Source organism: Mycoplana sp. MJR14, from assembly GCF_029210525.1.
In the GTDB taxonomy this organism is placed as follows: Bacteria; Pseudomonadota; Alphaproteobacteria; order Rhizobiales; family Rhizobiaceae; genus Mycoplana.
In genome coordinates, this window is record NZ_JARGEO010000008.1 from 1 (window position 1) to 114,837 (window position 114,837).

97 protein-coding genes (1 of these 97 only partly in view) are annotated in these 114,837 nt (G+C 67.3%); 44 read left to right on the forward strand and 53 right to left on the reverse strand.

The genetic code is table 11. The features are described from left to right. On the forward strand, positions 1-292 hold a 292-nt coding region (locus P0086_RS17910; protein ID WP_275788012.1), incomplete at its 5' end, for a M10 family metallopeptidase C-terminal domain-containing protein. Between the two features lie 843 nt (positions 293-1,135). Next, positions 1,136-3,025: a sugar phosphate isomerase/epimerase and 4-hydroxyphenylpyruvate domain-containing protein gene (locus P0086_RS17915; RefSeq protein ID WP_275788014.1), complete on the forward strand. Its 1,890-nt coding sequence runs from the start codon at positions 1,136-1,138 to the stop codon at positions 3,023-3,025. Between the two features lie 113 nt (positions 3,026-3,138). On the opposite strand, the gene P0086_RS17920 is transcribed toward P0086_RS17915, so the two are convergent. Further along, complete coding sequence (locus P0086_RS17920; protein ID WP_112609966.1) at positions 3,139-3,372, reverse strand: hypothetical protein; 234 nt, start codon at positions 3,370-3,372, stop codon at positions 3,139-3,141. Between the two features lie 370 nt (positions 3,373-3,742). Between P0086_RS17920 and P0086_RS17925 the strand changes: the two genes are divergently transcribed. Both P0086_RS17925 and P0086_RS17930 read left to right on the forward strand, forming a co-directional pair. Continuing rightward, positions 3,743-4,339 (forward strand): acyltransferase, encoded by a 597-nt coding sequence (locus P0086_RS17925; RefSeq protein ID WP_275788017.1) that lies wholly within the window; start codon positions 3,743-3,745, stop codon positions 4,337-4,339. A 61-nt stretch (positions 4,340-4,400) separates the two neighbouring features. Next, positions 4,401-5,120, forward strand: a complete 720-nt coding sequence (locus tag P0086_RS17930) for a membrane-anchored protein (RefSeq protein ID WP_275788019.1) — start codon at positions 4,401-4,403, stop codon at positions 5,118-5,120. Positions 5,121-5,126: 6 nt separating this feature from the next. Here the strand turns inward: P0086_RS17930 and P0086_RS17935 are convergent, their stop codons facing one another. Continuing rightward, complete coding sequence (locus P0086_RS17935) at positions 5,127-6,080, reverse strand: glycosyltransferase family 92 protein (protein WP_275788020.1); 954 nt, start codon at positions 6,078-6,080, stop codon at positions 5,127-5,129. 268 nt (positions 6,081-6,348) lie between these two features. On the opposite strand from P0086_RS17935, the gene P0086_RS17940 reads away from it, so the two are divergent. From P0086_RS17940 to P0086_RS17950, 3 genes are all read left to right on the forward strand, one after another. Further along, positions 6,349-7,038, forward strand: coding sequence for a glycosyltransferase (locus P0086_RS17940; RefSeq protein ID WP_112598433.1), 690 nt, complete (start codon positions 6,349-6,351; stop codon positions 7,036-7,038). Positions 7,039-7,079: 41 nt separating this feature from the next. Continuing rightward, on the forward strand, positions 7,080-7,907 hold the full coding sequence (locus P0086_RS17945; protein WP_275788293.1) for a 3-deoxy-manno-octulosonate cytidylyltransferase: 828 nt from the start codon (positions 7,080-7,082) through the stop codon (positions 7,905-7,907). A gap of 286 nt (positions 7,908-8,193) precedes the next feature. After that, positions 8,194-8,811: a hypothetical protein gene (locus P0086_RS17950; protein WP_275788024.1), complete on the forward strand. Its 618-nt coding sequence runs from the start codon at positions 8,194-8,196 to the stop codon at positions 8,809-8,811. An 11-nt stretch (positions 8,812-8,822) separates the two neighbouring features. On the opposite strand, the gene P0086_RS17955 is transcribed toward P0086_RS17950, so the two are convergent. Then, on the reverse strand, positions 8,823-9,461 hold the full coding sequence (locus tag P0086_RS17955) for an alpha/beta family hydrolase (RefSeq protein ID WP_275788027.1): 639 nt from the start codon (positions 9,459-9,461) through the stop codon (positions 8,823-8,825). 372 nt (positions 9,462-9,833) lie between these two features. Here P0086_RS17955 and P0086_RS17960 point away from each other — a divergent pair, with 372 nt between their 5' ends. The 3 genes from P0086_RS17960 to P0086_RS17970 all read left to right on the forward strand — a co-directional run bounded on the left by P0086_RS17960 (position 9,834) and on the right by P0086_RS17970 (position 12,098). Beyond that, a complete protein-coding gene (locus P0086_RS17960) occupies positions 9,834-10,388 on the forward strand; it encodes a threonine transporter (RefSeq protein ID WP_275788030.1) in 555 nt (184 codons plus the stop codon). A gap of 147 nt (positions 10,389-10,535) precedes the next feature. Further along, positions 10,536-11,504 (forward strand): formylglycine-generating enzyme family protein, encoded by a 969-nt coding sequence (locus P0086_RS17965; RefSeq protein WP_275788032.1) that lies wholly within the window; start codon positions 10,536-10,538, stop codon positions 11,502-11,504. A 93-nt stretch (positions 11,505-11,597) separates the two neighbouring features. Beyond that, on the forward strand, positions 11,598-12,098 hold the full coding sequence (locus P0086_RS17970) for a heme-degrading domain-containing protein (protein ID WP_112609982.1): 501 nt from the start codon (positions 11,598-11,600) through the stop codon (positions 12,096-12,098). Positions 12,099-12,123: 25 nt separating this feature from the next. Here the strand turns inward: P0086_RS17970 and P0086_RS17975 are convergent, their stop codons facing one another. Beyond that, the gene (locus tag P0086_RS17975; protein WP_275788034.1) at positions 12,124-13,176 is read right to left on the reverse strand and encodes a dipeptidase; all 1,053 of its coding nucleotides are present in this window, start codon (positions 13,174-13,176) and stop codon (positions 12,124-12,126) included. Positions 13,177-13,407: 231 nt separating this feature from the next. Here P0086_RS17975 and P0086_RS17980 point away from each other — a divergent pair, with 231 nt between their 5' ends. After that, positions 13,408-13,683 (forward strand): DUF3892 domain-containing protein, encoded by a 276-nt coding sequence (locus tag P0086_RS17980; RefSeq protein ID WP_112598444.1) that lies wholly within the window; start codon positions 13,408-13,410, stop codon positions 13,681-13,683. 9 nt (positions 13,684-13,692) lie between these two features. Here P0086_RS17980 and nagA read toward each other — a convergent pair whose 3' ends face one another. The 4 genes from nagA to P0086_RS18000 are packed head-to-tail and all read right to left on the reverse strand — an operon-like array spanning position 13,693 to position 17,550. Next, positions 13,693-14,853, reverse strand: a complete 1,161-nt coding sequence (gene nagA, locus P0086_RS17985; protein ID WP_275788037.1) for an N-acetylglucosamine-6-phosphate deacetylase — start codon at positions 14,851-14,853, stop codon at positions 13,693-13,695. After that, on the reverse strand, positions 14,850-15,872 hold the full coding sequence (locus tag P0086_RS17990) for an SIS domain-containing protein (RefSeq protein ID WP_148151922.1): 1,023 nt from the start codon (positions 15,870-15,872) through the stop codon (positions 14,850-14,852). The genes nagA and P0086_RS17990 overlap by 4 nt, the downstream gene beginning before the upstream one ends. A gap of 29 nt (positions 15,873-15,901) precedes the next feature. Then, entirely contained in the window at positions 15,902-16,666 is a 765-nt protein-coding gene (locus P0086_RS17995) for a GntR family transcriptional regulator (protein ID WP_112598449.1), read from the reverse strand. Further along, the gene (locus P0086_RS18000; RefSeq protein WP_112598450.1) at positions 16,663-17,550 is read right to left on the reverse strand and encodes an N-acetylglucosamine kinase; all 888 of its coding nucleotides are present in this window, start codon (positions 17,548-17,550) and stop codon (positions 16,663-16,665) included. Before P0086_RS18000 ends, P0086_RS17995 begins: the two co-directional genes overlap by 4 nt. 198 nt (positions 17,551-17,748) lie before the next feature. On the opposite strand from P0086_RS18000, the gene P0086_RS18005 reads away from it, so the two are divergent. The 9 genes from P0086_RS18005 (at position 17,749) to P0086_RS18045 (ending at position 29,421) form a co-directional block, all read left to right on the forward strand. Beyond that, the gene (locus P0086_RS18005; RefSeq protein ID WP_112609990.1) at positions 17,749-18,642 is read left to right on the forward strand and encodes an N-acetylmuramic acid 6-phosphate etherase; all 894 of its coding nucleotides are present in this window, start codon (positions 17,749-17,751) and stop codon (positions 18,640-18,642) included. A 41-nt stretch (positions 18,643-18,683) separates the two neighbouring features. After that, positions 18,684-19,943 carry an ABC transporter substrate-binding protein gene (locus P0086_RS18010; protein WP_275788043.1) on the forward strand — a complete coding sequence of 420 codons (1,260 nt, stop codon included), beginning with the start codon at positions 18,684-18,686 and terminating at the stop codon, positions 19,941-19,943. Between the two features lie 352 nt (positions 19,944-20,295). Continuing rightward, positions 20,296-21,246: a sugar ABC transporter permease gene (locus P0086_RS18015; protein WP_112609992.1), complete on the forward strand. Its 951-nt coding sequence runs from the start codon at positions 20,296-20,298 to the stop codon at positions 21,244-21,246. A 12-nt stretch (positions 21,247-21,258) separates the two neighbouring features. Beyond that, positions 21,259-22,098 (forward strand): carbohydrate ABC transporter permease, encoded by an 840-nt coding sequence (locus P0086_RS18020; RefSeq protein ID WP_112598457.1) that lies wholly within the window; start codon positions 21,259-21,261, stop codon positions 22,096-22,098. Further along, positions 22,095-23,159 (forward strand): Gfo/Idh/MocA family oxidoreductase, encoded by a 1,065-nt coding sequence (locus P0086_RS18025; protein WP_275788048.1) that lies wholly within the window; start codon positions 22,095-22,097, stop codon positions 23,157-23,159. Before P0086_RS18020 ends, P0086_RS18025 begins: the two co-directional genes overlap by 4 nt. A gap of 14 nt (positions 23,160-23,173) precedes the next feature. Then, positions 23,174-24,175 (forward strand): ABC transporter ATP-binding protein, encoded by a 1,002-nt coding sequence (locus tag P0086_RS18030; RefSeq protein ID WP_112609996.1) that lies wholly within the window; start codon positions 23,174-23,176, stop codon positions 24,173-24,175. Positions 24,176-24,366: 191 nt separating this feature from the next. Further along, positions 24,367-25,608 carry an efflux RND transporter periplasmic adaptor subunit gene (locus tag P0086_RS18035; RefSeq protein ID WP_112610010.1) on the forward strand — a complete coding sequence of 414 codons (1,242 nt, stop codon included), beginning with the start codon at positions 24,367-24,369 and terminating at the stop codon, positions 25,606-25,608. 11 nt (positions 25,609-25,619) lie between these two features. Beyond that, positions 25,620-28,757 carry an efflux RND transporter permease subunit gene (locus P0086_RS18040; RefSeq protein ID WP_148652219.1) on the forward strand — a complete coding sequence of 1,046 codons (3,138 nt, stop codon included), beginning with the start codon at positions 25,620-25,622 and terminating at the stop codon, positions 28,755-28,757. 52 nt (positions 28,758-28,809) lie between these two features. Beyond that, entirely contained in the window at positions 28,810-29,421 is a 612-nt protein-coding gene (locus P0086_RS18045; protein WP_112598464.1) for a TetR family transcriptional regulator, read from the forward strand. Between the two features lie 54 nt (positions 29,422-29,475). Here the strand turns inward: P0086_RS18045 and P0086_RS18050 are convergent, their stop codons facing one another. From P0086_RS18050 to P0086_RS18065, 4 genes are all read right to left on the reverse strand, one after another. Then, positions 29,476-29,715, reverse strand: coding sequence for a hypothetical protein (locus P0086_RS18050; protein ID WP_112598466.1), 240 nt, complete (start codon positions 29,713-29,715; stop codon positions 29,476-29,478). A 234-nt stretch (positions 29,716-29,949) separates the two neighbouring features. After that, positions 29,950-31,200, reverse strand: coding sequence for an aminomethyltransferase family protein (locus tag P0086_RS18055; protein WP_275788058.1), 1,251 nt, complete (start codon positions 31,198-31,200; stop codon positions 29,950-29,952). Next, on the reverse strand, positions 31,197-32,780 hold the full coding sequence (locus P0086_RS18060) for an NAD(P)/FAD-dependent oxidoreductase (RefSeq protein WP_275788061.1): 1,584 nt from the start codon (positions 32,778-32,780) through the stop codon (positions 31,197-31,199). Before P0086_RS18060 ends, P0086_RS18055 begins: the two co-directional genes overlap by 4 nt. Positions 32,781-32,787: 7 nt before the next feature. Further along, positions 32,788-34,407, reverse strand: coding sequence for an NAD(P)/FAD-dependent oxidoreductase (locus P0086_RS18065; protein ID WP_275788064.1), 1,620 nt, complete (start codon positions 34,405-34,407; stop codon positions 32,788-32,790). A gap of 154 nt (positions 34,408-34,561) precedes the next feature. Between P0086_RS18065 and P0086_RS18070 the strand changes: the two genes are divergently transcribed. From P0086_RS18070 to P0086_RS18085, 4 genes are read left to right on the forward strand one after another with little or no spacing between them, the layout of a single operon-like run. Then, a complete protein-coding gene (locus tag P0086_RS18070) occupies positions 34,562-35,371 on the forward strand; it encodes a methyltransferase domain-containing protein (protein WP_275788067.1) in 810 nt (269 codons plus the stop codon). A gap of 41 nt (positions 35,372-35,412) precedes the next feature. Then, positions 35,413-36,072: a TetR family transcriptional regulator C-terminal domain-containing protein gene (locus tag P0086_RS18075; protein ID WP_275788294.1), complete on the forward strand. Its 660-nt coding sequence runs from the start codon at positions 35,413-35,415 to the stop codon at positions 36,070-36,072. A 19-nt stretch (positions 36,073-36,091) separates the two neighbouring features. Beyond that, the gene (locus tag P0086_RS18080) at positions 36,092-37,177 is read left to right on the forward strand and encodes an extracellular solute-binding protein (RefSeq protein WP_275788070.1); all 1,086 of its coding nucleotides are present in this window, start codon (positions 36,092-36,094) and stop codon (positions 37,175-37,177) included. A gap of 12 nt (positions 37,178-37,189) precedes the next feature. Next, complete coding sequence (locus P0086_RS18085; RefSeq protein ID WP_275788073.1) at positions 37,190-38,473, forward strand: FAD-dependent oxidoreductase; 1,284 nt, start codon at positions 37,190-37,192, stop codon at positions 38,471-38,473. A gap of 65 nt (positions 38,474-38,538) precedes the next feature. On the opposite strand, the gene P0086_RS18090 is transcribed toward P0086_RS18085, so the two are convergent. From P0086_RS18090 to P0086_RS18100, 3 genes are read right to left on the reverse strand one after another with little or no spacing between them, the layout of a single operon-like run. Then, positions 38,539-39,627, reverse strand: a complete 1,089-nt coding sequence (locus tag P0086_RS18090) for an ABC transporter ATP-binding protein (RefSeq protein WP_275788296.1) — start codon at positions 39,625-39,627, stop codon at positions 38,539-38,541. Positions 39,628-39,653: 26 nt separating this feature from the next. Then, a complete protein-coding gene (locus P0086_RS18095) occupies positions 39,654-40,466 on the reverse strand; it encodes an ABC transporter permease (protein ID WP_275788075.1) in 813 nt (270 codons plus the stop codon). After that, positions 40,466-41,290: an ABC transporter permease gene (locus tag P0086_RS18100; RefSeq protein ID WP_275788298.1), complete on the reverse strand. Its 825-nt coding sequence runs from the start codon at positions 41,288-41,290 to the stop codon at positions 40,466-40,468. Before P0086_RS18100 ends, P0086_RS18095 begins: the two co-directional genes overlap by 1 nt. A gap of 431 nt (positions 41,291-41,721) precedes the next feature. On the opposite strand from P0086_RS18100, the gene P0086_RS18105 reads away from it, so the two are divergent. Further along, on the forward strand, positions 41,722-43,074 hold the full coding sequence (locus P0086_RS18105; protein WP_275788300.1) for an aminotransferase: 1,353 nt from the start codon (positions 41,722-41,724) through the stop codon (positions 43,072-43,074). A gap of 106 nt (positions 43,075-43,180) precedes the next feature. Here the strand turns inward: P0086_RS18105 and P0086_RS18110 are convergent, their stop codons facing one another. Together P0086_RS18110 and P0086_RS18115 are read right to left on the reverse strand one after the other, a co-directional pair. Then, positions 43,181-44,371: an aromatic ring-hydroxylating dioxygenase subunit alpha gene (locus P0086_RS18110; RefSeq protein ID WP_112599348.1), complete on the reverse strand. Its 1,191-nt coding sequence runs from the start codon at positions 44,369-44,371 to the stop codon at positions 43,181-43,183. A 187-nt stretch (positions 44,372-44,558) separates the two neighbouring features. Beyond that, positions 44,559-45,353: a DUF1194 domain-containing protein gene (locus P0086_RS18115; protein ID WP_112599367.1), complete on the reverse strand. Its 795-nt coding sequence runs from the start codon at positions 45,351-45,353 to the stop codon at positions 44,559-44,561. Between the two features lie 224 nt (positions 45,354-45,577). Between P0086_RS18115 and P0086_RS18120 the strand changes: the two genes are divergently transcribed. After that, positions 45,578-46,066, forward strand: coding sequence for an anthrone oxygenase family protein (locus P0086_RS18120; RefSeq protein WP_275788079.1), 489 nt, complete (start codon positions 45,578-45,580; stop codon positions 46,064-46,066). A 60-nt stretch (positions 46,067-46,126) separates the two neighbouring features. On the opposite strand, the gene P0086_RS18125 is transcribed toward P0086_RS18120, so the two are convergent. Together P0086_RS18125 and P0086_RS18130 are read right to left on the reverse strand one after the other, a co-directional pair. Then, positions 46,127-47,851 (reverse strand): glycoside hydrolase family 32 protein, encoded by a 1,725-nt coding sequence (locus P0086_RS18125; RefSeq protein ID WP_275788082.1) that lies wholly within the window; start codon positions 47,849-47,851, stop codon positions 46,127-46,129. Positions 47,852-48,008: 157 nt separating this feature from the next. Then, positions 48,009-49,010: an alpha/beta hydrolase gene (locus P0086_RS18130; RefSeq protein ID WP_148652207.1), complete on the reverse strand. Its 1,002-nt coding sequence runs from the start codon at positions 49,008-49,010 to the stop codon at positions 48,009-48,011. Positions 49,011-49,149: 139 nt separating this feature from the next. Here P0086_RS18130 and P0086_RS18135 point away from each other — a divergent pair, with 139 nt between their 5' ends. After that, positions 49,150-50,211: a helix-turn-helix domain-containing protein gene (locus tag P0086_RS18135; RefSeq protein WP_345799317.1), complete on the forward strand. Its 1,062-nt coding sequence runs from the start codon at positions 49,150-49,152 to the stop codon at positions 50,209-50,211. Here the strand turns inward: P0086_RS18135 and P0086_RS18140 are convergent. The 3 genes from P0086_RS18140 to P0086_RS18150 form a co-directional block, all read right to left on the reverse strand. Beyond that, positions 50,180-50,860 (reverse strand): redoxin family protein, encoded by a 681-nt coding sequence (locus P0086_RS18140; RefSeq protein ID WP_112599352.1) that lies wholly within the window; start codon positions 50,858-50,860, stop codon positions 50,180-50,182. The genes P0086_RS18135 and P0086_RS18140 overlap by 32 nt on opposite strands. Positions 50,861-50,876: 16 nt before the next feature. Further along, positions 50,877-54,149 carry an adenylate/guanylate cyclase domain-containing protein gene (locus tag P0086_RS18145; RefSeq protein WP_275788089.1) on the reverse strand — a complete coding sequence of 1,091 codons (3,273 nt, stop codon included), beginning with the start codon at positions 54,147-54,149 and terminating at the stop codon, positions 50,877-50,879. A 124-nt stretch (positions 54,150-54,273) separates the two neighbouring features. Further along, positions 54,274-55,122, reverse strand: coding sequence for a LysR family transcriptional regulator (locus P0086_RS18150; RefSeq protein WP_275788091.1), 849 nt, complete (start codon positions 55,120-55,122; stop codon positions 54,274-54,276). Positions 55,123-55,431: 309 nt separating this feature from the next. Here P0086_RS18150 and P0086_RS18155 point away from each other — a divergent pair, with 309 nt between their 5' ends. The 5 genes from P0086_RS18155 to P0086_RS18175 all read left to right on the forward strand — a co-directional run bounded on the left by P0086_RS18155 (position 55,432) and on the right by P0086_RS18175 (position 64,044). After that, the gene (locus P0086_RS18155; RefSeq protein WP_275788093.1) at positions 55,432-57,882 is read left to right on the forward strand and encodes an FAD-dependent oxidoreductase; all 2,451 of its coding nucleotides are present in this window, start codon (positions 55,432-55,434) and stop codon (positions 57,880-57,882) included. After that, positions 57,879-60,326 carry an FAD-dependent oxidoreductase gene (locus tag P0086_RS18160; protein ID WP_275788096.1) on the forward strand — a complete coding sequence of 816 codons (2,448 nt, stop codon included), beginning with the start codon at positions 57,879-57,881 and terminating at the stop codon, positions 60,324-60,326. Before P0086_RS18155 ends, P0086_RS18160 begins: the two co-directional genes overlap by 4 nt. A gap of 85 nt (positions 60,327-60,411) precedes the next feature. Then, a complete protein-coding gene (locus P0086_RS18165) occupies positions 60,412-60,888 on the forward strand; it encodes an HXXEE domain-containing protein (RefSeq protein ID WP_275788099.1) in 477 nt (158 codons plus the stop codon). 52 nt (positions 60,889-60,940) lie between these two features. Beyond that, positions 60,941-62,170: an aromatic ring-hydroxylating dioxygenase subunit alpha gene (locus P0086_RS18170; RefSeq protein WP_275788303.1), complete on the forward strand. Its 1,230-nt coding sequence runs from the start codon at positions 60,941-60,943 to the stop codon at positions 62,168-62,170. Positions 62,171-62,499: 329 nt separating this feature from the next. Continuing rightward, entirely contained in the window at positions 62,500-64,044 is a 1,545-nt protein-coding gene (locus P0086_RS18175; protein WP_275788101.1) for a trimethylamine methyltransferase family protein, read from the forward strand. A 37-nt stretch (positions 64,045-64,081) separates the two neighbouring features. Here P0086_RS18175 and P0086_RS18180 read toward each other — a convergent pair whose 3' ends face one another. The 14 genes from P0086_RS18180 to P0086_RS18245 form a co-directional block, all read right to left on the reverse strand. Beyond that, positions 64,082-64,603 carry a hypothetical protein gene (locus P0086_RS18180; protein WP_112599359.1) on the reverse strand — a complete coding sequence of 174 codons (522 nt, stop codon included), beginning with the start codon at positions 64,601-64,603 and terminating at the stop codon, positions 64,082-64,084. A gap of 282 nt (positions 64,604-64,885) precedes the next feature. Further along, positions 64,886-65,977 (reverse strand): ABC transporter substrate-binding protein, encoded by a 1,092-nt coding sequence (locus tag P0086_RS18185; RefSeq protein WP_275788308.1) that lies wholly within the window; start codon positions 65,975-65,977, stop codon positions 64,886-64,888. Positions 65,978-65,987: 10 nt separating this feature from the next. Further along, positions 65,988-66,689, reverse strand: coding sequence for a siderophore-iron reductase FhuF (gene fhuF, locus P0086_RS18190; protein WP_275788311.1), 702 nt, complete (start codon positions 66,687-66,689; stop codon positions 65,988-65,990). A gap of 101 nt (positions 66,690-66,790) precedes the next feature. Then, positions 66,791-68,977 (reverse strand): TonB-dependent siderophore receptor, encoded by a 2,187-nt coding sequence (locus P0086_RS18195; protein WP_148652199.1) that lies wholly within the window; start codon positions 68,975-68,977, stop codon positions 66,791-66,793. Positions 68,978-69,152: 175 nt separating this feature from the next. Next, the gene (locus tag P0086_RS18200) at positions 69,153-69,326 is read right to left on the reverse strand and encodes a DUF1328 domain-containing protein (protein ID WP_112604836.1); all 174 of its coding nucleotides are present in this window, start codon (positions 69,324-69,326) and stop codon (positions 69,153-69,155) included. A 131-nt stretch (positions 69,327-69,457) separates the two neighbouring features. Then, on the reverse strand, positions 69,458-70,885 hold the full coding sequence (locus P0086_RS18205; protein ID WP_112599363.1) for a gamma-aminobutyraldehyde dehydrogenase: 1,428 nt from the start codon (positions 70,883-70,885) through the stop codon (positions 69,458-69,460). Positions 70,886-70,915: 30 nt separating this feature from the next. Beyond that, positions 70,916-71,731: an ABC transporter permease gene (locus tag P0086_RS18210; protein WP_112604833.1), complete on the reverse strand. Its 816-nt coding sequence runs from the start codon at positions 71,729-71,731 to the stop codon at positions 70,916-70,918. Beyond that, positions 71,721-72,671 carry an ABC transporter permease gene (locus P0086_RS18215; protein WP_275788109.1) on the reverse strand — a complete coding sequence of 317 codons (951 nt, stop codon included), beginning with the start codon at positions 72,669-72,671 and terminating at the stop codon, positions 71,721-71,723. The genes P0086_RS18210 and P0086_RS18215 overlap by 11 nt, the downstream gene beginning before the upstream one ends. Next, a complete protein-coding gene (locus P0086_RS18220; RefSeq protein WP_112599366.1) occupies positions 72,668-73,672 on the reverse strand; it encodes an ABC transporter ATP-binding protein in 1,005 nt (334 codons plus the stop codon). The genes P0086_RS18215 and P0086_RS18220 overlap by 4 nt, the downstream gene beginning before the upstream one ends. Positions 73,673-73,782: 110 nt before the next feature. Further along, on the reverse strand, positions 73,783-74,943 hold the full coding sequence (locus tag P0086_RS18225; protein WP_112600604.1) for an ABC transporter substrate-binding protein: 1,161 nt from the start codon (positions 74,941-74,943) through the stop codon (positions 73,783-73,785). A gap of 195 nt (positions 74,944-75,138) precedes the next feature. Next, complete coding sequence (locus P0086_RS18230) at positions 75,139-75,771, reverse strand: pyridoxamine 5'-phosphate oxidase family protein (RefSeq protein WP_275788112.1); 633 nt, start codon at positions 75,769-75,771, stop codon at positions 75,139-75,141. A 93-nt stretch (positions 75,772-75,864) separates the two neighbouring features. Then, positions 75,865-76,839, reverse strand: coding sequence for an alpha/beta hydrolase (locus P0086_RS18235; RefSeq protein WP_275788114.1), 975 nt, complete (start codon positions 76,837-76,839; stop codon positions 75,865-75,867). Positions 76,840-77,019: 180 nt separating this feature from the next. Further along, on the reverse strand, positions 77,020-77,916 hold the full coding sequence (locus P0086_RS18240) for a LysR family transcriptional regulator (RefSeq protein ID WP_275788116.1): 897 nt from the start codon (positions 77,914-77,916) through the stop codon (positions 77,020-77,022). A gap of 129 nt (positions 77,917-78,045) precedes the next feature. Continuing rightward, the gene (locus tag P0086_RS18245; protein ID WP_112600345.1) at positions 78,046-78,954 is read right to left on the reverse strand and encodes a LysR family transcriptional regulator; all 909 of its coding nucleotides are present in this window, start codon (positions 78,952-78,954) and stop codon (positions 78,046-78,048) included. Positions 78,955-79,282: 328 nt separating this feature from the next. Here P0086_RS18245 and P0086_RS18250 point away from each other — a divergent pair, with 328 nt between their 5' ends. Together P0086_RS18250 and P0086_RS18255 are read left to right on the forward strand one after the other, a co-directional pair. After that, positions 79,283-80,218 (forward strand): alpha/beta hydrolase, encoded by a 936-nt coding sequence (locus tag P0086_RS18250; protein ID WP_275788118.1) that lies wholly within the window; start codon positions 79,283-79,285, stop codon positions 80,216-80,218. 19 nt (positions 80,219-80,237) lie between these two features. Next, the gene (locus tag P0086_RS18255; protein WP_275788120.1) at positions 80,238-80,648 is read left to right on the forward strand and encodes an ACT domain-containing protein; all 411 of its coding nucleotides are present in this window, start codon (positions 80,238-80,240) and stop codon (positions 80,646-80,648) included. Between the two features lie 16 nt (positions 80,649-80,664). Here the strand turns inward: P0086_RS18255 and P0086_RS18260 are convergent, their stop codons facing one another. Next, positions 80,665-81,132, reverse strand: coding sequence for an SRPBCC domain-containing protein (locus P0086_RS18260; RefSeq protein ID WP_162714550.1), 468 nt, complete (start codon positions 81,130-81,132; stop codon positions 80,665-80,667). A 506-nt stretch (positions 81,133-81,638) separates the two neighbouring features. Then, entirely contained in the window at positions 81,639-82,580 is a 942-nt protein-coding gene (locus tag P0086_RS18265; RefSeq protein ID WP_275788125.1) for an AraC family transcriptional regulator, read from the reverse strand. A gap of 169 nt (positions 82,581-82,749) precedes the next feature. Here P0086_RS18265 and P0086_RS18270 point away from each other — a divergent pair, with 169 nt between their 5' ends. Together P0086_RS18270 and P0086_RS18275 are read left to right on the forward strand one after the other, a co-directional pair. Then, positions 82,750-83,481, forward strand: a complete 732-nt coding sequence (locus P0086_RS18270) for an SDR family oxidoreductase (protein ID WP_148179396.1) — start codon at positions 82,750-82,752, stop codon at positions 83,479-83,481. Between the two features lie 126 nt (positions 83,482-83,607). Next, positions 83,608-83,913 (forward strand): Atu4866 domain-containing protein, encoded by a 306-nt coding sequence (locus tag P0086_RS18275; protein WP_148149795.1) that lies wholly within the window; start codon positions 83,608-83,610, stop codon positions 83,911-83,913. Positions 83,914-83,986: 73 nt separating this feature from the next. On the opposite strand, the gene P0086_RS18280 is transcribed toward P0086_RS18275, so the two are convergent. Together P0086_RS18280 and P0086_RS18285 are read right to left on the reverse strand one after the other, a co-directional pair. Further along, a complete protein-coding gene (locus P0086_RS18280; protein WP_275788314.1) occupies positions 83,987-85,987 on the reverse strand; it encodes a CocE/NonD family hydrolase in 2,001 nt (666 codons plus the stop codon). 27 nt (positions 85,988-86,014) lie between these two features. Beyond that, entirely contained in the window at positions 86,015-87,604 is a 1,590-nt protein-coding gene (locus tag P0086_RS18285) for an ABC transporter substrate-binding protein (protein WP_275788128.1), read from the reverse strand. A gap of 127 nt (positions 87,605-87,731) precedes the next feature. On the opposite strand from P0086_RS18285, the gene P0086_RS18290 reads away from it, so the two are divergent. After that, positions 87,732-88,526, forward strand: coding sequence for a helix-turn-helix transcriptional regulator (locus tag P0086_RS18290; protein ID WP_275788130.1), 795 nt, complete (start codon positions 87,732-87,734; stop codon positions 88,524-88,526). A 9-nt stretch (positions 88,527-88,535) separates the two neighbouring features. Here the strand turns inward: P0086_RS18290 and P0086_RS18295 are convergent, their stop codons facing one another. The 11 genes from P0086_RS18295 to P0086_RS18345 all read right to left on the reverse strand — a co-directional run bounded on the left by P0086_RS18295 (position 88,536) and on the right by P0086_RS18345 (position 102,685). After that, positions 88,536-88,919: a cupin domain-containing protein gene (locus P0086_RS18295; protein WP_275788133.1), complete on the reverse strand. Its 384-nt coding sequence runs from the start codon at positions 88,917-88,919 to the stop codon at positions 88,536-88,538. Between the two features lie 93 nt (positions 88,920-89,012). After that, a complete protein-coding gene (locus tag P0086_RS18300; protein WP_275788136.1) occupies positions 89,013-90,005 on the reverse strand; it encodes a threo-3-hydroxy-L-aspartate ammonia-lyase in 993 nt (330 codons plus the stop codon). 325 nt (positions 90,006-90,330) lie between these two features. Then, entirely contained in the window at positions 90,331-91,977 is a 1,647-nt protein-coding gene (locus P0086_RS18305) for an ABC transporter ATP-binding protein (protein WP_275788139.1), read from the reverse strand. Then, positions 91,970-92,797, reverse strand: coding sequence for an ABC transporter permease (locus tag P0086_RS18310; protein WP_112596418.1), 828 nt, complete (start codon positions 92,795-92,797; stop codon positions 91,970-91,972). Before P0086_RS18310 ends, P0086_RS18305 begins: the two co-directional genes overlap by 8 nt. Next, positions 92,794-93,888: an ABC transporter permease gene (locus P0086_RS18315; protein WP_112596416.1), complete on the reverse strand. Its 1,095-nt coding sequence runs from the start codon at positions 93,886-93,888 to the stop codon at positions 92,794-92,796. The genes P0086_RS18310 and P0086_RS18315 overlap by 4 nt, the downstream gene beginning before the upstream one ends. A gap of 32 nt (positions 93,889-93,920) precedes the next feature. Then, positions 93,921-95,510: an ABC transporter substrate-binding protein gene (locus P0086_RS18320; RefSeq protein ID WP_112596414.1), complete on the reverse strand. Its 1,590-nt coding sequence runs from the start codon at positions 95,508-95,510 to the stop codon at positions 93,921-93,923. A gap of 301 nt (positions 95,511-95,811) precedes the next feature. Beyond that, positions 95,812-96,594, reverse strand: coding sequence for a carnitinyl-CoA dehydratase (locus P0086_RS18325; RefSeq protein ID WP_148179402.1), 783 nt, complete (start codon positions 96,592-96,594; stop codon positions 95,812-95,814). Between the two features lie 4 nt (positions 96,595-96,598). Next, positions 96,599-98,653, reverse strand: a complete 2,055-nt coding sequence (locus P0086_RS18330; protein WP_275788144.1) for an acetate--CoA ligase family protein — start codon at positions 98,651-98,653, stop codon at positions 96,599-96,601. 7 nt (positions 98,654-98,660) lie between these two features. Continuing rightward, a complete protein-coding gene (locus P0086_RS18335) occupies positions 98,661-99,821 on the reverse strand; it encodes an acyl-CoA dehydrogenase family protein (protein ID WP_112596408.1) in 1,161 nt (386 codons plus the stop codon). 229 nt (positions 99,822-100,050) lie between these two features. After that, positions 100,051-101,541, reverse strand: a complete 1,491-nt coding sequence (locus P0086_RS18340) for a carnitine 3-dehydrogenase (RefSeq protein WP_275788147.1) — start codon at positions 101,539-101,541, stop codon at positions 100,051-100,053. Positions 101,542-101,782: 241 nt separating this feature from the next. After that, positions 101,783-102,685 carry a 3-keto-5-aminohexanoate cleavage protein gene (locus tag P0086_RS18345; protein ID WP_275788149.1) on the reverse strand — a complete coding sequence of 301 codons (903 nt, stop codon included), beginning with the start codon at positions 102,683-102,685 and terminating at the stop codon, positions 101,783-101,785. Between the two features lie 116 nt (positions 102,686-102,801). Between P0086_RS18345 and P0086_RS18350 the strand changes: the two genes are divergently transcribed. Beyond that, positions 102,802-103,782: a GlxA family transcriptional regulator gene (locus P0086_RS18350; protein WP_275788151.1), complete on the forward strand. Its 981-nt coding sequence runs from the start codon at positions 102,802-102,804 to the stop codon at positions 103,780-103,782. Between the two features lie 56 nt (positions 103,783-103,838). On the opposite strand, the gene P0086_RS18355 is transcribed toward P0086_RS18350, so the two are convergent. After that, on the reverse strand, positions 103,839-104,825 hold the full coding sequence (locus tag P0086_RS18355; protein ID WP_275788154.1) for an AraC family transcriptional regulator: 987 nt from the start codon (positions 104,823-104,825) through the stop codon (positions 103,839-103,841). An 80-nt stretch (positions 104,826-104,905) separates the two neighbouring features. Between P0086_RS18355 and P0086_RS18360 the strand changes: the two genes are divergently transcribed. After that, positions 104,906-106,108: an MFS transporter gene (locus tag P0086_RS18360; protein ID WP_275788157.1), complete on the forward strand. Its 1,203-nt coding sequence runs from the start codon at positions 104,906-104,908 to the stop codon at positions 106,106-106,108. Between the two features lie 22 nt (positions 106,109-106,130). On the opposite strand, the gene P0086_RS18365 is transcribed toward P0086_RS18360, so the two are convergent. Continuing rightward, positions 106,131-107,426 (reverse strand): LysR family transcriptional regulator, encoded by a 1,296-nt coding sequence (locus P0086_RS18365; protein WP_275788159.1) that lies wholly within the window; start codon positions 107,424-107,426, stop codon positions 106,131-106,133. Positions 107,427-107,542: 116 nt separating this feature from the next. Here P0086_RS18365 and P0086_RS18370 point away from each other — a divergent pair, with 116 nt between their 5' ends. The 5 genes from P0086_RS18370 to P0086_RS18390 form a co-directional block, all read left to right on the forward strand. Next, positions 107,543-109,078, forward strand: coding sequence for an aromatic amino acid lyase (locus tag P0086_RS18370; RefSeq protein ID WP_112612139.1), 1,536 nt, complete (start codon positions 107,543-107,545; stop codon positions 109,076-109,078). A 20-nt stretch (positions 109,079-109,098) separates the two neighbouring features. Then, on the forward strand, positions 109,099-110,481 hold the full coding sequence (locus P0086_RS18375) for a dihydroorotase family protein (RefSeq protein WP_275788162.1): 1,383 nt from the start codon (positions 109,099-109,101) through the stop codon (positions 110,479-110,481). Beyond that, positions 110,478-111,758, forward strand: coding sequence for a Zn-dependent hydrolase (locus P0086_RS18380; protein ID WP_275788164.1), 1,281 nt, complete (start codon positions 110,478-110,480; stop codon positions 111,756-111,758). Before P0086_RS18375 ends, P0086_RS18380 begins: the two co-directional genes overlap by 4 nt. After that, positions 111,758-112,861 (forward strand): DUF917 domain-containing protein, encoded by a 1,104-nt coding sequence (locus tag P0086_RS18385; protein ID WP_275788166.1) that lies wholly within the window; start codon positions 111,758-111,760, stop codon positions 112,859-112,861. Before P0086_RS18380 ends, P0086_RS18385 begins: the two co-directional genes overlap by 1 nt. 341 nt (positions 112,862-113,202) lie before the next feature. Further along, positions 113,203-114,837, forward strand: the 5' portion of a protein-coding gene (locus tag P0086_RS18390; protein ID WP_275788168.1) for a urocanate hydratase. Its footprint extends 27 nt past the window's final position; 1,635 of the gene's 1,662 nt are visible here — the first part of the coding sequence; its start codon is at positions 113,203-113,205; the stop codon falls past the right edge of the window.

Genomic DNA, 114,837 nt, shown 5'->3' on the forward strand with positions numbered 1-114,837 from the left:
ATTCAAGGCAGTGTCGGATTCGACTTCGTCTTCCCGCGACACGATCTTCGACTTCGGTTCCGGCGACATCATCGACCTGAAGGCGATCGACGCCAATGCGACGAAATCGGGCAACCAGACCTTCAGCTTCATCGGCACGGACGCCTTCAGCGACAAGGCGGGCGAGCTGCGCTACGCCAAGAGCGGTTCGAACACCTACGTCACCGGCGATACCGACGGCGACGGCAAGACCGACTTCGCCATCCACATCGACAAGGCCATCACCCTCGACAAGGGAGACTTCCTTCTGTGATGGAAAGGCGCGGGTGACGACCGCGCCGAATTCTCGAGACCACGAACCGCAGCCGCCCGAGGCTGCGGTTCGATCCACCGGAGCGCGAGGCCTATCGCCTCCCCCTGCGTCGGCGTGGCTTGCCGGCGGCGTGTGATAGACGACCCGTGCGCTGCTGGCCTCGCTCCAGCCGGCATCCGACGGTGCGCCATGTGCCACCAGGCGCACCGGTCCCGCTGCCCGGCGCGTGCCGCAACGCCCCGGGCGTCGCCGGCGAGCGCACCCCTGTCCTGGTTTCCGCCGGTCGCTTTGCCTCGCGGGGCGCCGCGTCCTTGTGCGCCGCCGTCGTCCACGAAGCGCGGGCTACACACACACTCTCTCTTTCTTCCTGTGATCCACCGTCGCCGGCTTCCGGCCGGCAGGGCAATCCCGGCGGGCTGTTCCGGTTATGGGTCGCATCAAAAATGCCATTTGCAGTTACGTACTGGTTAGTACATTATTGGTGAAACCGTTCGAAGAGGCCGGCGGGGCGCAGGCGGGCGCCCGCGCCGGGCAACGGATCCCGAGAGGGGGCCGCGCGGCCAGTGGATGCGCCGGATCGGCATCGGACCCGAGCCAGATCCGGGCCGGATCGGAGCCGGATCGGAGCCGGATCCCCGGCATCGGCGAGCGGGGGTCGGCGATCGATGGCCGTCATGCCCCCTGCGAACGGGACGGGCGGCTGCCGGAGGGCGCGGTCACGCGGGCTTCTGCGGGCCTGCCGGCGTGGCGAACGGCCGGGCGGGAGCTGGTCGCAGCGGCAGGAGGCAGCCCGACCGGTCCGATGCGGCGGCGCGGCTGAGGGAGAGAAGGAGGAGAACGCGGATGAAGACTTCGATCGCAACGGTCTCGATCAGCGGCGAACTGCCGGACAAGCTTGCGGCCATCGCGGCCGCCGGCTTCGACGGCGTCGAGATCTTCGAGAACGATTTCCTCGCCTTCGACGGCAGCCCCGCCGATGTCGGCAGGATGGTGCGCGATTTCGGCCTGGAGATCACGCTGTTCCAGCCGTTTCGCGACTTCGAGGGCATGCCGGAGCCGCATCGCAGCCGGACGTTCGACCGGGCGGAGCGCAAGTTCGACGTGATGCAGCAGCTCGGAACCGACCTCGTGCTCGTCTGCTCCAACGTCTCGCCGATCTCGCTCGGCGGCATCGACCGGGCGGCGGCGGACTTTCACGAACTCGGCGAGCGGGCGAAGAAGCGGGGGCTGAAGGTCGGCTACGAGGCGCTCGCCTGGGGGCGGCACATCTGGGACCACCGCGATGCCTGGGAGATTGTGCGCCGGGCCGACCACGACAATATCGGGCTGATCCTCGACAGTTTCCACACGCTGTCGCGCAAGATCGACATCAACTCCATCCGGTCCATCCCCAAGGAGAAGATCTTCATCGTCCAGCTGGCGGACGCGCCGCTGATCGACATGGACCTGCTCTACTGGAGCCGCCATTTCCGCAACATGCCGGGCGAGGGGGACCTGCCGGTCACCGAATTCACGCGGGCGATCGCGGAGACGGGCTATGACGGGTATTTCTCGCTGGAGATCTTCAACGACCAGTTCCGCGGCGGCGCGGCCAAGCCGATCGCGGCCGACGGCCATCGCTCGCTGATCTATCTCGGCGACCAGGTGCGCCGCCATCCCAATGCCGCCGCGCTGACCGTGACGCCGATGCCGGAGCGCGCCGAGGTCAAGGGGATCGGCTTCGTCGAATTCACCGCGGCCGAGGACGATGCGGGCGAACTGGTTGCGATCCTGAAGACGCTGGGATTCGAAAGGACCGGCCGCCATCGCTCGAAGAGGGTCGATCTCTATCGGCAGGGCGATGTCCGCATCCTGGTCAACAGGGATGAGGGCGGCTTTGCCGGCGCCTCCTATGCGGTGCATGGAAGCTCGGCCTATGCGATCGCGCTCGTGGTCGATGATGCCGCCAAGGCGATGGAGCGCGCGCTTGCGCTCGATGCCGAACCTTTCAGCCAGCCGGTCGCCGCCGGCGAAGTCGAGGTGCCAGCGATCCGCGGCGTCGGCGGCGGGCTCGTCTACCTGCTCGACGAGACGAGCGAGCTGGGGCGCATCTGGGAGATCGATTTCGAGCCCTGCGGTGATGACGCGACGATCGCGCCCGCGGGCCTGCGCTTCGTGGACCACGTCGCCCAGACGGTCGGCTACGAGGAGATGCTGACCTGGGTGCTGTTCTACACCTCGATCTTCGCGGCGGAAAAGACGCCGGTGGTCGACATCATCGATCCGGCCGGCGTCGTGCGCAGCCAGGTCGTGCAGAACGCCGCAGGCTCGCTGCGCATCACCCTGAACGGGGCGGAAAACCGCCGCACGCTGGCTGGCCATTTCATCGCCGAGACCTTCGGTTCCGGCGTCCAGCACCTCGCCTTCCATACCGACGACATCTTCTCGACCGCCGCCGCCCTGCGCAAGAACGGCTTCCGGCCGCTGTCGATCTCGCCCAACTACTATGACGACGCCGAGGCCCGCTTCGGCCTCCAGCCGGAACTGACCGAACGTTTGCGGGCCGAGAACATCCTCTACGACCGCGACGAGCGCGGGGAGTATTTCCAGCTCTACAGCCCGACCTATGGCGAGGGCTTCTTCTTCGAGATCGTGGAGCGCCGCGACTACGGCGGCTACGGGGCGGCGAATGCGATCTTCCGCATTGCCGCGCTCAAGAAACACCTGCGCCCGGAAGGGGTGCCGAAGCTGTAGGCCTCGCAGAGCGCGTCAAGCTCTTGCCGGGGTGAACAGGCCGCTGGCCGGGCGATCGTGACTGCCCGGTCGGCCCGGGGAACCTCCGGATGGCCGACACGCGGCGCATCGCTTCACTTCATCGCGTCGCAGGCCTTCAGCATCTCGTCCTTCTTCGCGCTGTCCGTTTCCATCTCGGCCTTCTGCAGGCAGTCGGCCTTCGTCGCGGCCGCGGGCGTCGCTTCGGAAGGCGTGGTGTAGGCCTCCAGGATGTCGGATTTCATCATGTCTTCCGCCTGTACAGGCGCTGCTGCGAACACGGCTGCAAGAACGGCGCCGGCCGCAATACCGGAGATCAATCTGCGCATCTGACGTTCTCCTCGACTGACCGGATGCGCCCGCCGGCACCTTGCCGAAGGCACATCCCTTCGCCGCCAGCTCCGTGTTGAGGCGTGTTCGCGACGGGCGTCTGGTTGAGAAGCCTACCACGCCTGGCGGAGAAATCACGCTTGTCGCGCCAGGCGTCTCCCGTCCTGCGTGCAATGCGCTCGAATTGTGAGCGGACGGACGTGAAATAGCCGTGGTCGGCGGCTCTGTTTCGCTGACGGGGCCTTGCGCTTGCGGGGATGTTGCTTATCTGGAGGCCATTGCCGGCGCCGATATGGAGCGCCGTGCCGTTGCGGGACGGCCAGGACCGGGCGCAAAGAACCGGGCGCAGAGAACCAAGGACGACGTGGAATGTGGAATTTCGGGCCCCTGGCAAAACTGAGGGCTTTCTTCTCGGGCGGCTCGCTGAAGATCGGAAAGCGCCCGAAGATGCCCTATCTGCCGCGCTTTCGCTATGGGAAGGGCAAGATCACGATCGGTGACCGGATCTCGACCCGCAGCGGGGTCGTCATCAACGCGCAGAGCGGCGCCATCCAGATCGGCGACAACGTCTCGCTCAACGACTACACGGTGCTTCTCGGTCATGGCGGCATCCGCATCGGCAACGACGTCCGGATCGCCGCGCATGTGGTGATGGCCTCATTCGAGCACGGCTATGACGACGTCGAGGTGCCGATCCGCCGGCAGGCCAACGTCAAGAAGCCGATCGTCGTCGAGGATGACGTGTGGATCGGCGCGGGGGCGAAGATCCTCGGCGGCGCGCACATCGCCAAGGGGTGCGTGATCGGGGCGAACTGCGTGGTCAAGGGGCAGACGGTGCCCTACGGCGTCTATGTCGGCGCGCCGGCGCGGCTCGTGAAGATGCGAGGCGGGTCGGCATCGGCGAAGGCGGCTGCACCCGCCGACATCCAGGCCCGGCGGACCGGCTACGGCGGCGCCGTGCATTGACAGCCGGCGGGGCTGCAGATTTCATCCGCGGCGAATCGCAACGAGTGACAGGCAGTCCCCAGTGTCCCTTTCCGAAGCAAAGACGCGCCTCTACCGGCGCATCAAGTACAATCTGACCCGGCCGCGGCCGCCCGCCTCGGTCGTGCCGCTGGACGGGCCGGTGCTGGTCGTGGGCTCCGCACCGGTCTCGCACCTGCCTTCCGGCTTCGACGGCAGCTATCGGGTGATCACCATCAACGGCGCGCAGACGGTGACGCAGCGCTGGGGGATCGAGGCACCCGACATCACCTTCATGATGTTCAACCAGATCCGCGGCACCAACACCAATGCGGTGGAGGTCCGGCGCGTGCTTTCCGGCCAGCGGACCGGCGCGCTCTACATGCTGCTCTGGCGCGACGGCATGTCCTCGCTCGTCGAGGGGCTGAAGGCGTTCGACTATCGCTACGACCGGCTCGAGATCGTCGACCGCTACCAGCGCATGGCGCTGCTGGACCGGGTCTGCGGCTTCAAGAGCGACGAGCTGGACGCGGAAAGCAAGTGCTCCAACGGCATCAATGCGGCGCTGTTCGCCCTCTACAACAGCGCGCCGGCGGTGATCCTGTCCGGCATCAATCCGCAATCGACCGGCCACGTCTACAACCAGGAAAACCTCGCCCGCTTCCATCGCGACATGGACCAGAAGGTGCTGCAGACGCTGCGCGACAAGGGCTTTCCGGTCTTCACCGCCGATCCCGGCGTGGCCGAGAGCAGCGGCCTGCCGTTGTGGACGGGCAAGGTCTGAGGCGGCTCAGCCGGCGGCGGCGCCGTCGCGAAGGCCGGCGCTTTCGTCCCCGCCCAGGCGGATGCGGTTCGCCGTGAGGAAATCGACCATGGCGCGATCCTCGACCTCGGCGCTCTGGATGTTGGAGAGCGTGATGCGCATCTTCTCCTCCAGCCGCTCGGCGGAGACGGCATAGTTGGAGCCGCGCGCCATCTTCGCCAGCATCTCCTCCTCGGATTTGCTGTAGTAGTGGTTCAGCTGCAGGAAGGCATTGGAATAGAATTGCCGCTGCTTGCGGCCGTCGCGGGTGGTGCGGTAGCCCGCATCGTTGACGGTCAGGTCGCCGTGGGCCCTCGTCCTGAACTGGTGGATCGTCACCTCCGTCACCTCGCAGGGGTCGACGATGCACTTGAAATTGGTGGAGTGCTCCTGCTTGCCCAGCGGGTCGGCGCCGCGCCGGGTGTAGGCCAGCGTCACCGGGCCGGCCGGCTTCTTCCGGTGGCCGCTCGTTCCGAACATGTGCCAGGGCAGCGACACGTTGGGGAAATCGCCGGTCGCCGCCAGCGCTTCCTCGATCGTCGTGCCCGTCTTCGGCAGCAGGAACTCGTCGGCGTCGATGAAGGCCATGCGGCGGAAGCGGCCGCCGAAATTGAGGATCGCATGGGCGAAGGCCAGCACCTGGCCATCGATCAGCTGGTCGGTCTTGCTGGAGGCGACCTTGCCGGCCCAGGGCATCAGCGTCAGCTCGGCGGGATCGAGCACGTCGCGGATCACCGCGCAGGTCGCATCCGTCGAGCCGTTGTCGTAGACGATGAAATGCCGGACGCCGACGGCCCGGTGGAAGCGCAGCCATTCCTCGATATAGTCCGCCTCGTTCCTGACGCAGAGGGCGATCGCGATGCCGCTGCGGTCCGTGGCCGGCTGCGGCGGGGTGATCGACAGGGCCTTTATTCCGCTCTTCTTGTTGCCAAACCAGCGCATTTCAACTCCGGACACGTCTTGGCCGGATCAGTCCTGCCCGGCCGGCCGCACTATAGGGACCATCGGTGACGCATTCCAGTGGCCCCGGACGTCCCCGAAAGGCTCCGGCAGGCGGGGGCTCTGCCGCATTGACATCGCTTCTGTCCTCATGCACACGATAGCCGAGGTCGCCGGCGCGCCCAATCGAGCGGCGTGGCGTCAAATCGAGATTTGCCAAAAGACAAGCTGAATCGCCCGCCCCGCGGGATGAAAAGCGGAAGGTATCGGTATGAGAGATGATGTTGCGCGTATATTTGTAGGTTTCGATTCCAAGGAAGTTGTCGCCTATCACGTCCTTTGCCAGAGCATTATTGAGCGCTCCTCCATCCCGGTGGTGTTTTCTCCAATCGTTCTAAACAACCTCGGCCCGATGTTCTATCGCGAGCGCAATCCGTTGCAGTCGACGGAGTTCTCGTTCTCCCGCTTCCTGGTGCCCTATCTCAGCAACTACGAGGGCTGGAGCATCTTCATGGACTGCGACATGCTGGCCCGCGCCGACATCGCCGAGTTGTGGGCGCTGCGTGACGACAAGTATGCGGCCATGTGCGTCAAGCACGACTACGTGCCGAAGATCGAGACGAAGTTCCTCGGCCAGACGCAGACCAAGTACGAGAAGAAGAACTGGTCGAGCATGATCATGTTCAACAACGCCAAGTGCACGGCGCTGAGCAAGGAATTCGTCAACACCGCCACCGGCCTGCAGCTGCACCAGTTCAAGTGGCTGGACAGCGACGACCAGATCGGCGAGGTGCCGGTCGTCTGGAACTATCTCGTCAACGAGTACGACCGCCGCGAGGACGCCAAGCTCGTCCACTTCACCGATGGCGGCCCGTATTTCGACGAATACAAGGACGACGACTACGCCGACGAATGGTTCGCCATGCGCGAGCGCGTGCTGTCGGTGCAGCAGAAGGCCTGATCCCCTTGGCGCACGGTCCGGAAACGCCCGCCGAAGGCGGCCTGCCTGCGCGGGCGGCTGCGGCAGGACTTGCGACGACCGACGACTGGCGGGCGCTGTTTGCCCGCTATTCCGAGATCGTCCTCGTCGCCAACTCGACGGCCTCGAACGTCGCCGAGCTTCGGGCGCACTATCCGGCGGATGCGCTGTTCGTCTTCTTCAACAAGGTCTTCAAGGTGCTCGACCAGCCCTTCGAGGGCCACGCCATCCTGATCACCCGCGGGCAGCCGCGGGGGGCGGGGATCGTCTATCGCGGCGAGGTGGACGAGGTGCTGTCCTTTTTCGACCGGGCGCATTTCCTCGGCATCATGAACATCCGGCTGGCGGACGACGAGAAGCCGAACACGTCCGCCGACTTCCACAATGCAGCGACGGGGCATCTCGACCTGCGCGGCCATTTCGACCCGCTCTACACCGAGGGCAAGGTGCCGACCAGCGGCTTTGCCATGGCGCTCTGGCTGAGCGAGCTCCGGCTGCCGGGCAGGATCACGCTCGCCGGCTTCTCGGCACGGCGCAGCGAGAAGTGGCGGGTGGTCTCCGTCCACGACTGGAGCTACGAGCAGGTGTTCCTGCGGCTGTTTGCGCGCCTGGGCAAGATCGCAATCCACGGCGGTGCCGGCAGCAATCCCTACCAGAAGCTTTCCGAACGTTTTCCCGAGATCCCGGCGGCGGAGATCGCGCTTGCCGCGGCCGAGGTCCTGTCGGAGCGGCTGTCCAATACCGACGCCGAGGTCGACAAGCTGATCTCGCTGACGAACATCATCCGCTCGGCCGACAATTTCCTGCGGCGGCTGAAGCCGTCATTGCTGAAGCGGCGCCGGCAGAGCTGAGAGACGGCGCGCCGGACCGGTGCGGTCGAGGCTTTGCCACGCATGCAGAGCGTGCCGCGCCCCTCATCCGCCTGCCGGCACCTTCTCCCCGCAGGCGGGGCGAAGGACGGTTGCCGCAGCGTTTCGCTTCCCTTTTGTCGCTTGCGGGGAGAGAGGGTAGAGTGAAGGGCGTTTTGCAGGCGGCGACTGTGCCGAGACGCGCCGCCCTGCTGCAAGCCTGCAGTTCAGCGAACCGGATGTTCCTTCGGCGGCCCGCGGGCGAAAAGGACGGGTCGGGAGGAAATTCATGCCGCTGCAGAACCGGGTCACGCCCTTCGGCGACATCGTTGCGGTCAGCGCGCGCGGGCTCTTCACCGGCAACCGCGGCATCATCCACGATCCCGCCACGCGCAGCCTGACGAAGCGGCGGTGGACGACGCGGGCGTGGATCATCTGCCGCTGCGACTACAAGGGCATCCGGCGGCCGGTGATGGCGCAGCGCAGCTGGACGGAGCTGTTCTTCCTCGACGAGGCGACGGCGCTCGCCGCCGGGCACCGGCCGTGCTTCCTCTGCCGGCGGGAGGAGGCGCGCGCGTTCCGGGAAAAGTGGAGCGCCGGCAACGGGGGAACGCTGCCGAAGGCGCAGGATATCGACTTGCGCCTGCACGCCGAGCGGCTGGAGCACAGCGGCAAGCGGCTGCATCCGCTGAAAGGGCCGCTCGCCGCGCTGCCCGACGGCACCATGGTCGCATCCGGCGCGGCGGCCTATCTCGTCAGGGGCGGCCGGACCCTGCTCTGGCAGCCGGACGGCTACCGGCGCGCGGACCCGCCCGGATCGATGGACGGCCTGCTGACGCCGCCCTCGACGCTCGCCGCCCTTGCCGCCGGCTACCGGCCAGTGCTGCATCCGACGGCGTTCGACTGAACGGCGATCGCTCAGCGGCCCAACTGCTCCGCCCATTGCTTCACCGTCGCAGCCATCGTGCGCAGGTGGTCGGCCGCGGAGAAGCCGGAAAGCTTCTTGCGCGGCTTCAGGTCGTGATCGCCGTCTTCCAGCCAGAGCAGCCTGATCCGCCCGGACAGCGAATAGGTCTCGACCTCCGCGCGCGTGCCGAATTCGTCGCGGGTGCCCTGGCAGATCAGCGCCGGCGTCTGCAGGCCGGCGAGGTGGGCGGTGCGCAGGCTCTCCGGCTTGTCGGGCGGGTGGAAGGGATAGCCGAGGCAGAGCAGGCCCGCGACCGCGCCGGCGGCATGCAACTCGTCGGCGATCATGCTTGCGACGCGGCCGCCCATCGACTTTCCGCCGATGACGAGCGGACCGCGCGCGCCGAGGGTCCGCACGGCGTCGACATATTCGGGCTTCAGGGTCTCGGCGCGGGGCGGCGGCTTGCGCTGGCCGTCGCGCCTTGCCGCCATGTAGGCGAACTCGAAGCGCGCCACGCGAAAGCCTTCGGCGGCGAGCGCCTGTGCTGCGGCCGTCATCGAGGCGGAATCCATCGGCGCGCCGGCGCCGTGGGCCAGCAGGATCGTGATCGGCGCATCGGCGGGGCCGTCGAACAGGAAGCGGTCGGTCATCGCATCTACCCTCTTGCAAGCGAACTGGACCATGCGGGCATTCGCCTTCGACGTAAAGGCTCGTCCGGGGGCAGGGGATTTGGCGCCCTTGAAATCCGCAGGCCCCGTCCACATATCTCCGGTCTGCCTGAAAAACGGACGGGAATGGTGTTGGCGTTGGCCGAGCCGTTCCGTGCCCGACAGGACAAGGGCGCTCCCCGAAAGGGTCGAGCGCCCTTTTTGCATCGGGGGCGCAGGGTGGGCCCGGCTGCGGCGGATGCGCACGGGCCGGGCGCGGGGCTTGCGCGGCTGCGCCTTATCGGCGAAAGCTTCGATGCAAGCCGACCGCCAGCCAGCCGTCAGACCGGAACCCGGGCCAGAACAGCATCCGCCATGATCACAGCTTTCGTCCTGACGTCCTCGGTCATCCTTCTGACACCCGGGCCGACAAACACGGTGCTGGCCGCCGCCGGCGCCACGTTCGGACTGCCGCGGGCCCGCCTGCTGCCGCTCGCCGAGGCGGCCGGCTACGCGCTGGCGATCTCCTTCTTCGTGGCCTTCGCAGCGTTGGTGAAGGATCTCTGGTGGGCGCTGCCGGCGCTGAAGATCGTCGCCGCCTGCTGGCTGGCCTACGCGGCCGCGCGGCTCTGGGCGATGTCGCCGGACATGACGGGTGCGGCGCGCCGGGGCGCGGTCGCCCGCGTCTTCCTGACGACGCTCGTTAATCCGAAGGCGATGATCGTCGGCACGATGATGATCCCGCAAGGGAGCCCGGATGACACCGCGTTGCGGATTGCCGTCTTCATCCTGCTGTCGTCGATCGCCGGGCTCGGCTGGGTCGCGCTCGGCGCGGCACTCCCCGGCGGCGTGCGCCGCCGTTCCTACAAGGGCGCCGCCGTCGTGCTCGGCGGCTTTTCCCTCTATGCGCTGTCGAGCGCGCTGGCCTGAACGGCCTGGCCCGAATACCCGGTCCCGACCGTCCATCGTTCAACCCGAGGCTTGATCTGCCCCGCAGATGGGTTCAACCTCTCGCTGTCGGGCGGGCGCCTGGAGGCGGGACGGGTCGTCTCGCCTGCGGGGAGGAAGGGCGGGGCCATGGACGAGCACATTCCACAGGCGGCCGAGGCAGGCGGCGATCCGGCCGCACCGTCGCGCCAGATCTGGATCGAGGGCGGCACCTTCACGATGGGCTCCGACGTCCACTATCCGGAGGAGGCGCCGGCGCATCCGGTGCGGGTCGACGGCTTCTGGATCGACGTCACGCCGGTGACGAACCGTCAGTTCATGGCCTTCGTGGAGGCCACCGGCTACGTCACCGTCGCCGAGCGGCGGGCGCGGGCGGAGGACTATCCCGGCGCCGATCCGCACATGCTTCGCCCCGGTTCGGTCATCTTCGATCCGCCGCGGCGGCTTTCCGGGCCCGACCCGTCGCAATGGTGGACGTACAAGTTCGGCGCCAATTGGCGAAGGCCCTATGGCGGGCAGAGCAACATCCGCGGCCGGTACGACCATCCGGTCGTGCAGGTCGCCTTCGAGGACGCCAAGGCCTATGCCGACTGGGCCGGGCGCGAGCTGCCGACCGAGGCGGAATGGGAATTCGCCGCCAAGGGCGGGCTGGAGGGGGCCGAGTTCGCCTGGGGCGACGAGCTGATCCCCGGCGGCCGCTTCATGGCGAATACCTGGCACGGGCAGTTTCCGACCGAGAACCTGAAGCCCGACGGCTATGAGCGCACCTCGCCGGTCGGATCGTTCCCGCCGAACGGCTACGGGCTGTTCGACATGATCGGCAATGTCTGGGAATGGACGAGCGACTACTGGTCCGCGCGCCATCCGGATCCGGCGGCCGGCCCATGCTGCGTGCCCGCCAATCCACGCGGCGGCGGCGCCGAGGCCAGTCGCGATCCGCGCATGCCCGACATCCTGATCGCCCGCCGCGTCGTCAAGGGCGGATCGCATCTGTGCGCCCCCAACTACTGCCGCCGCTACCGGCCCGCCGCCCGGCATGCGCAGGAGGAGAACGCGGCGACGACCCACATCGGCTTCCGCTGCATCCGCCGGCAATGACCGCTGCCGCCTCGTGGCGGGCGACGTCGCCCTTGTGCCGTCGCCTCGGGCGGGCTAGTCAGGCGGTAGCAATGTCGATGCGAGGAGGACACGATGACGGAAGACCTGAAGGGTGATATCGCCCGGCTCGAGCAGCAGGAGCAGATCCTGCGTTTCTCCCGTTTCGATCCGGACATGGCCTGGCAGCTCGGCGGCATCCTGCGTGAGATCGCGATCGACCGGCGCGCGCCCATCGCCATCGACATCTCGCTGCGGGACCGCATCCTCTTCCACACCGTGCTCGACGGGACCTCGACGGACAATGCCGAGTGGATCCGCCGCAAGCGCAACACCGTGCTGAGGCTCTGGAGTTCGTCCTATCTCGTCGGGCGCCGGCTGGCGCTCGCCCATCGCGGCCAGGAGGAGGCGCACAACCTGCCGCTGTCCGACTTCGCCACCCATGGCGGTGGCTTCCCGATCCTGGTGGACGGGCTCGGCTGCGTCGGTGCGGTCACCGTCTCCGGCGTGCCGCAGCGCATCGACCATGCGATCGTCGCGGACGGGCTGGCCCGGCTGCTCGGCGTGGAGCTCGGGGATGCGCGGCTGCCGGAATGACCGGCGGGTGCCGCCGAGGGACGGATCAGCGCTCGTGCCAGGCCTGGCCAAGCACGCGCAGCCAGTTCCTGCGGCAGATCTTCCTGAGGCTGTCGGCATCGTAGCCGGCGGCTGAGAGTGCCGTGACGAGTTTCTGGTTGCCGGCCGCGTCCGAAATCGTGGCGGGGATCATCGCGCCGTCGAAATCCGAGCCCAGCGCAACACAATCGATGCCCATGCGCTCGACCATGTAGTCGATGTGGCGGACCATGTCGAAGAGCGGCGTGCCGGCGCTCTCGCGGCCGTCGGGGCGCAGCATCGTGGTCGCATAGTTCAGCCCGACGACCCCGCGGCTCTCGCGGATCGCGTCCAGCTGCCGGTCAGTCAGATTGCGGGCCACCGGCGTCAGGGCATGGACGTTCGAATGGGTGGCGACCAGCGGCTGGTCCGTCGTCTCGGCGACGTCCCAGAACCCTTTTTCCGTGATGTGCGACAGGTCGATCATGATGCCGAGCCGGTTGCAGGCACGCACCAGGTCGAAGCCGGCCTCGGTGAGGCCGGGGCCGGTATCGGGCGACGAGGGGAAGGCGAAGGGGACGCCGTGGCCGAAGATGTTGTTGCGGCTCCAGACCGGCCCCAGCGACCGCAGGCCGGCGGCATGGAACACCTCGAGGGCGGCGAGGTCGCGGTCGATCGCCTCGCAGCCTTCCATGTGCAGGACGGCGGCGAAGATGCCCTCCTCGATGGCGTCGCGGATCTCCGCGGTCGAGCGGCACAGGCGCCAGGCGCCGGCGCGGTCGAGCTGGCAGGCGATCGCGGTCATGGCCAGGGCGATATCGAGCGACGACTGGCGTTCGAGCGGCGGCTCCATCGGGGTGATGTAGTGGCCGTTGTCGTCGGGACGGCGCAGCTCGAAATGGCCGGAGGAGATATAGATGGCGCACATACCGCCTGCGAGGCCGCCGGCGCGGGCGCGCGGGCCGTCGATGTGCCCCTGGTCGGTGCCGTCCCGGAACTCCGCGACCGGATCGCCGCCGCCCTGCTTGTTGACCAGCAGCCGCAGCAGCACATCGTTGTGTCCGTCGAAGATCAGTTCCATGCGGGGTTCCTGTCTGCCCCGCCTGGATGTTCGTTCGGACGAGGCGAATGCCGGCCCTTTCAGAGAGCGCCCGCCGGGGGCGACTCATGGCCGGCTTGCAACCTAGAGCCGGACACGAGGCGCCGCAAGGGAAGGACGGCGGCGCGATTTACATCGTCTTAACATGATATACAAAATCAATCTTTTGGTGTAAAAAACTTTAGTGCAACCAATTTTCTCCAGGTGAACGAGATGGCCGGACGATTCAGAATTCAATGCATCAACAAGGATCCGCGCAACGATCCCTACACCCGCATCACGCATATCGGTGGTCAGGGGAGGAAACTCGATGTGGCCACCGTGATACGAAATATTGAAGGCGGTCAGGAAGCCTACTACGTCGAACGACCGCGAGGCGATCAGGTTGATGTTGTCGTCGCCACAAGCCGGGCCGGTAACAAATACATCAAGACGACGGCTGATGGCGACGAACCGAACAATCTCCTGTCGCTTCCCGAGTGCCCCTAGAAACGACTGCTATACCCGATAGACCTGCACCCCGCCGATGAAGGTCGCGCGCACGGCGAGACCGTCGTCGAGCACGACGAAATCGGCGTCGTGGCCGTGCGTCAGACGGCCCTTGCGGCCGGTCATGCCGATGGCTTCGGCCGGGTAGAGCGAGGCCATGCGCAGCGCCTCCTCTAGCTCAAGGCCGGCCTGATCGTGCATGAAGCGGACGCAGGCGATCATGTCGATGTCGGCGCCGGCGAGCGTGCCGTCGGCGAGCGTCAGCCGGCCGTCCTTGCGGAAGATCTCCCGTCCGTTCAGGGTGAAGCCGGTCATGTCGGTGCCGATCGTCGACATGGCGTCGGTGACGAGGAAGATGCGGCCCGGGCCCTTCTTGGCGCGCAGGGCGACACCGATCGAGACGGGATCGACATGGAAGCCGTCGGCGATCAGGCCGGCATTGAGATGGCCGAGGTCAAGGGCGCCGCCGACCATGCCCGGCTCGCGGTGGCCGAGCGGGCTCATGGCGTTGAAGAGATGGGTCATCATGCTGGCGCCGGCTGCGACCGCAGCGGCAACCGTCGCATAGCCGCTGTCGGAGTGGCCGAGGCTGACGGCGACGCCGGCCCCGGCAAGGGCTGCGATCTGCTCGTTCGACACGCTCTCCGGCGCTACCGTCGTCAGCAGCGCGTCGAGCTTTCCGCGCGCTTCGACGATGCGCTGGAGGTCGTCCGCCTGCATCGGCCGGATCAGCTTCGGGTCGTGTGCGCCCTTGCGGGCGATCGACAGGTGCGGCCCCTCGAGGTGGAGGCCGAGGAAGCCCGGCACGTTCGCAGCTTTCGCCGCGATGCCGGCGGCGATCGTGCGGGCGGTGACCTCGGGCGTGTCGGTGATCAGCGTCGGCAGCAGCGCGGTCGTGCCGAAGCGGGCGTGGGCGGCGCAGATGGTGCGGATGCCGTCGACGTCCGGCTGCTCGTTCATGAGCACGCCGCCGCCGCCGTTGACCTGCAGGTCGACGAAGCCGGGGACGATGCGGGCGCCCTCGAGCGGGGCGCGGACGGCGCCGGCCGGAATGTCCCGGTCGGCGACGATCGCTGCGATCCGACCGGCCTCGACCAGCAGCGCTGCCCCCTGGTGCCAGAGGTCGCCGTCGAAGATCCGGGCGCCGGTGAATGCGGTGAGCGCGCTCATCTCGTCTCCGTCACTTTCTTGAGGTTGACGGGCTTGTCGGGGTCCAGGCCGCGGGCGCGCGACCAGGCCTCGACGAAGCCGTAGAAGGGCACGATCAGCGCCAGCGCATCGGTGATCGGATGGCCGGTCGCGACGAAGGGCAGGGTCTTCGCCGCCCTGGCGCCTTCGGAGGTGACGCAGGCATAGGCGCCTTTCTCCGCCAGTCCGTCGGCCATGCCGGTGACGGACTGCTCGGCGGCGTCGCGGGCGGCGAGCGCGATCACCGGGAAGGAGGGGCCGACGAGGGCGACGGGACCGTGCAGCACCTCGGCGGAGGAATAGGCCTCCGCATGCAGGCCGGAGGTCTCCTTGAACTTCAGCGCCGCTTCGCTCGCGATCGCAAGGCCCGGGCCGCGGCCGAGCACATAGAGGGACTGCGCGGCCGCAAGGTCGTCGATCAGGCCGCTCCAGTCGAGCGCGATCGCCTTTGCGAACTGGTCGGGCAGGGCGGCGACCGCCTTACCGAGCGCGGCGTCGCCGGTCCATTCGGCGAGGATGGCGAGGCCCGCCACGATCGAGTTGACGTAGGACTTGGTGGCGGCGACGCTGATCTCGGGGCCGGCGCAGATGTCGAGCGGGTGGCTGCAGGCGTCCGCCAGCGGCGAGGGGATGGTGTTGGTCAGCGCCATCGAGATCGCGCCGGCGTCGGTCGCAGCCTTGGCCATGGCGACGATGTCGGGACTCTTGCCCGACTGCGAGATCGCAATCGCCGCCGCACCGTCGAGCTTCAGCCTGGCGCCGTAGATCGAGGCGAGCGAGGGGCCGAGCGAGGCGACGGGCCGGCCGGCGGTCAGTTCGATCGCATATTTGAGGAAGAGGGCGGCATGGTCGGAGGAGCCGCGGGCGACGGTGACGAAGAAGCGCGGGTCGGCAGTCTTCAGGGCGCGGCCGGCGGCGGCGATCGCCGCCTTCTGCTCGGACAGCAGGCGGGCTGCGGCCTCCGGGATCTCGTTGACTTCGCGGCGCATATTGGTCTGCATGATCTTGTCTTTCGGTCTATGTGGCGCGCTCACGTATCCGAGAGCGTCAGCTCCGCCACGAAGTCATAGGCATCGCCCCGGTAGAGCGAGCGGGTGAATTCCACCACCCTGCCGGAGGCAAGGTAGGAGACGCGTTCGATCGAAAGCCCGGCGACGCCGGCGGTGACGCCGAGCAGGGCCGCGTCGGGCTCCTTGATATTATAGGCCGAGATGCGCTGGACGGCGCGCACCGGCCGGCAGCCGCGCTGGCCGAGCGCGGCATAGAGCGAGCCGGTCACCTGCGCGGGATCGGGCAGGAACTCCGACGAGATGCAGGCGCGTTCGATCGCCAGCGGCATGTCGTCGGCGATGCGCAGGCGGCCGAGCCTTGCCACCAGCGCGTCCGCCGGCAGGCCGAGGATCATCATCTCGTCGGGCGAGGGGTGGAACAGGCCGCGGTCCAGCCATTGCGCCCGCGTCGTCAGGCCGCGCCGGGCCATGTCCTCGGTGAACGAGGTCAGCCGCGACAGCGACTGCTCCACCTTGGAGACCGGCTTGACGACGAAGGTACCGGAGCCGTGGCGGCGCACCAGCAGCCCGTCCTTGACGAGGTCGTCGACCGCCTTCCTCACCGTCACCCGGCTGATGTTGGCGTAGTCCGCGAGATCGCGCTCGGGCGGCAGCGCATCGCCGTGGTTGAGCTTGCCGGACTGGATCGCCTCCTCCAGCGTCTGGCGCAGCTTCAGGTACAGCGGACCGGATCCGCCGGCCTGCAGGCGCTCGGGCGACAGGATGGCGGCGAGCAGCTCCGTCATGCGGCGCCTCCGCTTCTCTCCCGATAGCGCTTGGCGGCGAGTGCGACCGCACCCGTCAGGGCATCGGCCTGCGGCTCGATCAGGATCTTGCGGTGGCGGGGCTCCAGCCAGGCCGGATAGAGCGGCGCCAGGCCGCCGAGCAGGCAGAGCCGCTCGTGGCCGCCGATGCGGGTGATGGCGTCGAGCGCCTCGTTGACCGCGCGGGCGGCCGCACCCAGCAGCGCCAGCGCGCCTGGGTCCTCCTTGTCGGCATACTGGAAGACGAGGGGGGCATAGCGGCCGAAGTCGCCGGGCTTGGAATGGCGGGCGAACTCGACCATGGCGGTCGGATCGTGGCGGAATTCGTTGAGGACGGCGTCGGTGACGGCCGAGCCCGGATGGATGCCGTCATGGGCAAGCAGCGCTTCCTGCAGCAGCGCATGGCCGAGGCGCGCGCCGCCGCCGAGGTCGCCGATGGTGAAGCCCCAGCCGCCGATATAATGGACCTTGCCGGCCTTGCGGGCCATGAAGATGGTGCCGGTGCCGAGGATCGCGACGGAGCCGTCCGCATCGCCGATCGCGCCCTGCAGGGCGATCAGGCCGTCGGAATCGATGTCGGTGTGGCGGAAGGGCAGGCGCTCGCGCACATATTGCGTGAGGTTGCCGACATTGGTGCCGGCGAGGCCGAGGAAGGCGGTGGCGTTGCGGACCTCGTCCACGGGCAGCCGGGCGTCGCGGAAGGCGGCTTCGGCGGCCTCGGTGATGTTCTGGATGGCGGCGTTCGGATCGGTCAGGATATTGGAGGCGCCGCTCTTGCCGCGGCCGAGAATCGTCCCTCGCGGGTCCGCGATCGCCGCGCGGCAACTGGTGCCGCCGCCATCTATGCCGATGATGAAATCTGCCATGGGAACCTCCGACAGAAACAATACCAAAAAAATACCATTAACCAAGTGGAAAACTGTCGGCGCATGCGCTAATGAAAATAAATTATTGAAATATAAAGATAAAAATATCGATGTGAATTTTTCCGCTGACGGAAGTTAATTTCCTGTAGACAATTGGTATGTTTTTGGCATTAAATTCCCGCCAAGGGAGAACGACAGATGGCATCAGCCAGAACCGAAGCCAGGCACGAACAGGCGGAAGGTCTCGACGAACGCAGTCCCGCCGACGTGCTCAAGGTCCTGTCCCAGGCCCAGCAGCAGGCGGCAGCCGCGGTCGACGCGGCGATCGAGGACATTGCCGAGGCGGCGAAGCTCGCGGCCGATGCGCTTCGCTCGGGCGGGCGGCTCGTCTATGCCGGGGCGGGAAGCTCCGGGCTGATGGCGATGGCGGATGCGCTGGAACTGCCGGGTACCTACGGGATTGCGCGCGAGCGGATCGTCATCCTGCTTGCCGGCGGTTCGGCCAGCCTGGAGGATCTCGCCGGCGGCTACGAGGATGACGAGGCGCTTGCGGTTTCGGATGCGGAGCAGGCCGGCATCGGCAAGGGCGACTGCGTGATCTGCGTGACCGCCAGCGGCTCGACCCCCTATGCCATCGCGCTGGCCGACTATGCCCGGGAACACGACGCCACGGTGATCGCGCTCGCCAACAATCCGGGCGCGCCGCTCTTTGCCTATGCCGACATCTCGATCCTGCTGCAGACGCCGCCGGAGGTGGTCTCCGGCTCGACGCGCATGGGGGCGGGGACGGCGCAGAAGATCGCCTTCAACATGCTGTCGACGCTGGTCGGCATCCATCTCGGCCACGTGCACGACGGCTACATGGTCAACCTGAAGGCCGACAATATCAAACTGAGGGACCGCGCGGCCCGGATCGTTGCCGGCATTGCCGGCGTCGATCTGGACATGGCGGGGCGGCTGCTCGAGCAGTCCGAAGGATCCGTCAAGGCAGCGGTGCTGATCGCCGCCGGGGCAAAAGACAAGGCCGCGGCCGATGCCGCGCTCGAAAATTCCGGGCAAAGCCTGCGGCGTGCCCTGAAGACCGTCCGATAACGGGAACCGCGCCAAACGGGGCGCACAAAAGGGAGAATGTCATGACACGCAACCTTATCAAGGGACTGTTGCTCGCCACGACCGTGCTCGGCACCGCGGGGCTCGCACAGGCCCAGGACGCCACGCTGACGATCGAGAGCTGGCGCAACGACGACCTGTCGATCTGGCAGGAAAAGATCATCCCGGCCTTCGAGGCGAAGAACCCGGGCATCAAGGTCGTCTTCTCGCCGACCGCGCCGACCGAATACAACGCCGCCCTGAACGCCAAGCTGGATGCAGGCTCCGCCGGCGACCTGATCACCTGCCGGCCGTTCGACGCCTCGCTGGAGCTGTTCAACAAGGGCCATCTCGCCAGCCTGAACGATCTGTCGGGCATGGAGAACTTCTCCGACGTCGCCAAGTCCGCCTGGACGACCGACGACGGCGCCACCACCTTCTGCGTGCCGATGGCCTCGGTCATCCACGGCTTCATCTACAACAAGGACGCCTTCGACCAGCTCGGCATCGCCGTGCCGACGACCGAAGCCGAGTTCTTCGCCGCCCTCGACAAGATCAAGGCCGACGGCAACTACATCCCGATGGCGATGGGCACCAAGGACCTCTGGGAAGCCGCCACCATGGGCTACCAGAACATCGGTCCGACCTACTGGAAGGGCGAGGAAGGCCGCGCGGCGCTGATCAAGGGCGAGCAGAAGCTGACCGACGAGCCGTGGGTCGAGCCCTATCGCGTGCTCGCCAAGTGGAAGGACTATCTCGGCGACGGCTTCGAGGCGCAGACCTATCCGGACAGCCAGAACCTGTTCACGCTCGGCCGCGCCGCCATCTACCCGGCCGGCTCGTGGGAGATCGGCCTGTTCAACACCCAGGCGCAGTTCAAGATGGGCGCGTTCCCGCCGCCGGTGAAGGCTGCCGGCGACACCTGCTACATCTCCGACCACAACGACATCGGCATCGGCCTGAACGCCAAGAGCGCCAATTCCGAAGCTGCGAAGAAGTTCCTCTCCTTCGTCGCCTCGCCGGAGTTCGCCGACATCTACGCCAATTCGCTGCCGGGCTTCTTCAGCCTGAACTCGACCGCGGTGAAGATGGCCGATCCGCTCGCCCAGGAATTCGTCTCCTGGCGCGAGAAGTGCAAGCCGACGATCCGCTCGACCTACCAGATCCTATCGCGCGGCACGCCGAACCTCGAAAACGAGACCTGGACGGAATCGGCCAACGTCATCAACGGCACCGACACGCCGGAAGCAGCCGCCGAGAAGCTGCAGAAGGGTCTCGACAGCTGGTACAAGCCGGCGAAGTGAGCCTGTGACATCGGGTGAGGCAATTGCCCCTCACCCTGGCCCTCTCCCCGCACGCGGGGAGAGGGGACTTGCACAGCGATTGCCGATCCCTGCGTGACTTTCGCGGCAGGACGGTGCGGCAACCGTCCTTCTCCCCGCGCGCGGGGAGACGGTGCCGGCAGGCGGATGAGGGGCAAATCGCTCCCTGATGATTGCGGCCGACGTCGCACCATCCGCGCGAAAACGTGTAAGCTGAAGTTTCATCCGCCGGGGCGGCCCGGCACGGCATCATGCGGCAGGACCGGCCGTGTGAGGCCCGTCCGATGATCGCGGACATGCATCGAACCACCGGTCGGGACAGCGGGCAGGAACCATGACGGACGCCACAGTTTCAGAAGCCGAGATCGAGGTCGTACGGCGGCCGCGGCGCTGGCATATCGCGGTCTTCCTGCTGCCGGCGCTGATCGTCTACAGCGCGGTGATGATCCTGCCGCTGTTCGAGACGCTCAGGCTCTCCTTCTTCAACACCGTCGACGGCCAGTCCACCTTCGTGGGGCTTGCCAATTTCAGGACGCTGTTCGGCGATGCCCGCTGGGCGGCCGATTTCTGGAACGCGCTTTCCAACAACGTCATCTTCTTCGTCATCCACATGCTGGTGCAGAACCCGATCGGGATCGCGCTTGCCGCGCTGCTGTCGATCCCGAAGCTGCGCGGGGCCGCCTTCTACCGCACCGCCATCTTCCTGCCGACGCTGCTCTCCTTCGTCATCGTCGGCTTCATCTGGAAGCTGATCCTGTCGCCGATCTGGGGCGTGTCGCCCTATCTGATGGATCTCGTCGGGCTGAAATCCCTGTTCGCGCCCTGGCTCGGCAAGCCCGGCTCGGCGCTGATCGCCGTCTCGCTGATCTCGGTCTGGCAGTATGTCGGCATCCCGATGATGCTGATCTATGCGGCCCTGCTCAACATTCCCGAGGAGGTGATCGAGGCTGCCGAATGCGACGGCGTCACCGGCTGGGCGCAGTTCTTCAAGATCAAGCTGCCGCTGATCCTGCCGGCGATCGGCATCATCTCGATCCTGACCTTCGTCGGCAACTTCAACGCCTTCGACCTGGTCTACACGGTGCAGGGGGCGCTCGCCGGGCCGGACGGCTCGACCGACATCCTCGGCACGCTGCTCTACCGCACCTTCTTCGGTTTCCAGCTGCAGCTCGGCGACCGCTCGATGGGAGCGACGATCGCGACCGTGATGTTCCTGATCATCCTCGCCGGCGTCTCGCTCTACCTGTTCGTCATCCAGCGGCGCATCCGCCGCTACCAGTTCTAGGGGAGGCCGACCATGTCCAAGGCACGCACCTCGCTTTCGCGCACGGCCCTCGTCCATGCCGCCCTGATCGCCTATACGCTGATTGCGATCTTCCCGGTGTTCCTGACGATCATCAACTCGTTCAAGAGCCGCAACGCCATCTTCCGCAATCCGATGCAGCTGCCGACGCCGTCGACCTTCGACCTCGTGGGCTACCAGACGGTGCTGGGGCAAGGGGATTTCGCGCTCTACTTCCAGAACAGCCTGATCGTCACCGTCGTGTCGATCTTCCTGGTGCTGCTGTTCGGGGCGATGGCGGCGTTCGCGCTGTCGGAATACCGCTTCCGCGGCAACACGCTGATGGGGCTCTATCTCGCGCTCGGCATCATGATCCCGATCCGGCTCGGCACGGTGGCAATCCTGCAGGGGATGGTGGCGACCGGGCTCGTCAACACGCTGACGGCGCTGATCCTCGTCTACACCGCGCAGGGCCTGCCGCTCGCCGTCTTCATCCTGTCGGAGTTCATGCGCACCGTCTCCGACGACCTGAAGAACGCCGGGCGCATCGACGGCCTGTCGGAATATTCGATCTTCTTCCGCCTGGTCCTGCCGCTCGTGCGGCCGGCCATGGCGACGGTGGCCGTCTTCACCATGATCCCGATCTGGAACGACCTGTGGTTCCCGCTGATCCTGGCGCCGAGCGAGGCGACCAAGACCGTCACCCTCGGCTCGCAGATCTTCATCGGCCAGTTCGTCACCAACTGGAACGCGGTGCTCGCCGCCCTGTCGCTGGCGATCCTGCCCGTCCTCGTCCTCTATCTGGCCTTCTCGCGGCAGCTGATCCGCGGGATCACCTCGGGAGCCGTGAAATGACCCGTTCGCCCGCCCCCATCCGCGTCCTGTCCGCGGGCCTCGGCAACATGGGCCGCAGCCATGCGCTCGCCTATCACGAGAACCCGGGCTTTCAGATCGCCGGCCTCGTCAACCGCTCGAAGGTGGAGCTGCCGGAAGCCCTTGCCGGCTACGAGATCCTGCCGTCGTTTCCCGAGGCCCTGAGGGCGCTGAAGCCGGAGCTCTGCTCGATCAACACCTATTCCGACAGCCATGCCGACTATGCGGTGATGGCGATGGAGGCGGGCGCGCATGTGTTCGTGGAGAAGCCGCTGGCGACGACGGTCGCCGATGCCGAGCGGGTGGTCGCCTGCGCGCGCGCCAACGGCCGCAAGCTCGTGGTCGGCTACATCCTGCGTCATCATCCCTCCTGGATGCGGCTGATCGCCGAAGCCCGCAAGCTCGGCGGTCCCTACGTGTTCCGCATGAACCTGAACCAGCAGTCGAGCGGGCCGACCTGGGAGACGCACAAGGCGCTGATGCGGACGACCCCGCCGATCGTCGACTGCGGCGTGCACTATGTCGACATCATGTGCCAGATCACCGACGCAAGACCGGTCGAGGTGCGCGGCATGGGGCTTCGGCTGTCCGACGAGATCGCGCCGGACATGTACAACTACGGCCACCTGCAGGTGCTCTACGACGACGGCTCGCTCGGCTGGTACGAGGCCGGCTGGGGGCCGATGATCTCCGAGACGGCCTTCTTCGTGAAGGACGTGATGTCGCCGAACGGCTCCGTCTCGATCGTCATGGACCCGAATGCGAAGTCGGACGACATCGACACCCACACCAAGACGGCCGTGATCCGGCTGCACAACGCCGAAACCGGGCCGGACGGCCGTTTCCTGAGGGCCGACGAGGACCTGACGATGGCCGGCGAGCCGGGCCACCAGGAGCTCTGCGACCGCGAGCAGGCCTATGTGCTGAAGGCGATCCGCGAGGATCTCGACCTTTCGCGCCACATGGACGATGCCGTCCAGTCGCTCAGGATCTGCCTTGCCGCCGACGAGAGCGTGCGCACCGGCCGGCCGGTGAAACTCTAGAGAAGGAATAATCGATGGGCTCCCTGCAACTGAAATCCGTGCGCAAGTCCTTCGGGCCGGTCGACGTGCTGAAGGGCATCGACCTGGACGTGAAGGACGGCGAGTTCGTCATATTCGTCGGACCGTCGGGCTGCGGAAAATCGACGCTGCTGCGCATCATCGCGGGGCTGGAGGATGCGACCTCGGGCAACATCCTCATCGACGGCGCCGAGGTCAGCGCCGTGCCGCCGGCCAAGCGCGGCATCGCCATGGTGTTCCAGTCCTATGCGCTCTATCCGCACCTGAGCGTGAAGGACAACATGGGCCTCGGCCTCAAGCAGGCCGGCGCGCCGAAGGCGCAGATCGAGGAGCGGACGAAGAAGGCGTCCTCCATGCTGTCGCTGGAGAAGTATCTCGAGCGGCGGCCGGCGGAGCTTTCCGGCGGACAGCGCCAGCGCGTGGCGATCGGGCGGGCGATCGTGCGCGAACCGAAGCTGTTTCTGTTCGACGAGCCGCTGTCCAACCTCGACGCGGCGCTGCGCGTCAACACGCGGCTGGAGATCGCGCGGCTGCATCGCGAGCTGAAGGCGACGATGATCTACGTCACCCACGACCAGGTCGAGGCGATGACGCTGGCCGACAAGATCGTCGTGCTCGACGGCGGCGTGATCCAGCAGGTCGGCTCGCCGATGGAACTCTACAACAGGCCGGCCAACCTGTTCGTCGCCGGCTTCATCGGCTCGCCGGCGATGAACTTCATCGAGGCGGCGCGGCTCGGGCGAAGCGATGCGACGACGATCGGCATCCGTCCGGAACACATGACGCTGTCGCGCGAGAGCGGCGAGTGGAAGGGCCGGATCGTCCATGTCGAGCACCTCGGCGCCGACACGATCGTCTATCTCGACAGCGAGAAGGCCGGGCTCCTGACTGCGCGGCTGTTCGGCGAGCACCATTACGAGCCGGACGAGATCGTCCACGCGACGCCGAACGCTTCTCAACTCCACCGGTTCGGCGTTGACGGCAATGTGATACAATGAGGTCCCTCATCACGAAGGCGTGATCGGGGCGTTGTCCAGGGCCGTGGCCGATTGCGCTTCGGCAAGATTTAACATACAGAACTGTTTGTAAAACGGCGATGCGGGGGACTTTCGTTCTCCGCATCGAATCATTTCAAGGCCTTCCGGCCGAGATTCGCTCCTTTTTCGAGGCCGCCGGCCTCTCTTTGATCGTGGAACAACCGATGCGCATCATCAGACCGATTGCAATTGCGACAATGGGCAGCCTGCTGCTTCTGGCCGGATGCCAGAAGGAGGAGGACAAGCAGGCCGGGGCGCCGGCGATGCCGCCGATGCCGGTCGCGGTCATCACCACCAAGTCCGAGGAAGCGCCGATCATGAACGAGCTGCCGGGCCGCATCGCTGCGACCCGCATCGCCGAGGTCCGTCCGCGCGTCTCCGGCATCATCGTCGAGCGCGTGTTCGAGCAGGGCTCCATCGTCAAGGAAGGCGACGTGCTCTACCGGATCGACCCGGAGCCGTTCCGCGTGCAGGTCGAAAGCGCCGAGGGCACGCTCAGGCGCGCCAAGGCCGTGCAGCTGCAGGCCAAGCAGGCGGCCGACCGCCAGGAACAGCTGAAGAAGTCGAACGTCGCCTCCGAGCAGCAGTTCGACGACGCCGTGGCGCAGCTTGCGGCGGCGGACGCCGACGTGGCGATCGCCGAGGCCGGGCTTGCGACGGCAAAGCTCAACCTCCAGTATTCCGAAGTGAAGGCGCCGATCACCGGCCGCATCGGCCGGGCGCTGATCACCGAGGGCGCGCTGGTCAGCACCAGCGGCACCGAGGCGCTGGCGACGATCCAGCAGCTCGATCCCGTCTATGCCGACTTCACCCAGTCGGCGACCGACCTGATCCGCCTGCGCAAGGCGCTGCAGGACGGCGACCTGATGAACGACAACTCGGCGGACGTGACGCTGCTGTTCGACGACGGCACCGCCTACGGCCACACCGGCGAACTGCTGTTCTCGGAGGCCGCCGTCGACGAGACGACGGGCCAGGTGACCTTGCGCGGCGAATTCCCCAACCCCGACAACGATCTTCTGCCCGGAATGTATGTCCGCGTGCAGATCCAGCAGGGCATCCAGAAGAACGCGATCCTCGTGCCGCAGCAGGCCGTCCAGCGCGACACGGCCGGCCAGGCGCAGGTCTACGTCGTCAACGGCGAGAACAAGCTGGACGTCCGGCGGATCAACATCGGCCGCGCGGTCGACCAGCGCTACATCGTGACGAGCGGCCTGCAGCCGAACGAGAAGGTCGTCGTCGAAGGCTTCCAGAAGATCGGCCCCGGCGCCGCCGTGGTGCCTTCCGACTGGCAGCCGGCGGGTGCTACGACCCCTGCCGCCGCGAAGGAGGCAGCCGAGGCGCAGCCGGCCGCGGGCGAGGGGACGGCCGAGCCGGCCGCCAAGGCGAACTGAGGTCCTGAACAATGCCAAGATTTTTCATCGACAGGCCGATCTTCGCCTGGGTCGTCGCCATCTTCATCATGCTCGCGGGCGTGATCACGATTCCGATGCTGCCGGTCGCGCAGTATCCGAACGTGGCGCCGCCGCAGATTTCGATCTCCACCAACTATCCGGGCGCATCGCCCGAGGACATCTACCAGTCGGTGACGCGGCCGATCGAGGAGGAGCTGAACGGCGTGCCCGGGCTGCTCTACTTCGAATCCACCTCCGAATCCTCCGGCAGCATCTCCATCGACGTCACCTTTGCGCCCGGAACCAATATCGGCGAGGCGCAGGTGGAAGTGCAGAACCGCATCGCCCGCGTCGAGCCGCGCCTGCCGCAGGCCGTCACCCAGCAGGGCATGCGCGTCGAGCAGGCCAGCACCTCCTTCCTGATGGTGGTGGCGCTGTCTTCGACCGACGGCAACACGGACGCCATCGGCCTCGGCGACTATCTCAGCCGCAACGTGCTCGGCGAAATCCGGCGCGTGCCCGGCGTCGGTAGCGCGACGCTGTTTTCGACGCAGCGCTCGATGCGCGTCTGGGTCGATCCCGACAAGATGGTCGGCCTCAACCTGACGGTCGATGACGTCACCAATGCCATCTCGGCGCAGAACGCGCAGGTCTCGGCGGGCCAGATCGGCGCACAGCCCAATCCGATCGGCCAGCAGATCTCGGCGACCGTGCTCGTGCGCGGCCAGCTGACCTCGCCGGAGGAATTCGGCTCGATCGTGCTGCGCGCCAACCCGGACGGCTCGTCCGTGCGGCTTCGCGATGTCGCCACCATCGAGATCGGCGGCGAGAGCTACAACTTCTCGACGCGCCTCAGCGGCAATCCCACGGCCGCCATCGGCGTCCAGCTGTCGCCGACCGGCAATGCCATGTCGACGGCGGAAGGCGTGCGCACCAAGATGGAGGAACTGGCGAAGTTCTTCCCGGCGGGCGTCGAATACAGCATCCCCTACGACACGACCCCCTTCGTCGAGGTGTCGATCGAGAAGGTGATCCACACGCTGATCGAGGCGATCGGGCTCGTCTTCATCGTGATGTTCCTGTTCCTGCAGAACATCCGCTACACGATCATCCCGACGCTGGTGGTGCCGGTGGCGCTGCTCGGAACCTGTGCGGCGATGTTCGTCTCCGGCTTCTCGATCAACGTGCTCACCATGTTCGCGATGGTGCTGGCGATCGGCATCCTCGTCGACGACGCGATCGTCGTCGTCGAGAACGTCGAGCGCATCATGGCCGAAGAGGGCCTGTCGCCGAAGGAAGCCACGAAGAAGGCGATGAGCCAGATTTCCGGCGCGGTCATCGGCATCACGCTGGTGCTCTCGGCGGTGTTCATCCCGATGGCGTTCTTCCCGGGCGCGGTCGGCATCATCTATCAGCAGTTCAGCCTGACCATGGTGGTGTCGATCCTGTTCTCGGGCTTCCTGGCGCTGTCGCTGACGCCGGCGCTCTGCGCCACGTTCCTGAAGCCGATCCCGCAGGGCCATCACGAGAAGCGCGGCTTCTTCGGCTGGTTCAACCGCGGCTTCGACAGGACGGCGCACGGCTATTCCGGCGTGGTCGGCAAGGTCGTGCGGCGCTCCGGCCGGCTGATGGTCGTCTATCTCGCGCTGCTCGCCGGGCTTGCCTATGCCTATCTGCAGCTTCCGACGTCGTTCCTGCCGAACGAGGACCAGGGCTACCTGATCGTCGACATGCAGGCCCCGTCCGAAGCGAGCGGAACCCGTACGGCGGAGGTCATCCAGCAGGTGGAGAAGATCTTCCTCGGCGAGAAGGCCGTCGCTGACGTCGTGGCCATCTCCGGCTACAGCTTCTCCGGTACCGGCCAGAATGCCGGCCTCGCCTTCGTGCCCCTGAAGGACTGGTCCGAGCGCGGGCCGGAGGATTCGGCCGATGCGATCGCGGGCCGGGCCAACATGCAGCTGTTCGGCATCAAGGACGCGATGACGTTCTCGCTGTCGCCGCCGCCGATCCAGGGCCTCGGCAATTCGACCGGCTTCACCTTCCGCCTGCAGGACCGCGGCGGGCTGGGGCAGGCCGCGCTCTCGGCCGCCCGCGACCAGCTGATGGCCGCGGCGCAGAAGAGCCCGGTCGTGACCGGCCTGCGCATCGAGGGCATGCCGGACGCCGCACAGGTCAATCTGGTGATCGACCGCGAGAAGGCCAACACCTTCGGGGTGACCTTCGCCGACATCAACTCGACGATCTCGGCGAACCTCGGCTCGTCCTACGTCAACGACTTCCCGAACTCCGGGCGCATGCAGCGCGTGACGGTGCAGGCGGGGGCGGACAAGCGCATGCAGACCGCCGACCTCCTCAATCTCAACGTCCGCAATGCCAGCGGCGGCATGGTTCCGCTGTCGTCCTTTGCGACGGTGGAGTGGATCCGCGGGCCGCAGCAGATCGTCGGCTACAACGGCTATCCGGCGATCCGCATCGCCGGCCAGGCAGCACCCGGCTTCTCCTCCGGCGAGGCGATCGCCGAGATGGAGCGGCTCGCTGGCGAGCTGCCGAACGGCTTCGGCTACGAATGGACGGGCCAGTCGCTGCAGGAGATCCAGTCCGGATCGCAGGCGCCGGCGCTGATCGCGCTGTCGATCCTGTTCGTCTTCCTGCTGCTCTCGGCGCTCTACGAGAGCTGGTCGATCCCGCTGTCGGTCATGCTCGTCGTGCCGCTCGGCGTCATCGGCTCGGTGCTGGCGGTGACCTGGCGCGGCATGCCGAACGACGTCTACTTCCTCGTCGGCCTGATCACCATCATCGGCCTGTCGGCGAAGAACGCGATCCTGATCATCGAGTTCGCCAAGGACCTGCGCGCCGAGGGCAAGCCGTTGCTCGAGGCCACCATCGAGGCCTGCCGGCTGCGCTTCCGGCCGATCCTGATGACCTCGCTGGCCTTCACCCTCGGCGTGCTGCCGATGGCGATCGCCACGGGCGCCAGCGCCGCCAGCCAGAATGCGATCGGCACCGGCGTGATGGGCGGCATGATCTCGGCCACCATCCTCGCGATCTTCTTCGTACCGGTCTTCTTCGTGTTCGTCATGAAGCTCTTCGGCCGCAGCCCGAAGCAGGAAAAGCCGGCTGCGGAGCCGGCGCCGGCGCCCGGCGAGTGATCCCAGAATGCCCGCCGCACGGCGGGCATTTCCCCTTCTATCGGGAGGCAGCATGCGAAGGACAAAGGCGGACGCCGAAGCCACGCGCCAGCAGATCCTCGGCGCGGCCGAGCGCGTCTTCTTCGAAAAGGGCGTCTCCAACGCCTCGATGGAGGAGGTGGCGATCGCCGCCGGCGTCACCCGCGGCGCCATCTACTGGCATTTCGCCAACAAAACCGACCTCTTCATGGAGCTCTACAAGTCCGTGCCGCTGCCGCAGGAAGACATGATCGCCCGCGAGCTCGAGGTCGAGGGCGCCGACGTCTTTGCGGTGGTCGAGCGCATGGCCGCCGAGTGGCTGGATGTGCTGGCCCATGACGAGCAGCGCCAGCGGATCCTGTCGATCCTGCTCCGCTGCGACTATGGCGGCGAACTGGCGCCGGTGCTGGCGCAGCAGCAGCAGGTGTTCGACGAGCACGTGCGCATCCTCGAAATGGCCTTTGCGCGGACGGCCGAGAAGGGCCAGCTCCACAGCTGTTGGACGCCGCGCTCGCTCGCGACCGCCTTCTGCTGGATGATGAAGGGGCTGTGCGTCGAGTGGCTCCTGTTCGGGCGCCGCTTCGATATCGCCGTGGAAGGCCGCGAGGGCCTGGCCCGGTTCATGCGCGGGCTGAGGGCCGCCTGACCCTCCGTCGCGCCCGCCTGCGCCATTAGCGCGCCGGCACTGGCCTTGGTGATGTCAGGCGCTGTCTCCGGTCACCCTTGCGATCCATTCCTCGCCGATATTCCAACGCCTTAGCACGGAAAGCGGATCTTCCGAATCAAGCCTGGAGCAGATGCGGTAGACCTCCAGCACTTCGGCGCTCATCTCGCCCTTCTGGTAGAAATACATCGCCGCGGCATAGCGGGCGCGCCCCGACCACTCGACGCCTGTCGGGGTGCGGATCAGTTGCCAGTGGTGGCGCGTCTCTTCGTCCATTGCGGTCGTTTCTGTCCTTTTCTTCGCTCGAGGGCGGCGGTGTGTCGCCGGCATGGCCCTCATGTTTTGCCTAGGGGCCCCTCACGCTCGATTGCGAAGGCGCCCCTCACCCTAACCCTCTCCCCGCAGGCGGGGAGAGGGGACGGAGACGCTGCGGGAAGTGTCCTTCCCCCGCCTGCGGGGAGAAGGTGCCGGCAGGCGGATGAGGGGCGTTCCGCTTTCCGTCTTCCAATCCTACCGCAGCCCCGGCGGCGTTGCCGTCCGCCGCGCCAGCTTGACGAAGGGGCGGGGGACGATCTTCGCGCGCTTCATCATCTTCTGGTATTTCAGCTCCCGCATCGCATAGATCTCCACCCAGAGGTCGTCGGTGAACTTCGTGCCGTAGGGGCGCTCGAGGCTGGCGATCGCGATGTTGCGCTTGGCGGTCGGCGACCAGGTGGCGGCGGTGACGAGGCCGGCCTCGCGCTTGCCGCGATGATAGACGATCGCATGCTCGGCTGGAATATTCCCTTCGATTTCAAGGCCTACCAGGATGTGCTTCAGAGTTTGATTCCGGCGGGCGTCGAGGATGGCGCGGCGGCCGTTGAAATGCGGCTTGTCCGGATCGACCAGCCAGTCGAGGCCGATTTCGTCGGGCAGGCGGACGCGATCGGCGCGTAGCGCTGCCTCGGCGGTGACGAAGTCGGCATTGGCGACGATGAAGCCGGCCTCGATGCGCGTGCGGTTCAGTGCCGAATAGCCGATGGCGCGGATGCCATGCTCGCCGCCGGCGTCCCACAACCGGTCCCAGAGCGACAGGGCGGCGGCGCGGGGCACGAACAGCTCGTAGCCGAGGTCGCCGGTAAAGCCGGTGCGCGAGATCGTCACCGAGCTGCAGCCGGGGCCGCCGTCATGGGGAAAGTTCCCGATGTCGAAGGGCTTCAGCCGCTCTGCCCCGGCAAAGCCGGCCGCGACGAGGACTGCAAAGCTGGTCGGTCCCTGCAAGGCGAGGCCGGCGATCTCGTCGGTCTCCTCGCGGATGTCGACGGCAAGGCCGAAGCCGCTGTCGAGCAGCCAGGGCAGGTGGCGCTCCTGGCAGCAGAGGCGGAATTCCTGTTCGCCGAGCCGGAACAGCGTGCCATCGTCGAGCACGTGGCCGTGGTCGTCGCACCAGGCGGTGTAGTGGACGCGGCCGACGCCGAGCTTGCGCACGTCGCGCAGCGTCAGCCGGTTCAGATAGCGCTCGGCGTCGGGACCAGTGATCCGGTATTTCACCATCGGCGAGATGTCGAACAGCGCTGCCGTCGAGCGGATCGCGAAATATTCGAGCTCCTCGTCGAAGACCGCATGCGGCGCCTTGTAGCCGGCCCAGTTGTACCAGTCGTTGACCTGGTCGAGGGCGGCGAGCCGCGGGTGGAACGGCGTCTCCAGCCGGGGGGCGAGGATGTGATCGCGGGCGACGCGGCGGGCGTCCTGGGCATTTGCAGGCTTGGTCAGGGCGTTCATCGGCGGTCTCCGGCGAGGATGTGGCGGGCGGCGTTCCAGCCGGCGAGACCGGAGATGCCGCCGCCGGGATGGGCGCCGGCGCTGGCGAGATAGAGCCCCTCGATCGGCGTCGCATAGCCGGACGCCGCCCCCGTCGGCCGGTTGATCAGCAACTGGTCGGCCTGCAGCTCGCCATGATGCCAGTGGCCGCCGGGCAGGTTGTATTCGGTCTCGATATCGGCGGGCGTGGCGAGGTCGGCGGCGAGAATCGTGTCGCCGATGCCCGGCGCGTGGCGTTCGAGGATGTCGAGGACGATCCTCAGGAAGGCCGGCTTGCCGCTCTCCCAGCCTGCCTTGAGCCGGTAGGGCGCATATTGGATCAGCGCCGACAGGGTGCAGGCGCCGTCCGGCGCGAGCGTGGCGTCGGCCAGGCTCGGCAGCACGATCTCCATCACCGGATCCGGCGAGAACTCGCCATACTTGGCCGGGTTGAAGGCGTCCTCCACATGGGTCATCGAGCGGGCGATGACGATGCGGCCGGCATGGTCGCGGCCCGAAAGGCCGTCGAAGTTCGGCATGCGTGACAGGGCGAGGTCGAGCTTGGCGACGTTGCCGGCGGAGCGGACGTGGCGGATCGAACGCAGGAAGCCGGTGCCGGTCTCGACGGGATCGACGAGATACAGGAAGGTCGCCTGCGGATGGATCGCCGAGACCACGACGGGCGCGGTGAGTTCGGAGCCGTCGGCGAGCACGACGCCGCGGGTGCTGCCGCGATCGGCGAGGATGCGGCCGACGCGGGCGCCGCAGCGGATGGTGACGCCGGCGCTCTCGGCGGCTCTGACGAAGGCCGGTGCCACGGCCGCCATGCCGCCTTCGGGAATGAACTGGCCGCCGGCCTTGCCGGCCACTTCGCCGGTCAGGCGGTAGTAGAGCCCGAGCAGCGAGGTCGGCGAGCGGGGCCCTAGGTGGATGCCGAGCGTGGCGTCGAAGGCGAGCAATCCCTTCAACCGGTCGTCGTCCAGATATTCGTCGGCGACGTCGGCGACGTTCATCAGGAGCATGCGCAGGAAGTCGCGGCCCTCGGCGCGCCCCTTGCGGATCAGGCCGAGGCCGGCGGCGGCGAGCGTCGAGATGTCGCCGATGCCGATCGCGCCGAGCTGCGGCGGCGGGCGACGGAGGAAGCGCTTGAGGATGCCGGCCTGGAAGACGAGCTTGTCGCGCAGGCGGGAAAAGGCGGCGGCCTCTTCGGCGGCAACGCCGTCGATCGCCTCGCCATAGGCGCCGCGCAGCACGGCCGGCTCTCGTTCTCCGTCGAGGACGGCGGTCGGCATGGCCGGGCCGGGCCTGGCTGCAAGCGACAGGCCGAGGTCGCGGGCGACTTCCGGGTCGAGCCGGTTGACGAGGTGGGCGAGGCCGGCGGAGCGGAAGCCGGGCGCGAATTCGCGGCCGCGGGCCGCACCGCCCGGCGCGTTCGCCGCCTCCAGCACCAGCACCCTGCGGCCGCTGCGGCCGAGCTTGGCGGCGGCGGCAAGGCCGTTGTGGCCGGCGCCGATGACGATGGCGTCATAGGCGTGCGGGGCGGTTGCCGATGGAGCTTTCACGGGCGCATCAGATGACGTCATGGGCGTTGCTCATCTTCTCGGGGCTGCGCTTCAGGTCGCGGAGGATTTCCATGGCGGCGTTGCGTCCGGGCGCGCCCATGACGCCGCCGCCGGGATGGGTGGAGGAGCCGCAGATGTAGAGGCCGGCGATCGGGCTGCGGTACTGCGCGTAGCCGGGCACGGGGCGATTGAACAGGAGCTGGTCGAAGGTCAACTCGCCCTGGAAGATGTTGCCCTCGGTCAGGCCGACCTCGGCTTCCAGTTCGCGCGGGGTGCGCACCTCCATGTGGACGATGCGGTCGCGGAAACCCGGCGAATAGTCGGCGATCTGGCCGACGACGGTTTCGGCGAAGGCCGTGCGGTCGGCGTCCGTCCAGTCGCGGCCCTCGACCTTCGGCGGGCAGTACTGCACGAAGCAGCTCATGAAGTGCTTGCCGGGCGAGGTCATGGTCGGGTCCAGCGTGGTCGGGATCATCGCATCCAGCATCGGGTCGGCCGACCAGCGGCCGGCCTTCCAGTCGTCATAGGCGCGCTCCATGCGTTCGATCGTATCGGTGAAGTGCAGGTCGCCGCGGATGCAGGACGAGCCCTTCGGCAGGGCCGGAAACTCCGGCAGGCTGTCGAGTGCGATGTTCACCTTGCCGGACGAGCCGCGCATCTTGAAGTGCTTCACCCGGTGGACGAAGTCTTCCGGCAGGTCGGCCTCGTCGACGAGCTTCAGGAAGGTGCGCTTCACGTCGGCATTGGAGACGACGAGGCTGGCGCGGATCTCCTCGCCGCTTTCCAGCACGACGCCGGTGGTGCGGCCGCCGCGGGAGAAGATCTTTGCGACCGGCGCGTCGGTGCGGATCGTGCCGCCGGAGGCGATGAACGAACTCGCGAGCGCCTGGGTGACCGCGCCCATGCCGCCGCGGGCATAGCCCCAGGCACCAACCGAGCCGTCGACCTCGCCCATGTAGTGGTGCAGGAGCACATAGGCCGTGCCCGGCGACATCGGACCGAGCGCGGTGCCGATGATGCCGGAGATCGCCAGATAGGCCTTGATGACGTCGGTCTCGAAATATTCGTCGAGGAAGTCGGAGATCGACATGGTCCAGAATCGCAGCGTCTCGGCCATCTCACTGGCGCTGAATTCGCCGAACTTCTTCGCCAGGTAGACGAACTCGGCGATGTCGCGCGGGCGGAAGCCGAAGGGGTCGGGGGCGGTGCGCATCAGCAGCGGCTGGATGAAGCGGCACTGGCGGGTGACGTCGCGGGCGTAGCGCTCATAGGCCTCGGCGTCGCGCTTCGAATAGCGCGCGAACTCGCGGCGGTGGCTGTCGTGGTCGCGGTAGGAGGCGAGGTAGTCGCCGTCGCGGGTCAGAACCGCGCCGCCCTCGTAGGCGACCACCTGCAGGCCGTGCCTCGACAGTTCGAGGTCGCGCATGATCTCCGGGCGGAACAGCGAGCAGACATAGGAACAGTTGGAATAGAGAAAGCCGGGGGTCAGTTCGCGGCTGGTGGCGGCACCGCCGACCCAGCCGTTCTTCTCCAGCACCGCCACCTTCAGGCCGGCCCGCTGCAGGTAGCAGGCGGTCACAAGGCCGTTGTGGCCGCCGCCCACCACGAGGACGTCATATCGCTGCATGCTCGTTCTCCCTCATTGCCCAAAAGGCTGCATCAAACGCAAAAACTTGTCCAGATATTTTGAATGAATATTCAGCAAGTATGTTGCAATCGTCTGATAATGCGCTAGAATTTCGTGTTGAGATTGGTGCGGATGCGAAGGTGGGGACGTAGCTATGACCGAGCCGTCCGGGCAGGAGCACGAGCCGGAATACGACGACGATGCGATCCGCTTCCTCGCGGTCGTGTGGGGCGAGGGCTATCTCTCGCCCGGCGGTTCGCAGGAGGTGGACCGCGTCCTCGAAGGCATCGATCTGGCGGGGCGGTCGGTGCTCGATTTCGGCTGCGGCGCGGGCGGCGTGACGCTGCACATCGCCAAGGTGCACGGGCCGGCGGAGATCGTCGGCTACGACGTCGAGCAGCCGGTGGTCGACCGGGCGCGGGCGGCTGCGGTGCGCGAGGGGCTGACGGCGCAGGTCCGCTTCATTGCCACGCCGCCCGGCCGGCTGCCCTTCGACGACGGTGAGTTCGACGTCGTCTTCTCCAAGGATGCGATGGTCCATGTGCCCGACAAGGAGGCGCTGTTTGCCGAGCTTTACCGGGTGCTGAGGCCGGGCGGGCGGCTGGCCGCCTCCGACTGGCTGATTTCGCACGACGGCGAGCCGTCGACGGCGATGAAGGACTATGTCGCCGCCGAGGGGCTGATGTTCGGCATGGCCTCGCCGGCGCGCTATCTGGATGCGATGCGGGCCGCCGGCTTCGTCGAGGTCGCGGCCGTCGATCGCAACGGCTGGTACCGCGAGGTGGCGCGCACCGAGCTCGAGCGGCTGAAGGGTCCGCTGTGGGCGACGGCCGTGGCCGCCGTCGGCGAGGCCTATGTCGCCAAGAACATCCGCACCTGGGAAGCCATGCAGAAGGTGCTTGACACCGGCGAGCATTGCCCCACTCATCTTTTCGGCAGCAAGCCGGCCGGAGGCCATCCGTGAACGAGGCGCTGCGAAATCCCAAAATGAGAATGGCGGTGAAGATGCGGGCAAACGCGGCGCAGAAGGAAGCGACTGACATCGAGAAGAAGGGGCGCAAGGCCTCCAAGGAAACACGCAGGTTGCAGCTGATCGAGGCGACGATCGATTCGCTGGCGAAACGCGGCTATGCCGAGACGACGCTGGCCGACGTCGCCGACGGGGCGGGGCTGTCGCGCGGCATCGTCAACTTCCATTTCGAGAGCAAGGAGAAGCTGCTCGTCGCGACGCTGCAGGCGATGGCGGACGAATATGCCAACCATTGGTACACGGCGCTGGAGAAGGCGGGGCCGCGCCCGGCCGACCAGCTCTGGGCGCTGGTCGCCGCCGATTTCGACCGGCGGATCTGCACCAAGCGCAAGCTCGCCGCCTGGTGCGCCTTCTGGGGCGAGGCGAAGTCGCGGCCGACCTACCAGGCGCTCTGCGGCGCGCGCGACGTCAAGTACCAGGAGATGGTGATCACGCTCTGTGCCGCGCTCAAGGCGGAGGGCGGTTACGACTATACCGCCGAAACGATGGCGCTCTCGCTCTCCAGCATGCTGGAGGGGCTGTGGCTGCGGCTGATGATGGGCGACGGCCTCACCCGCGAGAAGGCGCACGAGGCGGCGATAGAGGCGATCGTCGCGATGTTTCCGAAGCATATCGCCCGCAACGGACCGAAATAGCCAACCAGAAAAAAGGGGAATGAGCATGAGCATCTCGCACAGGGCCGGAACGTTTTTCACGGTCGCCATGGCCGCCGCGCTGTCCGTCTCCACCGCGCTGCCTGCCAGAGCCGACGGGCTGACGGTGTTCGACTGGTCGGGCTACGAGGACCCGGCCTTCTTCCCCATCTACATCGAAAAGCATGGCGGCCCGCCGGACTTCGCCTTCTTCGGCGACGAGGAGGAGGCCTTCCAGAAGCTGCGCGCCGGCTTCAAGGCTGATGTCGCCCACCCTTGTGCGCAGAGCCTGCCGAAGTGGCGCGACGCGGGGATGATCGAGCCGCTCGACACCACCAGGCTCACGCACTGGAATGACGTGCTGCCCGGGCTGAAGTCGATGAAGGACCTGATGACCTCGGCGGACGGGACCGCCTGGCTCATTCCCTACGAGTGGGGCAATACCGTGCTGACCTACCGGACGGACCTGGTCAAGCCGGAGGAGGTCGCCTCTCTGAAGGCCTTCGCCGATCCGAAGTTCAAGGACCGGGTGTCGATTGGCGACAATGTCGACGACGTCTATGCGCTGGCGGCACTGGCGATCGGGGTGAAGGACTGGACGCAGATGACCGACGAGCAGTTCAAGGAGGCGTCGGAGTTCCTGCGTGAGGTGCACAAGAACGTCCGGCTCTACTGGACCGACAACACCGAACTCAGCCAGGCGATGGGGAGTGGGGAGATCGACCTGGCCTGGGCCTGGAACGAGACGGCGGTGACGCTTGCGGCCGAGGGCGTGCCGGTCGCGATGAAGCGGGACACCGCCGAGGGGCTGTCCACCTGGGTCTGCGGCTATGTCCGGCTGAAGGGCGGCGAAGGCAACGTCGACCAGCTCTACGACTATCTGAACGCCGTGACCGATCCCGCCGTCTCGAAATACATGGTGGAAAGCTGGGGCTACGGCCACTCCAACGCCAAGGGCATGGCTGCCGTCGATGCCGCCGTGCTGAAGGAGAAGGGCTATGGCGACGTGGAGACCTTCACGGAGGGCACGCTGTTCCAGTCCCCCTTGCCGAACGAGCTGCGGCAGAAGATGATCGCCGAATTCGAGAAGATCAAATCGGGATACTAGCGCCTGTCCCCAATGCCGCACATCCATGACGTGATCGTCGTCGGGGCCGGGTTCACCGGCCTCTCGGCCGCCCTTGCGCTTACCGGGCGGGACGTGCTGGTGCTGGAGGCGGCGGACCGCGTCGGCGGGCGGGTTGAATCGGCCCGCTTCGCCGACGGCACGCGGGTGGACACCGGCGCCCAGTTCGTCTGCGACGACATGGAAAACGTCATGGCGCTGCTCCGGCGCTATGGCAAGACGCTGGTGCACACGCCGATGGACGGCACGTCGCTGGTCCAGCCGCCCGGGCCGGATGACGACGACGCCTATCTGCAGTCGCGCGCCTTGCGGCTGCAGTTGCGTCGGCTCGACCCGGCCGATCCCGCGATTGCCGGGCTGACGGTCGCCGACTGGCTGGCGCGGCAGCGGGTCAGCACCGGCGCAGCACGCGCCTTCCGGTCGACCGTGGAGGGGCTGTGGTGCCGGCCGATCGGCGAACTGCCGATGTGGTATCTCGTCTCCAACGACCGGCGCATCACCAACAAGCAGACCGAGATCCAATATTTCGTCGGAGAGACCATCCATTCGCTGGCCGACGACATGGCCGCCGACCTCGGCGACCGCCTGCTGACCGGCCGTCCGGTCCGGCAGATCACGGTTACGGGGGAGGGGGTGGCGGTGGCTGCCGCGGGACGGATGTTCCTCGCCCGGCAGGCGATCGTTGCCGTGCCGCCGGTGATGGCCTCCCGGATCGCCTACGAGCCCGGCCTGCCGCCGCCGCTTGCGGCCGCGCTCGGCGCCTGGCGGAGCGGGACGGTGATCAAGGTGCAGGTCCGCTACCGCCGGCCGTTCTGGCGTGACGACGGGCTCAGCGGGCTGGTGGCGTGGCGCGATCCGCTCGGGCTGTTCTCCTGCGACGTCAGCCGCGAGGGCGCGGGCGCGACCCTCGTCGTCTTCATCGCCGGACCGCTGGCGCTCTCCTGGCGGCAGATGCCGGAGCCGGCCTTGCGGCAGGCGATCCTCGACAGGCTCGCCGGCGCGCTCGGCGCGGGAGCCCGGGAGGCCGAGGCGATCGTGCTGCGCGACTGGACCGACGACCGCTGGTGCGGCGGCGGCTATGGCGACACGATCTTCGACATGCAGGCACAGGATGCCGAGGACATCTTGCGCGCCGGCGCCGGCCCGATCCACTTCGCCAGTTCGGAACTCTCGCCGTCGTATCCGTGCTACGTGGAGGGGGCGATCGTGGCGGGGCGGGCGGTCGCGGCGGCGGTAGGCGTGGCGAATAGCGGGCAGTGGGTGGCGAATAGCGAGTGACTGGTTGTCCGCGCAGTTGGCGATTGCGCCGGACGGCGGGAACCTGCAAGCCTCCTCGCTCCTCGCTATCGGCCCACCCCATCCTCCGCCAGTAGCACGAACGCCTCCGGATCATAAGCGAGGCGGATCTCGGCGCCGAGCGGCAGGTCGTCGGCGCCGTAGTCGTTGGTCTCGATCATCGACAGCGGCTTCTCCAGCCCGTCAACGCCGATCGTCAGATGGGTGACCTCGCCAAAATAGGCGCGGTTTTCGACGCGGCCGACCAGTTCGTGCGGGGCGCGCTCGTCATCCCAGAGAAGCCGCAGGCGTTCCGGGCGGATGCCGACGGTGACCCGGCCGTCGGGGGCGGCAAAGCCCTTGGGGCGCTCCAGGCGGATCGTGCCGAAGCGGGCGGTTTCGACGGCGACGTCGCTTCCGCGCTCCGCAACGAGCCTGGCGCCGAGGAAGTTCATGCCGCCGAGGAAGTCCGCCACCTTGCGGGTGCGCGGGTGCTGATAGATCTCCTTCGGGGTCGCGACCTGGGCGATCCGGCCGCCGAACATCACCGCGATGCGGTCGGAGAGCGCCAGCGCCTCGTACTGGTCGTGGGTGACGAGGATGAAGGTGATGCCGACGGCCTTCTGCAGGCTGCGCAGTTCCACCTGCATCTCCTCGCGCAGCTTCTTGTCGAGCGCCGACAGCGGCTCGTCGAGGAGCAGCACCTTCGGCCGCATGACCAGCGCACGCGCGAGCGCCACGCGCTGACGCTGGCCGCCGGAGAGCTCGGTGGCCTTGCGCCGGTCGAGGCCGGTGAGCCGCACCTGGTCGAGCGCGTCGGAGACCCGGCGGCGCTCCTCGGCTGCGTCCAGCTTCAGCCGCTTCAGCCCGTAGGCGACGTTCTCGCCGACGTCGAGATGCGGGAAGATCGCGTAGTTCTGGAAGACCATGTTGGTCGGGCGGCGGTTGGCCGGCAGCAGCGTGCTCGTCACTCCGTCGATGCGGACCTCGCCGCTGGTCGGCACGTCGAAGCCGGCGATCAGCCGCAGGAGCGTGGTCTTGCCGCAGCCGGACGGGCCGAGCAGCGAGAAGAACTCGCCGGCGCCGATCTCCAGCGAGACGTCGTCGAGCGCCCGGTAGCTGGCGTAGAACCTGGAGACGTTTTCGATCGCGATCATCGGACGGTCCGGCATGGTGGCTCCTGTCAGGGTGCGAGCGTGGCGCGCGTGCGCCGCTCCGCCCGGCGCCGGAGGACCTCGGCGACGGTGAGGAGGACGACGGAGGCGAGGATCATCAGGCTGCCGAGCGCCAGCACGCCCGGCAGCTTGGCGGCGAAGCGCAGCTGGCCCCAGATATAGACCGGCAGCGTCGGCTCGGTGCCGGAGAGGAAGAAGGCCAGGATGAACTCGTCGAGCGAGATGGTGAAGGTGACGAGCAGGCTGGAGACGATCGCCGGCGCCACCACCGGCAGGGTGACGCGCCGGAAGGTGCCGAGCGCGGTCTCGCCGAGATCGTAGGAGGCCTCCTCCAGGCTGCGGTCGAAGCCCTCGAAGCCGGAGACGAGCACCGACATGGCGTATGGAATGCAGAAGACGACCTGGCCGAGGATGACCGTCACCAGCGACAGTTCCAGCCCCATCTGCAGCACGATCATCAGCAGCGAGACGGCGACGATGATCTCCGGCAGGAACAAGGGCGCCATGATCAGGCCGGTCGCCGGCTTCTGGCCGCGGAAGCGGTAGCGGGTGATGGCGCGGGCGGCGCAGATGCCGAGGATGGTGCTGAGCAGCGAGACGAAGACGCCGACGACTAGACTGTTGCGCGCCGCCTGCAAGAGCACCGTGTTGCCCCAGAGCGAGGCGTACCACTTGGTGGTGAAGCCGGCGAGCGGCAGCGTCGTGGTCGCCGCGTCGTTGAAGGAGAAGACCGGCAGGAGCAGGATCGGCAGGTAGAGGAACAGGAAATAGACCGCCACATAGAAGGGCAGGAAGGGGAGGAAGCGCAGCCTCTGCAGCATCAGCGGATCCTCCGGACGGCGACGCGCAGCGACAAGACGACCGCTGCGGCGACCAGCGAGACGAGCACCATGGTCGTGACCGAAAGTGCGGCGCCGAGCGGCCAGTTGGCGCCCTTGCCGAACTGCGCCTGGATGGCGGTGGCGATCATCACCCCGTCCTTGCCGCCGACGAGCTTCGGGGTGACGTAGTCGCCGACCGTCGGGATCATCACGATCAGGAAGGCGGAAATGACGCCCGGCATCGACAGCGGCAGGGTGACGCGCAGGAAGGCGCGCAGCGGGCCGTCGCCGAGGTCGCGCGCCGCCTCGATCAGCGTGCGGTCGATCTTCTGCAGCGAGACGTAGATCGGCAGGATGGCGAAGGCGGCCCAGCTGTGCACGAGGGTGATGACGACGGCGTTGGCATTGTAGAGCAGCGAGGTGATCGGCTGGTCGATCAGGCCGACCGACATCAGCCCGGTGTTGAGCACGCCGCCATAGCCGAGGATCACCTTCCAGGACATCACCCGCAAGAGATAGCTGGTCCAGCAGGGGATGGTGACGAGGAACAGCCAGAGGTTCCGGTGCGCGCCGCCGTGGAAGGAAATGAACCAGGCGATCGGATAGGAGAAGCCGACGGTGATCGCGCTGGTGAGAAGCGATATCCACAGCGAGCGGACGAACAGGTCGCGGTAGATCGGCTCGGTCAGCGCCTGGCGATAGTTCTCCAGGGTGAAGCTGCGGTCGATCTCGAGATAGTTCTGGGTCCAGAAACTGTAGGCGATGACGAGCAGGACCGGGACGAGAAGGAGGGCCAGCGCGTAGAGCAGCGTCGGCGAGATCATCGCCAGGCCGCGGGCCTCCTCACTGTGCCGCCAGCGCCCGCCTGTGGCGGGCTTCGGCGCGTCGGGCGCGGAGGTGATCGCCGCCGAGCTCATCGCGGCCTTCTCTTTGCGCTGCGGGGCCGTCCCTGCACGCGAATGCCTGCGGGACAGAGCCCGCTCTCCTCAGTTTGCGATGCCATCGCGACCGCCTTTTCGGCTTGTTGCTGTTCCCGGATTGAAGATGAGCGCAAACCACCATTGAAATCAAGCGGTATTTCTGAGATATTGATTGAACGCCCATTCAATATGAAATGAGAATATCCGTATTTTCAGCATGTTGGATCGCGAATTGACTATTTTCAAATGATCGGGAGTGGGGAATGGCTGCGATACCGAAGACGACCCGTGAGGCCGGATCCGCGGACGATGGCGTCAAGGACGAACTGAGCCTGATGGCCGAGGATCACCTGGTGCAGCCGTGGCCGGTGTCGGGATCGATCGGGGCGGAGGCGCGCGGGCGGCTGACGGCGGGCGAGGGCATCTATGTCACCGACGCCGCCGGCCGCCGGCTGATCGACGGGCCCGCCGGAATGTGGTGCGTCAATGCCGGTCACCGCCGCCGGGAGCTTGCCGAGGTGATGGCGGCGCAGGCGATGGAACTCTCCTACAATTCGCCGTGGTACACGACGAACGCGCCGTCGGCGATCCTGTCCAAGCGGCTCGCCGGCCATGCGCCGGAGGGGCTCGACCACGTGTTCTACACGACCGGCGGCTCCTCGGCGGTGGAGACGGCGCTGCGCTTCATGCAGTTTGCCAACAATGTGAAGGGGCGGGGCGAGAAGAAGCTGATCGTCTCCCGCCAGGGCGGCTATCACGGCTCGACCTACCTGTCGGCCTCGCTGAACGGGCGGCCGCGCGACCAGGACTGGATGGACAGCGCGAGCGAACTGGTGATCAAGCTCACCTGCCCGAACCCGTTCCGCCGGCCGGATGGCGTCGGTGCTGCCGAATTCTGCGACTATCTCGTATCTGAATTCCGCGACGTGATCGAGACGGTCGGCGCCGAGCGCATCGGCGCCTTCGTTGCCGAGCCGATCATGGCCTCGGGCGGCGTCATCGTGCCGCCGGACGGCTATCTGTCCCGGATGCGCGCGCTCTGCCGGGACAACGACATCCTGTTCATCGCCGACGAGGTGGTGACCGCCTTCGGACGGCTCGGGCAGGTGTTCGCCTCGCAGGACGTGTTCGGGCTCGACCCGGACATGATCACCTTTGCCAAGGGGGTGACGTCCGGCTACTTCCCGCTCGGCGGCGTGATGATCGCAGGCCGGCTGCTCGAGGACCTGCGCCGTTCCAACCATTCCGAGGCGATGTTCGCGCACGGGCTGACCTATTCGAGCCACCCGGTCGGCTGCGCGGTGGCGCTGAAGAACCTCGACATTCTCGAGGACGGCCTGCTGGAGCATGCCCGCGCCGTCTCCTCGCACTTCCAGTCGCGCCTGAAAGCGCTGGAAGCGCTTCCGCTGGTCGGCGAGGTGCGCGGCATGGGGCTGATGGCCTGCATCGAATGCGTGGCCGACCGGACGAGCAACAACCCGCTGACGCTGGACCTGGAGGTGGGCAAGCGGATCGACGGCCATTGCCAGGAACTAGGGCTGCTGGTGCGGCCGCTGATCAACATGTGCGTGATGTCGCCGCCGCTCACGATCACCACCGCCCAGATCGACGAGATGGCCGACATCCTGCGCCGCGGCATCGAGCTGACGATGGACGACCTGGTGCGGGAAGGGCTGTGGCACGGGTGAGGCCGAGGGGGAGGCGACCGTTCCCGGCTCTGACGCGACGGGGCCCGCGAAAGCGGGCCCCGTTCCTGTTTCGGCGCGGATCGGTAGTGGATCGGCGGCGAAGCGGTCAGCGCATACCCGCATTGAGCGCTGCCATGTCGCGCTCCTCAGGCGCTGCCGCAAGCGTCATCACCGGCAGCACCTTGCGCAGGTGGTCGTGGTGGGTGCGCACGCCGTATTCGAGGTCGGAGAGATAGAAGCCGGGGAAGGCGGCGGACGTCATCGCCTCGTTCGACCAGATCGTCAGTTGCACGTCCTCGGACTGGGTGTCGCGGTCGATGCGGGCGGCGAGGTAGCGGGCGGCGGCCTGTTCGCGCGTCTCGTCGCGGTAGCGGTAGACGGCACTGCGCAGCATCGTCCGGCCGACGGTGATCGGGAACTCCTGGTAGAACTGGAGGCTTTCCGGCGTCACCGCGATCACCGCATTCGGGAAGATGCCGAAGTAGATCCACGCCTTGCGCAGATATTCGGGCAGGGCGGTGTTCTCGGGGGCGATCTTGACGTAGCGGCCGACGCTCCAGCGGCGGCCGGCATGCGGGTTGAAGGTCGCAAAGGAGCGGCACAGTCCATCGACGAAGGGCTCGTCGTAGTAGGTCGAGCCGTAGAGATCCTGCAGCGCCGGATGGGCCATCGCCACGTGGTAGCCTTCGTTGTCGACGTCGCGCACCGACTTCCAGTTGACCGGCGTCTCCTGCGTATGGATTTCCCCGACCGGCACCATTTCCGCCGGGCGGTAATGGGACAGCTCGGCCTCGAACGGGCGCATCATCTCGGCGACGGAGGGTTGCGGCCCCGGCGCGAAGCGGATGAAGACGAAGCCCATCCAGACTTCGCACTCGATCGTCCTCAGCGCGAACTCGTTCTTGTCCATCGGCGGGAAGGAGCGGGGGCGGGCGGCGCCCCTGAGCGTTCCGTCGAGATTGTAGACCCAGCCGTGGAAGGGACAGACGAGCGCGTTGCGGCAGGTGCCGCTCTCGTCGGCGACCAGCCGTGAGCCGCGGTGGCGGCAGATATTGTGGAACGCCTTCACCGTCCCGCCCTGGTCGCGCAGGATCAGCGCCCGCTCGCCGACGATGTCGAGGGTGATGTAGTTGCCCGCCTCGGGAATGTCGGAGACGTGGCAGGCGATCTGCCAGTGCTCCCGGAAGACGTGCTGCTTTTCGAGCTCCAGCAGGGCGGGGCTGTGATAGCACCATCCGGGCAATCCGCTGCGGTCCCAGTCGTTCGGAATGGAGATGTCACGGATCATCTCGTTCATTTTCGTTCCTCTATTTTGCTGAACGTTCATTCAATTAAAGCACATTTCCATAAACAGAGGAATAGGTTGGGAGCAATCGGGCGGATTTTTCAAGACGCACAATCGTTTGCCGCCAATCCGCAGCGGCGGCCCGGCGTGCACGATGTCGCTCGTCGCCTCGGACGCTGGCCGAAGCGGAGGAGGGGCGCTAGCGGTCGAGCTCGGGATAGTAGCGGTCGAGACCGGGCCGGAGCTTCTCGCCGATCATGCAATCGGAATCGCCGGCCACCGGGATGATGGTGGCGGGGGGCTGGGTGCCGCTGACCTCGAGGATCAGCTTGCGGCGGATCGCGATGGCGAAGTCCTCCGGCTCCTGGACCGAGACGACGAAGGCGCCGGGCCCGCCGATGACGCAGTCGGCATAGTAGCGGTCGAGCGGGCCGTAGGCCGCCGACGGGCGGATCATGATCGCAAGCCCGTTGACGACGATGCCGAGCGAGGTTGCCGCATCGCGGGCCGGCGTCACGGGGGCGCCGTAGTTGTTGGGGCCGTCGCCGGAGATGTCGATCACCCGGCGCACGCCGGCATAGCCGTTGCCGTCGAAGAGTTTCGAACCATAGGCGATCGCCGCCGAGAGCGAGGTGCCGCGCAGCGAGGCGAAGGGGCGTTCCTTGATCAGCTTGGCAAAGCGCGCGGCGTCGTCCGAGGTCTCGATCAGCGCCCACGGCATCTGGGAGTTCTTGCCGATCGTCCCGCCCCATTCGAAATAGCTGATGGCGATGCGGCCCTGGAAGCCCTCGCGGATGGCGGACAGAAAGTCGGGATGGGTGAGGGCAGCGACGTAGCCGGCGCGCTGGACCTGCGCCTCCTCCAGGTCCATCGAGCCGGAGATGTCGACGGCAAGCACCAGTTCGAGGTCGACGTCGGTACCGGCCTCGGCAGCGGCGCTGGTCGGGCCGCCATAGGCTGAGAGGCTCAGGAGCGTGGCGAGTGCGGCAACCAGCATGCAGCATTCCCTCCTTCTGACGGGTTCGCAGACGCCCGGCGGGGCGAAAGCGAAACACACGGAACGATGCGCTCCGTGCCAGCCATATATCCCCAGACTCTAGCACAGCCCGTCGTTCCGGCAGAAACGCAATTGCGTTCAACTCTCGGTGATGCGATCTCTGTTCGCCGCCGCCGACGGTTCGCTTCAAGGAGCCTTTGGCCCGAAACGAGGAGATGCGCATGGCGCCCACACAGGTCTATCTCGTCCTCATCGCCGCAGTCGGCACCGGGCTGAATGCCGGCCTCTTCTTCATCTTCTCCGCCTGCATCATGGCCGCGCTCGGCCGCCTGCCTTCGCAGGGCGGGATCGCGGCGATGAACGCGATCAACGACGTGATCCAGAACCCGCTGTTCTTCCTCGTCTTTCTCGGCACCGCGGTCGTTGCGGCAGCCGTCCTCGTGGTCGCCTTCATGCATGCCCTGCCGGGCAGCGCCCTTGCCATTGCGGCTTCGCTCGTCTTTCTCGTCGGCACGATCGGGGTCACGATCGTCGTCAACGTGCCGATGAACAATGCGCTGGCGGCCGTGGCCCCGACCGACCCGCAGGCCGCGACGCTCTGGAGCGACTACCTTTCAAACTGGACGACTTGGAACCACGTCCGCTCGGTCGCTTCCTTTGCGAGCCTTGTTCTGTTCGTGCTCGCCTACGGACGGATGGCCGGCGCCTGAGGCTGGCAGCTGACGCCGGCAGGGACAGGCCCCTGCTCGCCGAAAGCCCTCGGGCGTCGATCAGAGCTTGAGCGCCCAGACCGTCGCCTGCGTGACAGCGCCGGCTGCCGCCTTCATCCGCGCCGAGCGGACCGGCTCGAAGCCGTCGATGCGCTTGGTGCCGGTCCAGCGGCCGCGGTCGGCGAAAACCTCGATCGAGCCGTAGTCCAGGAAGATGCGCACGCGGCGCGGATTGGCGCCGGGGGCGACGTAGTGCGGCTGCTCGGTCTGCCCCGGCCGCTCGTAGCGGATGCCGAGGCCGTGCTGGTCGCGGAAGACGGCGATGGCGGCCTCCGGGTGATCGAGTTCCAGATCGAAGGCCGTTCCCGGCTCGGCGAGGTCGAACACGATCTCGACGGCGCCGCCGTCGAAGGCCACCGTTTCCCCGGCCGACAGCCGCGTCCGGTCGAGGATGCGGGCGCGCAGGCTTTCGGCCGCCCCGATCGGCGGCGTCAGCAGCATGCCGTCGGACAGCTGCAGGGCCCGCGGCAGGGTCATGGCGGTCGGAAAATCGATCTCCGGATGGGCGTCGGCCCAGTTGGCGAGCCAGCCGATGCCCACCACGCGGTCGCCGTCGAGGAAGGCCTGGAAGGCGTAGTTGTCGGTGCCGAAGTCGAGCACCTGGCCGAATTCCTTGGCGAAGCTGCGGCCGTCGAACCAGCCGATGTCGGCCATCGTCAGGTTCTGCCGGCCGGTCGCCTCGTCCTTGCTGTTCATCAGCCCGTAGATCAGCACCCAGTGCGTGGAAGGACTGGCCGCCGGTCCATCCAGCGGCAGCAGGCAGGGGCACTCGATCGCGGTCGTGCGGTAGCGTGTCTCCACGAGGAGCTTGCCGACATAGGTCCAGCCGGTGGCCGCCGTATGGTCCTGGGTCTCGTAGAGCAGGATCACGCCGCCGTCGTCGCTCTGGCTGCCGAGCAGCATCTTCCAGAGCCCGTCCGGGCCGCGGAAAACGTAGGGATCGCGGAAATCGAGCGTCAGGCCCTCGCCGGTCGGCCGGCTCGCCAGGATCACCTCGGCCTGTCCGGCGGTGATCAGGTCGGAGGAGGTGGCGGTCAGCTGGATCTGCTGCTCGGGCTTGCGGTCGGCGACCTGCTCGGTGAAGAAGACGCGGATGCCGTGGCCGTCGACGAGCGGGATGGTGGTTCCCGAATAGGCGCCGCCGCGCTTGTCGGGCCGGGCCGTCAGGTCCTCGGAGGGAAAGAGGAAGATCGGCAGGTGGCGCCAGCGCAGGTAGTCGGAGGAGACGGCATGGCCCCAGTGCATCGTGTTCCACCGCAGCCCGTGCGAATAGTGCTGGTAGAACAGGTGCGGCCGGCCGTCGAAACGGCCGAAGCCGTTCGGATCGTTCATCCAGCCGAAGGGGGGGCGGAAATGGTAGCTGCCCGGCAGGTCCGGCGGCGCATTGGCCTTGCTGGTGTGGACGACGGTGATGCCGGTATCCAGCACGTCGGCGGCGGTGAACCAGTAGATCACGGAGACGGCCGTGGTCGCCGTGTCGTAGCTCAGTTCGACCGGGCCGCCGCCGAAGACCTGGTACAGCCTGAGGCCGTACTCCTCGGCATTGGCGCTGGAGACCTCGCCGAATTTGCCGCGCGCATTGGAGAAAGAGACCGAGCCCATGCCGGCGTGCCCGGCCGCCTTGAGCCAGATGTGGAAGGTGGTATTGACCGGCAGGTCGACCGCAAGGGTGCGGATGGTGTCGGCGGGGATGGTGTCGGCTTCGGCGGGGGCCTGGTCGCTCATGGCATTCTCTTTCGTCTCGTCCATCGGACATGACATAGAAGCGCAAGGCGAAACGGAAACCCCGAAAAGCGATCGGGCTCGGTGCAGCCCACATGGAGACGCCGCCCGGTGAGGGGCGGCGTCGGTTCTGGAGGTCGATGTCCGTCGGGACGCTCCGTCAGGATCTTGCGAATTCCAGCAGGTCGGCGTTCAGCTGGTCCTTGTGGGTATCGGTGATGCCGTGCGGGGCACCGGGATAGACCTTCAGGATCGCATTCGGCACCAGCTTCTTCGAGGCGCGGCCGGCGGCGTCGATCGGCACGATCTGGTCGTCCTCGCCGTGGATGATGATGGTCGGCACGTCGAACTTCTTCAGGTCCTCGGTGAAGTCGGTCTGCGAGAAGGCGACGATGCTGTCATAGGTGTTCTTGTGGCCGGCGGTCATGCCCTGCAGCCAGAAGCTGTCGATCATGCCCTGCGAGGGCACGGCGCCCGGCCGGTTGAAGCCGAAGAAGGGGCCGGAGGCGATGTCCTTGTAGAGCTGCGAGCGGTCCTTGAGGCTGGCCGCCTGCAGGCCGTCGAACACCTCCTTCGGCAGGCCGCCGGGATTCTTGTCGGTCTTGACCATCAGCGGCGGCACCGCGGAGATCAGGCCGGCCTTCTTGACCCGGCCGGTACCATGGCGGCCGATGTAGCGGGTGATCTCGCCGCCGCCGGTGGAGAAGCCGGCCAGGAAGATGTCGTTCAGGTCGAGCTGTTCGATCACCTCGGCGAGGTCGTCGGCATAGTGGTCCATGTCGTTGCCGTCCCAGGGCTGGCTGGAGCGGCCATGGCCGCGACGGTCATGGGTGATGACGCGAAAGCCGTTGCTGGCGAGATGGAAGGCCTGGGCCTCCCAGCTGTCGGACGACAGCGGCCAGCCATGGGCGAGGACGACGACGGGGCCGTCCTTCGGACCCCAGTCCTTGTAGTAGATCTCGACGCCGTCGCGGGTGGTGATCCGGCTGCCCGTGGTCCGTGCTCCCTCCGGCCCGGTTCCGGTCGCGGCAACGTCGGCCGCCCTGGCGGGGGACTGGACTGCGCTGACGGCGGCGGCGGTCGCGGCTGCCCCGAAAGCGCCGGCAAGAATGTTGCGGCGGGAGACCGTGGCGGCTGCAGTGGTTTCGGTTGCCTTTGACATGACTGCTTTCCTTTCGTGCAGGTCGTTGTTTTGCTTCAATTCTTGGCTTCCGTTCCGAAGCTGTGATTGAATAGATACACCCCCCTGCCGGACCTCTCGACCGGCAAAGCTGACAACGATGGAGGCAGAATTGACAAAGGTGACGGCCATGGAGCCGGCCGAGATCGGCATCGTCGTGCACGAGGAGGCGCTGATGTCGGCCGTCTACGGCCTGACCGACATGTTCAACGTCGCCAACCTGAAGAGCCGGGAGCAGCACGAGACGAATGCACCGCAGATCCGCGCCAGCCATTGGAAATTCGGCCTGGACGGCTCGGTGACGCGGGGCTTCGACAGCCACCCGGAACTGCCGGCGGGCCCGCTTTCAGCGCTGATCCTGCCGCCGACGCTGCATGTCGAACTGAAGATGAAGCGCGACCTCTCGGACCTGTCGCAGTGGCTGCGGCAGCGGCATGCCGAGGGCACGGTCGTCAGCTCGGTCTGCGGCGGGGCCTACCTGCTCGCCGAATCGGGCCTCGTCGAGGGACGGGCGCTGACCACCCACTGGTCGCATGCCGAGCAGATCGCCCGCAAGTTCCCGCACGTCAACGTCGATACCGACAAGCTGATGATCGACGAGGGCGACATCATCACCACCGGCGGCATGATGGCCTGGATCAATCTCGGGCTGAAGCTGGTGGACCGTTTCATGGGCTCGACGGTGATGCTGGAGACGGCGCGCTTCATGGTGGTCGATCCGGGTGCGCGCGAGCAGAGCTACTACAGCGTCTTCGCCCCGCGCATGGACCATGGCGACGCAGTGATCCTGAAGATCCAGCACTGGCTGCACGGCACGAATACCAAGGGCGTGACGCTGCAGATGATGGCCGATCGTGCCGGGCTCGGCGAGCGCACCTTCCTGCGGCGCTTCCACAAGGCGACCGGGATCAACCCGACCGAATATTCGCAGCGGCTGCGGATCGCGAAATCGCGCGAGCTCCTGGAGCGCTCGTACCTCTCGATCGAGCAGGTGGCCTGGCAGAGCGGCTACGACGACAGCAACGCCTACCGCAAGATCTTCCGCAAGATCCTCGGGATCTCGCCGAGCGAATATCGAACGCGGTTCTCGATCGCCGGCGGACAGCGTCCGCCGGGCCTTGCCGATGCGTTCCTGCCGGAAGACGGTGAGATCAGTGGGGCAGCCGCGACGCGGCCGACATGAGGTCCTCGGCCGGCGGGATTGCGAACATGTTGGCCCCATCGCCTTCGACTTCGGTGAACGACCAGCGGACGATGCCGTCGCGGTCCAGCAGGAATTCACCGACCAGCTGGCCGCCCGACCGCTCGTCGGTCCGCTCGTCCTCCGGCGTCATCTCGTAACCGTCCTTGCGGTTGAGGAAGGCGGCGGCATCGAACGGGTTCATCGGTTCGGGCAATTCGCCGGGCATCTCCGTCCGCATCGACAGCACTGTCGGGATCGAGATCCGGTAGGGCCATTCGTCCTCGTTCTGGGTGAACTGCATGTTCGGCAGGCCGAAGGCGCGATGGGCAATGCTGTCGGGGTCGGAGGCGGCGATCACGCCGGGCAGGGGATGGTAGCGGAAATAGAGCCGCGCACGGTCGATCGGCGTGTTGACGACCGTCAGGCTGTCGATGCCCTTTTCGTGCAATGAGGAGGCGAGCTCCGCAGTGGCGGCGATGTGGCGCCGACAGAAGGGGCACTGAAGGCCGCGAAACAGGCCCACCAGCACCGCCGAATGGCCGCGGAAATCCTCGAGCGACACCTTGCCGCCGTGGTTGATCGCATCGAGGACGATGTTGGGGGCGCGGTCGCCCGGGCGAAGGGGGCGTTCGTTTGCATGCTCTGCCATTGGTATGCTCCTCCGGCTAGTCGAGGAACGGCAGGACCATGAGCGCGTCAGGGTCGAGACCGTGCTGGGCGCAGACCTGCTGCGCCAACTCGAAATACCGCTCGGCCTCGCTCAGTTCGTTCGTTTCGAGGCAAAGCGTCGCAAGCCCATCATAGCATGGAAACAGAAGCTGCGCCTCAGCGCTGTCGCGCACGAGCGCGAGCGCTTCGAGGTAATGTTCGCGGGCGGCGGCGATCGCCCCATGGCACTGGCGGATCTGGCCGAGCACCAGAAGCGGTACCGGCAGGTGGTCGCGCAGGCCGAGCGCGCGGTCGATCGACAGTGCCTCCTCGACGGCAGGCAGCCCCTCGCTCAGGCAGCGGTCGGTGAACGTGCAGTAGGCGGCGGCGAGGTTGGTGAGCAGCCGGGCCTGATGGCCGAGGTCGCCGATCTGCCGGGCCATCTCGTAGCCGCGCTGGCAGACGTCGATCGCCCGCGCCGGATCGATCGTCGTGTAGAGCGATCCGAGGTTCGTGTAGCCGCGGCAGGCGGTGTTGAGGTGGTTCGCGTCGAGCGCGATCTTGACGCTGCGCTCCACCATCTCCACGGCATCGCGGGTCTTGCCGAGGCGGGCGAGCGCCACGCCCTTGGTGTTGAAGGCGCGGGCGATGGCGAGCGCGATCTCCGCCTTCTCCGCGGCGCCCGGGTGCGAGGTGAGGTGATTGGCGCATTCCAGCGCCCGGTCGGCGAACAGCATGGCCCGCCTGTAGTCGCCGGCGCGAAAGGCGAGATGGCCCTGGCGCTGCATCAGGTGGGCGAGCTCGATCGGCGCGTCAACGCCTTCGAGAAGGTGCGCCGCCTCGGCGAAGCAGGCGGTGGCGCGCTCGCGGTCGCCGGTGTCGAAGGCGAGCTGGCCGAGCTTGCGCAGGATGCGCGCTTCCGCCGCCACGTCGGCCTTGGCCTTGGCCTCGGCCAGCAGGTCGTCATAGAGGTGCCGGGCCTCCTCGCTGCGCCCGGTCGGGTGGCACAGGTCGGCATAGCGCTCGCCCGGCTCCCGCCATGCGTCGCCGCCGGCCGCCTCGGCGGCCGAAAGCGCCCGGGCATAGAGGCGCAGGGCATCGGCATTGGCGTTGGCCATGCGGGCGAGGTCGCCGGCGGCCGTCAGGTAGCGCACGCCCTTTTCCTTCTCGGAGGAGGCGGCGAAGTGGTAGCCGAGCTCGATCAGCTGGTTCATGTGCTGCGGGGCCGTGCCGAAGCGGCGTTCGAGCAGGGTGCCGATCGCCCCGTGCAGCTCGGTGCGGCGTCGCAGGAGGAGGTTGTCGTAGAAGACCTCCTGCAACAGCTTCTGGCGGAAGGCGTAGCGCGGGGCCGCGTGGGAGGGGATGTCGACCAGCTCCTCGACGATATCCGCCTCGCCGAGCTGCTGCAGGCTGGCTGCGATGTCGCCGACGCCGCAGGGCAGCGCCTTCAGGAGCTCGACGTCGAAGCTGTGGCCGATGACGGCGGCGACCTGGGCGAGGCGCCGCGCATCGCCGGGAAGGCGGTCGATGCGGGCCAGCATCATCGCCTGGATGCCGAGCGGCGTCCCGGTCTCGGCGGCGGTGGCCTCCACCTCCCAGCCCGCCGCCTCGCGGTGGAGCACGCCGGTCTCGATCAGCGTGCGCAGGATCTCCTCGATGAAGAAGGGATTGCCTTCGGCGCGCTCGACGATGCGGTCGCGCAGGGCATGCGGCAGGACGTCGCCGCCCAGCGCCTGCTCGAGCAGGGCCTCGGCCTCGGGGATCGCCAGCGGGCTGAGGCGGAGCGTCGTCTGGCTGGCGCGGGCGGAATTCAGCATTTCCGTCTCGAAGCCGGGGCGGTGGGTGACGAGCAGCATCAGCCGCCGGCCGACCATGCGGTCCATGATGAAACGCAGCGCGTCGATCGACACACTGTCGGCCCAATGAAGATCCTCGATCACCACCAGCATCGGCGCCTGCTCCATGCGCCGCTCGAAGAGGATGCGCATGGCATGGAAGATCTGCCGGCGCAGCTGATCCGGCTCCAGGTGCCTCAGCGTGTCGTCGGGATCGCCGAAGCCGAGGACGAACAGGAACAGCGGTTCCAGCCTCCGGATCTCGTCGGCCGGCAGGCCGAGGTCCTTCAGTCCGGCGACGAGCAGCGGGCGGGTATGATCGAGGCTGGCGGCCGGGTCGATCTGGTAGGCGCGGCGCAGCGCTGCCGCCAGCGTGCCGTAGGACGCCTCGCCCAGCGAGGAGCAGGCGGTCTGGCGGATGGTGATGTCGGGCTGTTCGGCGCGGACGCGGTCGAGGAAGGTCTCGACGAGGCGGGTCTTGCCGACGCCGGCGTCGCCGACGATGCGGACGAGCTGGGTCGCGCCGGCCCGGACGAATTCGAGGCAGCGAAGCAGCGCTGCGAGTTCGGGATCGCGGCCGATCATGGCGGTGTCGATGCCGAAACTGGCAAGCCCGCGCGCCGTCGGGGGCGCGTCCAGCACGGCCTCCAGCCGGAACACCGGCGTCTCGCCGGCCTTGCCCCGCAGGGTGGTGGTGCCGAGCGTGGCAAAGGCGAAGGCGTGCTCCGTCAGCCGGCGGGTGACGGCGCCGACGAGGATTTCGCCGAATCCCGCCATGGCCTGCAGGCGCTGGGCCGTGTTCACCGTGTCGCCGGTGACGGAGTAGGACTTGCTGCCGCCCGCACCCACGGCGCCGGCGACGACCGGGCCGGTGTTGACGCCGATGTGCAGGGCGAGCGGTTCGCCGAGGCGCGCCCGCCAGCGATCCTCGATCCGCGCCATCCGCGTGCGCATGTCGAGTGCGGCGCGGAGCGCCCGTTCCGGGTCGCGCTCATGGGCGACCGGCGCGCCGAACAGGGCCAGCAACGCGTCGCCGACGAACTTGTCGACATAGCCGCCTTCGGCCGTCACGGCGGCGCTCAGTTCCTCGAAGATCTCGTTCTGGAGAGCCTGCAGCACCTCCGGGTCGATCTTCTCGCTCAGTGTCGTATAGCCGCAGAGATCGGCGAAGAGGGCGGTGACGATGCGCCGGTCGGCCTCCGCCTCCTCGGCCCGGGGCGGCGGCCGTTCCGGCACGGCCTGGCGGCGGGACGGCTTGCCGCCCGATCGGCGGACGGCGGAGCGGCCTGCCTGCCTCGCCGCCGGAGCGAGGCTCGTTCCGCACTTCGGGCAGAAGGCGTAGTCGGGCGGGGAGACCTGGCCGCAGGAAGGGCATTGCTTCTGCTGCGGCGCTCCGCATTTCGGGCAGAAGGCAAAGCCGTCCTCGACCGTGAAACCGCAAGCCGCGCATTTCATCGCACGCGCCCCGTCGAACCCCGGGATCAACGAGCCCGGTCGCCGGGATCATGCGCCTGCGGGCGCGGCGTTGCAATTGCCCGTGGCCCGTGGCCGGGTTCGCCGCTCTTGCCGGCTGCCGGCCTCAACCGTCAAGCAGCGCCTGCAGCAGGGCGATGATGCGGCGATGCTGGTGGGCGTGGCGGGTGCGGACGTTGACGGCGGCATAGACGGTCTGCGGGATCGGCTCGGCACCCTGGACGCGGCTGACGGCGCCGGTGCGCGTCAGCCGGCGGGCGTCCGGCGCCATGACGAAGGCCGAGCCGCCGAGCTTGGTCAGGAGCGCGATGATCGCCGTCGTCTCGCCGCTGGCGATCGGGGCGGTCGAGAGATGCGGCAGCGCCTCGCGGTGCAGGCGGTCGAAGGCCGGCGAATAGACCGCCTGGATATAGTCTTCCGGGCGGACGTCTGCGAGCGTCGTCACCTTGTTGGAGACGAGCTCGTACGTCACCTCGCCGATGCGCTCGTAGTGCAGGTCCGGCAGGTGGTGCGGGGTATAGAGGATCGCGAGGTCGAGGTCGCCGGCGGCGAGGTCGCCGTTCATCTGCTTGGAATAGTCGATCTCGACATAGATCGAGGTGCCGGGCAGCTCCTTGCGCACCGCCGCCAGCCAGTCGCCGGCATAGTGGGCGGCGAGGTCGTGCTGCAGGCCGATGCGCATCGAGCGCTCGTAGGCGCCGGCCGTCTCGACCGCACGCGCCGCCTCGTGCCACTGGTGCTGGATCGCCTTGGCGTGGTCGTGGAAGCGCAGGCCCGCCGCCGTCGGCTGGGTGCCGCCCTTGTTGCGGGAAAACAGCGGCCGCCCCAGCACCGCCTCCAGCGCCTTCATCCGGTGCGAGACGGTCGACTGCGTCAGGTTCAGCCGCTCGGCGGTGCGGTTGAAGCTGCGGGTCTCCATCAGGTCGAGATAGGTCTCGATGAGTTCGATCTGCATGTGGTTACGTCCTGATCCCCAAATTGCCCCTCATCCACCTGCCGGCACCTTCTCCCCGCAGGCGGGGAGAAGGACACGCGCTGCCACGCCTTGCCCAATCTGCCGGATGGGCTGGGCGGTGCGGCATGTCCCTTCTCCCCGCTTGCGGGGAGAAGGTCGCGGCAGCGGGATGAGGGGCAGCCACCTCAGATACGAATGAATTCCGACACCGCGAAACTAATCGAAATCTTCGATCAATAAAGCGGAATCTGGCCGCTTGTCGGCCGTCAATTTGGTTGCCACAAATTCCGGGCAATCAAGGGGAAGAGAATGTCGAACCTGCCGTCACATGCACGCGTCGTCATCATCGGGGGAGGGGCGGTCGGCGCGTCCGCGCTCTATCATCTGGCGAAGGCCGGGTGGACCGACTGCGTGCTTCTGGAAAAGAACGAGCTGACCGCCGGCTCGACCTGGCATGCGGCCGGCAACGTGCCGACGTTCTCGTCCTCCTGGTCGATCATGAACATGCAGCGCTATTCCGCCTCGCTCTACCGCGAGCTCGGCGCGCTCGTGGACTATCCGATGAACTACCACGTCACCGGCTCGATCCGCCTCGGCCATTCCAAGGAGCGGCTGCAGGAGTTCAAGCGCGTCGTCGGCATGGGGCGCTATCAGGGCATGGACCTCGACATCCTCTCGCCCGACGAGATGCGCGGCCAATATCCTTTCCTCGAGACGCACGAGCTGACCGGCGCGCTCTACGATCCCTATGACGGCGACATCGACCCGGCGCAGCTGACGCAGGCGCTCGCGAAGGGCGCGCGCGACATGGGGGCGAAGATCTTCCGCTTCTGTCCGGCGACCGGCGCGCGGCGCGAGAACGACGAATGGGTGATCTCGACGGCGCAGGGCGAGATCCGCTGCGAATACGTCGTCAACGCCGCCGGCTACTATGCCCGCGAGGTCGGCAAGTGGTTCGGCCGCGACGTGCCGATGATGGTGATGAGCCACCAGTACATCCTGTTCGAGGAGATCCCGGAGCTCGCCGCCTGGTCGAAGGAGGTCGGGCACAAGCTGCCGCTGCTGCGCGACGTCGACAGCTCCTACTACCTGCGCCAGGAAAAGAACGGCATGAACCTCGGGCCGTACGAGAAGAACTGCAAGGCGCACTGGACGACGCCCGACGATCCGATGCCGGACGACTTCTCGTTCCAGCTGTTCCCGGACGATCTCGACCGGCTGGAATGGTACCTGAACGATGCCTGCGAGCGCGTGCCGATCCTCGGCACCGCCGGGCTGTCGCGTATGATCAACGGGCCGATCCCCTATGCGCCGGACGGCAACCCGCTGATCGGGCCGATGCCGGGCGTGCCGAACGCGTTCGAAGCCTGCGTCTTCACCTTCGGCATCTGCCAGGCGGGCGGGGCGGGCAAGGTGCTCGCCGAATGGATCACCGAGGGCGAGACGGAATGGGACATGTGGTCCTGCGACCCGCGCCGCTACACGAGCTTTGCGTCCGACAAGGACTACTGCATCGCGAAAGGCATGGAGGTCTACGGCCACGAATATGCGATGCATTTTCCGAAGCACGCCTGGCCGGCCGGCCGCAACCGCAAGCTCTCGCCGATCCACGACCGGATCGCCGCCCTCGGCGCCCAGTTCAAGCCCTATAACGGCTGGGAGCGGGCCAACTGGTATGCCGCGCCCGGCGACGACACCTCGGAAGAAGCGACGCAGACCTGGAACCGCGAAGGCCCGTGGCGGCCGCGGATCGAGGCGGAATGCCGCGCCGTTGCCGAGGCCGCCGGCATCCTCGACCTGCCCGGCTTCTCGCGCTACCGGGTGAAGGGCGCGGGGGCAACGGCATGGCTTTCGTCCCTCATCACCGGTCGTGTGCCGAAACCCGGCCGCATCGGCCTTGCCTATTTCGCCGACGACAAGGGGCGGATCGTCACCGAGATGTCGGTGATGATGCTGGACGAGGACTTCTTCTTCCTGATCACGGCGGCCACCGCCCAGTGGCACGACCTCGAATGGCTGAAGAAGCACCTGCCGAAGGATGCGGCGTTCACGCTCGACGACGTGACGGAGAAATTCACCTGCCAGATCCTGTCCGGCCCGAATTCGCGGGCGATCCTCGCGGCGGTGACGGACGCCGACCTTTCCAGGGGCTGGCTGACGCACCAGAGCTGCCAGATCGCCGGCCGCTGGTGCCAGCTGGTGCGCGTGTCCTTCGCCGGCGAGCTCGGCTGGGAGATCCACACCAAGGTCGAGGACACGGCCGCGATCTTCGACGCCGTCTGGGCGGCGGGGCAGGGCCACGGGCTGAAGCCGTTCGGCATGGAGGCGCTTGACAGCCTGCGCATCGAGAAGGGCTACCGCGCCTGGAAGGGCGACCTTTCGACCGACTACACCATCTTGCAAGGCGGGCTGGAACGCTTCGTCGACTGGTCCAAGCCGGACTTCAAGGGCAAGGCGGCGCTGGAGCGGGAGAAGCAGCAGGGTGTTTCCAAGCGCTTCGTGCTTTTGACCGTCGAGGCCGGTGACTGCGACGCGCCCTACATGTCGACGCTCTGGCACGGCGGCCAGGTGGTCGGCGAGACGACGTCGGGCAACTGGGGCTACCGCACCGGCCGGTCGATTGCGCTCGGCATGCTGCGCGCCGATCTCGCTGAACCCGGCACCGAGGTCGAGGTCGAGATTTACGGCGACCGCTTCAAGGCCACCGTCCAACCGGACGGGCCGCTCTTCGATCCCAACAACGAAAGACTGCGCGCATGACGAAGCCCATTCCTTCCATGGCCCGCGCGGTCATCATCGGCGGCGGCGTCTCCGGCTGCTCGGTCGCCTATCATCTCGCCAAGCTCGGCTGGACCGACGTCGTGCTATTGGAGCGCAAGCAGCTGACCTGCGGCACCACCTGGCATGCGGCGGGGCTGATCGGCCAGCTGCGCGCCTCGCAGAACATGACGCGGCTCGCGAAATATTCCGCCGACCTCTATGTCAAGCTGGAGGCCGAGACCGGCATCGGCACCGGCATGCGCCAGAACGGCTCGATGACGGTGGCGCTGACCGACGAGCGCAAGGAGGAAATCTATCGCCAGGCCTCGCTGGCGCGGGCCTTCGACGTCGACGTGCGCGAGATCTCGGTCGACGAGGTCAAGGCGATGTATCCGCACCTCAACACCGCCGACATCAAGGCCGCGGTGCACCTTCCCTTGGACGGCCAGTGCGACCCGGCCAACATCGCCATGGCGCTGGCCAAGGGCGCACGCCAGAACGGGGCCACCGTGATCGAGGGCGTGAAGGTTACCTCGGTGGTAACGAAGGACGGCCGGGTGACGGGCGTCACCTGCGAGCGCGACGGCGAGAGTTTCACGATCGAGACGGAGAACGTCGTCAATGCGGCGGGGATGTGGGGGCGGACGCTCGCCGACATGTCGGGCGTGTCGCTGCCGCTGCATGCCTGCGAGCACTTCTACATCGTCACCGAGCCGATCGAGGGGCTGAAGCAGCTTCCCGTCCTGCGCGTGCCTGACGAATGCACCTACTACAAGGAGGATGCCGGCAAGATGCTGATCGGCGCCTTCGAGCTGAAGGCCAAGCCCTGGGGCATGGACGGCATCCGCGAGGATTTCTGCTTCGACCAGTTGCCGGAGGATTTCGACCATTTCCAGCCGATCCTGGAGATGGCGGTGAACCGCATGCCGATGCTGCAGACGGCCGGCATCCACACTTTCTTCAACGGGCCGGAGAGCTTCACGCCCGACGACCGCTACTACCTCGGCGAGGCGCCGCAGCTGAAGGGCTACTGGGTCGCCGCCGGCTACAATTCGATCGGCATCGTCTCTTCCGGCGGCGCCGGCATGGCGCTGGCGCAGTGGATGAACGACGGCGAGCCGCCGTTCGATCTCTGGGAGGTCGACATCCGCCGGGCGCAGCCGTTCCAGAGGAACCGCGCCTATCTGAAGGACCGGGTGTCGGAGACGCTCGGCCTGCTCTATGCCGACCACTTCCCCTATCGCCAGATGGCGACCGCGCGTGGCGTGCGCCGCTCGCCGATCCACGAGCACCTCAAGGCCCGGGGTGCGGTGTTCGGCGAGGTCGCCGGCTGGGAGCGCGCCAACTGGTTTGCGAGAAAAGGCCAGGAGCGGGAATATAAGTACAGCTGGAAGCGGCAGAACTGGTTCGAAAACCAGCGCGAGGAACACATGGCCGTGCGCGAAGGCGTCGGCCTGTTCGACATGACCTCCTTCGGCAAGATCCGGGTGGAGGGGCGCGACGCGCTCGCCTTCCTGCAGAGGCTCTGCGCCAACCAGATGGATGTCGCCTCCGGAAAGATCGTCTACACCCAGATGCTGAACGCCCGCGGCGGCATCGAGAGCGACCTGACGGTGACGCGGCTGTCGGAGACCGCGTTCCTGCTGGTCGTGCCCGGCGCGACGCTGCAGCGCGACCTCGCCTGGCTGCGCAAGCATCTCAAGGACGAGTTCGTCGTCATCACCGATGTGACGGCTTCCGAGAGCGTGCTCTGCGTGATGGGCCCGAAGGCGCGCGCGCTGATGCAGAAGGTCAGTCCGAACGATTTTTCCAACGAAGCGCATCCCTTCGCCACCGCGCGCGAGATCGAGATCGGCATGGGGCTCGCCCGCGCCCACCGCGTGACCTATGTCGGCGAGCTCGGCTGGGAGCTCTACGTCTCGACCGACCAGACGGCGCATGTGTTCGAGGCGCTGGAGGCGGCCGGCGCCGATGTCGGGCTGAAGCTCTGCGGCCTGCATACGCTGGACAGCTGCCGGATCGAGAAGGCCTTCCGTCACTTCGGCCACGACATCACCGACGAGGACCACGTGCTGGAGGCCGGCCTCGGCTTTGCGGTGCGCACGGGCAAGGGCGAGTTCATCGGCCGCGAGGCGGTGCTGCGCCGGCAGGACAAGGGGCTGACGCGGCGGATGGTGCAGTTCAGGCTCACCGATCCGGAGCCGCTGCTGTTCCACAACGAGGCGCTGGTGCGCGACGGCAGGATCGTCTCGACGATCACGTCCGGCAATTACGGCCACTTCCTCGGCGGCGCGATCGGCATGGGCTACGTGCCCTGCGAGGGCGAGAGCGAGGAGCAGGTGCTGGCGTCCGGCTACGAGATCGAGATCGCCGGCGTGCGGGTGAAGGCGGAAGCCTCGCTCGTGCCGATGTACGACCCGAAGGCGACGCGGGTGCGCATGTAGGCAGGACAGGACGGAAGGCGAAAGCAGCGAACAGACATTCCCCGAGGATGGTTGCCGCCCGCACGCGGCCTGGCTGGAGGTTTCGATGAGCTTGCAGGATCTCGCATGGCTGGCGATGGCGGCCTATGCCGTCCATATCCTGGAGGAGCATACGTTCGACTGGCGCAACTGGGCGCGGGGCGTCATCGGGCTGCCGGTCGAATGGACGGATTTCTACGTCACCAACGCGGTGGTCATCGCGGTCGGCATCGCCCAGGCGCAACTGGCGCCGACCGTGCCGCTGATCGCGCTGATCTTCGCGGCACTGATGCTGATCAACGCGGTGTTCTTCCACATCCTGCCGGTGATCCGGACGAAGGGGCGCTTTTCGCCCGGGCTCGCGACCGCGGTGGTGCTGTTCCTGCCGCTCGGGGCGGCGATCTTCCTGAGGGCGGCGGAGGAGGGGCACCTCGACGTCGCGACCGGTCTCTCGGCCTTCCTCGGCGGGGCGCTGCTGATGGCCTATCCGGTGGTGATGCTGCACCTGAAGGCGAGACCCTATTTCCGGCAGGCCGAAAAATGACTGTGACTTCCTCCCTCTCGTCTTATCTCTTGTTCCATGGAGCTTTCAGGTGATCGTTTCCGATCTCAAGGACCTCAATACGCCCTCCGGCGACCGGATCGATCGCCTCGTGGCGGCGCACCGGCCGGGTCATGGGCTGGCGCGTCCGTTCTACCACGACCAGGATATCTACGAGCGCGACCTGGAGCGGGTCTTCCGCCGGCACTGGCACTGCATCGCCCATGAGAGCGTCATTCCGAACGCCAACGATTTCGAGGTGTTCCGCATGGCCGACGAGCAGGTGATCCTGACGCGCCATGCCGACGGCTCGATCCATGCGCTGCTCAACGTCTGCCGCCATCGCGGGGCGGAGGTGTGCACGAAGGACAAGGGCAATGCGCGGGTCTTCGTCTGCCCCTACCATGCCTGGACCTATTCCAACGACGGCGCCTTGCGCGCCGCCCGGCTGATGCCGAAGGAGTTCAGGCGCGAGGACCACGGGCTGAAGAAGCTGCACGTGCGGGTGGTCGAGGGGCTGGTGTTCGTCTCGTTCGCGAAGGTGCCGCTCGACTTTGCCGAGGTCGAGCACCTGCTGCATGCGACCTGTGGCCAATACGGCTGGGGAAACGCGAAGGTCGCGCACCGGGAGAGCTACGCGGTCAGCGCCAACTGGAAGCTCGCGGTCGAGAACTATGTCGAGTGCTACCACTGCGGCCCGGCGCACCCGGAATATTCGCAGACGCATGCGCTGGAGCAGCCGCTGCACATGATCGAGGCGATGAACGAGGCGATGGAAGAGCGCACCTGCGCGCTCGGCATCGAGGTTGGCTCCGGCAATCACTGGCAGACCTCCGAGGGCGGCAAGGAGGCGATCCACGCCTTCCGCTACGCGCTCTACGACGGGGTCAAGAGCGGCAGCGAGGACGGGGCGGCGGTGGCGCCGCTGATGGGCCGTTTCACCGATTTTGACGGCGGCGTCACCTCGATCCACCTCGGCGGCACGACCTTCCTCGTCTGCTATCCCGACCACGGCATGATCTACCGCTTCATCCCGAAGACAGCCGAGACCTGCGAGATGGAGCTGATCTGGCTGGTGGACGGCAATGCCGAGGCGGGGCGCGACTACGATCTCGACCGGCTGACCTGGCTGTGGAAGGTCACCACCGACGAGGACAAGGCGATCATCGAACACACCGCGCGCGGCGTGCGCTCGCACTATTTCGAGCCCGGCCCGATCGCGCCGATGGAGCACAACGAGCTGCGCTACATCGACTGGTATCTGGACGAGATCAGCCGGGCGTGAGGGGGGGGTGGGTGATGAGGAACTCCTGGATTTGACCGCGGGCAGCCTCCTCAGCCACCGTCATGCCGGACTTGATCCGGCATCCAGCGCGCGCAAGTCGTTGCGCGCTGGAAGTGCACTCCCTCACGCCGCAGACGCGGCGTGGCTGGACCCCGGATCAAGTCCGGGGTGACGGAGGGGGACGGCAGGTGCCGGACTATGGTGCGGCAGCAGTGCGTCATGCGTTCAAGGAAATGGAATCGAATCAACGGACTACGCAGAGAGATTGAATTTCTGAATCCGCTTTCGCGCCGGTCGGTCGCGCAAAGCCGCAGCATGTGGAGGGCGCAATGAGCATAGCCGAAGCAACCCAGACGTCGAGGCGCGCCGGCGGGCGGGCGGCCCGCGTCGCCATGCGGGCAGCACCGCTGGCGGAGAACGTCCGTCCGGTTCGCCCGGGGCTTTCGGGCGGGCAGTACAAACCGCTGACGGAGGCCGGCGTGCGCCGCATCCACGAGGCGGCGCTCGATGCACTGGAGAACATCGGCCTTGCCAATGCGCCGAAGTCCGGCATCGAGATCATGACGGGGGCCGGCGCGATCCTGGGCGAGGACGGGCGCATCCGCTTTCCCCGCGCGCTGGTCGAGGACATGCTGGCGGTCGCCGCGCGCGACATCACGCTCTATGGCCGCGATCCGAAATACGATCTCGAACTGACCGGCACACGGGTCTACTACGGCACCGCGGGTGCTGCCGTGCACATCGTCGACGTGGAGAAGCGGGAGTACCGCGAATCCACGGCGAAGGACCTCTTCAACGCGGCGCAGCTCGTCCATCATCTCGACAACGTACACTTCTTCCAGCGGGCGATGGTCTGCCGCGACGTGGCCGACAACTTCCTGATGGACATCAACACGCTCTACGGCTGCTGCGCCGGCACCTCCAAGCATGTCGGCACGAGTTTCTCCGATCCCTCCCATGTCGCCGGCTGCTTCGACCTGATCCACATGTTGGCGGGCGGGGAGGACCGGTGGCGGGCGCGGCCGTTCGTGTCGAACTCCAACTGCTTCGTCGTGCCGCCGATGAAGTTCGCCGAGGAGAGCTGCATCACCATGGAGGCCTGCATCCGCGCCGGCATGCCGATCCTGCTTCTGTCTGCCGGTCAAGCCGGTGCGACAGCGCCGGCGCCGCTGGCGACTGCGATCGTGCAGGCCGTGGCGGAGTGCCTGGCGGGCGTCGTCTACGTCAACGCCATGGCGCCCGGCCATCCGGCGATCTTCGGCACCTGGCCGTTCGTCTCGGACCTGCGCACCGGTGCGATGTCCGGTGGCTCGGGAGAGCAGGCGCTGCTGACGGCCGGCTGCGCGCAGATGCACCAGTTCTACCGCCTGCCGGGCGGGGCGGCGGCGGGGATCGCCGATTCCAAGCTGCCCGACATGCAGGCCGGCTGGGAGCAGGCGATCTCCAACGTCATGGCGGGGCTGTCCGGCCTCAACATGGTCTACGAGGCGGTCGGCATGCATGCCTCGCTGCTCGGCTTCTGCCTGGAGAGCCTGGTGCTGGGCGACGACCTGCTCGGCCAGGTGCAGCGCTGCGTGCGCGGCATCGACGTCACCGAGGATTCGGTCTCGCTGGAGACGATGCGATCGGTGTGCATCGACGGGCCGGGGCACTATCTCGGTGATCCGCAGACGCTGTCGCTGATGCAGACCGAATACGTCTATCCGGCCGTGGCCGACCGCACGAGCCCGAAGGAATGGGCGGAGATCGGCAGGCCGGACCTCGTCGCCAAGGCGATCGAGCGGAAGAACCGGATCCTCGCCGAAGCCGGCGGGCCGTTGTTCGACCCCGAGATCGACCGGGTGGTGCGGGAGAAGTTCAGGATCTATTTCTGAGCGGGACGCCGGGATCGATCGCGCCTTCGCGCCGATCTCATTGCGGCGGCAGCGATCGGGCGAGCGCGCGCACGTCGCTGACCGTCCAGGTCCATTGCGGCTCGGTGATCTGCAGCAGGTCGCTGCCGGTGAAGACGACGAAGGTGGTGAAGGGCTGGCTTTCGCCGGGAAGCACGCGGGCGACGATCAGGGCGGTATCGGTGCCGACCGGTGTGCAGGTGCCCGCCGGGCAGTTGGCAAGCGTGATGCTGAGGCGCATCGACTGCAGCGTGGCGGCGCTGTTGTTGGTGATCGTGCCGGTGACGCGGTAGCTCGTCACCGGCTGGCCGACGGTGAACTGCATCTGCGAGAGCACGATCTCTTCCGGCGCGATGACGTTGCGCGGGGCGACCGGCTCCGGCACGACGGTGCGGCTGTCGGCGAGCCAGATCACGGCCGCTGCGGCGAGGCCGATCGCGACGGTGATCGTCAGCACCGGCTCGACCCAGCTCTGGAAGCGCTTGTAGCGCAAGGCGAGATAGAGCGTGGCGACTGCGACGACAGCGAATGCCCAGACCATCAAGATCCTCCTCGCCATCCATATAGCGTGGCGGGCGCGAAGCCAAAAGGCCTGCGCAACCATTCACTTGGGGATGGGGCGCGCGCGGTGGGCCTTGCCGAGGGTTCCGGTCCGCCGTCGGCCTTTCCGCAAACCTGTGATCGGCTTGCGGCACCGGCGGCGAGGATCCGTCCGCACCGATCTGACCCCGGCGAGTGGGCGTCTGTGGTCGGTGTCAGCCGCCCCCTCATCCGGTCCTTCGCGCCACTTTCTTCTCGAGGGGCGGAGAAGAGGGGACCGCCGTTACTTCAGGCTGATCCAGTAGGCGCCTTCGAAGGGGACGGCGGCGAAGCGGGTGTTGATCTCGTCCAGCGTCTTTTCCGGGTCGACGTCGGCAAAGACGTCCGGCCGCAGCCAGTGGGCGAAGGCCTCGGCGGCAAGGATGTTCAGCGGCACGGCGTTGAAGAAGTTCCACAGGCCGTAGACGCGGCCGTTCCTGATGGCGGCGAGATCGGCCAGGATCGGCCGCTCGGTCGCCTTCTGCAGCGTCTGCCGTGCCTCCTCGGCGGGAACGCCGGGGCCGATGGAGAAGGCGCTGTAGGTGCCGCCCGGCGAGGCGGTGGCGATATAGGCTTCCGGGTTGGCGGCGATCAGGTATTCGATGCTGACGATGCCGCCCTGGCGGGGCAGGTCGGAGGCGATGTTGCGGCTGCCGGTCAGCCCGATGAATTCGCCCAGTCCACCGACCCCGTAGGCGTAGCAGCAGCCCTGGTCGTTCGGAAAGGCGTCCATGAGCACGGTCGGTCCGGGCTCCGGCGTCGCCGCCACGCGCTCGCGGATCACCTTCAGGTGCTCTTCGTAGAAGCTCGCGAAGGCTTCCGCTTGCTCGTCGCGCTCCAGCACGCGGCCGAGCAGGCGCATGTTGTCCGGCGTGTTCTTCAGGGGATCGCTGTTGAAATCGACGACGATGACCGGCACGTCGATCTGTTCGAGGTAGGCGATCGCCTGCTTGCCGAGGTCGGTATCGGCCTGCCAGTTGGCGAGGATGGCGAGATCGGCCCTCAGGGACAGGATCGTCTCGAAGGAAAAGCCGTTGCCGGTGCCGTCGCCGATCAGCGGCACGTCGGCGATCTTCGGGAATTTTTCGCGGAAGGCCTCGTAGATCGCCGGGTTGTCGCCCTTCATGTCGCCGGCCCAGCCGGCCAGCAGGCTGACGGGATCCGGATGGATGAGCGACAGCGCCACGAGATTGAAGCCGCTGCCGAGCAGGATCGCTTCCGGCTTTCTTTCGATCGTGACCTCGCGGCCGAGGGCGTCGGTGACCGTCAGGGGGAAACGCCCGTCGGCCAGGCCGGCGCCGGCCGACAGCAGGAGGCCGGTGAGAAAAACGAGAATGCGCAACACGTCAATGCTTCCTCTGGTCGGGCAGGGCGCACAGCTCGCCGCAGCTCGGAATGCCCGGCAGGAGGTAGCGCAGGCAGCAGACCTTCCGGCGGCACTGGACCTGCCCCTCCGCCAGTTCATGGCGCAGCGAGCCGTGGAAGGGATTGGGCGAACCGTCGGCGAAGGTCTTTTCCTCGAACAGCGCGCGCGCCGTCCACTCGTCCGGTGCGCGCTGCGCGTCGCCTCCGGCTTCACCGGTCGCCGGCGAGGCGGTGCGTGACACAGGCTCCGTCGCGTTGATCGCATAGTCGATGTAGACCGCAGCGTTGTTCCAGCCGAGCTTGGGGGCCATGCCGCCGAACCGCTTCAGATGAGCGACGACCTCGCCGAGGTGCGCCGACACCAGCGGCCTGACCAGCTCGAGGGGCGTATCGTCCTCGCACCAGTCGCCGGTGCGGGGCAGGCCGAAGGCCCGCGGCAGGCCGTCGTCGGCAAGCGCGATCGTCATGTCGTCGACGGCGATCGGAAGGGCGAGGTCCGCCCGGCGCGCCACGATGTAGGGGATCGAAAGCGCGGAGAAATAGTAGAGAGACCAGTAGGACGCCACCGCCCGGCGGTCGACGCCGTGGGTCTGGGCATAGGTATCGAGGCCGGTCGCAAAGGTGCCGCTCTCGAAGAAGTCGCGGATGGGCATGGCATTGTCGAGGTCCGACGAGAGCATCATCTTCTCGCCGCACCAGGCATGCTCGCCCGAAAAGACCGCCCTCAGGCCTTGCGGCCCGAAGACGGTCTCGTCAGCCCTGGGAGGGGTTGCGTCCAACGGTGTCACCACGTGTATTTGAGCGAGCCGATGATCGTCCGGCCCTGGTCCTTGTAGCAGAAGCCGGCCGAGCAGACCGGGTCGCGGCGATCGAAGATGTTGGTGGCGTTCACCTGCAGGGCCAGCCCCTCCATCTTCTTGTCGATCGCGGCGAAGTCGTAGCGGAGGGCCGCGTCGAACAGGACGCGCGAGCCGTTCTCCATGGTGTTCTCGTCATTGCCGTAGCTGGCGCCGATGAAGCGCGCGCCGCCGCCGAGGCCGAGGCCGTCCAGGGCGGTGTCCTCGGGCATCGTGTAGAAGGCCCAGAGGGCTGCCTGATGGCGCGGCACCGAGGAAACGTCGTTGTCGACCGTGCCGGCCGGACCCTCGATGATCTTCATCTGGGTGTAGGAGTAGGAGGCGGTGAGCGACAGGCCGTTGTCGAGGCTGGTGTTGGCCTCGAACTCGAAGCCGCGTGAGCGCAGCTTGCCGCGCTGGACCTGGATGTTGGCCGGGCCGGTCGGCAGGTCGACGACTTCGTAGTAGAGGCCGTTCTCCTGGTCGATGTTGAACATCGCGGCCGTCAGCATGGTGTTGCTGTTGGGCAGCAGATACTTGACGCCGATTTCCTCCTGCTCGCTCTCGGTCGGCTTGAAGGGGGCGTCGGTCTCCTGGTTGAAGCCGGCATTCGGCGAGAACGCGGTCGAATAGCTGGCATAGGGGGCGAGGCCGAAGTCGAACTCGTAGGTGAGGCCGACGCGCTTGGAGAAGGCGCGGTCGCTCTGGTCGAGCTCGGTGACCGTGCCGCCGACGAGATCGGTGCTGTCGGTGTCGGTGGAGACCCAGTCGTAGCGGCCGCCGAGTGTCAGGGTCCAGGCGTCGTAGCGGATCTGGTCCTGGATGTAGGTGCCGACCTGCCACTGGTCCTGGTCGACGCGCTCGGTATAGGGAATGCGATCCATCGGCTCGCCGCGGTCGGGATCGTTGGTGTCGAGCGGCGGCGAGACGCCATAGCCGTTGAGCGACTTGTAGCGCAGCTTCATCAGGTCGAGGCCGGTCAGCAGCGTATGGCTGAAGGCGCCGGTGTCGAACTCGGAGACGAGCTGGTTGTCGATGACGATGGCGGAAAGCCGCTCCTCGAAGGAGCCGGCGCTCCGGTCGATCAGCGTCGGATCATCGGCGTTCGGGGCATAGGCGAAGGCCCAGTCCGCATTGGTGTCGAGCGTCGAGGCGCGCACGTTCTGACGGAAGGTGAAGGTCTCGTTGAAGCGGTGCTCGAATTCGTAGCCGATGCGGCCCTGGTTCTGGACCGAATCGTTGAAGGCCGGGTTGCCGGCGAAGAAGTCCGTCACCTCGCCAGTGGTGGTGTCGTAGTAGTAGGCCGCGGTGCCGCCGGTCTTGATGCGCGCGTATTCGCCGAGCACGGTCAGGCGGGTGTCCTCGTCCGGCTTCCAGGTCAGCGCCGGGGCGATGTAGATGCGGTCGTCGGGCACGCCCGGCTGTTCGGTATCGGCGGTGCGGGCCAGGCCCGTCAGGCGATAGTAGACCGGGTCGGTGTCGTTGATCGGGCCGGACAGGTCGAACTGGCCCTGGTAGCGGTTGTGGGTGCCGTACTGGACCTCGACCTCGTGCTGCGCCTCTTCGGTCGGACGCTTGGTGACGAGGTTGTAGAGACCGCCGGCACCGGAGGCGCCGTAGAGGGCGGAGGAGGGGCCGCGCAGGATGGAGACGCCCTCAAGGCCGTAGGGCTCGGTCTTGTAGAGCGAGGAGCCGGCGCCCGGCTGGCGGAGGTTGTCGCGGAACACGCCGTTATAGGTCACGTCGAAGCCGCGCACGGTGAAGGAATCGAAGCGCGGGTCGAAACCGTAGGCGGTCGTGCGGGTGCTGGGGGTATAGGCCAGGACTTCCAGCAGCGTCTGCGGGTTGCGGTCCTTCATCTGCGCCTCGGTGACCGTGGAGACCGATTGCGGCGTCTGCAGGAACGGAGTGTCGACCTTGGCGCCGGTGGCGCTGCTCTTGCCGACATAGCCGTCGGCGGTGATGACGCCGCCGCTGCCGCCGTCGACGATGATCTCCTCCAGCGTCGTCGTGCCCTCCGTGGACGTCGCCGCCGCCTGGTCCTGGGCGCGGGCGGCGATGGACAGGGTCAGGAGCGAGGTGCCGGCAAGGGCGAGGACGAGCGTACGGCGGAGCGGGGAAGAGGTCAGGGGCATCGAAGGTCTCGTGATGTTACTAGGTCGATAACCGGACTGTTCTCATCATGTTTTTGCGATGCGCAAGAAATATATGATAAATTATGTCATGTTTCGGACATTGTTGCCCTCATGCAACGGAAATGACCGCCATGGTGGTGGCGATGCTCAACGCTCTACGATGGCGCGTGCCCGGTCAGACGACGGCGCTGCCGGCCATGAAGGCGAGGATGAGGAAAATCAGGAACAGAATCAGGGCTATGCCGAACAGGACCTTGGCGACGGTCGCAGCCGCCGAGGACACGCCGCGAAAGCCGAGAAAACCGGCGACAAGCGAGATCACGAGAAATATCAGGGCCCATTTCAGCATCGGCAACGTCCTTTCCTGAACCGGAGAGAAGACGCGCGAGGCGGAAATTTGTTCCCGTCATGGCCGATCCGAGGCGGGAAGGGACCCGGCGGAGCCTTCCCGCCGGGTCAAAGACGAGGCAGAAGGCCCGTTCAGCCGTGATTGATCATGACGTGGCGGACGGCGGTGTAGTCCTCCAGCGCATAGACCGACATGTCCTTGCCGTAGCCGGACTGCTTGACGCCGCCATGCGGCATCTCGTTGGTCAGCATGAAGTGGGTGTTGATCCAGGTGCAGCCGTATTGCAGCCGGGCGGCCGCGCGCATCGCCTTGGAGATGTCCTTGGTCCAGACGGAGGAGGCGAGGCCATAGTCGCTGTCGTTGGCCCAGGCGATCGCCTGGTCCTCGCCCGTGAAGCGGGTGACGGAGACGACCGGGCCGAAGACCTCGCGGCGGACGATCTCGTCGTCCTGGGTGGCGCCGGCGACGACGGTCGGCTGGAAGAAGAAGCCCTTGTCGCTGCCGGGCGCGCCGCCGGTGACGATCTCGATGTGCTTCACGTCCGCCGCGCGCTCGACGAAGCTTGCGACGCGGTCGCGCTGGCGCTTGGAGATCAGCGGGCCGATCTCGTTTTCCGTATCGTCGGCAAGGTTGTAGCGGATGGTCGAGACCGCCGAAGAGAGCTCGGCGACGAACTTGTCGTAGATGCCCTTCTCGGCATAGATCCGGCAGGCGGCGGTGCAGTCTTGGCCGGCATTGTAATAGCCGAAGGCGCGGATACCGTTGACCACCGCTTCCAGGTCGGCGTCGTCATAGACGATCACCGGCGCCTTGCCGCCGAGTTCCAGATGGGTGCGCTTGACCGATTTCGCCGCCGCCGCCAGCACCTTCTTGCCGGTGGCGACGTCGCCGGTGATCGAGACCATGTTGATCTTCGGATGGTTGATCAGCGCGTTGCCGACGGTCTCGCCGCGGCCGAGCACGACGTTGACGACGCCCTCGGGCAGGATGTCGGCCAGCACCTTCGCCATCTTCAGCGCCGTCAGCGGCGTCTGCTCGGACGGCTTGAAGACGACGGTGTTGCCGCCGGCGATCGCCGGCGCCAGCTTCCAGGCCATCATCATCAGCGGATAGTTCCAGGGGGCGATGGAACCGACGATGCCGATCGCGTCGCGGCGGATCATCGAGGTGTGGCCCGGCAGGTATTCGCCCGCGACCGTCGCCGTCATCGAGCGCACGGCGCCGGCGAAGAAGCGCCAGCAGTCGACGATCGCCGGGATCTCGTCGTTGCGGACGGCGTTGATCGGCTTGCCGCAGTTGAGCGCCTCCAGTGCGGCAAAGCCGTCGGCGTCGCGTTCGATCGCGTCGGCGATCTTCAGGAGGTAGGCGGAACGCTCGGCCGGCGTCGTCGCCGCCCAGGTGGAGAAGGCCTTCTCGGCGGCGTCGACGGCGGCGTCGATCTGCGCGTGCGAGGCCTCGGGCAGGTCCGCCACCGTCTCGCCCGTCTTCGGGTTGAGGATGTGCTCCTCGCTCTCCGTGCCGGCCTCGAAGCGTGCGCCGATCAGCATCTGGGTTTCCATCGGTAACTCCCTTGGTCTCAAGTCGTTGTTCTATTTGCCGCCGCCGGCGACCTGGTCGCCGTCGCGGGTGAGGTAGTAGGCGAGAAGGATCGGCAGCAGCGTCACCAGCACCACCAGCATGGCGACGACGTTCGTGACCGGGCGCTGGCGCGGCCGCACCAGTTCCTCCAGCATCCAGATCGGCAGCGTCTGCTGCTGGCCTGCGGTGAAGGTGGTGACGATCACCTCGTCGAAGGACAGCGCGAAGGCGAGCATGCCGCCGGCGAGAAGCGCGGTGCCGATATTGGGCAGGACGACATAGCGGAAGGTCTGGAAGCCGTCGGCGCCGAGGTCCATCGAGGCCTCGATCAGCGAGCCCGAGACGCGGCGGAAGCGGGCCACCGCGTTGTTGTAGACGACGACGACGCAGAAGGTGGCGTGGCCGAGCACGATCGTCCAGAACGAGAACGGGATCTCGGCAAAGGAAAAGGCCGAGCGCAGCGCGATGCCGGTGATGATGCCGGGCAGGGCGATCGGCAGGATGACGAGCAGCGAGATCGTCTCGCGGCCGAAGAACTTCGTCTGGCTGACGGCGGCGGCGCAGAGCGTGCCGAGCACCAGTGCGATTGCGGTGGCGATCGCGGCGACGCGGACCGACAGCCCGAGTGCTGCCCATACGTCGGGCCGGTTCCAGGCGACGGCGAGCCACTGCAGCGTATAGCCCGGCGGCGGGAACTGGTAGCTCTTCTCCTCCGTCGTGAACGCATAGAGGAAGATCAGCAGGATCGGCAGGTGCAGGAAGAGCAGGCCGCCGGCTGCGGCGATCTTCAGGCCGAGCGGGGCGGAGGTGGAGCGGTCAGAGCGCATCGAAGGCCCCCTGTTTCTTCGCCATCCAGAGGTAGAAGCCCATGATGACGATCGGGACGACGGTGAAGGCGGCGGCGAGCGGAATGTTGCCGGCCGTGCCCTGCTGGGCATAGACCGCCTGGCCGATGAAGAGCCGCGACGAGCCGATGATCTGCGGGATGATGTAGTCGCCGAGCGTCAGCGAGAAGGTGAAGATCGAGCCGGCGATGATGCCGGGCAGCGCCAGGGGAAACAGCACGTGCCGGAAGGTCTGGGCCGGGTGGGCGCCGAGATCGGCGGACGCCTCGACCAGGTTGCCGGGCACCCGCTCGAGGGCCGCCTGGATCGGCAGGATCATGAAGGGCAGCCAGACATAGACGAAGACGATGAAGGTGCCGGTGTAGCTGATCGACAGCGAGTTGCCGCCGACGACCGGCAGCGCCAGCCAGCCGTCGAGCAGCCAGGTCAGGTGCAGCCTGGAAAAGACCCAGGTGAGGATGCCCTCCTTGGCCAGGATCAGCTTCCAGGCATAGACCTTGACGAGGTAGCTGGACCAGAGCGGCAGCATGACGCCGAGATAGAACAGCACCTTCCATTTTCCCTTCGCATAGCGGGCGGCATAGTAGGCGATCGGGAAGGCGATGACGGCAGACGCCAGCGTCACCAGCGCCGCCATGACGACGGTGCGCAAAATGATGTCGAAGTTCGACGGGATCAGCAGTTGCCGGTAGGTGGCGAGCGTGAACTCGTAGTTCACCAGGCCCGAGAATTCGTCGATCGAGAAGAAGCTCTGCAGCAAAAGCGCAAACAGCGAGCCGAGATAGATGATGCCGAGCCAGAGCAGCGGCGGGGCGAGCATCAGGAACAACAGGATCTTCGGGTTGCGCCAGAAGAAATCCGACATTTTCCCGAAGGTGCCGCTGCGGCCGGCGAGGATGCTGGTTTCGGCGATCGCGCTCATGCCGCTTCGTCCATCAGGTGCAGGTCCTCGGGCGCGAAGGACAGGGTGACGCCGCTGCCCTGTTCGGGGATCAGCTCCGACGCGGGGACCATGGCGGCGATGCGCGTCGCGCTGCCGGTCTCGATGGTCACGCGGTTGGCTGCGCCGAGGAAGCTGGTGGCGACCACGGTGCCGGTGACGCGCTTGCGTTCGCCGGTGCCGTCGCCGAGCGACAGCGCCTCGGGACGCAGGCTCGCATAGCGGGCCGGGTAGCCGAGGCTCTGGACGAAGGCGGGCGCCAGCACATTGGAGGAGCCGACGAAATCGGCGACGAAGCGGGTCTGCGGCCGCTTGTAGACCTCCTCCGGCGTGCCGAGTTGCTGGATGCGGCCCTCATTGAACACGGCGACGCGGTCGGCCATCGACAGCGCCTCGCCCTGGTCATGGGTGACGAAGACGAAGGTGATGCCGAGCGATTTCTGCAGGGCCTTCAGCTCCTCCTGCATCTGCTCGCGCAGCTTCAGGTCGAGGGCGCCGAGCGGCTCGTCGAGCAGCAGCACGCGCGGCCGGTTGACGAGTGCGCGGGCGAGCGCGACGCGCTGGCGCTGGCCGCCGGAGAGCTGGCCGGGGCGGCGGCTGCCGTAGCCGGGGAGCTTGACCATGGCGAGCGCACTTTCCGCCGCCTTCAGCCGCTCCTCCCGGCTCACGCCCTTGACCATCAGCCCGTAGGCGACGTTTTCCAGGATCGAGAGATGCGGGAACAGCGCATAGTCCTGAAACACGGTGTTGACGTTGCGCCGGTAGGGCGGCACGCCTTCCGCCGTCTCGCCGAAGATCTCGATATGGCCGTCGGTCGGCTGCTCGAAGCCGGCCATCAGCCGCAGGCAGGTGGTCTTGCCGGACCCGGAGGGCCCGAGCATCGCGAAGAACTCGCCCTCGGCGACGGCGAGGTCGACGTGGTCCACGGCGCGGACCTGGCCGAAATGGCGGGATACCTTGTCGAACAGGACGGCGGTGGTCATGGGGTACTCCAGTTGTCATGTGGGACGGGGAGGCGAAGGTGAGGGCGTGCCATGTCGCCCCCCTCTGCCCGGCAGGGCAGAGGGGGGTATCTCCCGCTCCGGAACGTGCCTCAACGTCCGCCGATCACGCCGATGTAGTCCGAGACCCAGCGGTGATAGGGCACGCATTCACCCTGGCTTTCGCACTTCGACACCGGCGTCTTCCAGAAGCGGATCTTGTCGAAATGGTCGAAGCCGTTCGTGGCGCAGCCTTCGTCGGTCAGCAGCTCGTTGCCCTTGCAGGCGGCCGGCACCGACGGCACGGCGCCGAACCAGGCGGCGGCGTCGCCCTGCACCTTCGGCGACAGCGAATGCTCCATCCACATGTAGGCGCAGTTCGGATGCTCGCTGTCGGCGTGCAGCATGGTGGTGTCCGACCATCCGGTGACGCCTTCCTCGGGGAAGGTCGAGGCGATCGGCTGCTTCTCGGCCTGCATCAGGTTGACCTGGAAGGGCCAGGAGCCGGAGGCGACCACGCCCTCGTTCTTGAAGTCGTCGATCTGGATCATCGCGTCGTGCCAGTAGCGGCCGACGAGGGTGCGCTGGACGCGCAGGAGGTCGAGGGCGGCCTTGTACTGCTCCTCGTTCAGCTCGTAGGGATCCTTGATGCCGAGTTCGGGCTTGTGCGCCATCAGGTAGAGGGCGGCGTCGGCGACGTGGATCGGGCCGTCATAGGCCTGCACGCGGCCCTTGTTGGACTTGCCGTCCGGCAGCGTCATCTCCTCGAAGACGACATTCCAGCTCTTCGGCGCCTCGCCCTTGAAGGCGTCGGTGTTGTACATCAGCACGTTCGGGCCCCAGAGATAGGGGGTGCCGTAGTGGACGCCGTCGACCGTGTTCCAGGCGGCGCTCTGCAGGCGCTCGTCGACGGTCTTCCAGCTCGGGATCAGGTCGGTGTTGATCGGCTGGACGCGCTTGCCGGCGATCAGGCGGCGCGAGGCGTCGCCGGAGGCGGTGACGAGGTCGAAGCCGCCCTCGTTCATCAGCGCCACCATTTCATCCGAGGTCGCCGCCGTCTTCACCGAGACCTTGCAGCCGGTCTTTTTCTCGAATTCGGTGACCCAGTCGTAGGCCTTGTCGGTCTCGCCGCGCTCGATATAGCCGGCCCAGGCGACGATCGAGACCTCGCCTTCGCCGGCGCCGAGCGCCTTCAGCGGCTCCTGGGCGAGGGCTGTGGCCGTAAACGCAAAGGAAAGGGTGAGCGCGGTGCAGGAATGCAGAAGTCGCTTCATGATGATCTCCCGGTTTGTCCGCTTTAGCGCGGTATTCGTTCCCGGAAGAAAGCGTGCCCCCTTTTCGCCGCTTTCGCAAATTCATTAATCAGAATGTCGATATCGGAATTTCCGAAAGATGCAGCGTTTCCCCTTGCGCCGCCGTCCCGAGCCACCGGCTCTCGCCGGTGACCTCGCGTTCCCATTGAATATGCGTCACTTCCCCGTCAGCCGCGCGATCTCCCGCTCCAGCTCTTCGATCTTCCGGTCCCGCTCGGCCAGTGCGGCCTGGACGGCCGATGCCTCGAAGAGCTGCGGGATGTGCTGCGGGCAGTTGGCGTCCCAGGCCGAGACGGTGAACAGGATCGCCTGCTCGACGCGGGCGCGATAGCCTTCCGGGTGAAGGCGCGCGAGCAGTTCGGCGTCGTCTTCGACGACCTTCGCCTCGCCCCAGATCTTGACGCGCTGCCGGTGGGCGTAGTCCATCAGGAAGAGATGGGCCTTCGGGTTCTCCGACAGGTTGCCTTGCGTGATGTACTGCCGGTTGCCTGCAAAGTCGGCGAAGCCGATCGTCTTGCGGTCGATGACCTTGAGGAACCCCGCGGGACCGCCGCGATGCTGGATGTAGGGCTGGCCGGCGGCACTTGCCGTTGCCAGGAACACGCTCGTGCGGCTCTCGATGAAGCCGGCGAGGTCGGCGGAGATCTCCGTCTGCCAGGACCCGCCCGTCTCCATCCGCGCGTAGCCGTGTCTCGAGCCCTTGCGCTCCTGGATCGCCTTGACCGACGGCGTGAAGGCGACATCGCTGGAGAACGCGGTGACGGGAGCATGAAGTTCAGAGCCGGACATGAGTTCCATCCTGCTGGGGTCTCGATCGGTCGCGGGCGCACGATGCCGCGCACCCCATCGGATGCGCGGCGGCCGGGCCATCGACCGATGCGATCAGTTTACGGTCGCGACCTTCCGATCGAGGAAGTCGCGGATGAGTGGCGCCATCTCGTCGAGCTTGTCTTCGAGGGCGAAATGGCCGGTGTCGAGAATGTGAAGCTCGGCCTGCGGCAGGTCGCGCAGATAGGGATGCGCGCCTTCCTCGGGGAAGATCTTGTCGTTCTTGCCCCAGACGATCAGCGTTGGCGGCTGCTGCTTGCGGAAGAACGCCTGGAACTCGGGGTAGAGCGGCACATTCGTGCGGTAGTCGTAGAAGAGGTCGAGCTGGATGTCCTTGTTGCCCGGGCGATCGAGCAGGGCCTGGTCGTGGATCCAGTTGTCGGGACTGATGCGCGTCAGATCCTTGACGCCATCGGTATACTGGAACTTGGTGATGTCGAGCGTCACGAGGCTGGCGAGCGCCTCCCGCCGTTCGGCCGTGCCCTCGGTCCAGTAGGCCTTGATCGGATCCCAGAACGCGCCAAGGCCCTCGTCATAGGCGTTGCCGTTCTGGATGATCAGGCCGCTCACCTGTTCCGGGTTCATCAGTGCGAGGCGGTAGCCGACGGGTGCGCCATAGTCCATGACATACATGGCATAGCGCGCGACGCTCTTCTGCTTCAGGAGAGCATCGATCATCTCGGCATAGCGGGCGAAGGTATAGGCGAAGGTCGCGCGCTCCGGGGAACCGCTCTGCCCGAACCCCGGATAGTCCGGGGCAATCACGTGATAGCGGTCGGCGAGCAGCGGGATCAGGTTGCGGAACATGTGCGACGACGTCGGGAAGCCGTGCAGCAGAAGCACCACCGGGCCATCGGCGGGACCGGCCTCGCGGTAGAAGAGATCGACGCCGTCGATATCCGCGGAGCGGTAGTGAACGGTCGCAACCGCCGGAACGGCCGTCCGTGTCCCGGTCGCGGCAGCAAGGGCTTCGCCGGCAGGTGCTCCGGCCAGACCTGCGAGCAGCGCGCAAATGAGCAGTCCCTTCATCGCAATCTCCATTCTTTCAAGTTCGTGAATGAGCTGTGCCGGCGTCGGGACGGAATATAATTCTCTTGGCTGTGATCGTTAATCGGCGAAAGATGAAAGGGACTATTGCGCGTAGCGGAACAATCGCCGGGTCCCGAGGTGCGGCCGCGGGCCTCGCCGAGCCGGCGTGGCTGCGCTGCCTCAGTCGAGGGACCGGTTGGCGCGCAGGTGGTCAACCGCGAGATCGACGAACGCTCGCACCTTCGCCGAGGCACGCCGGCCCTCGGCATGCACGACGTGGACCGGCATCGCGTGCTCCTCGTATTCGGACAGAACCGCCTGAAGGCGCCCGTCGCGAAGGGCCGGCGCGACCTGATAGGAGAGGACGCGGGTGAGGCCAAAGCCTTGCTCCGCGGCGGCGATCGCAGCGTCATTGGTGTTGCACAACAGGCGCGGGTGAACCGTGACGCTGGTCTTCTTGTCCTGTCCGAACTGCCATTCGTGCGATGCCCAGGCCGCGGTCGGCGCGATGATCCGGTGCTGGGCGAGATCGGACGGGCTCTGCGGAACGCCGTGCGCTGCAAGGTATGAGGGCGCGCCGCAGACGACGCGCCGGATCGTGCCGACCTTCACGGCGCTCAGGCCCGAGGCCGGCAGGTGCCCGATCCGGATCGCGACGTCCATGCCCTCGTCGATGATGTTGACGATGCGGTCCACGAACACGCTGTGCACGGTGACCGAGGGATACTGGTCGAGATAGGCGAGCAGGATCGGCACGACATGCATCTGGCCGAACATGGCCGGGCCCGTCACCCTGAGGTCTCCCGAGGGATCGGCGTGAAGGCCGGCGGCCGAGGCCTCGGCGTCGGCGATGTCGGTGAGGATCCGCCGGCAATCGTCGAGGTAGCGGCTGCCCGCCTCCGTCAGCTTGACCGCGCGCGTCGTCCTGGTGAGAAGCCGGACACCGATCGTCTCCTCCAGCGCGGATATCGTCCGCGTGACCGCGGGCGGGCTCATGTTCAACGGACGCGCCGCCGCTGCAAAGCCGCCCGCCTCGGCCACCTTGACGAACACTTTCATGGCCTGCCAGCGATCCATTTCAGTTCCCCTGTCGAGACTTGGTCATGCCATCCGTTCGATCATGCTGCCGTTGCTTGAAAATTGCTTGGCGGCCTGCCGCGGGCCCGGGCGTCGCCACGGCGGCCGGACGGCAACCGGGGCGCCGCGTCACCGTCCCCGCCCGCTCCGGAGCGCCTCCGCCACGCCGACGAAGTCCCGCGCCGATTGCGGCAGGGACGAGCCCTTGCGCCAGACCATGCCGACCTGGACGACGGGCAGGGCGCCGGAGACGTCGCGGCTTTCGATGCGGTCGCCTTCCAGCGACCAGGGGCGGTAGACGAGATCGGGGAGCAGGGCGATGCCGGCGCCGGTGGCGACCAGGCTGCGCACAGCCTCGACGGAGCGGGTGCGGAAGGCGACGTGCGGGCGGGCGCCGAGCGCGGAGAGCAGCTTGCCGGTGTTCTCCTCGATCTCGTCGACCGTCAGCATGATCAGGGGCTCCTTCGCGATGTCGCCGACCGAGATGATCTCGGCTGCGACCAGCGGGTGGCCGAGCGGCAGCCAGAGGCGGTAGGGCGAGGTCTCGATGATCTCGGCCTGCAGCGCCATGCGGTCGCGCAGGTTGGAGATGACCATGACGGCGACGTCGAGCTCGCCGCCGATCAGGAGGTGTTCGAGGTAGGAGCCGTTGTCCTCGATCGCGCTGACCTCGACGCCGGGAAAGGCGCGGCGGTAGCGCGCGAGCAGGTCGGAGAGCACGTATCCGGCGACCAGCGAGGTGACGCCAAGATTGAGCTGGCCCTTTCCCGTCGTGCGGTCGTCGGCAAAGGAACGGCGGGCGTCGGAGACGCTGGCGAGGATCTTGGTCGCATGGCGCAGGAACTGGTGGCCGTTGTGGGTCGTCGTCAGGCCGCGCGGATGGCGCTCGAACAGTTCGACGCCGAGGTCGCTTTCCAGCTCCTTCACGGCCTCGGTGATCGAGGACTGGGAGATCGACAGGATCTGGGCGGCGCGGGTGACCGATCCCTGTTCGGCGACGGCGACGAAATATTGCAGCTGACGGAGCGTGAAGGCCATGGCGGCAGTTAATATAGGGCCTTGACGGCAGGCAAGGGGTCGCCGCATTGGTTCAGAGGGGGATCTGCGGGGTAGCGAATAGCGAATAGCGGATGGCGGATAGTGGATTGTGCGGGATGGGGCGGCAGGTCGGGCGGCAGGCCATTGGCCGCCGGGAATGGCAAGTAGGCTCAGGTCCTCGCCAATGAAGGGGCCTGTGTGGAGCCGGTGAGTCCGCAGGCTTGACGGACTTGGTGCGGCTCGCTCCTCCGCTACTCGCTACTCGCTACTCGCTACTCGCCACTCGCCACGCACTGCGCTGGGTTCTCCCGACCGGACAACATGTGAAATGAAAAGAGAGACCATGACCACCTCCGCCAAGCCCGCCCCGACCGAAGCCGGCATCCTCGCCTTCCACCAGCGCTGCGAGGCGTTCTATCCTGCGGACGCGGTCGATGCGCCGATCGCCCAGCAGCGGCAGTGGTACGACGCGCTCTGTGCGGAGTTCGACAGGCCGACGCCCGCCGGCATGATCCGCGAGGAAGCGCTGGTGCTCGGCCGCATCCCGACCCGGCGCTACCGGCCGGCCAGCGTGACGACCGAGACGCGGCTCTACTACATTCACGGCGGCGGCTTCGTCGTCGGCTCGCTGCAGAGCCATGACGCGATCTGTGCGGAGATCGCCGAGGCAGCGGGCGCGGAACTCGTTTCCGTCGACTACCGGCTCTCGCCGGAGCACGCCTGGCCGGCCGCGTTCGAGGACTGTTTCGACGTCTTGACCTATCTTTTGCGCGGCAGGGGGCCGGTGGTGATCATCGGCGACAGCGCCGGGGCGAACCTCGCCGCAGGTCTCGTGCTCAAGGCGCGCGACGAGGGGCTGTCCGGGATCGCCGGCCAGGCGCTCGTCTATCCGGCGCTCGGCGGCGACACCTCCGCCGGTTCCTATGTCGAGATGGCCGAGGCGCCGGGGCTGACCACCGCCGACGTGCGCTACTATCGCGAGGTCTACAGGGCGCCCGATGGCAATCCCTATGCCTTTCCGCTCGCGCATGCCGATCTGTCCGGCCTGCCGCCGGCCTTCATCACCGGCGCCTTCTTCGATCCGCTGCGCGACGATGCGCGGCAGTATGCGGGCCGGCTGGCGGCGGCCGGCGTCGAGGTCTGGTTCCGCGAGGAACCGCAGATGATCCATGCCTGGCTGCGGGCGCGCCACATGAGCGAGGGGGCTGCCGCCGGCTTTGCCGCGCTCTGCCGGGCGGTGTCGGATTTTTCCTCGAGGCGATGAGGTTTCGCGGAGACAGAGCATGAGCGGCATCACCGATCTCGACCGGCTTCTGTCGGAGATGGAGCCTGTGCTGCTGGCGGGGATCTTCGTCTATTGCACCGTGCCGTCTTCCGAGGCGGACCGGTGGTGGCGGCTGCAGCCGCTCGCCACCTTTCGCGAGGCGGAGGGTGTGACGCTGATCCTGCCGGCCGAGGTGGCCGCAGCCCACGGCCTGGCCGCGAGCGCGCCGCTGCGGATGATCACGCTTTCGGTGCATTCCTCACTGGAGGCGGTCGGGCTCACGGCTGCGGTCGCCGCCGTCCTGACGGAAGCGGGCATCAGCGCCAACGTGGTGGCGGCCTTCCACCATGACCATGTGTTCGTGCCGGCGGAGCGGGCGCAGGATGCGCTTTCGGCCTTGCAGAAGCTCTCGAAAGGGCGGCGATCCTGAGGCGGCAACGCCCCCTTTAGCGATTGTCCCAGTGCCGGCGGAGCAGATAGGATTCGAGCCGGTCGAGATATTCCTGCCAGCCTTCCGTATAGGCTTCGACCTCGGCCGGGCCGGCCAGCGGCGACTGGCGGATCGTCAGCCGCGTCGTGGCCTTCACCGCCTCGAAGGTCGCGACCACGTTCGCCTTGCGGCCGTCGTCCGGGATCAGCGTGAAGGCGATGCGCTGGTCCTCGACGATCTCGCGATAGACGGCCAGCATCGGCGTGTCCTCGCCGTAGGGCGAGCGGATGCTGGCGCTCCAGGTGCCGCCGGGGCGGAAATCCATCTCGATCGAGTGCGTGGTGAAGTCGCGCGGCCCCCACCAGCGCGCCAGGCGTTCAGGCGTCGTCCAGAGCTGGAAGACCACCGCCGGCGGGGCGTCGAAACGGCGCTCCAGGTAGAGCGCGTTTTCCACCCTTGCCGCAGCGCGCTGCAGGATCGTCATAGTCCACTCCTCGCGCAGCATCGGGGTCGCCGGGACGATCCGTCCCCGCCGCGATACCTGCGCAGATCAAATATGTCGCTTTCGCCTGCGACGCTCGTGGCGCGCGGCATCAGAAAGAAATTTGGGCCGCGGTACTGTGCCTGCGGCGATCGAATCGCCCCGGCAGCCGGCCGGCCCACGGAAGTTTCAGATAATGATTTTGCGTCCTGTTTCCAGCCCGCCCGGGAAATTCTTTCTCCCGGCCCTCCGGTCGCTTCCCGCAACACCCTGCCGCAGCCATGTGGCGGGCAGGTGTCCGGTCGGCGGTCCGTCAGGCGTCCAGGCCTCGTCCTCAATCCTCCGGTTTCGCCGCGATCCCGTCTCGGTTCGAATCGGGCGATGCTGGAAACTGATCCCCAAAAGTGGCGAACCGGCGGCGCGTGCGCTCACGTTCCAGCCTGTAACCGAACACGAATTCGTGGGGGCCGCGTGGGGGCCGCGTGATCGGACACGGGCGAAACGCCTCGTCAGTAGGCCTGCTCCGACTGCATGCGCGACAGGTCGCGCCGGGGCGGGCGGTTGTAGATGCGGACATGGTCGCGGCTGAACTGCGAGGGACTGTCGTAGCCGACGCGGAAACCGGCCTCGGCCGCCGTCAGGCCTTCGGCGACCATCAGCCGCCGCGCCTCGTGCATGCGCAGGCGGGTGCGGAACTGCAGCGGGCTCATGGCCGTCGCCATGCGGAAATGCGCGTGGAACGAGGAGGGGCTCATGCCGGCGATGCGGGCGAGGTCCTCGATCCGAAACGGTGCGGCGTAGTTCTCGCACAGGTAGGCGACGGCACGGCCGACCTGGGCCAGGCGGCTCTCGCCGCTTGCGATCTGGCGCAGGATCGCGCCCTGCGGTCCCGTTATCAGCCGGTAGTGGATCTCGCGGACGACGAGCGGCCCGAGCACGGAGATGTGTTGCGGCGTATCGAGCAGCCCGACGAGACGGGCGGAGGCGTCGACCAGATCGCGCGTCGCGGCCTGGATGCCGGCCGCCTCCATGCCGTCGGGCACATGCGGGGTTCGACCTGCTGCAGACGTCTCCAGCAGGAGATCGGCGAGCATGCCGCGGTCGAGTCCGAGCTTCAGGCAGAGGTAGGGGTCGTCGGGACTGGCTTCGATCACCGCGCCGATGATCGGAAGATCGATGCCGACGACGAGGCAGTCGCCGGCCTCGTAGACGATCTCGCGGCTGCCGATGCGCGCGCGCTTCCGGCCGGCGGCGACGATGCAGAGGGAGGGCTCGTACAGCGTGTGGACCGGATCGGATATGGCCGACGACCGGATCAGCGACAGCGCCGGGATGGCGGTGTCGTGGATGCCGTCCGCCGGCGCATGCCGCGCGATCAGCCGCTTCAGATCCGCCAGGTCGGGCTTTGCCAGGTCCAGCTTCGCGAGGTTCGTGTTCGTCCGGTTCGTCATGGGCACACCATCGCCCAACCGTACCGGTCTGCCAAGGCGGCGGACGGTCCTTTCGGAGGATCGTGCAAGAAACGCGGACTTCCGTTCTACCGCGCGGTACCCCGTCGCGGTCATCCTCTGGCTGACCCGTGGCGCGGATGCTGCGGGCTTCGAACCGAAGGGATGAGACATGACCAGCATTTCGGAAAAGGTGATCCTGATCACGGGGGCCAGCAGCGGCATCGGCGCGGCGCTGGCAAGAGAACTCGGCAGGGCGGGCGCCCGGCTGATGATCGGCGCCCGCAGGACCGATCGCCTCGCCGCACTGAAGCAGGAGGTGGAGGGCGCGGGCGGCACGATCGCGATGCGGGCGCTCGACGTGACCCGCAGGCAGGACATGGAGGATTTCGTCCGCGCCGCGCTCGATGCCTACGGCCGCGTCGACGTGATCGTCAACAATGCCGGCGTCATGCCGCTGTCCCTGATGAACGCGCTCAAGGTCGAGGAATGGGACCGGATGATCGACGTCAACATCCGCGGCGTGCTGCACGGCATCGCCGCCGTGCTGCCGGTGATGAACGCGCAGGGCGGCGGCCAGATCATCAATGTCTCGTCGATCGGCGGCCTCTACGTGGTCCCGACCGCCGCTGTCTATTGCGCGACGAAATATGCGGTGCGGGCGATCTCCGACGGGCTGCGCCAGGAGAACAGGCAGATCCGGGTGACCTGCGTCTATCCGGGCGTGGTCGAATCCGAGCTCGCCGACACGATCACCGACCCGGTCGCGGCCGAGGCGATGGTGTCCTATCGCAGCATCGCGCTGAAGCCGGAGGCGATTGCCGCGGCCATCCGCCACGTGATCGACCAGCCCGCCGATGTCGATACCAGCGAGATCGTCGTTCGCCCGACGGCCAGCACCTGAGGTGATCGATGATGCGCTCTCAGACGTTCTGCGGGCCTCTTGCCCACCGCCGCGAGGCGCAGCAGTGATGGGGCGGCGATGAACGGTTTCAGCTTGCCCGGCATCGGCGCGATCGTCCTTTGCGTCATGATCGCACCCGTCCAGAAAGGGTTTACCCAGATGAAGACCAACAGTGCACAGCAGAGCCACCCCTATGTCGGGATGTGGATCACCGGCGACGGATACGTCCGTCACAATCTCCTGCCGAACGGGCGCTACGACGAGGCGCGCGGCCGTCGCGAGAGCGCATACCAGGGCCGCTACGCGGTCAGCGGCGACCACATCGAATACTGGGACGACACCGGGTTCACCGCCGACGGCGACTTCATCGACGGCGTTCTGTATCACGGCGGCATGATCCTCTACCGCGACGGCAAGGCGCCGGCCCGCTAGGGCGAGGGTCGCGCCATCCCGCCCGCCGTCATCTTCGGGACCAGCCCGAGGATGACGGCGGGCGGCGGGCGGCTTACATGAAGTCGCGTGGGACCTTCTTCTCGAAGGTCTTCTCGAAGATCTCGTCCTCGCCCTCGAAGGCGCGGACGGACGCCGAGATCAGCCAGTCGGTCGCCGAACACGCGATCGTCGCCGTCGAGATGGTGCGGACGAACCAGCCGGGGCGCTGCATGTCGCAGGTCCAGGTGGCGGTGCCGGTCGCAGACAAGGGGTCCCCATCGGCGATCGACCAGAGCTCGTCGCGCACCTGCCGCGTGGCGAGCCCGGTGCCGGGATGCTCCGACAGGCCGGTGTCCTCGTAGATCGTGTACTCGGTCAGGCCGTTCGTCAGGTCGCGCTCGACGCTGCGCGCCGTTTCGGCCGGCGCCAGCTCCTTGTACTTCGGCAGCGGATCCTTGTTGGCCGGCTCCGGCAGGGCGATGGTCTCGTGGCGACCGAGCTTCGGCAGCGCCAGGCCGAGCGAGGCGAGGTCGATCGTGAGGCCGGGGTCGGTCGGCGGCGGCAGGACGGTCGGCCAGTAGGCGGTCGACAGCGACAGGCGGATGCGGTGGCCGGGGCCGAAGCGATAGCCCATCGCGTCGAGCACGAGGCGGACCTCGGTCTTTTCGCACTTCTTCATCGGCTTCGGCTCGGCATGGCCGTCGCGATGGGCGAGGTTGAGCACGCCGAAGGTGACGCGGGTGGCGGTGCCGTCCGGATGGACGTCGACGATGCGGGCGCAGAGATTGGCGATCTCCGCCTCGCAAGACAGTTGCACGTCCAGCACCGGCTGGCCGAGATAGTCGCGGGCCTCGGTGAGCGGCGGCGTCTCGAGCACCAGCGAGCCGGCGTCGTCGAGGCGCTGGTCGAGCGCCATCTCGGCATCCGGCTTCAGCGTGAACCATTCGCCGGACATGGTGCCGGTATCGAGCGGCGAGCGCAGATAGTGGTCGTGATCCTTGGCGCCGGCGATCGGCATGCCGGGCGCCAGCGTGCCGTATTGCTCGACATAGAAGCACTCCATCTCGGGCGTGCTCCACTTGCTCTTGGCGATCCAGGTGCCGGGGTCGAACTCGCGCCGGATCGACGGCTTCGGCCCGTCCTGGATATAGGCGCGCACCTGCGGCCAGTTCTCCGCACCGTTCTCCTCGCCGCGCAGCCAGCGGTTCCACCACTGGATGGCCTCGGCGTGGAAATCCATGCGCGGCTTCGGCCAGGCGAAGTGCGGGTACTTGTGGATCCAGGGGCCGATCAGCGCCTTGGCCTTCGAGCCCAGGCCCTCGACCGCCTTCAGCGGCGTGTTGCGGTAGCCGTCGGCCCAGCCGGCGATGACGAGGGCGGGGACGGGGAAGCCGCCGAAATCCTCACAGATCGAGCCGTGTTCCCAGAAGGCATCGCGGCGCTGGTGCTTCAGCCACTCCTCCATGAAGAAGGGTTCGTTTTCCAGCCGCGCCAGCCACATGTCCTTCCAGCGGTCGCCGACAACCTCGGGATCCGGCGAGCGCGACTGGTAGGCGAGCATGGTCGCCGCCCAGGAGAGCTGGGCGGAAAGATGCGTGCCGTTCTTGTAGTGGATGTCGTCGTTGTAGCGGTCGACGGTGGAGGCGATCGAGATCACGGCCTTCAGCGCCGGCGGCTTCAGGGCGGCCACCTGCAGGCAGTTGAAGCCGCCCCAGGAGATGCCCATCATGCCGACCGAGCCGTTCGACCAGGGTTGGGCGGCGATCCAGGCGATCAGTTCGCAGGCGTTGGCGAGCTCGAGCGGCGTGTACTCGCCGTCGATGACGCCGTCGGATTCGCCCGAGCCGCGGATATCGACGCGCACGCCGGCGATGCCGGCGGCCGCGAAGACCGGATAGGTGGATTCGTCGCGGGCGCAGGTCCCGTCCCGTTTCCGGTAGGGCAGGAACTCGAACACCGCGGGCACGGGGTCGTTCTCCGCCCCCTCCGGCATCCAGATGCGCGCGGCGAGCCGCGTGCCGTCCGCAAGGGTGATCCACTCGTTCTCGATCACCTTGAAGCTTCGTTCGGTCATGGTCATCGTCCGATCCGCCGCCGCTCTTTACGCTTCGATCCAGGCGCGGCTGCCGATATAGCCGTTCGACATGTCGTTGCCGATGTCGTCGACGATGCCCTTGACCGAGGTCGAGGCGGCCATGACGTAGTCGTTGAAGACCGGCAGGATCAGGCCGCCCTCGTCGCGGACCATCAGCGCCATGGTGCGATAAAGCGCCTTTCGCTTCGCCTCGTCCAGTTCCGAACGGGCCTGCAGCAGCAGCTTGTCGAAATCCTCGCGCTTGAAGCGGGTGTCGTTCCATTCCGCCGTCGAGAGATAGGAAGTCGAGTAGCGCGAATCTTGCGTCGGCCGCCCGCCCCAGTAGGAGGCGCAGAAGGGCTGGACGTTCCAGACATTGGTCCAGTAGCCGTCCTCCGGTTCGCGGCGGACCTCGATCTCGATGCCGGCCTTCTTGGCGCTTTCCTGGAAGATCACGGCCGCATCCACCGCGCCGGCGAAGGCGGCATCGGAGGTGCGCAGCAGGATCGGTCGGTCATGGCCGGACTTCTTGAAATGGAAGGCGGCCTTGTCGGGATCGTAGGCACGCTGCTCGATGTCGTCGGGGGCGAGCGCATAATTGGCATTGACCGGGTAGTCGTTGCCGAGCGTGCCGTAGCCGCCGAGCACGCGGTCGAGGATCGCCTGCCGGTCGACCGCGTATTTCAGCGCCAGCCGCAGGTCGTTGTTGTCGAAGGGGGCTGTGTCGCAGTGCATCAGGAAGGAGTAGAAGCCCTTGCCGGCGCTGCGGATGATCTCGACGCGCGGCGCCCGCTTCAAAAGCGGCACGGTCTTCGGATCGATGTTGTTGACGAAGTGGACCTGGCCGGAGGAGAGGGCCGCGATGCGGGCGGTCGCGTCGTTCATGACGATGATCTCGATACTGTCGACGAAGCCGCGGTCGGAACGCCAGTCGGCAGTGTTCTTCTCGAAGGTGGCGCGCACGCCGGCCTCGAAGTTCGTCAGCTTGTAGGGACCGGTGCCGATGGCGGCGGCCGGATTTTCGAGGCCGCCGTTCGGTTGGATGATCAGGTGGTAGTCGGTCAGGAGCAGCGGCAGGTCGGCATTGCCTTCGGCGAGCGTGATGACGAGATCGCCGGCCTTGTCCTCGATCCCCTTGATCGAGCTCATCAGGCCGAGCGCACCGGACTTCGCACCCTCGTCGGAATGGCGCTTCAGGGTGGCGACCACGTCGGCCACGGTCATCTTGCTGCCGTCGTGGAAGGAGACGTCGTTGCGGATCTTGAAGGTCCAGACGGAGGCGTCGGCGGAGGGCTCCCACGAGGAGGCGATCGCGGGCAGGGCGGCGCCGGTCTTCGGATCGGTCTCGACCAGCGTGTCGCCCCAGAGACGACCGATGACGAAGAGGACGGAGGCGCTGTAGGTCGCGGGATCGAGCACGTCGGTGGCGGCTCCGCCCTTGAGGCCGAGCTTGAGGTGGCCGCCGCGGACGGGCTCCTGGGCCCGGGCGCTGCCGGCCGCCATCGTGCCGCCGAGGCCGGCTGCGATGCCGAGCGCGGCGGTGCCGGCGAGGAAGCTGCGGCGGTTGATGGCGGAAGGCACGATCAGGCCGTCGGGGCGCGTGGTGAAGTCGGTCATGCGGTGGGCTCCGTCGCTGGAATGTCTGCAGCGAAACCTATCGCTTCGCCTGCGCCGCACAATTTCGCGACTTGACGCGAACTGATGCTGGTTTACGCTATTTCGTGACACCAGACAGAGGCGCGCCTTGACCGATCACGATGCCTTCACCCAGAATCTGCGCCATGCCTGCGCGACGAGGCGCTCGATCTCGCAGATCTGCCGGGACATCGGCATCAACCGGCAGCAGTTCAATCGCTATATCGCCGGCGAGGCGCGGCCGTCGGCGCACAACGTCGGCCGCATTGCCGCCTTCTTCGGGGTCGCACCGCAGGACTTCGACCTGCCGCCGAAGCTGTTTCCCGCACGGCTGACGCGGCCGGACCGCGACTGCTCGGCGGCCGGCGGGCTGCTCGACGGCTTTCCCGGCGATATCGCAGCACTCCGCCGCCATGCCGGCTACTACCAGACCTACCACATCTCGCCGTCCTGGCCGGGGCTGGTCGTCTGCTCCTGCGCGCGCATCCACGAGGAGGGCGGCGCGGTCCGGGTGAAGTCGATCGAGCGCATCCACGACGCCGAGAACGAGATCCATCAGTTCTCCAAATATGTCGGGCTCGTCACCTTCTGGCGCAACCGCATCTTCATCGCCGAGCGCAGCGTCGGCCAGCAGCCGATGCTGTCGCAGACGATCCTGATGCCGTTCGAGGTGCACCAGCGCGTCTACCTGCGCGGCACGACCATGGGCGTCTCCTGGCGCAAGGAGAACCTGCCCTATGCCTCGCGGATGATCTGGCGCCATATCGGCCAGGAGCCGGACCTCAGACAGATGCTGTCGCGCTGCGGCGTGCTGCCGTTTTCCTCCCGGCAACTGCCGGCCACGGTGCGCAGCTTCCTCGACACGCCGGAGGCGGAGGTGCTGACGGTGCCGACGGACTATTGAGGCTCGGAACTACGTGATATCCCAACGGCGGACCTGGCCGACACCTTCGTCGAACTCCGCCTCGAAGACGGGCGAGGCGAGGACGGCGTGGATATGAAGACGCGTGGTGCCGCCATTTCGAAAACCGTGCCTTGCCCCGGCGGGGATGACGACCGACGCGCCCGCGCCACACTCCAGACGTTCCCGATCGATCCATATCTCCGCCCGGCCGGCGATCACGGTCAGGACCTCCTCGACGTCATGGACATGTGTCGGCGCGCCCTCACCGGGATCCACCCACTGCTCGAAGATGCAGAGCGCTGTCGCGCCATCGCAGGCGGCAACGATCCTGCGCGTCCTCACGCCGGGGCGCCATTCCTCCGTCGGCTGATCGCTGTGCGTGATGGCTTTCATCCGTCTCCCGCCTTCGCTCGGTGGCATGGCCAGCAGTGATGATAGCAGGGCGCACGGTTCGCTTTCGAGCGGTCGACGCCCCGGGAAGCAGCGCTACGTTCCGGTGACCATCGCGGCAAAGGCCGCGATATCCACATTGCCGCCGCTGAGGATGATGCCGACACGCTTGCCGCTGCAGGGGATGATGCCGTTGAAAACGGCGGCGGCGGCGAGGCAGCCGGTCGGCTCGACGATGATCTTCATCCGCTCGGCGAAGAAGCGCATCGTCTCCACCAACTGCGCGTCCGTGACGGTGACGATGTCGGCTACCTTGTCCTGCAGGATCGGGAAATTGTGGTTGCCGACGTGGGTCGGAAGCGCGCCGTCGGCGATCGAACGCGGCACGGGGATCGTCACGATCTCGCCCTTGCGCAGCGACTGCTGGCCGTCGTTGCCGGCCTCGGGTTCGACGCCGATGACGGTGCAGCCCGAAGAGAGTGCCCTGGCGGCAAGCGCGGAGCCGGCGAGCAGGCCGCCGCCGCCGAGCGGCACCACCAGGAGGTCGAGCGCGCCCGTCTCCTCGATCAGTTCGAGGGCGGCCGTTCCCTGGCCGGCGATGACGTCGGGATGGTCGTAGGGCGGGATCAGGGCCGCGCCGCGCTCGCGGGCGATCCGGTCGCTGATCGCCTGCCGGTCTTCCGTGTAGCGGTCGTAGAGGATGATTTCGGCGCCGTAGCCGCTGGTCGCCGCCATCTTCATCGCCGGTGCATCCTGCGGCATGACGATGGTGGCCGGCACGCCCTGCAACTGCGCGGCATAGGCGATCGCCTGGGCGTGGTTGCCGGACGAAAAGGCGACGACGCCGTTCCGGCGCGCCTCCGGGGCGAGGGCGGCAATCGCGTTGTAGGCGCCGCGGAACTTGAAGGCGCCGACCCGCTGCAGGTTCTCGGCCTTGAAGAACAGCGCGGCGCCGGCCCTGGCGTCGGCCGTCCGGGAGGTGAGGACCGGCGTGCGGTGCGCCTGGCCGGCGATGCGTGCCCGGGCGGCGAGCACGTCGTCGAAGGTGGGGATGCGCAGGGATTGCGACTGGCCGCCGCTGTCGTTCATCGGGCTCTCCGTTTCAGGGCACTGCCGGCATCATGCCGGGTGCGGAGTGTGCCGGGGCGCAGGCGCGGCGGCAAGTGCCGGAGGCGAAAAGGCAGGGCGATCGCATGCGGCAAGTCCCCCCTCTGGCCTGCCGGCCATCTCCCCACAAGGGGAGAAACCTTTGGGATCGCCGCTGCCATCCTTTCCGTCACCCCGGACTTGATCCGGGGTCCAGCAGCGTCGCGTCCGCGACGCGCAAAATGCTTTAACGCGCAAGGACTTGCGCGGGCTGGATGCCGGATCTGGTCCGGCATGACGAGCTTCCCTTGATCTTCCCGCGCGAGGATCAGTTCCCCGCGCTCTCCATCCGCCGCGTCTTCAGCACCTTCTCCAGCCAGCCGATCTCCATCTCGGGGACGGATTTCAACAGCAGGTCGGTGTAGTCGTCGAAGGGCGGCGAGAGCACCTTCGATTTCGGGCCGAAGCGCACGAGGCGGCCGCGGTGCATCACCGCGACGCTGTCGGCGATGGCGCGGACGATGGCGATGTCGTGGGTGATGAACATGTAGGAGACGCGGGTCTCCTCCTGCAGCTTCAAAAGCAGCTTGAGGATGCCTTCTGCCACCAGCGGGTCGAGCGCCGAGGTCGGTTCGTCGCAGAGGATCAGCTCGGGACGGGCGGCGAGCGCGCGGGCGATCGCCACGCGCTGCTTCTGGCCGCCGGAGAGCTCGGCCGGGAAGCGGTCGAGGAAGCGGTCGCCCATCTCGATCTGGTCGAGCAGTTCCTTCACGCGCTCGGTCTTCTGCCGGCCGTGCATGCCGAAATAGAAGGTCAGCGGCCGGCCGATGATGTTGCGCACCGTCTGGCGCGGGTTCATCGCCGTATCGGCCATCTGGTATATCATCTGGATCCGGCGCAGTTCCTCGTTTCCGCGGCCCTTCAGCGCCCGCGGCAGCGGCTTGCCGTCGAAGCTGACGATGCCCTCCTGCGGCGGCAGCAGCCCGGTGATGACGCGGGCGAGCGTCGACTTGCCCGAGCCGCTCTCGCCGACGACGGCCAGGGTCTGGCCCTTCGGCAGGTGCAGCGAGACGTTCTGCAGCACCTTGAAGCCGTTGGAATAGCCGGCGGTGACGTTGTCGACCTTGAGCAGGGTGCCGGACTGGTCGGCCGCCTCCTCGCGGCCGGTGCCGCGGACGTTGACCAGCGCGCGCGTGTACTCCTGCGTCGGCGCCTCGATGATCTGCTGGACCGAGCCGTATTCCACCATCTTGCCGTGGCGCAGAACGAGGATGTCGTCGGTGATCTGGGCGACAACGGCGAGGTCGTGGGTGATGTAGATCGCCGCCGTATGCGTCTCCTCGATCGCATGCTTGATCGCAGCCAGCACGTCGATCTGGGTGGTGACGTCGAGCGCCGTCGTCGGCTCGTCGAAGACGATCAGTTCCGGGTTCGGGCAGAGCGCCATGGCGGTCATGGCGCGCTGCAGCTGGCCGCCGGAGACCTGATGCGGGTAGCGCTCGCCGAAGGTCTCGGGGTTGGGCAGGCCCAGCACCCTGAAGAGATAGAGCGCGCGCTTTTCCGCCTCCGCCCGGCTCATGATGCCGTGCTTGAGCGAGGCCTCGATCACCTGTTCGCCAAGCCTATGGGCCGGGTTGAAGGCGGCGGCGGCCGATTGCGCCACGTAGCAGACCTTGGCGCCGCGCACCTTGCGGATGCCGGCATGGTCGAGCTTGAGCAGGTCCTGGCCGTTCAGCCTGACCTCGCCGCCGGTGATGCGCACGCCGCCGCGGCCATAGGCGAGCGCGGTCAGGCCGATCGTCGACTTGCCGGCGCCGGATTCGCCGATCAGGCCCAGCACCTTGCCCTTCTGGACGTCGAAGTTGACGCCCTCGACCAGGGTGACGGTCTTCGGCGGCTCGCCCGGCGGGTAGCTCGTCGCCTCGATCTTCAGATTGCGGACGGAAAGCAGCTCGGTCCTTGACGGTTCAGGCATCGCCGCGTCCTCCCTTCAGGCTCGAGGTGCGTTTCATCAGCCAGTCGACGACGAGGTTGATGCAGATGGTGAGAAGCGCGATCGCCGCACCCGGGACGAGGGCTGCGGAGATGCCGAAGATGATGCCGTCCTTGTTGTCCTTGACCATGCCGCCCCAGTCGGCGGCCGGCGGCTGGATGCCGAGGCCGAGGAAGGACAGGGTGGAGAGGAACAGGATGGAGAAGGCGAAGCGCAGGCCGAATTCGGCCAGAAGCGGCGACAGCGTGTTCGGCAGGATCTCGCGGAAGATGATCCAGCCGGTGCCTTCGCCGCGCAGGCGGGCGGCCTCGACGAACTCCATCACCGCGACGTCGAGCGCCACCGCCCGGCCGATGCGGTAGACGCGGGTGCTGTCGAGCACCGCCATCACGAGGATCAGGATCCACAGGTGCTGCGGCAGGACGGCGAGGACGACGAGGGCGAAGATCAGGGTGGGGATCGCCATCATCAGGTCGTTGAAGCGCGAGAACAGCTGGTCGATCAAGCCGCCGGTGACCGCGGCGATGAAGGAGAGCAGCATGCCGAGGCTGAAGGACAGGATGGTCGCCGCCAGCGCCACGAAGATCGTGGTGCGGGCGCCAAAGATGAGGCGCGACAGCAGATCGCGGCCGAGGTTGTCGGTGCCGAGCAGGAACTCGCCGCCCATCGGCGACCAGATCTCGCCGACGATCTCGCTCTCGCCGTGCGGGGCGATGAAGGGGGCGAAGATGGCACAGAACAGGGCGAGCGCGATGCCGGCGATGCCGATCCAGGCGCTTAGGGGAATGGCGCGCAATCTCATCGCGGATGCCTCAGTCTCGGATTGGCGATGATGGCGAGGATGTCTGCCGTCATGTTCAGGAAGATGTAGAAGGCGGCGAAGATCAGCCCGCAGGCCTGCACCACCGGCATGTCGCGCACCGTCACGGCATCGACCATGTACTGGCCCATGCCGGGATAGACGAACACGACCTCGACGACGACGACGCCGACGACGAGATAGGCGAGGTTGAGCGCGATCACGTTGATGACGGGGGCGACCGCGTTCGGGGCGGCGTGCCTGGCGATGATGCGAAGGCCGCTGAGCCCCTTCAGCTCCGCCGTCTCGACATAGGCCGACGACATGACGTTGAGGATCGCAGCCCGCGTCATGCGCATCATGTGGGCGAGGACCACCAGCACCAGCGTCGCGGTGGGAAGGGCGATGGCCGACAGGCGCTCGGTCAGGCTCATGCTGTCATAGACGGTGGCCGGGAAGGTGGCGATGCCCATCTGCACGGCGAAGAAGAGGATCAGCAGGTATCCGACGAAGAACTCGGGCAGCGAGATCGCCGCCAGCGAGAAGACGTTGATCACCTTGTCGGCGAGGCGGTCGCGGTAGTGCACGGCGAGCATGCCGAGCCCGATCGCCAGCGGGATCGAGATGATCGCGGCGAAGAAGGCGAGGAAGAGCGAATTGCCGAGCCGCTTGCCGATCTGCTCGCTGACGGAGTTGCGCGAGGCCCAGGACGTGCCGAAATCGCCCTGCAGGGCGCCGCCCAGCCATTGGAAATAGCGGGTGGTGGCGGGCTGGTCGAGGCCGAGATCCTTGCGGATGTTCTCGACCGCCTGCGGCGTCGCCGACTGGCCGAGATAGGTGGTGGCGAAGTCGCCGGGCAGCGCCTCGACGCCGCCGAAGATCATCAGTGAGACGGCAAAGAGCAGGGCGATGCTGAGCGCCAGCCGCTGGAGGACGAGGGCGGCGAGCGGGCTCTTGCGGACAAATCGCCCCCAGGGCGACAGGATGCCGTCGTTGGCCGGAGAGAGGGTGGACAATGACGGCGTTGCCGCCAGCGTGTCGGTTCCGGCCGGGCCCGAAGGCTGCGGGTTTGCACCCGCAGCCTTCGGCGCCATCAGGCCAGGATCTTGTGCCGGTCCGCCAGGCATCAGGATTCGAGCCAGACGCGGGTTGCGACATAGCCGTTGGACATGTCGTTACCGATGTCGTGGACGTAGCCCTTCACCTGCTTGGAGGCGGCGTTGACGAAGTCGTTGAACATGGGAAGGATCAGGCCGCCTTCGTCGCGCACCATCATCGCCATGGTCCGGTACATCTCCTTGCGCTTGGCCTCGTCGAGTTCCGAGCGGGCCTCGAGCAGGATCTTGTCGAAGTCCGGGCGCAGGAAGCGGGTGTCGTTCCAGTCCGCGGTCGACAGATAGGCGGTCGAGTACATCTGGTCCTGGGTCGGACGGCCGCCCCAGTAGGAGGTCGAGAACGGCTGGACGTTCCAGACGTTGGACCAGTAGCCGTCGCCCGGCTCGCGCTTGACCTCGATCTCGATGCCGGCCTTCTTGGCGCTCTCCTGGTAGAGGACAGCGGCGTCGACGGCACCGGGGAAGGCGACGTCGGAGGTGCGCAGCAGGACCGGGCCGCTGTGGCCGGACTTCTTGTAGTGGAAGGCGGCCTTGTCGGGATCATAGGCGCGCTGCTCGATGCCTTCGGGGAAGAGGGCATAGGTCTCGTTGATCGGGAAGTCGTTGCCGACCTTGCCGTAGCCGCCGAGGATCTTCTGCACCATCGTCTCGCGGTCCATGGCGTATTTCAGTGCCAGGCGCAGGTCGTTGTTGTCGAAGGGCGCGGTGTTGCAGTGCATGATGAACACGTAGTGGCCGCGGCCGGAGGTGTTCAGGATGTCGACGGTCGGCGCGCGCTTCAGGAGGCTGACGGTCTTCGGGTCGACGCGGTTGATGTAGTGGACCTGGCCGGAGGAGAGGGCGGCGATGCGGGCGGTCGCGTCGTTCATCGCGATCATCTCGATCGTGTCGACATAGCCGCGGTCGGAGCGCCAGTCGTCGGCGTTCTTCTCGAAGGTGGCGCGCACGCCGGGCTCGAAGCTCGTGACCTTGTAGGGGCCGGTGCCGATCATCGCGTCCGGATTGTCGAGGCCGCCGTTCGGCTGGATGACCAGGTGGTAGTCGGTCAGAAGCAGCGGCAGGTCGGCATTGCCTTCGGTGAGCACGAGGACGAGGTTGCCGCCGTCGGCCTTGATCTCCTTGATCGACTTCATCACGCCGAGCGCGCCGGATTCCGACTTCTCGTCGGTGTGGCGCTGCAGGGTCTTGACGACGTCGTCGACCGTCAGCTCCTTGCCGTCGTGGAACTTCACGCCCTGGCGGATCTTGAAGGTCCAGGTGGCGGCGTCGGCGGAGGGCTCCCAGGATTCGGCGAGCGCGGGAACCGGCTTGCCGGTCAGCGGCTCGGATTCGACCAGCATGTCGCCCCAGTTGCGGCCGACGACGAACATGAACTGCGACAGTGCCTTGGCCGGATCCTTGCTGTCGGTGGCGGCAGCGCCTTCGAGGCCGAGTTTCAGATGACCGCCGCGCTTGGGCTCCTGCGCCCTGGCGGCGGTGTCGAACATCGTGCCGGCGGCAGCGAGCGTGACGCCGAAGGCGGCAGCGCGACCCATGAATTCGCGGCGGTTCATCTTGCCCAGCATGACCTGGCGCGCGAGATAGTTGGTGTAGTCCGTCATTCCCCTGTTCCCTTCGTTCGGCCGATTGGCCTTCTTGTGCTGGTAGAATTTCTGGTCTGCCGCCTGTCATGTCGCATCGGCGGCTATGCGGTGGCGCGCTCGCGCCTCATGCGGTGGTCAAGGCTCTCCTTCGTGTATGCGGTTATCTGCGACCGCTTGCTGATTGATAAGATTACTGAAAATGGCGCGGATGTAACGTGTTAAATTTCCTCGCTTGTGTATAAACGGCACTTACGGAAATGCCCGCGACGAGCGCGAGCACGCATTTTCAGGGCATGGCGATGTGGATCAAGAAGGCCGCTCAGCGGCCCTTCCACACCGGATCCCGCTTCTCGGCGAAGGCGCGCGCGCCCTCGAGCTGGTCCTCGCTCGAATAGAGGACGTCCACCGTCGGAAACTGCCGGCGGGTGATCCTGTTCATCGTCGTCTGGAACGTCTCGCCCTCGGCGGCGCGCACCACTTCCTTGATCGCGGCATAGACGAGCGGCGGACCGCTCTCCAGCAGCCGTGCCAGTTCCCAGGCGCGGTCGAGCAGCTTGTCGGCCGGCAGGATCTCGTTGACGAAGCCCCAACGGTGCGCCTCGGCGGCATCCAGCCAGCGGCCGGTCAGCAGCATGTCCATGGCGATGTGGTAGGGGATGCGTTTCGGAAGCTTGATCGAGGCGGCGTCGGCGACGGTGCCGGAGCGGATCTCGGGAAGGGCGAAGGTGGCATGCTCGGCGGCGAGGATCAGGTCGGTGGAGAGCGCAATCTCCAGCCCGCCGCCGCAACAGATGCCGTTGACGGCCGCGATGATCGGCTTGTTGAGGTCGCGCAGTTCCTGCATGCCGCCGAAGCCGCCGACGCCGTAGTCGCCGTCGACGGCGTCACCCGCGGCCGCCGCCTTAAGGTCCCAGCCCGGGCAGAAGAACTTCTCGCCCGCGCCGGTGACGATGGCTACGCGCAGGGTCCCGTCGTCGCGGAAGTCGCGGAAGATTTCGCCCATGATGCGGCTCGTCACCAGATCGATCGCGTTGGCTTTCGGGCGATCGATCGTGACTTCCAGGATGCCGCCCTCGCGGCGTTGGCGGATCGGTCCGGTCATGGGCTTACTTCCTCAGACGGATCAGGGCGTCGGCCGCGACGACACCATCGCCGTCGGCCATCACCATGATAGGATTGATATCGAGTTCATCGACAATTGAAGCGTTTGAAACGACATAGGATGCCGCCGATGCGACGGCTTTGACCAGCGCGTCGACGTCTCCTTGCGGGCCGCCGCGATAGCCTTGAAGCAGTTTTGCGACCTTCAGGCCGGAAATCGCCGCGCGGATCGCCGTTTCGTCGGTCGGAAGCGTCAGAATGGCCGAATCTTCGAGCAATTCCACCAGGATTCCGCCCGCGCCGACTGTCAGCACCGGACCGGCGACCGGATCGCGCATCGCACCGACGATGACCTCGGCGACGGGCCGGGCCACCATCTTCTCGACCAGGTAGCCGGAGGCGACGCCGGCCATGGCGGCGACTGCCTCCAGCACCGCTTCCTTCGTCTGCAGGTTGAGCTTCACCGCGCCGGCCTCGGTCTTGTGGGCGACACCGAGGCCCTTGAGCACGACCGGGAAGCCGAGCGCTGCTGCGGCGTCGGCCGCCTGGCCGGCAGTCTCCGCCACGCGGCCGTCCGGCACGGGCAGGCCGAAGGCTGCGAGCGCCCGTTTGGCCTCGTGCTCGGTGAGCGTCACCGGCTCGCCGTCTGCCGCGGCGATCTTGACCAGCGGCGCGGGCAGGGGCTGTTCCCAGAGCGCCCCGATCGTCGCCGCAGCCTCGGCTGCGGCCAGCGCCTCCTCGATGCCGTAGAAGGGTACGACGCCGTTTGCCATCAGCATCAGCGCCGTCTCCTCGGGCATGTTCTCGCCCATGCTGGCGACGATGCCGGCGCGCGCGCCGGATGCCCGCGAGGCGTCGATCACCGCATGGCAGGTCGTCACCCAGTCGGCCGCGTCGCAGCGGTCGAGGCGGGGAAAGTCGAGCACGATCAGGTTCAGCGCGTAGCCGCCCCGCATCATCGCGGTGAAGGCCTCGGTCTGCTTGTCGCGGTTGCCCCAGACGAAGGTGTGGAAGTCGAGCGGATTGGAGATCGTCACCATCTGGCCGAGCGCCTCGCGCAGCGGCTTTCGCTGCTCCTCGCGCAGCGCCCGGTAGACAGTCTTCCGCTTCACGCCGGCATCGGCCATCAGCGAGGCTTCGCCGCCGGAGCAGCTCATCGAGGAGATGTCGAAGCTTTCAAGCGGGCCGTGCAGGTGCAGCAGCTTCAGCGTCTCCAAGAGTTCGGGCAGCGTCTCCACCCGGCCGAGGCCGAGGCGGGAGAGCAGCGCGGAGGAGACGGCGTCGTTGCCGGCGAGCGAGGCGGTGTGGGAGACGGTCGCAAGCTGCGCCTGCTCCGACTTGCCCACCTTCAGCGTCACCACCGGCTTCTTCAGCTCGCGGGCGCGGCGGGCGAGCCGCTCCAGCGCGGCGATGCTGTCGAAGCCCTCGATGTGCAGGCCGACGGCGGTGACGCGCGGATCCTCGAGCACCGCGCAGGCGAGATCGCACAGCCCCGTCTGCGCCTGGTTGCCGGCCGTCAGGATATAGGCGAGCGGCAGGCCGCGCTGCTGCATGGAGATGTTGCAGGCGATGTTGGAGGACTGGGTGAGGACGGCGACCCCCTTGTCGATCCTGACCATGCCATGCTGGTCGGGCCAGAGGAGGGCGCCGTCCAGCATGTTGATGAAGCCGTAGCAGTTGGGGCCGAGGATCGGCATGTCGCCTGCGGCGGCGACGAGCGCCTTCTGCAGGTCGTCGCCGTCAGTCAGCTCGGTCACCGCCTCGCGGAAGCCCGAGGCGTAGCAGACCGCACCGCCGGCACCGCGGGCGGCGAGATCGCGGATGATCTCGATCGTCAGGTTGCGGTTGACGCCGACGAAGGAGGCGTCGGGGGCGGCCGGGAGTTCGGCGACGGAGCGATAGCAGCGGCGGCCGTGGATCTCGTCCTTGGTCGGATGAACCGGCCAGATCTCGCCGGCAAAACCCATCTTGTCGCACTGCTCGATGACGCGGCCTGCCTCCTTGCCGCCGAAGACGGCGATGGAGCGGGGCCGGGTGAGGCGGTCGAGGGAGCGGGTCATGTTCTGCTCAAGCCCCCAGCGGCCGCAGGAGGTCGCGGCTGATGATGTGGCGCTGGATCTCGGAGGTGCCGTCCCAGATGCGCTCGACGCGGGCGTCGCGCCAGAAGCGGGCGAGCGGCAGGTCGTCCATCAGGCCCATGCCGCCGTAGATCTGGATCGCCTCGTCGGTGACGCGCGCCAGCATTTCGGTGGCGTAGACCTTGGCCGAGGCGATCTCGCGGTTCGACGGCAGGCCTTGGTCGAGGCGCCAGGCGGCCGACAGCGTCAAGAGGTCGGCGGCGTCGATCTCGGTGATCATGTCGGCGAGCTTGAAGGAGACGCCCTGGTTGGCGCCGATCGGCTTGCCGAACTGCTTGCGCTCGGCGGCATAGTTCAGCGCGTAGTCGAAGGCGCGCCGCGCCCGGCCGACCGAAGTGGCGGCGACCGTCAGGCGGGTGGCGTAGAGCCAGTCGTTGGCGAGCTCGAAGCCGCGGTGGACCTCGCCGAGGATCTGCGACGACGGCAGGCGGCAGTCGTCGAAGGTGAGGATGCAGTTCTTGTAGCCGCGGTGGGAGACGGAGTTGTAGCCCTCGCGGATCTCGAAGCCGGGCGTGCCGCGGTCGACGAGGAAGGAGGTGATCAGCTTCTTCGGCCCGCGCGGCGTCTGCTCCTCGCCGGTGGCGATGAAGACGATGACGAAATCGGCGATGTTGGCGTGGCTGATGAAGTGCTTGGTGCCGTTGACGATCCAGTCGTCGCCGTCCTTCCTGGCGAAGCACTTCATGCCGCGCACGTCGGAGCCGGCGTCGGGCTCGGTCATGGCGAGCGCGTCGAACTTGTCGCCGCGCACCGCCGGGATCAGGTATTTCTCGCGCTGCTCGGCGTTGCAGCCCATCAGGATGCCGGAGGGGCGGCCGAAGAACACCGTCAGCGCCATCGAGCCGCGGCCGAGTTCGCGCTCGACCAGGGTGAAGGAGGTGTGGTCGAGCCCGGCGCCGCCGACCTCCTCGGGGAAGTTGCAGCCGAAGAAGCCGATCTCCTTGCACTTGCGCGCGATCTCCTGGCCCAGCTCCGGCGGGACCACGCCGGTGCGCTCCACCTCGTTCTCGTGCGGATAGATCTCGGTCTCGACGAAGGTGCGGACCGTGTCGACGATCATCTGCTGCTCGTCCGTCAGTGCGAAGTTCATGTTGTTCTCCCTCGTTTTCTTTTTGCGCGCGAAGGCGCCGATTGCCCCTCACCCTAGTCCTCTCCCCGCAGGCGGGGAGAGGGGACAAGGTTCGCGCACGCCGCATTCGCCTTCCTCAAAGCGGGATGCGGGCGGTTCCGGAATGTCCCTTCTCCCCGCTTGTGGGGAGAAGGTGCCGGCAGGCGGATGAGGGGCGGTGCCCTTCGACCCCTGTTTCGGCGGTTGAGTTCTACCGCTTCTGCCCCACGTGGCGGCCGGCGCCTTCGGGAACGGGCAGGCGGGCGTGGGCCTCGGTCAGCGCCTTCACCTTGGCCAGCACATGCGCCGGGGCGGGCACCGCCTTGCCGGCCTTACTGTCCACGTGCAGCATCAGCTGCTCGGCGGTGGCGACCGCCTCGTTCGTCGCGGCATCGTAGATGGTCGAGAAGAACTGCAGGCGCTTGTCGTCGGAGGACAGGATCTGGCAGGTGGTGTAGAGCGCGTCGCCGAGCTTGGCCTCGCCGAGATGGCGGATGTGCGTCTCGACCGTGTAGTAGCTGTGGCCGTCGCGGACATATTCGAGGTCGACACCGATCAGGCGCAGCACGCCGTCGGAGGTGTCGCCGAACACCTGCAGGTAGCGGTGCTCGGTCATGTGGCCGTTGTAGTCGACCCAGGCGGCGCTGACCTTGGTGTCGAGCACCTTCAGCGGCTTGACCTCGCCGAGGTCGACTTCCGGCTTTTTCGCGTTCGCCCAGAGATAGTCCTCGAACTCGGTCAGAAGCTTGCCCGCACCCCAGCCGCGGCCGTCGTCGCCGGCCTTCAGCGCGTGCATGATGCCGACGAGGTTCTGGTCGCGGATGCGCTCCAGCTCGCGGATGCCGCGGGCGCCGGACTGGGCATCGGACTGGTTGGCAATCTTGTCGACCAGTTCGTCGGTAAGATCCACGACGTCGGTCAGCTTCGTCCACGGCCAGGACAGGCAGGGGCCGAACTGGGCGATGAAGTGGCGCATGCCGGCCTCGCCGCCGGCGATGCGGTAGGTCTCGAACATGCCCATCTGCGCCCAGCGCATGCCGAAGGAATAGCGGATGACGTCGTCGAGCGTCTCGGTGTCGCAGATGTCGTCCTTGATCAGCCAGAGGCCCTCGCGCCAGACGGCTTCCAGCAGGCGGTCGCCGACGAAGGCCTCGATCTCCTTGTTGATGATCACGCCCTTCATGCCGATGGTGGCGAGCTTTGCCTTCGCTTCGTCAAGCGTCGCGCGCGCCGTCTTCTGGCCGCCGACGAGCTCGGCGAGCGGCAGCAGGTAGACGGGGTTGTAGGGGTGGGCGACGAACATCCGCTCGGGATGCTTCATGTCGCGCTGCAGCTCGGTCGGCATGATGCCGGAGGTCGACGAGCCGATCAGCGCCTTGGGGTCGGCGGCCGCGTCGATCTGGGTGATGACGCCGCGCTTCAGGTCGACGCGCTCGGGCACGCTTTCCTGAATCCAGTCAGCGCCTTGCACGGCTTCCTCGATGCTTTTGACGAAGGTGAATTTGCCCTTCGGCGGCAGCGGCGCCATGGTCAGCATGCCATAGGCGCGCTCGGCGTTCGCCATCACCTCGCCGATGATCCGCTCGGCTTCGGGATGCGGGTCGTAGATCGCGACATCGATGCCGGCGAGCGCGAAGCGCGCCGCCCAGGCCCCGCCGATGACGCCGCCGCCGATGCAGGCTGCCTTGTTGATCCTGGTCATGTGGTCGTTCCCCGAATATTGCTCGTTCATCTGTGGGTTACCCCCCTCTGTCCTGCCGGACATCTCCCCCGCAAGGGGGGAGATCGGCCATAGGCACTATCCCCGCTCAGCCAGCGATGTTGCCGTGTATTCGGCAAAAGATGGGGCGAGGGGTCGCTCCATCCGATCTCCCCCCTTGAGGGGGAGATGCCCGGCAGGGCAGAGGGGGGTACTACCCGGCCGCGCCGCTCGCACTGGTGTCCTACCGCTTCTTCAGCTTCAGCTTCTCGCGCACCTCGGCCGGGCCGATGATGCGGGCGCCCATGCTTTCGACGACGTTGACCGCCTTTTCGACGAGCTGGGCGTTCGTGGCGAGCTGGCCCTTGCCGATGTAGAGATTGTCCTCGAGCCCGACGCGGACGTTGCCGCCGGCGAGCACGGCCGCGGCCGGGTAGGCCATGGCGTTGCGGCCGATCGAGAAGGCCGAGAAGGTCCAGTTCGACGGCACGTTGTTGACCATGGCCATGTAGGTGTTGAGATCGTCGGGCGCGCCCCACGGAATGCCCATGCAGAGCTGGATCAGCACCGGATCCTCGATCAGGCCCTCCTCGACGAGCTGCTTGGCGAACCACAGATGGCCGGTGTCGAAGGCCTCGATCTCCGGGCGGACACCGAGGTCGGTCATCTGCTTGGCCATGGCGCGCAGCATCGACGGCGTGTTGGTCATCACGTAGTCGCCGAGCGAGAAGTTCATCGTGCCGCAGTCGAGCGTGCAGATCTCCGGCAGGCATTCGGCGACGTGGGAGACGCGCTCGGTGGCGCCCGCCATGTCGGTGCCCTGTTCCTTCAGGGGCAGCGGCTTCTCGACGTCGCCGAAGATCATGTCGCCGCCCATGCCGGCGGTGAGGTTGAGCACGATGTCGACCTCGACCTGGCGGATGCGGTCGGTGACCTCCTTGTAGAGGTCGTTGCGACGCGACGGCGCGCCGGTCTCGGGATCGCGCACGTGGCAGTGGACGATCGCGGCACCCGCCTTGGCGGCCTCGACGGCGGCTTCGGCGATCTGCTTCGGCGTGATCGGCACGTGCTTCGACTTTGCCACCGTATCGCCCGAGCCGGTGACGGCGCAGGTGATGAAGACGTCGCGGTTCATGGAAAGGGGCATTTCTGTTCTCCCGGAATTTTTCGTTGCCGCCATTACGAGCCAAGCGGAGGCGACATGCTTTTCAATTTCGGCAGCATTCTTTACACTTCAGGAAGATCGCGTGGGAGTTTGCCGACATGCTCGACCCGTCCTCTGAGACGCTCGACCTGGATATCCTGGTGCTGCCGGAGACGAACCTGATCCTCGTCGCCTCCGTCATCGAGCCCTTGCGCGCCGCCAACCGGATCTCCGGGCAGGACCTCTATCGCTGGCGGATCTTCTCGCCGGACGGGGCGGCGATCGAGACGCGCAGCCGCATCCCCGTGCCCGTCGACGGGCCGTTCCGGCCGGAGCAGGAGACGGCGCCGCTGTTCATCCTCTCCAGCTACCAGTGGGAGCAGAGCGCGACGCCGGCGCTGAGGCGGCAGCTGTCGCAGACGGCGCGCTATCGCAGGATGATGGCGGGGATCGAATCGGGCAGCTGGCTGCTCGCGCAGGCGAGCCTGCTCGACGGCCATTCGGTGACGATCCACTGGGAGGACCGCGCCGATTTCGCCGCCGCCTATCCGCAGGTGACGGTGCTGACGGAGCGCTACGTCATCAACGGCAAGCGGATGACCAGCGGCGGCTCGCTGCCGACGCTCGACCTGATGCTGGAGATCATCCGGAGAAGGCAGGGCTATTCGCTGGCGCTCGAGGTGTCGCGCATCTTCATCTACGAGCACGAGCGCACCGGCGGCCTGCTGCAGGTGCCCGCACTCGGCAACATGCGCGTCGCCGACCAGCGCGTCAGCCAGGCGGTGCGGCTGATGGAGGAGACGGTGGAGGCGCCGGTGACGCTTACCCGGCTCGCCCGCCGCGTCGGCATCTCCGCCCGCCACCTGCAGGACCTGTTCCAGGAGACGATGGGGGTCGCGCCGCACCAGCACTATCTGGCGCTGCGGCTGAACGCGGCGCGGCGCAAGGTGATCGAGACGAAGCTGGAATTCGCCGACATCGCCGCCGCCACCGGCTTCAACTCGTCCTCCGCCTTCTCCCGCTCCTACCGCGCCCACTACCACGAGAGCCCGACGGAGACGCGGCGCAGGCTCAGGGCGGCGGGGAAGGGGCAGGCGTAGGGCGTGCCCCGGCGACGGCAAGGCGCACTGTCGTCACCGGCGTTCAGATGCCAGGTTCAGGAGGCTCGCGCGTGGCTGCCGGGCGGGTGGCCGGTGATGCGCTTGAAGGCGCGGCTGAAGGCGGCCTGCGAGCCGTAGCCGAGCTTCAGAGCCACGGCCTCGATCGGCATCCGCTCCTTGGCGATCCATTGCGAGGCGAGCCGCATGCGCAGTTCCGTCAGGTAGCGCACCGGCGTCATGCCGGTGACCTCGAGGAAGCGTTCGGCGAAGACGGAGCGCGAGGCGCCCATCCGGTCGGCGAGCTCGGCGACGGTCCAGTCGTGGCCGGGGGCGTTGTGGAGCGCGACGATGACGCGGCCGAGGCGCGGGTCGCGCAGGGCCGCGACCCAGCCGGTGGCGTCGCCGCAGCCGCATTCGACCCAGGCGCGCACGATGAAGGCGGCGACGACGTCGGCGAGCCTTGCGAGAATGCCGGCGAAGCCGGCCCGGGCGCCCTTCGCCTCCCGCTCCATCGCCTCCAGCATCGGCAGGATCTCCGGGTAGCGCTCGACGAGCGTGCCGACCAGCATGGTCTCGGGCATCAGCGCCACCAGCGGATGCAGGCCGCCGAGATCGAACTCCATGCAGCCGCTGAAGACGATCGCGCGGTCGTCCCGGCATTCCTTGCCGTCGCTGCAGGCGCTGATGGCGCTGACCGAGGCGCAGAGCGGCGCCGCCGACAGGGAGCGCACGTCCTGGCACTTCGTGTCCGGGCAGGAGACCAGCGCATGGCCGCCGCCGCGCGGCAATAGCACGGCATCGCCGGCATTCATCCTGTGATAGGCGCCGGCCGGCGTGCGCAGGTGCACCGGCCCGCGGGCGACGAAGTGAAACTGGGCGCGGCCCTCGACCTCGCCGAAGGCCAGGCCGAACGGCGGCGAAACCTCGATGCGGCGATAGTCGAGACCGACGAGCCGCATGCCCATCAGCAATTCGCTGACGAGGTCGGGGTCCAGGGCGCCCCTGGATGCGGGCCTAAGGATTTCGGACGGATGATCAATCATTACGGCGTTTGTGCCATAGATCGTCCGGAAGGTCCAGTCTAGCATTTGTGCACTGCATCATCCGAGACAAGGACAATCTCATGAATCCCACCTTCGATCACTCCGAAACGGCCGCATCCGCCGACGCGCCGGCCTGGGGCGCCGTCGTCTCCATGGCGCTCGGCGTCTTCGGTCTCGTGACGGCCGAATTCCTGCCGGCGAGCCTGCTGACCCCGATCGCGGCGGAACTGAACATCACCGAGGGCGCGGCCGGCCAGGCGGTGACGGCCACCGCCGTGGTCGGCATGGCGGCAAGCCTGCTCATCACCTCGCTGGCGCGCCGGACCGACCGGCGGCATCTCATGCTGTTCTTCTCGCTGCTCCTGATCGTCTCGAACCTGCTGGTGGCGTTCGCGCCGGGCATGGCGTTACTGCTGGCCGGCCGGGTGCTGCTCGGCGTCGCACTCGGCGGCTTCTGGGCGATGGCGACGGCCGTGACCATGCGCCTCGTGCCGCCGCAGGCCGTGCCGCGCGCCTTGTCGATGATCTTCAGCGGCGTCTCCGCCGCGACGATCGTCGCAGCCCCGCTCGGCAGCTACCTCGGCGAGCTTGCCGGCTGGCGGACGGTGTTCGTGCTCGCGGCCGGTCTCGGCGTCGCGTCGCTCGCGATGCAGTTCCTCACCCTGCCGCGGCTGGCGCCGGCCGGCGCGACGAGCCTCAAGGCCTCGCTGCGGGTTCTCGTCCGGCCGGGCGTCGGGCTCGGCATCCTCGCGGCCACCCTGGTGTTCGGCGGGCACTTCGCCTTCTTCACCTACCTGCGCCCCTTCCTGGAAACCGATGTCGGCGCCGGCATCGAGACCGTTTCCTCGGTCCTGCTCGGCTTCGGGATCGCCAACTTCCTCGGCACGCTCGTGGCCGGGCTTCTGATCGGTCGCAGCCTGCGCATGACGCTGACGCTGATGCCGCTGCTGATGGCGGCGATCGCCTTCGCGCTCACGGCGAGCGCCCCGTCGCTGCCGCTCGCCGCCGCCGTCGTCACGCTCTGGGGCTTGCTGTTCGGCGCGGTTCCGGTCGCCTGGTCGACCTGGCTGGCGCGCACCGTTCCGGACGAAGCGGAGAGCGCCGGCGGTCTGCTGGTCGCCGCGATCCAGTTCGCCATTGCCATGGGGGCGGCCGTCGGCGGCCTCATCTTCGATACCAGCGGCGCAGCCGGCGTCTTCACCGCAAGCGGCCTCGTCCTGGCGGCAGCCGCGATCGGCATCCTGCTCGGCCTGAAGCCGCGTCCGGCCGTTTCGGTCGCCTGATCGACGGGGTTGCCTCGCGTCTTCAGCTCGCCACGCCCTTGCCAGCCGAGGGCGTGGCGTTGTCGTCCGCGATGGCGGCGATGATCTCCAGGATAGCTGCCGCCGTCTGCCGGGACAGCGCGTTGTTCGGCCAGACGAGGCTGAGGGATTGCTGGAAGCGGGCGTCGAGACGGATCAGCGCCGGCGGATCGGCAATGCGCAAGACCGACTGTTCGGGAAGGATCGACAGATGGCCGTGCTCGCGCACCAGGTTGATGATCACCGGGATGGAATCCACCTCCACCAGCGTCAGTCTTGCCCTCTGGGCGGCGGTCAGGGTGCTCGCGAGATAGCGATCGGTCATCTGGCGCAGGCCGCTCCGGACGCTGGGCATGGCGATCGGATGCTTCTGCAGCAACTCGACTGCGGCCCCGTCCGTATCTGCGAGCCCCGATGCCACGGACCGCGGAACGGCCAGCGCCAGCGGCTGGCGACCGACGAGCGCGCCTTCGAACTCCGCCGGAAAGCGGTCGACATCCAGCAGCGCGAGGTCGAACCGGCGGGCCTCCAGCCCAAAGATCAGTTCATCGGCCGTGGTCGAGGCGATGAAGAGCGGCTGGCGCGGGCGTCGCCGCTGCCACTCCGCGGCAAGGCCGGCCAGCATGCGGGCGATGTCGCTTTCGTGGCCGAACGGGATGACGGAGCCGAGCCGCCAGGTGCGGGTGATCTTGCGGAAGCGCTCGTCGGAGGCCTGCGACAGGCCGGCCCAGATGCTGCCGATGCGTTCGGCGATCGCAAGGGCCGCGACGCCCTCCGGCGTGCAGGCGACGCCGCCCGGCGAGCGCTCGAGCAGGGCAAAGCCGACGGCCTGTTCCAGCCGGACGAGCTGCCGGGTCAACTGCGGCTGGCCGAGCTTCAGCGTGCGTGCGGCGCTGCGGATGCTGCCGGCATGGACCGTGGCGCAGAAGCGGGCGAGCGCTTCCAGCGGGATCTGCGGCATGGGCGGGGCGGACCCGCGCGGCGACTGCGGATCGGCCGAGCGGCCGGGCGTCCGCAGTTGCGGAGAGGACGGTGGACCTGCGTGCCCGCCCGGCGCGACGAGAAGCAGTTGCTTCGCCGCCTCGGCGATCTCGGAAAGGCGCTCCAGCCGCGCCTGGGCTTCCAGCGTCGGCACCAGCACCGCGCCTTCGCGGCGGACGAGCGGGATGGAGATCGCCGCTTCCAGACGCCGCAGCGCCGCATTGGCGCTGGAGGCCGGCCGGCCTTCGAGCCTTGCCGCCGCGCGCACGCTGCCGGTGCGCAAGATGGCTTCGACGAGGCAGAGGGTGGCGAGATCCATGCGGTCAATCCCCGATGCTGTCCGCCTTCGTTCGGCTTGCGGCATCTACTGTACGGATATTGGGATATATCCGATTTTTCCGTGTTGCATAGAGTTGGTCGAACAGAGGAACGACCATGCTGGCGAGCGCCGAGACCTTCTATCTGACCGGAGAACCGCTCGGCTTTGCCGCGCTCGAGGCGATCGGGCGGGCGGCGACCCGGCCGCTCGCCTGCGAGATGGGGATGGGGCGGATCGGCGCCTCGCGCAAGGTGATTGCCGACCGGCTGGCCGCGGGCCTGCCGATCTACGGCTCCAACACCGGCGTCGGCTCGATGAAGGACAAGCTCTGGACGGTCGACGACCTGATGGAGTTCAACCAGAACCTGGTCAAGGCGCATCATTTCGGCACCGGCGAACCGTTCTCGCTGCCGATCGTGCGCAAGGCGATGGCGATCCGCATCAACACCGCGCTCGGCGGCTATTCCGGCTGCAGCCCGGAGCTGGTAGACGCCTTCCTGGCCCTTCTGGAGCGCGACGTCGTTCCCGTCGTGCGCCGGCACGGCTCGATGGGCTGCGCCGACATCGGCCTGATGGGGCAGGTGGCGGCGGTGCTGACCGGCGAGGGCGAGGCCTATTTCGAGGGCGAGCGGCTGCCGGCGGCGGTCGCGCTCGCCCGCGCCGGACTGGAACCGTTCCGCATGCAGCCGCGCGATGCGCTGGCGGCGCTCAGCGTCAACGCCATCGCCCATGCGGCGGCGGCGGACGTCACCCGCGAGGCGGCCAAGGCCATCCGCAACCTGATGGTGACCGGACTGTTGTCGTCGCTGGCGCTCGGCGCCTCTTCCGATCCCTGGCGGGTGGCGGCACGGCTCTCCAGCCATGGCGAAGCGCTGGCCGGGCGCTGGTTTGCGGCGCAGGCCACCTCCTGCGCCTGGCCGAAGCCGTCGGCGATCCACGATCCCCTGAGCCTGCGCATGACGGCGCAGGTGTTCGGCGCCTGCCTCGACACGCTGATGAACGCCGCCGAGCGCATCGTCGAGGCGACGGCGCAGACCGACGACAACCCGGTCGTGCTGGATGACCACGTGATGGCCTCGGGCGGCTCGCTGCCGCTGTCGACCGCGCTCTATGTCGAGGCGGCGCAGACCGGCTTCGCCCATCTCGCCCGCAACGTCCTGAACCGCTGCGTGCTGCTGTCCAACGGCGTGCGCCGCAACCTGCCGGTCAACCTCGTCGCGCCCGGCGAGGCGGCGACGGGCTTCGGGCCGCTGGTCAAGCTCGCCGTCGAGCTCTACATGCGCATCCAGTCGCTGGCCGTGCCGATCTCGGCGCAGTCGATCGTCGTCGCCGGCGGGCTGGAGGAGGAGGCGACCTTCCTGCCGCTGATCGTCGAGCGGATGGAGAGCCAGGTGCGCGACCTGCGCCAGCTGGCGGCCCTGGAAGGGATGCTGTCGGCGCAGGCGATCGATCTCGCCGGCGACCGTCCCGAGGGCGTCGCCGCCGTCGTCCATGCCCGCGTGCGCGGGGTCACCGAGTTCTACCGCAAGGATCGCCTGCTTTCCGCCGAGATCGAGGCGTTGGATCGCGACCTTGCCTGCCCGGATGCGCTGGCCTCCTTCGTGGCCGCAGCGCCGATGGACGATTTCGATGCGTTCTTCGCGCTGAACTAGCGCCAAGGGGGAAAACGCCGATGGCCGATTTCGATCTGGTGGTGAAGGGGACGGTGGTGCTGCCCGACCGTATCGTCGAGGGCGGCCACGTCGCCGTCCGCGACGGCAAGGTTGCCCACATCGGGCAGGGCGCGATGCCGGCGGCGCGCGAACGCCACGACCTGAAGGGGGCGATGATCCTGCCCGGCGCGATCGACGCGCAGGTGCATTCGCTGTCGCAGAAGGACCAGGAGGATTTCGTCTGGTCGACCCGGTCGGCGGCGGCGGGCGGCGTCACCACCATCGTCGACATGCCCTATGACGAGGGCAATCTCGTCTGCTCGGCCGAGGCGGTCGCGCGCAAGGTGGCGCACGCGGGCAAGCAGGCGCGGGTCGATTTCGCGCTCTACGGCACGATCGACCCGGAGGAGGGGCCGGCGCGCATTGCCGAAATGGTCGAGGGGGGCGTCGCCGCCTTCAAGTTCTCCACCTTCGGCACCGATCCGAAGCGCTTTCCTCGCATCCCGGCGGCCCTTCTCGAAGACTGCTTCCGGGCGATCGCGCCGACGGGGCTGACGGCCGGCGTGCACAACGAGGACGACGAGGCGGTGCGGGCGGCGATCGACAAGGTCCGGGCGCTCGGCATCTCCGACTGGCGGGCGCACGGCCTGTCGCGGCCGCCGCTGACCGAACTGCTCGCCTCGAACCAGATCTACGAGACGGGGGCGGCTACAGGCTGCCCGGCGCATGTCGTCCACTGCTCGCTCGGCCGCGGCTACGAGATCGCCGCCGCCTACCGGGCGCAGGGCCATCGCGCCACGATCGAGTGCTGCATCCACTACCTCACACTCGACGAGGAGAACGACGTGCGGCGGCTCGGCGGCAAGGCCAAGATCAATCCGCCGATCCGCCCGCGGGCCGAGGTGGAAAAGCTCTGGCGGCACGTGGCCGACGGCAATGTCACGCTCGTCTCGACCGACCATGTCAGCTGGTCGGAGGACCGCAAGACCCATGCCGACATGCTCTCCAATGCCTCGGGCGTGCCGGGGCTGGAGGCGATGGTGCCGCTGTTCGTCAAGGGAGCGCTGGAGCGCGGCATCCCGCTCACCCGGGCGGCGGAGCTGATGAGCCTCAACCCGGCCCGGCACTTCCGCCTCGATCATGTGAAGGGGGCGCTGGAGCCCGGCAAGGATGCCGACATCACCGTGCTGACGCCCGAACCCTACACCTACGATGCCGCCGAGAGCGGCCACAACGTCGTCGGCTGGTCGCCCTACAACGGCATCCGGCTGCCGTGGCGGGTGGCCGCCACCTTCCTGCGCGGCCGGCTCGCCTTCGACGGAAAGCGCGTGCTGGCCGAGCCCGGCACCGGCGCCTTCGTCAGGCCGCTGCCGACGCTTGCGATCGCCGGGGCGGACCGATGAACGCGCCGCGCACCAACCTGCCGGTCGATCCGGCACGGATCGCCGCGGTGATCGACGGGCTCGCGGCGATCACCGAGCCGGACCGGCCCTATACGCGGCGGGCGTTTTCGGCGCTCTTTCCGCAAGGCCGCGCCTTTCTGGCGGACCGCTTCCGCGAGGCGGGGCTGGAGACCCGCATCGATGCGGCCGGCAACCTGATCGGCCGGCGGCCGGGGCTGAAGCCGGGGAGCGGCACGATCATGCTCGGCTCGCATTCGGACACCGTGCCCGACGGCGGGCGGTTCGACGGCATCGCCGGGGTGGCTGCGGCGCTGGAGGTGGCGCGCTCGCTTGCCGATCGCGGCACGGCACTGGATCACGACCTGGAGATCGTCGATTTCCTCGCCGAGGAAGTGTCGGTCTTCGGCGTCTCCTGCATCGGCAGCCGCGGCATGGCGGGCGTGCTGCCGCAGGAGTGGCTCGTGCGACAGAGCGGCGGGCTGACGCTCGCCGAAGGGATCCTCCAGGCCGGGGGCGACCCGGCGCGCATCGCCGCCCAGGCGAGGGGCGACATTGCCGCCTTCCTCGAGCTCCACATCGAGCAGGGGCCGGTGCTGGAGGAGGAGAAGTTCGACATCGGCGTCGTCACCGCAATTGCCGGCATCACGCGCATCGAGATCGTGGTGGACGGCAGGGCGGACCATGCGGGGACGACGCCGATGGGCGGCCGCGCCGATGCGCTCGCCGCCGCGGCAAGGCTGGTGACGGGCGTCGAGGCGCTGGCGAAATCCTTCGCCGGCGGCCGGTTCCACTTCACCGCGACCGTCGGCGAGTTTTCGATCGAGCCGAACGCGGCCAATGTCGTGCCCTCGCGGGCGCGGCTTCTGATCGACGCGCGGGCCGAGGAGCGGGCGATGATGGACCTCTTCGCCAATTCGCTCGACCAGATGGCCGAGCAGATCGCCCGCGAGACGGGGACGACGATCTCCGCCCCGCGCCGCATCTCGGACAACCCGCCGACGCCCGCGGATCCCATGCTGGTCGCGGTGCTGGATGCGGCCTGCAGCGCGGTGGATGCCAGCCATCGCCGCATGGTGTCGGGCGCTGGCCACGATACGGCCTGGATGGCGCGGGCGACGCGCTCGGCGATGATCTTCGTGCCCTGCCGCGGCGGACGCAGCCATGCGCCGGAGGAGTTTGCCGAGAACGACGACATCGCGCTGGGGGCGGCCGTCCTCCTTCACGCCGTTCTTCAACTGGACGGCGATCTTCAGAAAGCGATTCAGGAGACTGCTTGATGGGGCGGATTTTGAAGGAGAAAGACGTCGAGGCGGCCGTGCGCGGCGGTTCGGTCTATGCCGCCGGCGGCGGCGGCTGGGCCGACCATGGTCGCATGCTCGGCCATGCCGCCGTGTCGATCGGCCGGCCGGAGCTCGTCTCGATCGACGAGCTTGCCGACGACGACTGGGTGGCGACGGCCGCGGCGATCGGCGCACCGGCCTCGACCACGCCCTGGGAGATGCGCGGCGTCGACTATGTGCGGGCCGTCGAGCTGCTGCAGGAGGCGCTGGGCGAGAAGGTGGCGGCGCTGATGGTCGGCCAGAACGGCAAGTCCTCGACGCTGAACGGCTGGCTGCCCTCGGCGATCCTCGGCACCAAGGTCCTGGATGCCGTCGGCGACATGCGCGCGCACCCGACCGGCGACATGGGCTCGATCGGCATGGCGGGCTCGCCCGAGCCGATGATCCAGACGGCGGCCGGGGGCAATCGCGCCGAGAACCGCTATATCGAGCTGGTTGTGCGCGGGGCGACGGCCAAGGTCTCGCCGGTGCTGCGGACCGCCGCCGACCAGTCCGGCGGCTTCATCGCCTCCTGCCGCAATCCCCTGAGGGCATCCTACGTGCGGGCGAACGCAGCCCTCGGCGGCATCTCGCTGGCGCTCGCCCTCGGCGAGGCGATCCTGGCCGCCGAGGCGCGGGGGCCGTCCGCGGTGATCGACGCGATCGTTGCGACGACCGGCGGCGCGATCCTGGCGGAGGGGACGATCACCGAGAAGGCGGTCGTCTACACGAAGGAGGCCTTCGACATCGGCACGGTGACGCTCGGCCGCGGCGAAAATGCCGTCACCCTGCATGTGATGAACGAGTACATGGCGGTGGAGACCGCCGGCGGCGTGCGGCTCGCCACCTTTCCAGACGTGATCACCACGCTGTCGCAGGAGGCCGAGCCCTTGAGCGTCGGGCAGCTTGAGGTCGGGATGAAGGTATTCGTGCTGCATGTGCCGAAGACCGTCATTCCGCTGGCGTCGAGCGTGCTGGATCCGACGGTGTATCCGCCGGTGGAGAAGGCGATGGGGATCGAGATTGCACGGTATGCGCTCGGACCTTCACCCTCCCCTTGAGGGGGAGGGTCGGCGCGAAGCGCCGGGGCGGGGTGTTGTGGCGATTGCGGCTGCCGTGCCGTCGCAGGGCGGACAGCGCGACGGCCACTGCCGCCCCAAGTCTTGCTGCAGCCGATCGCCTCAACGGAGAGGTCGACTGCCCCTCACCCTGGCCCTCTCCCCGCAAGCGGGGAGAGGGGACGCGCCGCGACCGATAGGACGGGCATGCGCTCTCTTTCTGCGCCGGGGCGGTGCAACGTTCGTCCTTCTCCCCGCCTGCGGGGAGAAGGTGCCGGCAGGCGGATGAGGGGCGTCTTGCAAATGCCGATGAAGATGCAGGCCACCATTTCCAGGAGACCATCATGCCCACACCCAATCCCCGCCATCCGAACTTTCCGATCCCCGGTGGCCCGGTGCTGCGCGCCAGGGGCTGGCGGCAGGAGGGGCTGCTGCGGTTGCTGGAAAACGTGCTGTCTGTCGGTGAGGACCCCGACAACCTGGTGGTCTATGCGGCGCTCGGCAAGGCGGCGCGCAACTGGGCCGCGCACCGGGCGATCGTCAAGGCCCTGTGCGAGATGGAGGAGGACCAGACGCTCCTGATCCAGTCGGGCAAGCCGGTCGGGCTGCTTAGGACCCATGCCAAGGCGCCGCTCGTCATCATGGCCAACTGCAACATCGTCGGCCAGTGGGCAAAGGCGGAGGTGTTCTACGAGCTGCAGCGAAAAGGGCTGATCTGCTGGGGCGGGCTGACGGCCGGCGCCTGGCAGTATATCGGCAGCCAGGGGGTGATCCAGGGCACCTACGAGATCTTCATGCGGATCGCCGAGAAGCGCTTTTCCGGCTCGCTCGCCGGCCGGTTCATCCTGACGGCGGGGCTCGGCGGCATGGGCGGGGCGCAGCCGCTCGCCGGCCGGATGGCAGGGGCTGCGATCCTCTGCGTCGACATCGATCCGGAGCGGGCGGAAAAGCGCAAGGCGGTCGGTTATCTGGAGCAGGTGGCGCCCGACCTCGACACCGCGCTCGCGATGATCGACGCGGCGGTGAAGGAGAAGCGCGCCACCTCGATCGGCCTCGTCGGCAATGCCGCCGACATCTATCCGGAGATCGCCCGGCGCGGCATCGTGCCCGACATCGTCACCGACCAGACCTCCGCGCACGATCTCGTCTACGGCTACGTGCCGAAGGGAATGAGCCTCGATCAGGTGCGCTCGCTCAGGGATGACGGGCAGGGGCAGCTGATGGCGGCGAGCCGCGCCTCGATCGTCGAGCATGTCGGCGCGATGCTGGAATTCCAGAAGAGGGGCGCGGAGGTGTTCGACAACGGCAACCTGATCCGCACCCAGGCGCGCGAGGGCGGCGTTGCCAACGCCTTCGACATCCCGATCTTCACCGAGGCCTATCTCAGGCCGCTGTTTGCCCGCGCCATCGGGCCGTTCCGCTGGATGGCGCTGTCGGGCGAGGCGAGCGACATCGCCCGCATCGACGAGCTGGTGCTCGCAATGTTTCCCGACAACCGCATCGTCACCAACTGGATCCGGCTGGCGCGCGACAACATCCCCTTCGAGGGCCTGCCGGCGCGGATCGCCTGGCTCGGCCACGGCGAGCGGACCGAGCTGGCGCTGGCGGTCAACCGGCTGGTGGAAGACGGCGAACTCAAGGGACCGGTCGCCTTTTCCCGCGACCATCTGGACGCCGGCGCCATGGCCCATCCCAACATCATGACGGAGCGGATGAAGGACGGCTCGGATGCGATCGCCGACTGGCCGCTGCTCGATGCCATGCTGCTCTCCTCGTCCATGGCCGACCTCGTCGTCGTCCACTCCGGCGGCGGCGGCTATGCCGGCTACATGACGAGCTGCGGCGTCACCGTCGTCGCCGACGGCACGAACGCCGCCGCCGAGCGGCTACAGCATGCGCTCACCAACGACACGGCGCTGGGGGTGATCCGCTATGCGGATGCGGGGTATGAGGAGGCGCTGGACGAGATCGCCGAAAAG

Bases quoted from the DNA above. Each gene is read 5' to 3' on its own strand.
- P0086_RS17935 (WP_275788020.1), bottom strand. From the start codon at position 6,080: ATGCGCTGGTTTGGCAACAAGAAGAGCGGAATAAAGGCCCTGTCGATC.
- P0086_RS18335 (WP_112596408.1), bottom strand. From the start codon at position 99,821: ATGAACTTCGCACTGACGGACGAGCAGCAGATGATCGTCGACACGGTC.
- P0086_RS18145 (WP_275788089.1), bottom strand. From the start codon at position 54,149: ATGAAATGCGCGGCTTGCGGTTTCACGGTCGAGGACGGCTTTGCCTTC.
- P0086_RS17970 (WP_112609982.1), top strand. From the start codon at position 11,598: ATGACGGAAGACCTGAAGGGTGATATCGCCCGGCTCGAGCAGCAGGAG.
- P0086_RS17925 (WP_275788017.1), top strand. From the start codon at position 3,743: ATGTGGAATTTCGGGCCCCTGGCAAAACTGAGGGCTTTCTTCTCGGGC.
- P0086_RS18380 (WP_275788164.1), top strand. From the start codon at position 110,478: ATGAACGCGCCGCGCACCAACCTGCCGGTCGATCCGGCACGGATCGCC.
- P0086_RS18205 (WP_112599363.1), bottom strand. From the start codon at position 70,885: ATGGAAACCCAGATGCTGATCGGCGCACGCTTCGAGGCCGGCACGGAG.
- P0086_RS18275 (WP_148149795.1), top strand. From the start codon at position 83,608: ATGATCGCACCCGTCCAGAAAGGGTTTACCCAGATGAAGACCAACAGT.
- P0086_RS18065 (WP_275788064.1), bottom strand. From the start codon at position 34,407: ATGCAGCGATATGACGTCCTCGTGGTGGGCGGCGGCCACAACGGCCTT.
- P0086_RS18260 (WP_162714550.1), bottom strand. From the start codon at position 81,132: ATGACGATCCTGCAGCGCGCTGCGGCAAGGGTGGAAAACGCGCTCTAC.
- P0086_RS18045 (WP_112598464.1), top strand. From the start codon at position 28,810: ATGCGAAGGACAAAGGCGGACGCCGAAGCCACGCGCCAGCAGATCCTC.
- P0086_RS18015 (WP_112609992.1), top strand. From the start codon at position 20,296: ATGACGGACGCCACAGTTTCAGAAGCCGAGATCGAGGTCGTACGGCGG.
- P0086_RS18200 (WP_112604836.1), bottom strand. From the start codon at position 69,326: ATGCTGAAATGGGCCCTGATATTTCTCGTGATCTCGCTTGTCGCCGGT.
- P0086_RS17990 (WP_148151922.1), bottom strand. From the start codon at position 15,872: ATGCAGACCAATATGCGCCGCGAAGTCAACGAGATCCCGGAGGCCGCA.
- P0086_RS18250 (WP_275788118.1), top strand. From the start codon at position 79,283: ATGAAAAGAGAGACCATGACCACCTCCGCCAAGCCCGCCCCGACCGAA.
- P0086_RS18155 (WP_275788093.1), top strand. From the start codon at position 55,432: ATGTCGAACCTGCCGTCACATGCACGCGTCGTCATCATCGGGGGAGGG.
- P0086_RS17915 (WP_275788014.1), top strand. From the start codon at position 1,136: ATGAAGACTTCGATCGCAACGGTCTCGATCAGCGGCGAACTGCCGGAC.
- P0086_RS18355 (WP_275788154.1), bottom strand. From the start codon at position 104,825: ATGATTGATCATCCGTCCGAAATCCTTAGGCCCGCATCCAGGGGCGCC.
- P0086_RS18195 (WP_148652199.1), bottom strand. From the start codon at position 68,977: ATGCCCCTGACCTCTTCCCCGCTCCGCCGTACGCTCGTCCTCGCCCTT.
- P0086_RS18180 (WP_112599359.1), bottom strand. From the start codon at position 64,603: ATGGTCTGGGCATTCGCTGTCGTCGCAGTCGCCACGCTCTATCTCGCC.
- P0086_RS18050 (WP_112598466.1), bottom strand. From the start codon at position 29,715: ATGGACGAAGAGACGCGCCACCACTGGCAACTGATCCGCACCCCGACA.
- P0086_RS18130 (WP_148652207.1), bottom strand. From the start codon at position 49,010: ATGTCAAAGGCAACCGAAACCACTGCAGCCGCCACGGTCTCCCGCCGC.
- P0086_RS18320 (WP_112596414.1), bottom strand. From the start codon at position 95,510: ATGACGGACTACACCAACTATCTCGCGCGCCAGGTCATGCTGGGCAAG.
- P0086_RS18255 (WP_275788120.1), top strand. From the start codon at position 80,238: ATGAGCGGCATCACCGATCTCGACCGGCTTCTGTCGGAGATGGAGCCT.
- P0086_RS18360 (WP_275788157.1), top strand. From the start codon at position 104,906: ATGAATCCCACCTTCGATCACTCCGAAACGGCCGCATCCGCCGACGCG.
- P0086_RS18350 (WP_275788151.1), top strand. From the start codon at position 102,802: ATGCTCGACCCGTCCTCTGAGACGCTCGACCTGGATATCCTGGTGCTG.
- P0086_RS18110 (WP_112599348.1), bottom strand. From the start codon at position 44,371: ATGAACGAGATGATCCGTGACATCTCCATTCCGAACGACTGGGACCGC.
- P0086_RS17920 (WP_112609966.1), bottom strand. From the start codon at position 3,372: ATGCGCAGATTGATCTCCGGTATTGCGGCCGGCGCCGTTCTTGCAGCC.
- P0086_RS18070 (WP_275788067.1), top strand. From the start codon at position 34,562: ATGACCGAGCCGTCCGGGCAGGAGCACGAGCCGGAATACGACGACGAT.
- P0086_RS18090 (WP_275788296.1), bottom strand. From the start codon at position 39,627: ATGATCGCGATCGAAAACGTCTCCAGGTTCTACGCCAGCTACCGGGCG.
- P0086_RS18385 (WP_275788166.1), top strand. From the start codon at position 111,758: ATGGGGCGGATTTTGAAGGAGAAAGACGTCGAGGCGGCCGTGCGCGGC.
- P0086_RS17940 (WP_112598433.1), top strand. From the start codon at position 6,349: ATGAGAGATGATGTTGCGCGTATATTTGTAGGTTTCGATTCCAAGGAA.
- P0086_RS18100 (WP_275788298.1), bottom strand. From the start codon at position 41,290: ATGATCTCGCCGACGCTGCTCTACGCGCTGGCCCTCCTTCTCGTCCCG.
- P0086_RS17950 (WP_275788024.1), top strand. From the start codon at position 8,194: ATGCCGCTGCAGAACCGGGTCACGCCCTTCGGCGACATCGTTGCGGTC.
- P0086_RS17960 (WP_275788030.1), top strand. From the start codon at position 9,834: ATGATCACAGCTTTCGTCCTGACGTCCTCGGTCATCCTTCTGACACCC.
- P0086_RS18085 (WP_275788073.1), top strand. From the start codon at position 37,190: ATGCCGCACATCCATGACGTGATCGTCGTCGGGGCCGGGTTCACCGGC.
- P0086_RS18245 (WP_112600345.1), bottom strand. From the start codon at position 78,954: ATGGCCTTCACGCTCCGTCAGCTGCAATATTTCGTCGCCGTCGCCGAA.
- P0086_RS18305 (WP_275788139.1), bottom strand. From the start codon at position 91,977: ATGCCTGAACCGTCAAGGACCGAGCTGCTTTCCGTCCGCAATCTGAAG.
- P0086_RS17975 (WP_275788034.1), bottom strand. From the start codon at position 13,176: ATGGAACTGATCTTCGACGGACACAACGATGTGCTGCTGCGGCTGCTG.
- P0086_RS18295 (WP_275788133.1), bottom strand. From the start codon at position 88,919: ATGAAAGCCATCACGCACAGCGATCAGCCGACGGAGGAATGGCGCCCC.
- P0086_RS18225 (WP_112600604.1), bottom strand. From the start codon at position 74,943: ATGAAGCGACTTCTGCATTCCTGCACCGCGCTCACCCTTTCCTTTGCG.
- P0086_RS18210 (WP_112604833.1), bottom strand. From the start codon at position 71,731: ATGCGCTCTGACCGCTCCACCTCCGCCCCGCTCGGCCTGAAGATCGCC.
- P0086_RS18220 (WP_112599366.1), bottom strand. From the start codon at position 73,672: ATGACCACCGCCGTCCTGTTCGACAAGGTATCCCGCCATTTCGGCCAG.
- P0086_RS18375 (WP_275788162.1), top strand. From the start codon at position 109,099: ATGGCCGATTTCGATCTGGTGGTGAAGGGGACGGTGGTGCTGCCCGAC.
- P0086_RS18370 (WP_112612139.1), top strand. From the start codon at position 107,543: ATGCTGGCGAGCGCCGAGACCTTCTATCTGACCGGAGAACCGCTCGGC.
- P0086_RS18325 (WP_148179402.1), bottom strand. From the start codon at position 96,594: ATGACCGGACCGATCCGCCAACGCCGCGAGGGCGGCATCCTGGAAGTC.
- P0086_RS17995 (WP_112598449.1), bottom strand. From the start codon at position 16,666: ATGACGGAGCTGCTCGCCGCCATCCTGTCGCCCGAGCGCCTGCAGGCC.
- P0086_RS18230 (WP_275788112.1), bottom strand. From the start codon at position 75,771: ATGTCCGGCTCTGAACTTCATGCTCCCGTCACCGCGTTCTCCAGCGAT.
- P0086_RS17965 (WP_275788032.1), top strand. From the start codon at position 10,536: ATGGACGAGCACATTCCACAGGCGGCCGAGGCAGGCGGCGATCCGGCC.
- P0086_RS18315 (WP_112596416.1), bottom strand. From the start codon at position 93,888: ATGGCGCCGAAGGCTGCGGGTGCAAACCCGCAGCCTTCGGGCCCGGCC.
- P0086_RS18215 (WP_275788109.1), bottom strand. From the start codon at position 72,671: ATGAGCGCGATCGCCGAAACCAGCATCCTCGCCGGCCGCAGCGGCACC.
- P0086_RS18345 (WP_275788149.1), bottom strand. From the start codon at position 102,685: ATGCCCCTTTCCATGAACCGCGACGTCTTCATCACCTGCGCCGTCACC.
- P0086_RS18005 (WP_112609990.1), top strand. From the start codon at position 17,749: ATGGCATCAGCCAGAACCGAAGCCAGGCACGAACAGGCGGAAGGTCTC.
- P0086_RS18280 (WP_275788314.1), bottom strand. From the start codon at position 85,987: ATGACCGAACGAAGCTTCAAGGTGATCGAGAACGAGTGGATCACCCTT.
- P0086_RS18010 (WP_275788043.1), top strand. From the start codon at position 18,684: ATGACACGCAACCTTATCAAGGGACTGTTGCTCGCCACGACCGTGCTC.
- P0086_RS18300 (WP_275788136.1), bottom strand. From the start codon at position 90,005: ATGAACGACAGCGGCGGCCAGTCGCAATCCCTGCGCATCCCCACCTTC.
- P0086_RS18175 (WP_275788101.1), top strand. From the start codon at position 62,500: ATGAGCATAGCCGAAGCAACCCAGACGTCGAGGCGCGCCGGCGGGCGG.
- P0086_RS18150 (WP_275788091.1), bottom strand. From the start codon at position 55,122: ATGCAGATCGAACTCATCGAGACCTATCTCGACCTGATGGAGACCCGC.
- P0086_RS18000 (WP_112598450.1), bottom strand. From the start codon at position 17,550: ATGGCAGATTTCATCATCGGCATAGATGGCGGCGGCACCAGTTGCCGC.
- P0086_RS18340 (WP_275788147.1), bottom strand. From the start codon at position 101,541: ATGACCAGGATCAACAAGGCAGCCTGCATCGGCGGCGGCGTCATCGGC.
- P0086_RS17955 (WP_275788027.1), bottom strand. From the start codon at position 9,461: ATGACCGACCGCTTCCTGTTCGACGGCCCCGCCGATGCGCCGATCACG.
- P0086_RS18365 (WP_275788159.1), bottom strand. From the start codon at position 107,426: ATGGATCTCGCCACCCTCTGCCTCGTCGAAGCCATCTTGCGCACCGGC.
- P0086_RS18285 (WP_275788128.1), bottom strand. From the start codon at position 87,604: ATGACCGACTTCACCACGCGCCCCGACGGCCTGATCGTGCCTTCCGCC.
- P0086_RS18075 (WP_275788294.1), top strand. From the start codon at position 35,413: ATGCGGGCAAACGCGGCGCAGAAGGAAGCGACTGACATCGAGAAGAAG.
- P0086_RS18140 (WP_112599352.1), bottom strand. From the start codon at position 50,860: ATGGCAGAGCATGCAAACGAACGCCCCCTTCGCCCGGGCGACCGCGCC.
- fhuF (WP_275788311.1), bottom strand. From the start codon at position 66,689: ATGATGCTCTCGTCGGACCTCGACAATGCCATGCCCATCCGCGACTTC.
- P0086_RS18270 (WP_148179396.1), top strand. From the start codon at position 82,750: ATGACCAGCATTTCGGAAAAGGTGATCCTGATCACGGGGGCCAGCAGC.
- P0086_RS18040 (WP_148652219.1), top strand. From the start codon at position 25,620: ATGCCAAGATTTTTCATCGACAGGCCGATCTTCGCCTGGGTCGTCGCC.
- P0086_RS17980 (WP_112598444.1), top strand. From the start codon at position 13,408: ATGGCCGGACGATTCAGAATTCAATGCATCAACAAGGATCCGCGCAAC.
- P0086_RS18235 (WP_275788114.1), bottom strand. From the start codon at position 76,839: ATGAAGGGACTGCTCATTTGCGCGCTGCTCGCAGGTCTGGCCGGAGCA.
- P0086_RS18030 (WP_112609996.1), top strand. From the start codon at position 23,174: ATGGGCTCCCTGCAACTGAAATCCGTGCGCAAGTCCTTCGGGCCGGTC.
- P0086_RS18020 (WP_112598457.1), top strand. From the start codon at position 21,259: ATGTCCAAGGCACGCACCTCGCTTTCGCGCACGGCCCTCGTCCATGCC.
- P0086_RS18330 (WP_275788144.1), bottom strand. From the start codon at position 98,653: ATGACCCGCTCCCTCGACCGCCTCACCCGGCCCCGCTCCATCGCCGTC.
- P0086_RS18265 (WP_275788125.1), bottom strand. From the start codon at position 82,580: ATGACGAACCGGACGAACACGAACCTCGCGAAGCTGGACCTGGCAAAG.
- P0086_RS18120 (WP_275788079.1), top strand. From the start codon at position 45,578: ATGGCGCCCACACAGGTCTATCTCGTCCTCATCGCCGCAGTCGGCACC.
- P0086_RS18095 (WP_275788075.1), bottom strand. From the start codon at position 40,466: ATGCTGCAGAGGCTGCGCTTCCTCCCCTTCCTGCCCTTCTATGTGGCG.
- P0086_RS18310 (WP_112596418.1), bottom strand. From the start codon at position 92,797: ATGAGATTGCGCGCCATTCCCCTAAGCGCCTGGATCGGCATCGCCGGC.
- P0086_RS18240 (WP_275788116.1), bottom strand. From the start codon at position 77,916: ATGGATCGCTGGCAGGCCATGAAAGTGTTCGTCAAGGTGGCCGAGGCG.
- P0086_RS18160 (WP_275788096.1), top strand. From the start codon at position 57,879: ATGACGAAGCCCATTCCTTCCATGGCCCGCGCGGTCATCATCGGCGGC.
- P0086_RS18055 (WP_275788058.1), bottom strand. From the start codon at position 31,200: ATGAACGCCCTGACCAAGCCTGCAAATGCCCAGGACGCCCGCCGCGTC.
- P0086_RS18080 (WP_275788070.1), top strand. From the start codon at position 36,092: ATGAGCATGAGCATCTCGCACAGGGCCGGAACGTTTTTCACGGTCGCC.
- P0086_RS18165 (WP_275788099.1), top strand. From the start codon at position 60,412: ATGAGCTTGCAGGATCTCGCATGGCTGGCGATGGCGGCCTATGCCGTC.
- P0086_RS18125 (WP_275788082.1), bottom strand. From the start codon at position 47,851: ATGAGCGACCAGGCCCCCGCCGAAGCCGACACCATCCCCGCCGACACC.
- P0086_RS18105 (WP_275788300.1), top strand. From the start codon at position 41,722: ATGGCCGAGGATCACCTGGTGCAGCCGTGGCCGGTGTCGGGATCGATC.
- P0086_RS18025 (WP_275788048.1), top strand. From the start codon at position 22,095: ATGACCCGTTCGCCCGCCCCCATCCGCGTCCTGTCCGCGGGCCTCGGC.
- nagA (WP_275788037.1), bottom strand. From the start codon at position 14,853: ATGAGCGCGCTCACCGCATTCACCGGCGCCCGGATCTTCGACGGCGAC.